Origin of the sequence: Halomicrobium mukohataei DSM 12286, assembly GCF_000023965.1 — an archaeon.
Lineage (GTDB): Archaea > Halobacteriota > Halobacteria > Halobacteriales > Haloarculaceae > Halomicrobium > Halomicrobium mukohataei.
Map to the genome: position 1 here is coordinate 56,623 of NC_013202.1, position 114,217 is coordinate 170,839.

Consider the following 114,217-nt stretch of genomic DNA (forward strand, 5'->3'; position numbering starts at 1 on the left):
CGACGCTGGACGGATTTCTGTACGTCTGGCGTGCCCAAGAGACGATCCAGACCGGGGCGTTCCCGCTCGACCGGTTCCGGGCCGACAGCTTCGTGTTCACGACGCTCGTGACGACGGCCGGACTGATCACCGGGGAGCAGCCCCTTCACGTCATCCAGCCGGTCGTGGCGATCACCGGTGGAGCGTCCTGTCTCACCGCGCTGGCACTGGCCCGTCGTCTGGGCTGGCGCTTGGGCTGGGATCCAGGGCGGACCGCCCTCACCGCCGGAATCGCTGGGTTCGGACTCGCGGTGTCGGGCTTCTACGTTCGCCGCAGCGGGACCGCCGACGAGGAGGCCCTGGCGTTTCTGCTGGTGCCGCTGTTCGCGATCGCCGTGCACCGACTGTTCACGCGAGACCGACGAACCGGCCGCTGGCTCGCCGTGAGCGCCCTCTTTTTCGTCACGTTCCCGCTCCTGCACACGTTCAGTTCGCTCGTGGCGGGACTCGTGGTGACGGGGATCCTCGGCGCGTACCTCGCCAGCGTCCCCTCCCGGCGCGGCGTCGCGGCGGCGGGCCTGCTGATCGCCGGCTTCTGGACCTATCTCTGGGGCTACTACGAGGTCGCCGAACGCCTCGGCCTGTTCGTGCCGTACGTGAACCGAGTGACGGCGTATCCGGGGCTCTTCCTCGCGTGGCTGATCGTCCTCACCGTGGGCGTCGCGTGGCTACAGCGAAGCGGCGCGACCCCGCAACGGGCCGGCATCGGGACGGCGATCGGCCTGTGGTTCGTCGCCCTCGCTGCGAACGTGGGCCAGTCCGTCTTTCCGGGCACGCAGACGACGCCGACGCTCCTGCTCGTTGCGGTCGCCGCCTTCGCCGTCCCGTTCCTGTTCGCGCTCGTCGGACTCCCGGCGGTGAGCTGGGAGCGGGACGAGAGCGGTCCTGTCGTCCTCGGTCTCCTGCTCGGTCCGATCGTGGTCGTGTACTTCTCGCTTACCGCCGCGCTCACGCCCGAGTACTTCGACACCGCTATGCGCGGGCACGTGTTCGTCTACTTCCCGGTGTTCGTCCTCGCCGCGGTCGGCGTCGGCACGCTCGCCGTTCGCGGCCGTCGTCACGGGACAGAGGCGGCGAGCGAAGCGGGCACACCGGTGGCGAGCGATGGGGGCACGGGACGCAGTCGCGGAACGACCGTCGCTCTCGTGGCGATCGTGCTCGTCAGCGCGCTCGTCACGCTCCCGGTCGCGTTCGTCCACCTGGACACGCTCGATGCACCCGCCGTGACCACGGAGTCGGAGTTCGCGGCGGTGACGTTCACCGCCCAGCGCTCGACCGGACCGTGGGCGACGGACCACTCGCTCAGTCGAGTCGCCGTCCACACCTACCCGGACGCGCCCAAGGCGTCCTATCAGCCGGTCGTGGCGTGGTTACAGGGCGGGGAGCAGCCGGAGTGTCCGACGCTGGCACAGGATACGTGGGCGACCTCGGGTGCACACCTCTTCCCAGCTCCGGCGGAACGCACCTCGCCGAGGGCCTACGAGAGCTGGCAGTCTCGCAACGAGGTCGTCTATTCGACTGCGGGGCTCGACGCGACCGTGCTCGTGCGTCCGCGGAGCGTGGGGACGAACGAGAGTGGCTGCTATAGTAACAATTGAAACGATTTACACACCGGTCGCACTGCAGTCGTGCGATCGGGTGTGCATTGATTTTCAATGGCTACTATAGAGGTGACGCGGCGATCGAGAAACGGAGGTCCGAGCGACGGTCGTCGAGTCGTCCGATCGGTAGTGTTCAGAGAAGCTGATTCCACAGGGTGTCAGAAAAGAGTTCGAGAGCCTGTTCCTTTTAGAAGAAACAAGCCAGAATGCTCTGTTCAGTGGATGTGCCGCTCTGACGCGTTCGGCGGCTGCCGTGGTACTGAAAGCTGCGCTCGATTCAGCACGGCGAAAGGCCTTTTTCGACTTGCATACAACCGTATGCACATGTCGAAGAGTATCCGCCTTTCCGAGGAAGCCTACGAACGGCTCAATGCTCACAAACGAGAGGATGAGACGTTCTCTGAGGTCGTTCTCCGGTTGGCCGGTGAGCGCTCGCTCTTGGATCTCGCAGGCATCCTGAGCGATGAGGAAGCTGATGCCCTCCGCGACGCTGTCGACGAACGGCGAGATCGACGTGGCGATGAACTTGAGGAAACCGCTGATCGGATGCGAGGAGCGTAAGCGTGCTCCTGGACACATCGTTTCTTATTGACCTGATGAACGGAGACGAGGGTGCCGTCGAGAAAGCTCGCAAACTGGAGAGCGATCTCGTGCAGCAACGTCTCTCATCGATGACCCTCTTCGAGTTGTGCTACGGGATCGCTCGAACGACAGATTCTGAAGCCGAGCGTGAGAAAGTCGAAGAGATACTCGCCTCAAAACCCATCCATCCCGCCGACACCGCTGTGATGCGAAAGGCTGGCCGGCTCTCTGGCAAACTGCAGAACGATGGCTCGCCAGTTGAAGATGGGGATGTCATCATCGGCGCAACTGCAGACGTTGTTGCGGAGCCCGTACTCACACGGAACGTCGACGATTTCGAACGCCTCGATGTCGAGATCGAGACCTACTGAATGGAGTTTCGACGTGATCTCACGGGTCAGGAACGGGGAGTTAGTGTTTGGGTAGGCTGATTTCATGCGAAGCTGAACGTTCTGAGCCAGTCGTCAGCTGTGTCTGGGTCGACGTGGCTGAAACGGTTTGAGGACGAAGAGGTTCGTCGCTTCACCACCCGAAAGATGCGTTCGACACCGTTCCGAGTTCCATGTTTTTGGTATCTGAAATCGAGACGATAACGTGAACACGCGTCTTCCAACGGAGTCGCACCGTCTACGAGAAACACGGCGTCGTCGACGTGGTGTTTCTCGCGCAGTTCGGCAGAGAATGCGTGAGAAATAGCGGTCGTACGCGTCGTCTCAAGCTGTGTATAGAGCAGTTCGTTTGAATCTGGATCGACGGCGGCGTACAGCCAATACTGCTCGTCATCGATTCGGATCACCGTTTCGTCAACCGCGATTTGATCCGGAGATCGACCAGACTCCGGCTGTAGCTCGGCCTTGTGAACCCAGTTATGAACGGTGGATCGAGCACGTTCGACACCAACTATCTCAAGAGCAGAAACAGTATTCGAAAGCGACAATCCGGCGAGATACAACTGAATACTGAATTTCATCAGAAATCGGGGTGTCGCTTCTCGTTCAACAAGCTCTAAGTTGATTTCGTCTAAATTCCCGATGAGGCGGTCGTTTTCGGGCATAGGTCACTTTGAAAACGAACCGCCTCACTTTTCAGCCATGTCTGAACACCGCCGTCCGATCGACCACTAGTTACATTACGCCGCCGGGAAAAGCGCCACCAGTGACCGAATCCGTCCTCGTCGGATCCGACCTCGTGGTGACGCGGAGCGGGGAGCAGATCCTCGACGGCGTCTCGCTCAGCGTCGCCTCGAACGCGACGGTCCTCGTCCAGGGGCCCAGCGGTGCCGGCAAGACGACGCTGTTCAACGTCCTCGGACTGCTCGAAGCCCCCGAGAGCGGGACCCTCCACGTCGACGGTCGCGACGCGAGTGCCCTCTCGGAACGCGAGCGGGCGGCGCTCCGGCGGTCGACGATCGGCTTCGTCTTCCAGGACTTCCAGCTGATCGGCGACCTCACTGCCCGCGAAAACGCCGCCCTCCCACAGGAACACGCCGGGGAACCCGATCCCGAATGGCTTGACACGCTGTTCGATCGGCTGGGCATCGCCGCTCTGGGGGGACAGTACCCCGCGACCCTCTCGGGCGGCGAAAAGCAGCGCGTCGCGATCGCCCGCGCACTGGCCAACAGGCCGGAGATCGTCCTCGCAGACGAGCCCACCGGCCAGCTGGATCCGGCGACCGCAGACGCCGTCCTGGATCTGCTCTTCGGTATGCAGGCGTCGGCCGAGACTGCACTGATCGTGATCAGTCACGACCCACAGCTCGCGCCACATTTCGACGAGCGGTTGCAACTCGCCGACGGGCGACTTGTCGAACACGAGCACAACGACGAACAGCCACCGCAGACCCCGTCCTCGGAGACCAGCTGAGGGGACAGATGGGCTATCGAAACGCACTGCTGTTCCGGTGGTCACGACGCGACCGACTGACGATCGTCGTCGTCGCGGTGACGGCCGCGTTCCTCGTCGGGACCGCGCTCCTGTTGTTCACGGCGACGACCTACTCGGAGACGTTCGCGGAGCCGCTGTCGAACGCCGGGACGATCAGCTACGAGACCGCGGACGGCGACCGGCCGGCATCGACCGAGCGACGGGTCGTCCTCCCACTGACGACCGCCTCGATCGACGGCAAGTCGGCTCCCGTCGTCGGGATCCCACCGGACGCGCCGCGGGTGATCCAGAACGGCTCGGCGTCGTGGCAACAGGGCCGCTTGCCAGCGATGCCGTCCGACGCCGACGCACGCGGTCCGGTGTCGAGACAGCGGACCCGAACGCTGTCCGGGCCCGACGGGCAGGTGACACTCTCAGTCGTCCCACGAGAGCGGAGCAACAGCTTCCTCCAGCCGACGTGGTACGTCGCCAACGCCTCGGTCGTCGACGCCATCGGGACGACGGGCTATCTCGTGATCGACCGAGACAGCGAAGCCGACAGTGGGAACGCGATCCCCGAGACCGGCGTGCCCCTCGTGAGCGCGCTCCTGTACGTGCTGGGCGGGATCGAACAGGTGCTCTGGGCGCTGAGCATCGCCGTCGCTGCGGGTGGCCTCCTCGTGCTCGTCGTCGTCTACAGCGTGACGCGCATGAGCGTCCGCGACCGGACCGAGGCGATCAGCGTGATCCGCTCGACCGGGGCACCGGGGTGGCACGTCGGCCTCCTGTTTACTGCGCGGGCGGCGTTGCTGGTCGCGGTCGGCGTGGCCATCGGCTATGCGGGCGGGTTGATCGCGATCAAGGCGATCGTCAACGCCGCGGTCTACCTCGGGCTCCCGATCGCGCTCGACGTGACCGTGACCGGAGGGAGCGTCGGCGTCGTGGGCGGCATCGCCGGACTCCTCGTCGGGATGGGTGTCGTCGCCGGTGCGATCGCGGCGTATCCGGCCGCCTCCCGCCCGCCAGCGACGCTCGGACACAGACGCGCCCGCCTGCAGTCGTCGACCGGAGCGTCCGGAGGGCGGCTGGCCCGACTGCGGTCGATCCTGAAGCCGACGCTGCTCTCGTGGCGCTCGCTCGTTCCGACTGCGGCGACGCTTTCCGTGTTCGCGCTGACGGTCCTGCTGGTCGTCGCGATCGCCGGCCTGGCCTCGCCACTCGGCGGTGACGCCGGGGGAACGGGCACGATCACGGAAGCCGACGCCCCGCATCCGCTGAACAGTCGCCTCGACGCCGACTACGCCCGCGCGCTCACGGCGAGTGGCACGCCGGCCAGCCCGGAGATCATCTACGCGCAAGTGCGGGACGGCCAGCCCTACATGGCCCACGGGGCCGACTACGAGATGTTCGCCAACGTCACGAACGCGACGGTCGTCGAGGGGCGTACACCGGCGACCGCCGACGAGGCCGTCGTCGGGACCGACCTGGCACGGACGCTCGACCTCTCGGTCGGCGACACGGTCACGCTCGGTGGCAGCGTCGCTCCCGGCGTCCGCCAGTTCGAGGTCGTCGGCGCGTACGACGCCCACGGAACGCTCGACGACCTCCTCGTCGTCCCCCTGCGTTCCTCGTGGGGACTGGCCACGGCGCGAGGGCAGGTCCACATGATCCGCGTGGCCGGTGACGTGCCATCGGGTGCGGAGTCGGGAACACCCGTCGGCGGGGAGTCCACCGATCAGACGGGCCTCGCGATAACGGAGTTCACGGGTCCAGAGACGGTCACGCAGGGCGAGAACATCACGCTCTCCGTGACGGTTCGGAACTTCGGCGACACGGCGGGCTCGCGGGCGGTGCCCGTCGAGTACGGGAACCAGCGCGCAAACCGGACGGTATCGGTGCCGGCAGGGGGACAGACGACCGTAGAGGTGACTGTCGTCGCCGAGCAGACCGGCGAGGTGCGGGCCCGGACCGGCGAGTACACGCACACCGTGACCGTCGTTTCACCGAACGCGATCCGGATCCCCGCCGAACTACCCGGGACCGCGCCACCGGGGAGCGGCCTGTACGTACCCGTCGTCGACGGTACCGGTGACCCGGTCACTGACGCCGCAGTCACCGTCGACGGCGTGACGGTACAGACCCGCGATGAAGGGGTGGCGGTGGTACCGCTACCGCGGACGGAGGGCAACTACACGATCACCGCACAGCACGAGAACCGGACCGCGACGCACGCCCTCCGGATCGTCGCCGGGAGCGAACGACGGCTCTCCGGGCGGCTCGACGTGTCGCCCCAGTCGGGCAATGCGCTGACGAGCCCGACGGTGACGGTCGAGCTGGGGAATCCGTGGCAACAACAGCTCACGCGGACGATCACCGTCGTCGGACCGACGGGGACTCGCGAGCGCCAGGTCACCCTGTCTCCCGGGAACGGGACCCGGAGCGAGTTCACCGCCGCTGCGGGGGCTCGCACCCAGCCCGGTGAGTACGCGTTCCGGCTGAGCTCGAACGGGACCCAGCTGGCGACGGCCGACTACACCGTGACCGGAGACGAGCGACTGGCAGCAGCGGTCGCGAGCAGCGGCCAGTACGCCTCCGGAACGACGATCGAGCGATCGGTCGAAGGCGTCTTCGGGAACGTCCAGCTCGTCCTCGTCGCACTCGTCGTCCTGGCCGGCCTGAGCACAGTCGGCAGCACGACGGCGACGTTCGCACAGGCCGTCCACGCGCGGCGACAATCGATCGGGATCCATCGATCGGTGGGCGCGACCCACGGACAGATCCTGCGCATCGTCCTCGGAGATGTCGTGCGAATCGCCGTTCCGGCGGCACTGCTCGCAGTCGCCGTTGGCGTCGCCGCGATGCTGGCACTGAACCGGGCCGGCTGGCTCGTCTTCTTCGGGTTCCGGCTGTCGACGCCGACTCCCCCGCTCGTGCTCGTGGGACTGGCGCTCGCGGGCGTCGGACTCGCGGTGCTTGGCGCGCTCGCCGCGACGGTACCGTACCTGACAGCGTCGCCCGTCTCGCTGCTCCCGGCGGGCGACCGGGTGCAGCTGCCGACCGCCGAACGCGGACGGCAGTCGGACGGTCGCGAACAGCGGCCACCGCCCGACGCGTCAGACGACGACTGACAGTGGCACAGTTCGATCGCCGGACGGAATGTCGACCATCTTTTAACCCAGGTGGATAATACACCAGTATCGATGGCTGACGACGTCCAGTGGCGCGCCCTCCTGCCAGAGCCCGTCCGGACGCTGCCCGCCGACCTCGCGGCGGTCGTCGCGTTCACACTGTTCACAGCGGCCGCCGCGACCGTCCCCGGTGTCAGCGAGACGCCCCTGCGCGTGGTGCTGGGGCTGCCCTTCACGCTGTTCGTTCCCGGCTACGCTTTCATCGCCGCGCTCTTTCCGGAAGCCGGAACGGGACCGGCTGAGCACGACGACGCGGACGCCGACCGAACCGAGGAGGGCGGGATCGACGGCATCGAGCGGGTCGCACTCTCGTTTGGCCTCAGTATCGCGCTCGTCCCGCTGATCGGCCTCGTGCTGAACTTCACGCCGTGGGGGATTCGACTCGTGCCGATCCTCGTCGGCGTCGGCGGCTTCACGCTGGCCGCGACTGCCGTTGCAGCGCGCCGCCGACGAGAACTCCCGGCCGAGGACCGGTTCCGAGTGCCCTACCGAACGTGGCTCGCGAGCGCCCGGACGGAGCTGTTCGAACCGGAGACGCGAACTGACGCCGCGCTGAACGTCCTGCTGGCACTGAGCATGATCCTCGCCGTCGGGACCGTCGGCATCGCCGTCACTGTTCCCGGCCAGGGAGAGTCCTTCTCCGAGTTCTACCTCCTGACCGAGGACGACGACGGCGAACTGATCGCCGACAACTACCCCGAGGAGTTCGTCCGAGGCGAGTCGAAGCCGGTCGTCGTCGGGATCGGGAACCAGGAGCACGAGCCGACCGACTATACCGTCGTGATGGAGATACAGAACGTGACCTTTACCGGCCCGAACGGTACACAAAGCGAAGTGCGTGCCGAGGACGAACTCGCACGGTATCGGACGCGGCTGGCGGACAACGAGACCGACCACCGGACGGTCGACGTCGAACCGACCATGACCGGTCGGAACCTGCGCCTGCTGTTCACGCTGTATCGCGGCGACGCCCCCGACGACGCCTCGATCGAGACGGCCTACCGGGAGACTCACCTGTGGGTGAACGTGAGTGCGACGAACGGGTGAACGAACCGTGGACTGCTCGGCGAGCTGCTTTTGACATCCTCCCCGGCCTAACGGGCGAGGATTCCCCGAAAGGGATATTCAGATTGCGCGTTTCCTCGGGGTTCAAGTACGCTTTCGCGTGACCCGTCGAAGGTTGCCGTCCAGTTGTGACCAAGGACGTGCTTTCCAGCGCGTGTAGCCCTGTCAATGAGGCCTTCCTCTCCGCATACAGCGGGCGTCAACGACGGCTGGCTGTTCAACCAGCGAGGTAGCACGGTTCGACTCGCCCGAAGCGTTAGCCCGTGCATGGTTCACCCTCCCGTTGTGCGATGTTCTCCGAAGCGTTCAGGTCGGAATGGCGTCCCCGACCACACTTTGAACACGAAAAGTAGTCGCCATCACGATTGCCCATCGAACCACACGCCGAACACTGCTGACTGGTATGGGACGCATCGACCTTCTCGACCGAATACCAGCTCGTTCGGCTTTGTACGTGATGAACTGTTGGAGTTGGTGGAAGTGCCACGAGTGGACGCCAGACCTCGAACTGTTCTCGCGGATTTCTTCGAGGTCTTCCATCCGAATGACTGTATTCTCGAACTGTTCCGCGAACGTGATGAGACGACGGGAGAGGTTGTGATTCAAGTCTTTGATTCGACGCTGTTCTTTGTCACCCACACGGTTGCGTGCGCGAAGCGCACCCGCTTCAGAGAGCGAAGCGCGTAGGGAACGATATTTGCGCCGAACGAACTTGGCCTCACCACCAGACACCAGCATCGACTCGTCTTCACCGGAGGCTGTCGCCACGAGGATGTGGCGTTCACCAATATCGGCACCGATGGGTGTCCCACCCGACATGTCGGTTTCATATTCGATGTTGAAGGCTCTGTTGAATCACTAGATGGCGTCGGGATGGGTCGCTAAATCAAAGGAGTTGAAGCGAGAGGATGGGGTTGTCTCATCCGCCTTTAGCTAAGAGAAGAACCGCGTGATAGCGACAGCTTATCGAGGCTACTTTTCGAGAGGAACGAGGAGGCGGCAAGTGTGTACCAAGACGCCTCCTCATCGAGAATCATGCGTCGGCTCACTACACTGTTTCCCTCTGAGTTCCTCGAAGAGCACGCCGAGGAACTCGGCGTGGTCGAGCGAGAGGGCAAGCTCCAGATTCCCGTCCTCGTGTGGGCGCTCGTGTTCGGCTTCGCCGCAGGCGAGAGCCGAACACTCGCCGGGTTCCGACGCAGCTACAATTCGACGGCTGATGAGACACTCTCTCCCAGCGGTTTCTATCACCGGTTGACGCCGTCACTCGCAGAGTATCTCCGCGACCTCGTCGAGCACGGCCTCGACGAGGTCGCTGTTCCTAACGCCGTTGATGCTGATATCGACCGATTCAGGGATATGATCGCTGATGGAACGGTGTTTCGGTTGCACGAGTTCCTCTCTGAGGAGTTCCAAGCCCGCCATGAGGAGCAGGCTGGAGCACGGCTCCACCTGCTCCACAACGCCACCGACCAGACGATTGAACGGATCGACGTGACTGACGAGAAAACGCACGACAGCACGCTGTTCAAGACAGGATCTTGGCTGCACGGACGGCTAGTTCTATTCGATCGCACGTACTTCAAGTACCGCCGATTTGCATTGATCGACGAGAACGACGGCTTCTTCGTGAGCCGGCTGAAGAAGAACGCAAATCCGGTGATAACGGCAGAATTACGGGAATAGCGCGGCCGCGCCATTCCTCTGGAAGGTAAGCAGATCCACGATGTTGTTGATGATCTCTCGCGGCAGTACATCGACGTAGAAGTCGAAGCGGAGTTCAAGCGGGGACAGTACGAAGGAACTCGTTCGCTGGACACGAAGCGGTTCCGCGTCGTCGGCGTCCGCAACGAGGACGCCGACGACTACCATCTGTACATAACGAATCTGCCGAGAGAGGAGTTCCTCCCGTCAGATCTAGCGACGCTGTATCGATGTCGATGGGAAGTAGAAACGCTGTTCCGTGAGTTGAAAACGCAGTACGAACTAGATGAATTCGACACGAGCAACCCTGCTGTCGTGGAAATTCTGCTGTATGCGGCGTTGCTGTCGCTGCTAGTGAGCCGTGATCTGTTAGATCTAGTCACCGAGCAGGCCGACGATGAGATCGTGTTTCCGCCGGAACGCTGGGAGGCGACCTTTCGGTTGCACGCCCAACTCATCCTCCACAAACTTGGCGAGTATCTCGGTTACTCACCACCGCCACTACTGGACCGGCTGATCGAAGACGCTCAGAAAATCCACCAACAGCGACCGATCTTACAAGAGACGCTCGCTACCGCTACGCAACCAAGGTGTGAGGCCTAACTAAAGACCAATGAGAATTACTGTTTATATGGTTCCCCGTTCAATAGTCAAGCCGACCGCTCAATTCGTGACGGGCAAAGGCAGTCAGATAGCCGCCAGCATCGACGAGAAAATCTGTCTCGGCGAGAACGTATCTCTCGGAGAGTTGATCAGGAATACCGTCCCGGAATCTGCCCACGGTAGCTGAATACCACGACTTCGATCAATAACTTTGAGTCAGTGTTGATGGCGGTGTAAAGCCATTTTTTCTCACCACCAACCTATATCTGTTCTCGTCGACCGCGACCCGTGACGGTGCTACCGTCGGCGGGTCGCTCTGTGCTTCAGACAGGTATGTAGAGCGTGTCATACAATAGTTCTCAGCTAGATCATTTCCCGAGAAATCATGCGAATATAATATAAAATACAGCGTTCCTCTGTATCAAGCGTGAGGCGAAGTGCTCAAAGTCACTGTGTAGAGGGTGTGAGACGCATTCTATGACACGCTGATGTACCCAATTTCAGACTGCTCCGTGGGATAGATCGACATCCAACGTTCTAAAATCGCCACCATCTCCTGATCGACAGCCACGCCGTGTGTAGATGCACCCAAAACGCCGGACGGGTGTCGGCGTGCGCTCATGGTCGTGTTTAGTTAAGCGTGAAAAGTGAGGCGGGAGAATTTCTTGCTGGTCTATGGCAGAAATCGCCCGCCTCAGTGGGAATAGAGAGTGGATTGATTTGGATTTTGTGGAGCGCGAGCGGACACCCGAGTGGATAATGGCCCGCGGTATTCAATCGCACATTGCGGGCCTCTCGCTGTCGAATACCGTCGAATTACTCGAAGATCTGGGTGTCCAACGTAGTCGGAAAGCGATTCACGATTGGGTACAAAAAGCCGATCTACAGCCGAAATCGGGTCGATCGCCGAATCAGATCGCGCTTGACGAAACGGTGATTCGGATCAACGATCAGCAGTTCTGGCTGTATGCTGCTGCAGATCCCGATACAAACGACCTGCTGCACGTCCGCCTCTTTTCGACAACCACGACCGCTCTCACCGAAATCTTCTTGCGCGAACTTCGGCAGAAACACGATATCGAAACTGCCGAATTTCTCGTCGATGGCGCCCAACACCTCCAAACTGCGCTTCAACGAGCTGGGCTCCGATTTCAGATGTGTCGCGCTGGAAATCGGAATGCCGTCGAACGGATCTTCCGAGAGCTGAAACGTCGAACCTCGTCGTTTTCGAACTGCTTCAGCCACGTCGAACCCGAAACAGCCGAATCATGGCTTCAAGCCTTCGCCTGCTGGCACAATGCTCCAAACTAAACACGATCGCGCTCATTCTCCCAAACGTCTTGGCTGTCCGTTTCCAATGTTCCTCTGAGCAGGTCGGCGGGTGACATAAACACCTCTCGCTACGGCCAGCTCGTTCCTTAACGGATCAACTAGACAGTGTCACTTGACAGATTCCACTTTATTCTTAATATCTATAAGGGTGCCTATCAAAGGCGAACATATAGTTGATTTGAGTTGGCCGCTTCCGGCACACTTAACTTTTACTGACACCCTCTATCCATCAATGAAGGTTGTTCATATCCACGATTACGTGATGCCAAATATGGGCTACCAAGAAAATCTGCTCCCTCCAAAGATATTGGAAGAGGGAATCGATATAGAAGTTATAACAAGTACAGCAGTACCCGAAAAGTTTAAAGAAGAGAGGAATGATTTTAACTCGGGAATATACAACTATAAAGGCGTCAAATACCACAGGCTTAACTATTTATTTAAAATTAATTCTGCAGGGAATATTATAATGAGGGGGCTCCTAAAGAAGTTAAATGAAATTGGTCCAGATATTATACAGTGCAGATCATTAATAAACACACAAGCCATCAAGGCAGCAAGGTATTGTAAGCAGACAGACTGTCAACTATATATTGATGAACATGTTGACAACGGGAATTTTAATCTGGATAGTTTATTTAAATCCTCTTCATTTCACATATTTAAAATTTTATTATTTAAATATATAGATGAAGAAGTTGAGTTATATTTGCCAGTACAACAATATTCCAAGGAATTTTTAGTTGATAGGTTTGGGATAGATGAAGACAGAACCGAATTGTTACCGTTAGGTGTTGACATCCAACTGTTCTGTCCTAATGAAGCAGATCGAGATAAGATTCGGTCTAAATACAGATTCCCTAATGACCATAAGGTTATAATTACTGCTGGGAACATTGATCCACGTAAGGATATTGAGGTACTGCTTGACGCACTGAACGAAATAGAGTCAGAATATAATTGGACGCTATTAATCGTGGGCCGTCCATCGGGCCCGCGTGGTAAAGCATATATGGAGAGAATAAAAGATTTAGTATCGGAATATGGTTTATCCTCCAATGTTATATTTAAGGATTTTGTACCACACGACGAGCTTTCGATGTATTATAATGCTGCAGATATAGGCGTTTGGCCGGGGAAGCTGGGCATAACTACCGTTGAGGCCATAGGAACAGGTCTTCCTGTAATCATTCCCAAAAGTAAAGCAACAAACTACATAGTAAGTAATGATAATGGAAGTCAATTTGTGAGAGGCGATTCTGAATCTCTCAAATTAGAAATGGAAAAATATATAAATAGCCCCAAAAAAATCAAATCACATAGTGAGAAGTCGGTTGAGCACGCGAGGAATGTTCTAAGTTGGGAGGCAATAGCAAATAAAAACATTTCAATATATAATTCAGAGTGATTGGATAAAATGACATGGACATCCTTCGAGAACATATTTATTTTAATGTTTATGGTAGACTGATCTAATAATATCGCGTACAACTACAGCATTAGATTGGGAATACTTTCTATACATGTCCTCATTATAGTTTTTGTAGACCAAATACATACGGTCTTTTATGTGCTCTGAACCATCGAATATCTTAGCTTGTCTTTCACGGAAGCTTTTCACACTATGAACACTACTTAAAGCCTTTTTTCGGGATATGTTTAATCGATCCTCCTCAACTGATTCGATCAATGTAGTAATAGTCTTCATCATATTGGCTTGTCTTCTGTAATCCTCAGGTTCTCCCCGAAGACTATCAAAAAAAGACATGATGGGGATTATACATCGACTCTCTGCGCTAGGCGCCCCTATTTTTTGATTTTCATGCTGTCTGTATATTAATAGCTCTTCATCTATATCGCATATATTTGTGACGAGTGAAGCATATAACGCAATGAAATGGTCGTAGTTCCACTCCTCTGGAATCAATGGTAGATCTTCTATTAGAGTAGAATCGATTAACATCGTGGAACCCTGAACTACATTTTCAATTAATAAGCGCTGGAAAGTAGATCTTGAATCCTTTAACTCGCCATGAGAATATCCAACTGCCTCCCAAAGATTACCCATCGGCTCAAGATTCTCATCAGCTATAGTTGAATTATGAAAAACAACCTGAGTAGAAGAATCTTTTTGCATCATATTTACCTCTCTCTCTATCTTATTTTCATCCCAAATATCGTCTTGGTCACAAATTGCTATGGCATCACCCATACACAAATTCACACATTTAATAAAGTTTTTATTGACTCCAAGCCGATTACTGTTTGATACTAATCTAACATCCAGTTCACATTCAGATTTGAACTCTTTTAGGATTTGGAGCGTTGAGTCAGAAGAACAATCGTCGCAAATCACTATCTCATTTGGAGGTCGACTTTGAGAAACTAAGCTATCTAAAAGTTCAGACAGGTATTTTTCGCCGTTGTACGTACACAGTGCAACAGAGACCTCCATAACTTACGATATTGCTCAGCACTTATTAAATAGGGCGTTGCTCGATCTACTCAGTAGTGTTTAGTTAGCAGCATTTAGCTAGAGAGCGAAGGCTTGAGGCCATGATTCGGCTGTTTCTGGTTCGACGTGGCTGAAGCAGTTCGAAAACGACGAGGTTCGTCGTTTAAGTTCTCGGAAAATCCGTTCGACAGCATTCCAATTTCCGTGGCGACATATCTGAAATCGTAGCCCAGCTCGTTGGAGTGCAGTTTGGAGGTATTGAGCGCCATCAACAAGAGACTCAGCTGTTTCGATATCGTGTTTTTGTCGAAGTTCGCGAAGGAAAATCTCGGTCAGAGCGGTCGTGGTCGTTGCAAAGAGGGGGACGTGAAGCAGATCGTTTGTGGCGGGATCTACGGCGGCGTACAGCCAGAACTGCTGGTCGTTGATTCGAATCACTGTCTCGTCCAGCGCAATCTGATTCGGCGATCGTCCAGACTCTGGCTGTAGATCGGCTTTTTGCACCCAGTCGTGGATTGATTTCCGGCTGCGTTGGACACCCAGATCTTCGAGTAAATTGACGGTATTCGACAGCGAGAGTCCTGCAAGGTGCGATTGAATACCTAGCGCCATCGCTTGCCCGGGTGTCCGCTCGCGCTCCACAAAATCCAAATCAATCCACTCTCAATTCCCACTGAGGCGGCTGATTTCTGGCATGGACACCAAGAAATCTGTCCGCCTCGCTTTTCACGCTTAACTCTTGACTTCGCACGTTAGACGAAGATTCCCTCGATCTCTTGCATTAGCTCGTCGGTGCTTCGGTTCGGACTGTTGAGTGCCCAGGAAAGGAGGTTTTCGACACCTTCGCGGAAGGATCGTTTGATATCGGCACGAAGTGACGCTGCGTGACCGAGAATCGTTCCAAGAGCGCTGTGTGCAGCACCCAGCTTGAGGAGGCTAGGCCAGCATCAGCAGGTGCCAGTGGCGACTGGCACCTGCGGCCTGCCGGAGCCGCAGTCTCCAAGACCGAGGTCCTGCTTGGTGTCTCTGAAGAACGTCTCGATGCGCCATCTCATCGCGTACAGCTCGATGAGATGGCTCGCTGGTGCGTCGATTTTGTTCGACACGATGTACTTCACGCTCGGTTCGTCGTCCTCGTCGTCTTGCTCGGTGGGTTCTTTCTTTGTGATCAGCAGCTTCACTGCACCGAGGCGCCCAACTTCACGCTTCTGCGTCCAGATATGGTAGGTGTCGCCGTCAATCGTCCGGGGAACCGTGTCGACGCGCTGGCCAAGCGCGTCGACACGGATGCGTTCTCCACTGTACGTGACGCGCGCGTCACTCTTGACCGCGGAAACCACTCTTTGCCGTAGCCTTCGAGGTGAGTCACGCACTCCTCGGAACAATAGCTTATGTCGAAGAGATAGGTGTCCGCCGGGACACCTATCTCGATGAGGTCGTTGACAAGCTCGATAGTGAGTTCGACGCGACGTTTCGCGTCCTTCTCGTAGAGGCGGAAGCCTAGTGGATATGTGGTTTTCTCGTCGGCGTAGAGCGCGTAGATGAGGTTCTGTCCCCAGATGTAGCCGGGGACGGTGTGGTCGTAGAATTTCCCCACGTTGGGAATTTTCGTGCCTGTTTTGTGCGTGAAGGTGTCGTCGATATAGTAATTAGGAGAAGAACTGCAAGCGATTACCGAGGAATTCGTCGATCCAAGACCGGGCGAAGCTCAGTCGTGAGGTGAGTTCTTCGAAGAGGTCTTCGACGAGAGCGCGGAATTCGTCCGCGCTCTCGACGATAAGCGGTGAGGCCACCCATTCCAGCTGTTTCCAGACCTGTTCGATTGGGTTGAGGTCGGGCGAGCCAACGGGGAGGAAGATGAGATCGATACCGAGTTGATGGGCGCGTTTGCGCGTGTGTACTCACACGTGTGTGCGAAGTGGTTGTCCAAGACGAGCAGAATCCGCGCAGCGGGATTCTGCTCGCGGATCCTTTCGAGACACTCGCAAATCCGTTCTTTCGTCTGGTCTTCAGGGAAGCTGACCACACTGTTCCCGTCGAGTGCATAGAACCCGACCGCTGGTTCGTGGAGATTCACCAGCGGTCGTTCGATATGCGGGTCATCGACGTACCACAGCCGGTGAGAATTGTCCCACGGCTGCGGGTGTGACGCATCGAAAAACCCCATGACAGTGCCGCCATCTGTACAAATATCGTCGTCAATGACCCAACCTTCCTCCTCGTCACCCTCGCGTTTGTTATGGGGCTCATCGGTGTCATCTTCGTCGAGCGCGTCGGCGACGCGCTCGTCGAGAATCTCTTCGGCATCATCCGGCCGTGATGGCCGTTTAGTCCGGGGAATTGAGAGGACAGTCCGAGGTTGTCGAGAAACTGGCTGAGATAGACTGGATGGTACTCAGCGTCGAACTCTTCGTTGAGAAGGTGCTGGATTTCCTGTGATTTCCAAGGCTGGCCGTCACGAAGCATCTCCAAGAGTTGTTCCTGGTCGTCTTCGCCGAGCTTCGGGGGACGTCCGTCCCCGAAGTTCGGCGTAAGTAGTCCGAGACCGCCTTCGTTCCAGCGCCGGGCCCAGCGACTGCCGGTCGATTCAGACTTGCCGACACGATTAGCCGCTTCTTCGAGGCTGTCTCCTTGGTAGAGATTTTTGACGAAGATGAGTCGCTTACTGATTTTCTCGTCGTCTGTTTCGGCTAACAGCCGGTCGAGATCGTCCTCACTGTGGTGACGGACGATCTCTTTGCGACGCTCTCCACTCATTGGATAGACTTCGCACGCCATCCCCAAAACTTCCCTTACGTACTAAATGACGACACCTTCACTGGACCAGCGGGTGTCGTCGGCTTGCTGGAGTAGCTCCAGCCGTTCTTTGTTCAGTTAATCTTCGTCCCAATCGTACTCGGTGAGGAACTTGTTGAGAGCGCGTTCGCTCTTGGCTGGAAGCATGTGCGTGGAAATACCGTCCACGGTCTTGTTGCTGGCCGCAACAAGACCGGTAACGTAAGTCTTGGCATGGTACTTCTGCCGGGTCGAAAAGCACTCTAACTCGTCAATTGGTGCGGTACAAGACAGAAACGACGTGAGTGGGAGCATCCGATCTTCACGTCTCTCTACGCGCTACACCAGCATAAGGTGCGAAGTCAAGTAACTAAACACGGCCATCTACTCTACCGCTAGTCTAAAGAACCTGAGGATCAACTTGTTGTTATGAAAGTTAGCGTCTTGTGTAGCGACTTGTCAAATAATCAATTAGGTCGGGCATATGTCATCGCAAAAGGACTAGAACGAGGACCGTTTGATGTGGAAGTCATTGGAGGGCTCGCACAAGGAACCGATGTCTACGAGCCCTTTTCTGACGAGTTTGATTATAAGAAGGTTAAAATACCGGCTAACCCGATCTCTATCACATCCATCCCTAAAATATTGGATAAGACGACTGGTGACGTCGTGTATGCTATAAAACCAAGAACATTTAGCTTCGGTGTAGGAATTCTGAACAAGGCAATAAATAATGTACCAATCATACTCGATATCGACGATTGGGAAAGGGGCCTTCATATTGAATCGAAACATAATACCGATCATTATTTAATTAAGTCGATTTTAGATCCTAATGGATACTACTCCACGAAACTTTTGTCGCCATTCATCACAAGAGCTGATAAAATAACCACCGTCTCTCAGTTTCTGCAGCAAAAATATCAAGCAGACTATATTATTCCGCATGCTAGGGATACCTCTTGGCTAAACCCCAAGAATACAGATCAGAAGAAAATGAAAAAGAAATATGGGGTCATAAACCAAAGAGTAGCAATGTTCCTTGGTCAACCGCGTACTCACAAGGGGGTCGAAATCATTTTGCAGTCCGTCCAAAGATCGAAAATACCAAATATCGAAGTCATGATGGTCAATGCAGAAAATAATAAAATAAAAAAACTCAATAGAGAATATGAAAATCTGACTCTTATAGATCCATTTTCGTTTTCTAACCTTCCCCAATTTTTGTCGATGGCTGATGTTGTGATTATACCTCAGGAAGAATCTCCAGCATCTGTAGGACAAGTTCCAGCCAAGTTAATTGACGCTATGGCAATGAAGAAGCCCATTATTTCCACAAATATAGGAGATATTCCAGAGATACTAAATGAGTGTGGAATCGTTGTCGAGCCTGAAAACGTTTCACAGGTGGTTGGCGCTATTGAGACGATACTCGAGGACGATGAATTGCGAAACTCGATGAGGGAGGCAGCGAGAAAGAAATGTGTGAATGAATATTCGATGAAAAATGCCAGTGACAAGCTAACAGAAGTTATTTCAGAAGTAATATGATCCCACGTTCTAAGACCCAGGCTCTACTACTACTATCTTGGGCGCCACTATGGATATACACATTATTTTTCAGGGACAGTTGGCCAATATTCTTAATATCTGTTGCCATTGCCATAATTCCACCACTGTTATACCATATTACAGAAGATACTGTGGCCAAAAAGGTTGCAGTCGCACAAATAGTTTTTATTTCAGTAATCCTTCAGTTTTTGCTCCCGTTAGAATCTGGTCTACGAAGCCTACCAGGACTTGATGCTTATTGGGAATTGTCCGCTTTTATATCAATTTTGGATTCGGGTGTTTGGAACCCGAACCAATTGAATCATTCTACAGTCGGCCCCTATCCTATGATCCATATATTGTCCAGTCAGATACATTATATAACGGATATACCACCAAAGACGATCATTAAGTCCGCTAGCGTCATTATGAGTTTGTTGATATTATTATTCATCTATTTAGTCGCTAGAACTCTAATAAATGGTGATAATCTTATCGTGGTAGTAATGATTCCAATGCCATTTTTATACCAAATAATTGTCCCATCAGGATATGGTAGATTTCCCCTCTCAGTGGCCTACTTCTTCATGTTTATCCTCTTTCTTATTAATATTCACAGGAATTGGGAAAGGAGATATATGTATTTGTCTATGATATTAATATTCCCACTAGTTTTATCACATCCGTTCACAAGAGTTTATAGTGCAATAGCAGCGCTTTCGTTCTCAGCAGGAGTAGTGTTGAGTCTTAAGAGAACAAAAATTGAGACCCGCTCAAAAGCTATTGTTGGTATTATCGACCCATACAGATTGGTATTCCTTACTTTACTTATACTATCTCTTTCCCACATCATATTAGTCTCCTTTAGATCATCAAATGCATTATTTGTTGTTCTACAGTCCTTAACCCAGTTTGGAGAACCTGTCGTAAACGCCCAGGCGAATGCACAAGAATTTCAACACTCAATATTATCGTGGCCATCGGTAAGAGATTACCTGTTTGTATATTTTCAGCTTCTCCTTATCGGGATGGTTTACATTATATGTGTGCTGGGTACTAGAGTATACAATAACACAATGAAAAATTCAGTTGTTATCTTGATAACCTCGATGCTATTATTAAATATACCAATATATATATTTGATGTAGTTAATATATTCAGATTCACTGTGTTCTTTTGGCCAATTGCAATTATAGTGTCGGCACCGATTGTCTCAAAAAATCTTGGAAGAAAGCTATTAGCACTACTCATTGTGGTATTAGTTGTATCAAATATTGCAGGCATCTACCCACATATGTATGATAATAGTCTTCCTTCCCCATCATCAAATGTAGAATCGCCCCCTAATTATGATCGGTTCACTAAAGATCATGAGCGGGCCGTTACTAAGTTCACAGTATTCAAAGGAAAGATATTAGCTAATGACTACTATAAAATGTTACTTCTAACAGGTCCGGGTGAAGTATACTCGCATCCAAAGTCGTATTCAAACCTGAGTTCATTAGATAATTATGACTGGTTTTTAGTTGGTTCAAAAGATTCTGAATACATATATATGAGGTCAGTAGATCAACAGTACAATGTTACTAATCATGATCGCTCAAATTATCAGAGTGCCACACACATGCTTAAGGTGTACGAGAATGGTAATTCCACTGCTTTCAAAATACCATCCTAATGCTATTTCGTATTATTGACCCCACAACGACACATGAATATTAATTTGAGAGTATCTCGGTCAGGTTTTCGAGTTAGCTCCAACGTAATTAAACGCTCTGAGATACTGTGCCAATTTACCTTTAGGGATACCTCGGTGAGGCGGGCGGTTACTGGAGTAGTCGAGGGTGACTCCATGAGAAGCCCGCTGAAAAGCCGAGAGCGTGAAGTTTATCATGGAGTCCCAAAGGTCGATCTATTACATACATCTCCGAGTACAGGAGGGTGACGGACTCCGGATGCGAAGGAACAGAGATCTGGGAGCGCGATCCGACCGACCGAGGTCAGTCGAAGCCGAAAGCCCACAGCGATGTCGTTCCGCTTTACGCATTCAGGACTCCAGAAGATACCATGACCACAACCACGGATCACTACCTTGGTATTGACCTCCATAAAAGGGAAGCTCAGGTCGCTGTACTTGACGATGAAGGCGAAGAGGTCCACGTCGCCAACGTGGACCTCTTTGAGATCTCACAGAAGCATTCGTCTTTAGCTAAGACTCACACCTCAGTTGAGTAACGGTAGAGAGCGTCTCTTGTAAGATCGGTCGTTGCTGGTGGATCTTTTGTGCGTCATCAATCAGCCGTTCCAGCAACGGCGGTGGCGAGTAGCCGAGGTACTCGCCGAATTCGTGGAGGATGAGCTGGGCGTGCAACCGAAAGGTCGCCTCCCAGCGTTCCGGCGAAAATACGATCTCATCGTCGGCCTGCTCGGTGACTAGATCTAACAGATCACGGCTCACTAGCAGCGACAGCAACGCCGCATACAGCAGAATTTCCACGACAGCAGGGTTGCTCGTGTCGAATTCGTCCAGCTCGTACTGTGTCTTCAGCTCACGAAACAACGTTTCTACCTCCCAGCGGCACCGATACAGCGTTGCTAAATCTGCCGGAAGGAACTCCTCTCTCGACAGGTTTGTAATGTATAGATGGTAGTCGTCAGCGTCCTCATCGCGGACGACAACGACGTGGAATCGTTTCGTGTCTAGCGAGCGTGTTCCCTCGTACTGTCCTCGCTTGAACTCCGCCTCCACCTCAACGTCAATGTACTGCCGCGAGAGATCAGTGACCACATCGTGGATCTGCTTGCCCTCTAAGGGAATGGCGCGCCCGCGCCATTCCCGTAATTCCGCCGTTATCACCGGATTTGCGTTCTGCTTCAGCCGACTCACGAAGTAGCCGTCGTTCTCGTCGATCAGCGCAAAACGGCGGTACTTGAAGTACGCGCGATCGAACAGAACCAGCCGTCCTTGCAGCCATGACCCCGTCTTGAACAGCGTACTGTCGTGCGTTTTCTCGTCAGTCACGTCGCTCCGTTCAATTGTCTGGTCGGTGGCGTTGTGGAGCAGGTGGAGCCGTGCTCCAGCCTGCTCCTCGTGGCGGCCTTCGTACGCCTCAGAGAGGAACTCGTGCAACCGCAACACGGTTCCATCAGCAATCATCACATCCCTAAATCGGTCGATATCAGCGTCAACAGCGTTGGGTACAGCGACCTCGTCGAGACCACGCTCGACGAGGTCGCGCAAATATGCTGCGAGTGTCGGCGTTAACCGCTGATAGAAGCCACCAGGGGAGAGTGTCTCGTCACCCGTCGAGTTGTAGCTCCGTCTGAATCCAGCGAGTGTTCGGTTCTCACCTGTGGCGAAGTCGAACACGAGCGCCCAGACGAGGATAAGAATCTGAAGATCACGATCACGTTCGACCACGCCGAGTTCCTCGGCGTGCTCTTCGAGGAACTCGGAGGGAAACAGTGTAGTAAGCCGACGCATGATTCTCGATGAGGAGGCGTCTTGGTACACACTTGCCGCCTCCTCATTCCTTCCAAAAACAATCCTCGATAAGCCGCTGCTGTCACGCGATTCCTCGACTAACTAAAGACGGATAACAGTAATTCTAGACTATCATCATGCGGCTCGGCCGCTTTCACACGTACTGGTGGGCAGTCCATCTATGCGAGACAGTGGTTATGATGATTCAGACACCATTATAACCATCAACGGGGCAATCAAGCATTTGACGGACGAACGCCGCCAAGGTGATTCAAAGTTGGATACCGCCTCACAGATTGGTTGATTAAATCATCATCAAATCCGAGATTCTGAGATTCACTTCACTTCAGAACCTTCATTTTTTGAAATAACATATCCTGCGGGAGTCGATTCGTATCTCAGTTCAAGCACCTTTCTGCTAATCTTGGTCCCAAATTCGGGAAAGTAGGGGCTTGTGTCAAGTACGATACTCTCACAGTGCAATGCTTGGAGATACCCGAGCAGATATTCAGAATCATAAATTATATTGAATTTTGCATCATCTACTTTTTTCAAATCTATTGAGGGATGAAAATGAAGTCGTGAGATAATGGGGCGATCCCCGTGACTGGAGACCTCATCAGTGACCAGCCACCACTTCCCATTTGTCTGAATTCGTCTTTTATGTGTGTATAACGGTTTGAGAAATCCTTCTACCTCATACTTCCCCTCAAATTGCTTAAATGATTCGTTGCGAGACATGGTAGTTTCAGGTGCCGTCCGGCGACCCATAAGATATTGTCCACCGATTTTGATCGGATTGCAATCACCGACTTGAACTGAATTATGTGCTTTAATACTCCTCGCATACTGACGGTGAACATCATCTGCATACTGGTAGACCCCCGTATCGGTGAGTACACGGTTACCATCAAGCCACAGCAGAATGCTGAGGAGATCAATGTGAGAATGGCCAGGCAAATGGGGAGGGCCAACACATCCACCATCAACAAGCATACGATCAGCACCGCTTCCTAGCCAATAGTACCCTGAAGCTCCAAACTGGTCTGGATTGTTGTCCGCCGTAATGTCTATTTTGTCAGCATACAGTAAAATCTCTGAAATCGAAAGTACTTGATAAAACTGAGAATCATTTAATAGGGGAATCTGTCCATCTGGTGGAGTTAGGTATGTTAAAAACTCTGTCGCCTTCTCAGCACTATGTTGAATGGTCTGTGGGATGGAGTAACCATACTTGGATAAAAGTCCAATGGAAGTTAACATCCTCCTAAGAGACATAATATGATACATCGGGCTCTTTTCAAAATGACTGCCATCCCCGAGAAACTGGTTTATAGCCGTTCGCTCAAATAATTCCGTTCCGCTTCGGATCCATTCATCGGCCTGCTGAAAGATCAATCCAGCCATAAGCAAGGCCAGAGCGTTCTCAATTAGATGGTTCCCACCGACATCGGTTTCTATATGATTCTGCAGAAATAGTGCATTCTTGTACAAGTATTCTAATACTAATTGCCTAGAAGCAATCATTCCTTCACTTTCGAGCCAGGCAGAGTACCGAGAAAGAGTCATGACTCGAAGCGAGACTGCATGTGGAATCCAGTCGCGCCGAAGATATTCAGGGGTGCCAATCTGTGCCGTTGACGCCATCGTTCGGACCCATGGGTCAAGAACCTCCCGGACAACTCGTTCCCGGTCTATAGACTCCTCGGGGCTGAAGAGAAACCATTTGAGCGGTTCGAGCGATTGGTATTTGAGCCACCAGAGCAAGGGTATTCCCTCCAGTTGATCATCGTCCCAATCGATCGTCCGGTCAGCGTCAAGGGAAACTTCATGACCAATAAACGAGAGTTGTCCATTTTCAAAATGGTTTAACCGCTCTTGATAACGTTGTTTGGTCTCCGGTTCTAGACTGTCTCTGAGACGTCTTGTGTTCTCATTAATGGGACCAGCCGTCAGTTTGAGTTTATTGGGTACCTGTGCGTCATAGCGTGCGTCAAAGTCAATAGGGAGCCTTGGAAGGAGCGCGTGACGGACTTTTCGCTCAAGAATGCCCAGAACCTGCTCCCGCTGCAGTCGTCCAGCTGTGAATACTCCAAGGGCAAGTCGCTCACCCACGCTTTGAGAACGCTCGGAATAGAAATCGTTCACGGTGCTTCCTCTGTACGTGCTTGCGCCGTGGATATTTCGCCTGAGGGGGAATTTACTCTGTGCGCAAGTTGCACAAATTCATGTGCGAGGGCTTGCCGTTCATAGTTTGCCACAACAAATGTTCGTCCCCGTTCTGCAAGTTGCTTCCGGTGTTCTTTGTTACTGAGAAGTGCGTCAATTTCTCTGGCGACCGTCCGTGGCGATCCGGAGGGAACAACGCCAGCCCCAGATTCTGAAACGATCTCCTCTATTGTCCCCTGTCCGAGAGCCAGCACAGGAAGTTCACAGGCCCAATACTCGTACAGTTTTGTCGGGACTGCATACTCCAGTGAATCTTGTTCTTTGAGGGGAGCAACGCCGATGGCTGCTGTACCGAGTAACTGGGGAATTTGCTCACGCGGGACCAAGCCCATGAAATCAACTTGATCAGAGACACCGATTTTCTCCGCGAGTTCAACTAGTTCTGGTCGAAGATCGCCATCACCGACGATCCGAAACCTTACATCTGATTCCGTGTAATGAAGCGCTCGAATACAAGTTTCGAGATCCTGCCCATAGCCGAGATTCCCAGTGTATATTAGCTCCACCTCATTTGAGGACGGTTCTGGTGTGAAAACAGAGGTGTCAACACCGTTTGGAATAACGCTAATTTCCGTTTCAAAATCATAGCGCTCACGGAGCTGTGTGGTGGTCCCATGGGTTGTCACAGTGATCAAATCCGCCTGGCGAAGTGTTGCTGCTTGGTACCGCCGACTACTCTTCGTAATAATTCCGTCTTCAGAGATGAAGCCCAGATCGGACGAGACATCAATCCAGAGATCGCGGATGTCGAGAATCCAGTTAAGAGATCCCAGCATGCTGAACGGGAGAGCTACCATTCCCGTGAAAATTGGTGGCGACGTTGTAATGATGACATCATATTTTTGTCGGCGTTGAAACAGCCAGAACAGCGCGTGGGCGACGAAGGTAAAATAGTAGAGTAAGCGATCGACAAACGACGGGTCGACAGTACGAAGCTGCCACGCCCACAGACGAACGATCTCACAGCCGTTTCGAACCTCCGTTGTCTCCCAATCCCAGGACCAGTCGAAGTCACTGGCGGGATAACATGAAGGGGGTGCGATCACCGTTACCTCACACTCCTCAGCCATGTGGCTAGTCAGGTCTCCCATTCGAGATGCGTTGCCTCCCTTCTCAGGTGGGAACTTTTGGCTCACAACAAGTACATTTAATGAAGAACTACTCATTGAATTCTAAATACGAATAACGGTGAATCCCGCATCTTCCCATGTCGATTGTTCTAAAATCGCCTTCGTGTCAACGACTAACTTGGAGCCCATTCGAGATTTGAGTTTCGGTGGATCAATCTCTGTATATTCCTCGTGGTCGGTAGCAATGATGACCGCATCTGCATCGTCTGTGGCATCTGCTAGTGAGTCCAGATCCAATGTCTGATCCTGCACATGCGGATCATGAAGTTTGATCTGAATACCCGCTTCCTGCCCGCCGTCCGCGGAGATCGGAGTAGCCGTATCGCTAGGGAGCGACTGAAGTTGTCGCGCGATTTCGAGGCCAGGGCTATTCCGGATATCATCGACATTACCCTTGTATGCGACCCCGAGAATAGCAATCTGTTTGCCGGCCAACGTCCCAAGTGTCGATCCAACAAGGTCAACGATGTAGTCCACCATCCCGTCGTTAATCTCGCGGGCCGTCGAGATCAGATCCAGATTGTCTGAATTTTGTCCAAGGAACCAGGGATCAATCGGCAAACAGTGCCCACCAACTCCCGGGCCAGGCTGGTGAATCTCAACTCTGGGATGTTGGTTCGCCAGATGGATCGCCTCTCGAGAATCAATATCGTAGTCCCGCGCCAACTGGGCCAGTTCATTGGCTAGGGCAATATTGGTATCGCGGTAGGTGTTCTGGATGAGCTTGACAAACTCAGCGGTCGTTGCATTTGCCGTCGTGTGGATGTCCCCCTCGACAAACGACTCATATAGGCGGACTGCAGCCTCAGTCGAGACGCCGTTGACACCACCGATTATGCGATCATTCTCTCGTAATTCCGTGATGATATTACCCGGCAGCACGGTTTCTGGGCAGTGAATTAATGCAAAGTCGTTGCCGGCCGCTAGACCGGATTCCTCAAGTACTGGTTGTAACGTGTTGACAGTTGTTCCCGGAGGCACTGTTGACTCTAGGATTACAGAATCACCTGGGCGAAGATGAGGTGTGATAGCCTCGCCCGCGGCTTCGATATAGCTTATATCAGCGACTTTCGCTTCCTCATCGAATGGAGTGGGCACCGCAATAATGTGATACTTGGCTGGCCCTACTTCATCAGACACCTCCAGATTCCCTGACTCCAAAGCCTCTGTAACAAAGGCCTGCAGGCCTGGCTCGTCAAACGTGATTTGGCCTGCTTGGAGATCATTTACCAGCTCTTCGTCAACATCATACCCAATAACAGTGTGCCCGTAGTTTGCTAACATCGCCGCAGTTGGAAGACCAATATACCCCAACCCATGTACGCATACAGAACTCATGACTGTATCCCTCGTCCCACTGGACTTAAAATTTCAAGAATATGGTCAGCCGCCTGCCCGTCACCAAAGGGATTATCCCAAGTGGACTCCTTCTCTAGCATCTCTCTCGTGGACGTGAGTATCCGTTGTGGATCGACGCCAGCCAGTTGATTGGCCCCAAATTCGACTGTTTCAGGCCGTTCAGTGTTCTCTCGCAGGGTAACACACGGGACCCCGAGGATACAAGTCTCCTCCTGAACACCACCTGAATCAGTGAGTACTATTTTTGCTGATTTTTGTAATCGGATGAAATCGAGGTAATCTTGTGGTTCAACGAGGCGGACAGCACTCGGAGTTTCGAAATCAAATACATCCAAGCGCTCTTTGGCCCGCGGATGGATCGGATAGATCATCTCAAGGTCAAATACCTCGCCTACGCGCTGGACACCCTCTAGCAGCCCGGCAAAGCGGTCTCGTTCGTCCACGTTCTCTGCTCGGTGGGCTGTCACAAGCCCGAAGTTCTTCTCAGCTATATCAAGTTCTTCAAGAATAGTACTCTTCGTGGCGGCCAATTCTTGATTCTGCTGGACCGCATCGACGACCGTGTTGCCTGTGACATGGATCCGGTCGTCAGCGATTCCTTCCTCACGGAGATGGTCGCGGGAGGTCTCCGTGGGAGCAAACAGGTAGTCTGCGGCGTGGTCGGCTAGCACGCGGTTCGTCTCTTCGGGCATTTCCCGGTCGAAACTGCGCAGCCCGGCCTCCACGTGACCGAGTTGCATCTCCAATTTACTCGCGGCCATTGCCCCCGCAAGCACGGAGTTTGTGTCACCTTGGACAAGCACGACTTCAGGCGTTTCCTCGAGCAAAATCTCCTCAAGGCCCGCCAGCATCTCGGCCGTTTGTTGGCCGTGTGTGTTCGACCCCACACCAAGCTGATAATCCGGCGCTGGCAACTCCAGTTGGTCGAAAAACACCGTGTCGAGTGAGTCGGAGTAGTGTTGTCCGGTATGGATGACTGAATAGGATAGTTTCTGGTGCTCACAGGCTCGGATTACCGGTGCGAGCTTAATGATTTCTGGGCGCGTTCCAAGAACGATAACAATATGTGGCTGTTGTTCTGTCATGCTTGGAATCTCTATGATATTGCAAGTGCTTCGATTCGATGCCTATCCATGTTTGTCCGCCACACGTTGTGATGGCGCTGGATTGTCACCTTATGTCTCCTCCAACCGGTGTACCACTTGTGTATTCAGCGCGTGCAGAATAATACCCGTAAAGCAGGCGAACACGCCACCGAGCATGAACACCGACGACACCAGTGCGAGCCCAACCGGGAACGTCCCCGAGTTCAGGAAGTTCGACAACGTCCAGTAGGAAAATCCGATACCCGTCAGCGCACTCGCAAAACCCGGAACCCCAAGCACTGTCATCGGGCGCTTGCGCTCAATTGTAAACAGGATGTTCTTGACGAGCGTCAGCCCGTGATCGAGGGGATTGTGACTGCTGGCATCCTCTACCTCGTAGGTGATGGTCGTCCCCACTTCCTCGATGTCGAAGTCGTTGTGCTGAGCGTGATACAGAATATCCGTGCTTGCACTCATGCGGTCGCCGATCTCGTCACTGACAGCAAGCGATTCAATCGCCGTCCGATCGTACGCCCGGAACCCACTCTGGGTATCTCGGACACGCGAACGAGGTCGAATTACGCCCATGCTCAAGTTCGTCAATGCATTTACCACACCGAGCCCGAGCCGGCGGTATAGCGGTGCGTCGGTATCGCCGTCGCCGGTGAATCGACTACCGATAGCCAGTTCTGCTCCACTCTCCTGCTGGGCTTCGATCAGTTGGGGGATATCAGCTGGATCGTGCTGGCCGTCGGCGTCGATAATCACCAAGTGGTCGGCCTTGCGAACGTCGGCTTCTTCGAATGCAGTCTGAAGCGCCGCCCCGTAGCCCTGATTCTGCGCATGTTCGACGACCGTGGCACCGGCCGACTCCGCCCGAACAGCCGTCTCGTCATCACTACCGTCGTCAATAACGAGCACCTCGTCAGCGACCGCTTGGCAGTCTCCGACGACATCACCGATTGTACCGGCCTCATTGTATGCGGGAATGGCAACGAGGCACTCGGGTGTGGTGGCCTCCCCAGTATCAACATGCCCGTCCTGACGCAGCTCACCGTCCCCGACGTGATTCGAGGACATAATATCGCGATTGACGAACACGTGTTCGTATCCGTCCTCATGAGCAGCAGCTACCAGCTGCTGGCGTAACAGCTCAGGATCGGTCTCGTCGCTTTCCGGGTCAACCACCGTCGCCCCGAGTCCATCAGCGAACTCCAAGACTTCCTCATCACACGCACTCGTGTAGGTAAGGAAGACGGCATGGCCCTGGTTTTGCGCCCACAGCGTTCCCCAGGCGAGCACCTCGGTATTGTCCGGTCGTGCGACCAGCCCGATAGCCGTGTTCGTCGTGTTCTGTTCGACCCGGTCGCGAACAACCGCTGCAGGATCTATCTGTGACACCCCCGTACTGACATCCTGTAACGAGTCGTCGAGCTGTTTCATATCATACACCACCACAGTGCGACAACACGGGCAGTTTCTCCATCGCCGGCCGCAGGGTTGGCCTGTGCAATCCCACACGGACCGCTGGACAGATCAGCCGGTGCCAGCGGCACCGGGCAGTTCCTGCTCCGTTTGTTACCTGCATAGAGGACAGCATGTTGTCGTTGGATATTGGTAAAGTAACTGACTTCGATATTAGTTCTTATGGTCTCACAACATATTGCGTCGGTGAATTCCTTCGCGGTGTAGTACGACACGAGCTGGAGCTGGACGTTCGCGAGCACCGCGGCCGCTTCGGGGCGGCTCTCGGGAAACTCCAGCACCTTGTCGGCGTATCGCTCTACGTCGCTTCGCCCGTCCGTGACGGCGATGACGGGCGCGTCGCGAGCTTCCACTTCTTTGACGTTGCCGACGGTCTTGCGAGCCTGCTCGCCGTCGCCGACGACGGCCGCAAACACGGGCGTGTCCTCGGTGGCCAGCGCCAGCGGGCCGTGTTTCAGTTCGCCGGTGGCGAAGCCCTCGGCGTGTTTGTACGTAATCTCTTTCATCTTCAGTGTACCATCCAGCCCTCCCTGTCGAGGCGGGCAAATTCGCCGTCGGCCAGATAGACCTTCTTGTCCGTGTAATCGCGGAAGGCGGACACGGCGCTGGCGAGATACGTCGCGTCGTCGTCCAGCCCCAGCACGAGCGGCGAGTCGTTTCGTGCAACGAAGACGGCATCTGTGCCGGCGACGGCATAACTCCCTTCGAGTCGGTCGACGGCGGTTCGCAGCGCGGCCTCTGGCTCGGCTCCGTCGGCCGCCTCATGGCCACCGAGAGCGACGCCAGCCGAGTCGTAGCCCGGGTACTGCAGTTTCGAGAGCCCATAGACCAGCACGTCCAGTGTCTCGTCGCCGCGGCCGACACAGCTGATGATGATGATGTCACACATTATCGGACTACCTCCATCTCTCCTCGATCTGTCTGAAGGCGTGGACGCCCGCGTGCAGCGTCGCATCGGCGTCGACACGGGTGTCCACATCGAGTACGGTGTTCTGGACGGTCGCGTTCGCGCCGACGGTGACGAGCACAGAGGATGACACGCTGGAGAACCATCGTTTCGTCCAGCGCTAGCCGTCGTTCCCGCGACCTCGCCCACGCTGAACCTGAGCTTTCGGGAACGAATATGCCTCACCGGCCACCTGGAGATTGCGGTAGTAGGCGTCGAGCACCGAGGGGCCGTCGTAGGGGTCGCCGCGGCCGACGCCGACGGTGAGGACCTCGGCGTCGCCGTAGGCAGAGAGCGGCGTCGTACCGAGATCTTCGAACTGCCGACTCGCGACCGACAGTTCCTGCCAGGCGGGCTCGGCGTCGTCGTCAAGTTCCGCGCCCACGTCGCGGGTGTGCCACTGGTCGGTGGCGCGATCCTGTTCGAACTCCCTGATAATCGCCGTCAGTCGGCCGGCGAGGGCGTCGTCGACGAGGGCGGTCTCGCGATCCGTCGCAGTGGGCTGGCGCAGGATGAGCCAGGCTTCGTCCGGGCCGACGCCAACGGTCTCCTGGTCGGTGCCGACGGCGGAGACGTTCTCCTCGGTGACGAGCCACTCGTAAGAGAAGCCAGCCCCACCGCCATACGTGGCGAGATCACGAACCGTGAGTTCACGATTCGTGAGCCCGAGCATCGAGAACCCGTAGTCGAAGGTCACGTGATCGTCACCGTCGTCGTCCTCGTTCCCGCCGTTACCCTGTCCGCCACTGCCGCGGCCCTGTCCCTCGCCACCGCGGCCCGACTCCGCGGGCAGGGACGTGATGTGCAGGACCTCCCGGTCAGGCGACTGTCCCTGGCCGGGACGAGTCGGATCCGGTGCGCTCTCGACGCTCACCGCGTCACTGAGGCCGAGAATCCGACTGTCTTCGGTAAAGTCGGCCGCCGCGTGGACGCCGTTCGTCTGTGACAACAGTACGTCCATCTCCGATTCACCCTCCGCCGAGGCGGAGGAAAGCGCCGTGCTCCCGAGGAGCGTCGCACCGACTCCTTTGAGGAGCAGCCGTCGATCGATGTTCATGGGGGGATCCAGCGAAGAGAGGAGACGAACGGTGATTGTTAGCCACAGGTAAGTTTGCGATCGGAGCAGTAACGATCGCTTTGTGTGGACGACGCAGAACCCGAAGAGGACGGTCTGCGGACAAAGGCGAGCTTACGGAGAATCGAGGAGAAAGCCCCGCCCTCTAGGGCGGGGAGGATGTCAATCGGTCAGTCGTCGGACTCGATTTCGTCCCGGCCGAGAAGCGAGCGGGCTGCCGTGAGCGTCGCCGTCGCGTCGTCGCGATCCGGGCCGGTCGGCGAGAACGCGGCACGCTCGTAGGCCTCGACGATCCGTTCGAGCGCAGTCCGTTCGGCGTCGCCGAGGGATTCGCTCTGTTCGAGGAGGTCCCAGTGAGTACCCGTCGCGGAGCCGTCCAGGTAGCCGTCTCGCACGCCAGCGTACGCGGCGCGGACGGCCGCACCCGCGGCACCGCCGTCGAGGAACCGTTCCGCCCGGTCGAGTGCCGTCGCGAGCGCGTCGTCGGCAGCGGGCGTGGCCGTCCGTGTGGGCGTCGGGCGATCGACGGCATCCTCCGACTCCTCCTCGCTAGTTCGCCGCCGACGGACGAACAGCCCGCCACCGGCGAGGATCACGACACCCGCGGCGATCGTGAACCAGCGTCCGTCACCGAACAACCAGTTCACGACACCGCTCTCCGACGCGTTCACATCGGTCGAGATCGTCACCGTCGCGCGGCTCGATTCGAGGTTGGTTCCGCTCCCGTCGAAGCGAGCCCCCACGTCGACGGTCGCGTCGGATCCGTCGGTGGGGAGAGACGCGTCGAAGCGACCGTCCTCGTCGGTCCGGACCGTCGTGACGACGCTGTCGCCGCGAGTGACGCTCACCGTCTGTGAACCGACCGGCTCGCCCCCCTCGGTCGTGAGCTGGCCGGTCAGCGAGACGTTTTGCCCGCTCTCCGTGGCGTCGATCGAGAGAGCCGTCGGCGTCGTCGACACGTCGACGGTGGTGTTCGAACCAGCGGTGGTGATCGCTCGGTTCGACAGCGGCATCGACACCAGTAGCGATCGTTCGCCCGGAGACACGCGGGCGGACAGGTTCGATCGGAGCCGGACGCGCCCGCGCTCGTCGGTCGTCGCCCGGCCGAGTGAGAGGCCGTCGAGCGTCGCGGTCAGTGGAACGCCCTCGACGGGCTCGCCCTGAACTTCGAGGAGGGCGGTCCCGCCGGCCGGTCGTCCGTAGCTCGTCTCCTCGGTCGCGTTCCGGACCGTCAGCGTCGCGGCCACCTGCTCGACCTCGACGGGGAGGGTCGCGTTCGAGCCGAGATAGATCGAGGCGTCGTCTGGCACGTACTGGACCGTGACTTCCGACGCGTTGCGGGGGAGCGTGCGCGGGCGATACGAGAGGTCGAAGCGACCGTCGGCGTCGGTGGTGACCGGACGGGGACGGCCCGCGACCGTGAGCAGCAAGCGCTCGTTCGCGACGGCGGTCCCGTTCGCCATCGTGAGCCGCCCGCTCACCCGGAGCGGGTCGTCGTAGGCGATCGTTCGGGTCGCGTCGAGTACCGTCAAGTTCGTCTCGACGAACGTCTGGCGTCGCACCGTCGTCGCGGTCTCGGTGGTGTTGGTGGTGACGTTCCGGACGGCCGTCCGTTCGACAGTCGTGTCGATCCCGGTCTGGTTCCCGAGTCGGGCGTAGCCCTGCGCGACGCTGGTGCCGGTGTCGTTGATCCGGTCGCCCAGCCGTGCCATTTCGCGGGCCGCGGCTCGTGCTTCGGACGTGTTGCCCTCCCGGCGGGCCGACTGGTAGCGTTCCCGGGCTTGCTCGAAGCGCTGGAGTTGCGTCGTGAGATTGCGCTGGTTCTCGGTGACCTCGCGGTAGGTCTCGCCAGCGTCGTCGTCGCCACGGTCGCCGGTGTCACCGGCGACGTCGACGTACTGTTCGAGCCGGCTGTCGTAGTCCTCGCCCAGTGCGTCCCGTGCGCGTTCGTACTCCCCTTCGCTCAGTGCGACGGTGCTCGACGACAGTTGCTCGTCGAGGCGATCGCCGAGCCAGCGGCGGAGTTGTTGCACGTCCCCGGAGTCCGACACCGAGTCGGGGTCCTCGTGCTGGACCGTGTCGTTGGTCGTTCCGTTCGGCGTCGCCGTGGACTGAGCGACGGCAGCGTCGCTGGCGACGCCGGTGAGGCCGACACAGGCGAGACAGAGACACGCGACACAGAGGACGATCCAGCGGTTCGACACTGTCTTGCCGGGAGTATCGACCGGGTGCGTAAAAACCGTGCGCCTTTCGGGGGCGAGCCCGAGAGCGCCGGAGCTGTCGCGCGTTCGTAATGGATATCTAACGAATGAGGCGTTACTTTTCGAACGTTTCCTCGTACTCACAGGAGGGACAGCTCACGACGGTCGGTGCGTCGGCCCCACCGGGCATCGCGGTCATGTGGTCGAGGAGAGCGTCACACTGGGGACATGTGCTGGGGATCGTTTCTGGCATTAGAACGCAATTCTCACCGACTGCAAATATAATTTCTGGATCGAACTGATTATAATCTGTGACTGTTTCCCTGTGTTTGTCCGACACTGTCGAGAAAGGAACGATGGGCGTCGCTCGCCCCGGTTGACGAAACCAGTAGCTTCAATGGGACGCGAGCGAAGCAACGAGCCATGCAGGTGACGCGTCGGTACTGGACGGTCGCCGCCCTCGGGACGGCGCTTGCCGTCTGGGGCGTCGTCGTCGCGGGGCCGCTGCCCGTACTCGGAAGCGGTGCCATCGGAGCCTGGTTGCTCGTCCGACAGTACCGGTTCGTCCGATCGGCGACACGGGTACCCCAGAGAGTCAGCGTCGACCTCTCGACGCGGGACCGAGTCACGGCCGAAGAGACCGCCGAGCTGACCGTCGGTGTGACTCTCGACACCGCGATGCCGGTCCCGCTCACCGTCACCGTCGAGCCACCGGTCGGTGCGACCGGCGACCCGGCGACGGTCGCGCTCGCGCCCGGCGAACGCGAGGCGGTCGCGTCGACGGCCGTGACCTGGCCGGTCGCGGGCTCGTTCACCGTCGACGACGTGTCGCTGTCGATCTCCGACGCGGACGGGCTCTTCGCCCAGGTGGTCGATCTCGACGCCGGCCGCGAAGTCGCGGTCAGCCCGCGGGCACCCGACGATCTCCACGTCGGAGAGGGCGGAAATCCGATCGCGACCGGCTTCGGCGAGCAGGCGTCGAGCCAGATCGGTACCGGCATCGAGCCCGCCGAGATCCGGGAGTACGTGCCCGGCGACGCCGTCCGACAGATCGACTGGAAGGCGACGGCACGGCTCGACCAGCCACACGTCATGGAGTTCGAGGGCGGCGCGGACCGGCAGACTATCCTGGTGTTCGACCACCGCGCGTCGATGGGCGACGGACGAGCCGGGACGACCAAACTCGACTACGCGAGACAGCTCGCGGTCGCGATCGTCGACCGAGCACGCACCGACGACGACGGGCTCGGCTACTACGCCGTCGGCGACGACGGCGTGACGACGGCGATCAGCCCGCTGGTCAGAACCGACGCCTGGGCCACGGTCCGAACGAAGCTGCTCGCGGCCGCGACGACCGACGGTCGGTCCGGCGGCGTCGGACCCGGACGGTCGCCGAACACACGGCTCGCCAGCCGAGTCGCGAGCGACGATTCGGCGTTTGGACGGACGCTCGAACCGTTTCTGTCGGAAGGTGGGGCGTACCAGCAGCGCTTCGACGCACAGCCGCTGGCGGGCGCGATCAGGACGGCCGAGTACCCCAGTGACATCGTCGTCCGGACGGTCATCGTGACCGACGACAGCCGCCCGGACGAACTGCGAGCGGCGGTCCGGCGTGCCAGCCGGAACGGCAGCACCGTCGCGGTCTTCATGACGCCGACGGCGCTGTTCGAGTCGAGCGAACTCACCGATCTCGCTGGGGCCTACAGCGACTACGTCGCCTTCGAGGAGTTCCGGCGCGAACTCGCCGGCATGGAGGGCGTCGACGCCTACGAGATCGGCCCCGGTGACCGACTCTCGGCGGTGCTGTCGGCGGGCCGAACGCGGCGACGGAGGGAGTCGGCGTGAGCGTCGAGGACGGCCCCGAGGGCCTGGGCGGTGCCCTCGCCGCGGATTCGAGAACGGCCCCGGCCGTCGTGGGGGCGGGTGCGTTGCTGAGCGTTCTCACGGGCTGGCTCGTCGCCGGACTCGGCGGCGCACTGGCTGGCGTGGTCGTCGTGGCCGCTTGGCTCGTCGTCTCTCCGATCGTCGTCCTCGCGCTGGGGTACGTGCTGCTGGCTGCGGTCCTGCCGGAGAACGCGCCGCTCGCGACCCTCGGGCTCGCCCAGGCCCCCATGGTCGTCGTGTTCGCCGGCAGCGTCCTCGACGCCGACAGGCCGATTCGAACGCTCTGGCAGGGCGTCGTCGCGCTGACGGCGCTGTCGCTCGTCGTCGCGGGTAGTATCGCAACGTTCGGGACGCGCTGGCAGGTGGCCGCGGTCCTCGTCGCCGTGGTCGCCGTCGCCGGCTACGGACTGCACCGCTACACTGTCGCGACACTGGAGGTCACCGATGAGTACTGATCACGCGACCGAACACCAGCAGACGACGGACGAATCGACACCCGACGACGAGCTGTCGCCGGAGTTAGCGGCACGACTGGAGACGCTGCGAGCCGAGAACGAACGACTCCGGTCGTCGTACGCTCGTGCCCGCCAGAGCCAGTACCGACAGACCGCGATCGGCTTCGCCGCCGTCGGCCTCGTCGCGACGATCGGGGGCGTCGTCTTTCCCTCGACCCGGACGATACTGCTCGCACTGGGCGGGACCGGCGTGTTCGCCGCCGTCCTGACGTGGTTCGTCACGCCCGAGCGGTTCGTCTCGGCCTCGGTCGGCGACGCCGTCTACGAGGCGCTGGCCCGCAATCACGAACGGCTCTGTCGGGAGCTCGGTCTCACCGACAGGCGGATATACGTCCCGACCGCCGATCCGGCGACCGGCGTCCGCCTGTTCGTTCCACAGCAGACGCCGTTCGAGATTCCAGATGCAGACGACCTGTCGGCGCTGTTCGTCGTCACGGACGAGGCGGCGACGCGCGGTGTGGCGCTGCGCCCGACCGGCGAGACGCTGTTCGGGGAGTTCGAGTCGGCGCTGAGCGGATCGTTAGCGGACACGCCCGACGAGATCGCGACGCAGGTTCGCGCGGCGATCGTCGAGCAGTTCGAGATCGCCGACGCCGTCGAGCTGGACCTCGACCGAGCGGACGGCAGACTCACGGTGTCGGTCGACGACAGCGTCTACGGCGACCTCGGTCGATTCGATCACCCGATCGTCTCGATCGCGGCCGTCGCCCTCGCACGCGGACTCGAACGGCCGATTCGAGCCGAACTTGCCGGCGAGGAGAACGTGGCGACACTGCGCTGGGAGCCCGCTCAAGCGGGCGACGACGAGACTGCTGTCGACGAGACGAGTGACAGCGAGACCGACGACGACGGCGAGTAAGCGGACCTATTCCACGCTGCCGCCGTCCGTGGCGCTCTCTTCGACATCTGCCATCTCCGTGGCGGCGGCCAGCTCTGTCTCGGAGTCGCCGCCGGGCGGTGTCACGTCCGCCAGGACATCATCGATCACCGACGCCGGAGACACGTCGCTCAGCTCCGCGTCGGCCGTCAGAACGAGCCGGTGAAGCAAGACCGCGCGGGCGAGCGCCTTCACGTCGTCCGGAATGACGTACTCGCGGCCGTGGATCGCCGCGCGAGCCTTCGCGACGTTGAGCAGTCCGAGCGACGCGCGCATCGATCCCCCGTGTTCGACATCGGGATGGTCTCGGGTCGCCGCGACCAGATCGAGCACGTATTCGCGAACGCTGTCGGCGACGTGAACGTCGCTCACGACCTCGCGTGCGGCGGTCAGAGTCTCGGTGTCGACGACCTGTTCGACGCTCTCGGCGTCCAGCTCTGGAGCGTCGTTGAAGCGGTCGAGGACGCGTCGCTCCTCGTCTCGATCGGGGATGTCGACGGTGAGCTTCAGCAGGAAGCGGTCGCGCTGGGCCTCCGGCAACTCGAAGGTCCCCTCCATCTCGATGGGGTTCTGCGTGGCGATGACCACGAACGGATCGGGGAGCGCGAGCGTCTCGCCCTCGATGGTGACGTGGCCCTCTTCCATGGCCTCCAGGAGCGCCGACTGGGTTTTCGGCGTCGCGCGGTTGATCTCGTCGGCGACGACGAGGTTGGCGAAGATCGGCCCCTTCTGGAGCTGGAACTCGCCGGTCTGGCTGCGGTAGACGCTGGTTCCTGTGATGTCGGCCGGCAGCAGGTCCGGCGTCATCTGGACGCGCGTGTACGCGAGCCCGCTCGCGCGAGCGAACGACTGTGCGAGCGTCGTCTTCGCGACACCGGGGACGCCTTCGAGGAGGACGTGGCCCCGGCTCAGCAAAGCGATCGTGAGGTGTTCGACGAGTTCGTCGTGTCCCACGAGCACCGTCCCGACCTCGTCGCGGACGGTCTCGTACAGGGCGGCTGGCTCAGTCATTGCCATCACCTTCCGCCCGTCGCTCCATAATGGCTTGCGTTACGCGCTCGACGCGCTCGGCGTCCCACTCGGGGTGGCGAGCCGTCACGCCGCGGACGATCGCCGCTCGGTCGCGTGGCGGTCGGGCCGGATCGTCCGAGCCGAAGCGGCGTCTCAGCGCCGACACTGCGTCCAACAGGGCAACGTGACCGGCCAGGACTCCGAGCAGCGCCGTTCCGACGACCGCCTGTAAGAGCGCCGACCCGCGGAGCGAAAGCACCAGCGCCTGAAGCGGGGGGAGGCTGCCCGCGTGGGACACGTCGAGGACGACGGTGTCCGAGCCCGCCAGGAGGGCGTGGCTAAACGCGCGGTTGTCGCCGCGTTCGAGCATCGCGTTGATGAACACGCTCGGGTCACTGACGGCGATCACCCGGCCCTCGCCGACGCGTTCGGCCGTGGCGACCGGGTACCGGGCGACCGTCTCGTCGTCGTCCAGTTCCTCGTTGCCGTTCCGGTCGAGGTAGGCGTAGGGAGAACTCGCCGCGAGGACCGTCGCGTTCGTCGCTCGAACGGCTCGCATCGTCTCGTTTGGAGCGCCGGTGTCGGTGGTGCCGGCCGCGCGGACCGCCGTCCCGTGGTTCAGGACGATCGTCTCGACGCTGTCGTTGTCCAGTCCGACCGCCGTGGCGACCGGCAGCGCCGGCCCGTTCTCGTAGCGGCGTTCGTCCCGCAGCGAAGCGCCGTCGAACCGGGTCTGGGCCCCGACGCTCCGGAGCAACCGGTTCCCGTTTGGCCCCACGTCTTCGGCGACCAGCAGCGTGCCCCCGGCCTCGACGAACCGTCGGATCGATCGGCGCTCCCGCTCGCTGTACTGCTCGGCGGGCGAGAGGATCACGGCCAGCGTCCCCTCGGCGTCGGCGGGGTCGTAGACGCTCGTGTTCTGCCCGATCGACAGCTCCTCGGCGTCGTCTGCGGCCAGCGAGCGGAACTCGCTGGTCCCGTCCCAGGCCGGGTTGTACGAGCCGAAGGCACCGCCCGACGTGCTCCCGGCGACGAGCAGTCCGAGAGTGACGACGACGGCGAAGCCGGCCAGCACGACGCGCGGGTAGTCGACGGCCACGTCAGAGCACCCCCGGTGGTAGGATGGCGAGAATGCGCCTGATGACGACGTAGCCGAACGCGAGCAAACCGAGCAGGACGAGCCACTTGAGGCGGGCCCGCCAGTGTGGCATCACCTCGAAGGGAGCCGTCAGCTCGATCACGACCAGAAAGCCGATCAGCGAGACGACGAAGAACAGTTCCAGAGACAGCGAGCCAAGCAGCGCCAGCGCGACGATCGTCGCGCTCATCCAGGCGACCTGGCCGACGACGAACCGCTGGCGGCGCGGCGTTGTCATTGGCGCAATCGAACGGTCGGCGAGGGTATAAGGTACCGGGATACAGCGCGAAGGAACAGGGTATTGTCGCTGGAACGTCTCCCGTGTCGTATGTGGCCGTGGGGACACCTCGCCGTCGGCTATCTCTGTTACTCGCTGCTGGCCCGGGCGACAGATCGGCGCGTGTCGCTGGTCGCGGTCGTCGCCGTGGCGGCGGGCACGCAGTTCCCGGACCTGATCGACAAGCCACTCGCCTGGACGGTCGCCGTGTTACCCAACGGCCGATCGCTGGCTCACTCGCTGATCACGGCAGCGGTCGTCGGCGTCGCCCTCGTCGCCGTCGCACGCGCCGTCGACGCACGCGACGAGTCCCGACCGCTCGGGGCCGACGGTGGCACTACCGCGATCCGTCCGACTGCGCTCCACCTCGCCGGCGCGTTCGTGCTGGGCTACGGCACACACCTCCTGAGCGACGGACTCCATGCGATCGTCGACGGCGATTTCGCCATGCTGGCCTATCTGGCGTGGCCGCTGGTCCCGGCGATCGAGTACGGCGGTCCGAAGAGCTTCGTCGGACACGTCGCGTCCCTGGAGCTGACGCCGTTTCTCGCACTGGAGTTCCTGCTGGTCGGCGTGTCGCTCCTCGTCTGGAACGCCGACGGCAGACCGGGTCTGGGACGGATTGTACAAGCCATCAGACGGTAGCCGTCGACGGATACACGCATAGATGGGCACGTTAGCTCATGAATGGGGCCGTCAAAGTGTCGACAGGACGCCTATCGAGAGATCTGACAGCTATTGATCCAGTAATGTGAGAGAGGCGTTCCTGTACCTGAGAATATCTGTCCAAACACCCACATCAACAGCCACCTTCGAAAATACAACCCCATAAGTGGTTATCGAGAGACAGAATAGCGGTTCTGGCCACGGTCGTCGACACCGACTATCCGCCCGTGCTCGACGGGAGAGAAACGCCTCCTTCGAGACGTGACCGATGGAAGACCGAAACCGTCACCTATTCAACTTCCCGTGTTGTTACCCGACTACTATGGGTCTGTCACCAGACGGGAGAGTCGAACAGACGGATATCTATCGCGAACTCGGGGTCCGGGAGGTCGTCAACGCCGCCGGGACGAAGACACGGATCGGGGGCAGCCTGATTCGGGAAGAAGCACTCGAAGCGATGAACAGCGCGGCCGAGGGGTTCGTCGAACTCGGTGACCTGCAGGCGCGGGCCAGCGAACTGATCCGCGATGTCACCGGGGCCGAAGCGGGATACGTCACCTCGGGGGCCGACGCCGGTCTCCTGCTGGGCGCGGCCGCCGCCATCGCCGGCTCGGACGTACAGGCGATGGATCGGCTGCCCGACACCGACGGGCTGGCCGACGAGATCGTCATGCCCCGCACCCACCGGACGGGCTACGATCACGCGCTGCGGGCCGCGGGCGCGACGATCGTCGACGTGGGGACCAACGACTTCCACCTCGGGACGGGCGCGACCAACGTCGAGCCCTGGGAGATCGAGCGCGCCATCGGCGAAGAGACCGCCGCCGTCGGCTACGTCCAGAAGAGCTACACCCAGCCGGACCTCGAGACGGTCGTCGAGATCGCTCACGACCACGACGTGCCGGTGATCGTCGACGCCGCCGCGGAGGTGCCCCCGATCGACAACCTCGAACGGTTCGTCGAGACCGGCGCGGACCTCGTCGTGTTCAGCGGCGGGAAAGCCATCCGCGGCCCCCAGACGACCGGGATCGTCGCGGGTCGCAAGGATCTGATCCAGTCGATCGCGCTCCAGCACCTCGATATGCACGTCGCCCGCGAGGCCTGGGACCCGCCGCGTGAACTGATCGACCCGGACAGCGTCGACGGCGTCCCGCGCCAGGGAATCGGCCGACCGATGAAAGTCGGCAAGGAGGAGCTGGCCGGACTGATCCGCGCACTGGAGGTGTTCGTCGATCTCGACTACGACGCGCTCAGTGCCGAGTGGCAGCGCCAGGCCGAGCGCGCGGCCGACGCGCTGAACGCGGAAGACCACCTGACCGCCACCGTCAGCGGCGGCGAGGGCGAGAACGTCTCGCCGGTCACCGAGGTCACCCTCGACGAGACGCTGTCGGCCGTCGAACTGGTCAAAGCCCTCCGCGACGAGGACCCTCGCGTCTACGTCGGCGCGGACGGGATGGGCGACAACGAGATCGCGATCAATCCGATGTGTCTCGACGACGAGGAACTGGACTACGTCGTCGAACGCATCCGCGACAATCTCTAGGCGGCCATTCGTCACGCCTGCGGTCGACCGGGCAATCGATCACCCGCACTTATTGTCGAGCCACACGAGTGGTCCCACATGGAAATCACGGACTACGAGCTGTACGGGGTGCCGCCGCGGTGGCTGTTCCTGCGTCTGGAAACTGACGAGGGGGTCACCGGGTGGGGCGAGCCGGTCGTCGAGGGGCGAGCCGAGACCGTCAGGGCGGCCGTCGAAGAGATCATGGACTCGTACCTGCTGGGGAAAGATCCACGCCGGATCGAGGACCACTGGCAGGCGATGTATCGCGGCAGCTTCTATCGGGGCGGCCCGATCCTGATGAGCGCCATCGCCGGCATCGATCAGGCGCTGTGGGACATCAAGGGCAAGCAGTACGGGCTACCGGTCCACGAACTGCTCGGCGGGCGCAGCCGAGACAAGATCAGAGTGTACCAGTGGGTGGGGGGCAACCGACCGGAGGAGCTGGCCGCCGAGGCCGACCAGCTGGTCGACGCCGGCTACACCGCGCTGAAGATGGACGCGACCCACCAGATGCGCCACATCGAGTCCCGGGAGACGATCGAGGAGATCGTCGATCGCGTCGAGCACGTCCGCGAGGCAGTCGGCGATCACATCGACATCGGCGTCGACTTCCGGGGGCGCGTCTCGAAGTCGATGGCGAAGACGCTGACCCACCGCCTCAGCGATCTCGGCCTGATGTTCATCGAGGAGCCGGTGTTGCCCGAGAACGTCGAGCACCTGCCGGCGATCGCCGCCCAGACCCGCGCCCCGATCGCCGCGGGCGAACGGCTCTACTCCCGGTGGGACTTCAAACGGCTGTTCGACACGGGAGCGATCGACGTGATCCAGCCGGACGTGTCCCACGCAGGAGGGATCTCCGAGATGGTCAAGATCGCAAACACCGCCGAGACTCACGACGTGGCAGTCGCACCCAACTGTCCGCTGGGCCCGATCGCACTGGCGGCCTCGCTGCAGGTCGACACCTACGTCCCGAACTTCTTCGTGCAGGATCACGGCTTCGACATCCATCTCCCCGCGTCCGACCGGACCCACCAGTACGTCACGGACGATCCGTTCGTGTTCGACGACGGCTACGTCGAAGTGTTGGACGATCCTGGACTGGGGGTCAACATCGATCGATCGCTCGTCGAGGAGCGTGCCGAGGCCAACGTCGACTGGCACAATCCGATCTGGCGACACGAGGACGGGAGTATCGCCGACTGGTAACGTGAACACTTATCACGCTTAGGCAGTAATGGGTCCGTATGGCTACGGGGGACACCGGAGGGACACTGACCGCGCTAGGCAAGACGTTCAGGATTGTCGAATACATGACCGAGACGGACGGGAGCGTCCGCATCACCGAACTGGCGACGGAACTGGACATCTCGAAGAGTACGGTCTACAAACACTTGAACACGCTCAGGTCGGAGGGATACGTCGACAAAGACGACGTGGCCTACCGGCTGAGCCCGCGCTTTATCGACGTTGGTGAACACGTCAAAGACTCGTTCGAGCCCTACGCCCAGGCGAAGCCGGCGATCGACAGCCTCGCCGAAACCACCGACGAGACGGCGGGACTCGTCCTCGAACACGATCGGCAGGCCGTCGATATCTACTCGACGGTCGGCTCTCACCCGGAGGCGTGTTCGATGACGACGACGCGCCATCTCCACTGCAGCGCCCCCGGGAAGGCGATCCTCTCGACGCTGTCGGACGAGAGCGTCGACGAGATCCTCGAGGAACCGCTTGCGGCGCTGACGCCCGACACGATCACCGACACCGGTCGCCTCCGGAGCGAACTGCGACGGATCGGCGAACGCGGAATCGCCTTCGCTCGGGGCGAACAGCGCGCCGACGTCAACAGCGTCGCGGTGCCCATCGAGTTCGAGGACTACCAGGGTGCCGTCTACGTCGCCGGCACGGCGAGCCGGCTGTCGAGCAAGCGACTCGAAGAGGACGTACCGGGGATGGTGCTGAGTACGGTGCGAGAGATCGAAGCCAAGATCGCCTGATACTGCCGGCTGTCACTGTTACAAGAGATCCGCGACCCCGTGGTCGCGAAATTCTGTACAGACGGACAGCCGGCAGTATGAGACGAACGTCGTCGCTCACCGACACGTCGCGCGACTGTCGAAGCGAGTCCTCACGCACCGCCGATCCGTCCCGGCGGAGCCCTCCGAGACAGCACGGCAATCTGTCCAGCCGACCGCACAGCCGACGGCGTCGGCGAGGAGAGTCGGTGCCGACGGTGATCTCCGCTCGATACGTTCGTTTCACGATGAGAAATAGGCAGCAATCTGACGTGAGGGCGGTCGATCGACAGCCTGCCCCAGCGAGTGCGAGGGCGACTGTCGGTAGCCGCTCCGGGGAGTACTCGCACGAACGGCACTGGACCGTCCACGTGCGCGCCGTCGGGGTCCGTTCGTCGTCCCCGCCCACGGGGCAACACCCCAGGAGAGGTGTTCCGGCAGTACGATCTACCGGCCTCTTTCGAGTCGTTTCACATTGTAGAACGTCGACGCTCCGCCGTGGACCAGCGGCGTGTGGGAGTCGTCGACCGAAGCCGACACCGAGAGCAGACGCTGCCAGCTCGCTCGGACTGTCCGTCCGTCTGTAGCGTGTCTCATCGCTCTGGCTGGCGAGGCACCGAAACGGCGACAGCCGGCAGTAACGGCCGTCTGGCACCGCGACAGACGACGTGTGACGGTGATCCGAGCCCGCCTCAGTAACGACAGTACTATCGTTACTATCAAAAGCGGCGTCGAGACTGTCATGCACTATGATGAAACACTTGGCGATACATAACCCTTACCGTGGTTACCGTTGACAGTGGCAAGCGACGGCGGCGTCGCGCTACTCGACGACGCCGTTCTCGACGCCAGTGACTCGCTCGCGCCCGCCGTACGTACTCGCCGTGAGCTCGACGGAGACGGTTTCGCCCGGTTCGAGGGTCTTCATGGTCCCGTTCTCGCGCTGTGCCTCCGGATACGAGTGGCCGGGGTAGGCCGTCGTCGGTTCGAGCCCCGCGGTGTAGTTGCGGCCCCAGAACGGGGACTCGTCCATGCCGCCGAAGGCCTGCCAGTACCACAGCGACTCGAAGTGCTCGGCCGGGTACGACAGCGCGAAGCCGACGTCGAGCTCGCTGTTGGTGACGGCGTACCACCCCTCGTCGACGCCCAGCAGGTACGCCTGGTCGTGGATCTCGCTGTCGGTCGGCGGGAACGCGGTGAGATCGACGTCCTCACCGTCGACGGCTTCGGCGGTCGGCCACTCGAAGTGCTGGTCGCCCGCCAGGCGGTTGGTCTCGTGGCCCTCCGGGTAGTCGTCGATGTAGCTCTCACCCGCGGGCACGTCGAGGCGCGCGTCGGGACCGATCAGCGGCCGGCCGAGCGCGACGTGGTGCTGCCAGGCGTATTCGAGTTCGTACTCGCCCTCGTTGGTCACCGACTCGGCCACCAACAGGCTCGACTCGTCGGCCGGCAGCGTCAGCTCTCGGGTCACCGCGAAGGGGTACCGCCGGAGACGCGTCGAGAGTTCGAGAGTGACGGCGTCGTCGTCGTCCCGCGTCACCGTCGCGTCCCACGGAATGAGCGCACTCTCACCGTGGTGGTCGTAGTGGTTGCCCGGAATCGACATCGGGCCGCCAGCGACCGGCAGGTTCAGCTGCCAGCCGCCGGGGTAGTGCTCGTTCCACGTCATCTCCGTCGAGGGGATGACGCGGTCGCCGGGCGGGTCCCACTGGTAGTCGGCGTGGTACAGCACGTCCACGTCGGTGCGCTTGTCGCGGAACTCCAGGATGTCGCCACCCTTGCCGGGGAGCACGAGCACGCGGAGGTGCTCGTTTTCCAGAATCGCGGCGTCCATCCCGCGATACGTGAAGTCCGTCGAGACGGACGGCCGGTCGTCGAAGTATCCCATACCCATCGCTGTCGCTCGGGGGGTATAAAAATATCCCCGCATCGCGGTCGAGTCGACGGAAGTGTTATCAGATAATCTTTTATTTTGGTGTCCTATCGGAATTCTTGTAGTCAGCTATCGATCGATGCGGTCCGGCGACGGCGAACGCTACGCCGTCACTGCCGCCGTGGCGGATACAGTTTCGAGAGGGGTTTTCGGGCCGTATACCTCCGTCCTGTCCCATCAACAGCCGTCGTCGAGCCACGGAGCGTCCGCAGTGACGAGCGCCGTACCATAACGCGCACTGACCCCCGGAGAGACGATCTCATCGCCGATTTCGCGCTGTCCAGTCGCCAGACGGAGGCGGAGTACCACGACGGGGCTCGAATGGCTGGCATCCGTTCTGAGTGTCGTCCTGTCCAGAACAGTTCTTTTTCGGAGTAGTATTTACTTTTGATATATTGGGGCCGTTCGTCACGCCGACAACCGAAACGCGAGGCTGTACATCCGACCGGCCGACTCGGAGCCGATCGCCGTCGCGAGTCGGTCGGCACGCGCTGCCAGCCGGTCGCCGAGATCCCCCGGACAGCCCGCCGCGTGGTCGCGGGCCGCCACAGCGTGGGCCGACAGGTGATCCGCGGTCCAGGGGACCGGGTCGAGCAGCGTCCGCTCGCGGTCGAACGACCAGCCCCCACCGACGAAGCAGCGTCTGAGCGCGTCGGGCGGGTAGAACGTCAGCGCCGGCCCGCCGGTCGCAAGCTCCGCGGCGGCGTTCTCGACGGCGAACAGCTCGCGAACGGCGGCCGTCTCGGGCAACGGAGCGTAGTCGTCGATCACGAGGTGACAGCCCGGCGCTGCGACGCGGCGAAAGGTCGCCGCGACCGCCGACAGTTCGGCGGGATCGAGGACGTTACAGAGCCCGTGGGCCGTGATCAGCTCGATCGAGTCGTCGGCCAGCGCCAGCGTTCGCAGGTCCGATTCGAGGACGGCCAGTCGGTCCGAGCGCGTGTCGCCGTCGGCCACCCGTTCGCGGGTCGTCCGGGCGTGTGCCCGATCGTTCGTGACGGCGTAGACCCGCTCGGCACCGGCATCGAGGAGTCCGGCGGTCGCGTTGCCGACGCCGGCACCGGCCTCCAGACAGCGTCGGCCCTCGACCGGGCGGTCCGCGAGGGCGGTGGTGACCGTGCTGGGGACGGCCATTCAGTGGTGGAGCTGTTCGGGGACCGGGCTGTCGTCGTGGCGCACCCGCTCGATCAGCGACCGCTGGGCGGCCTCGTCCATCTCCTCGTAGTCGGCGGCGGCTTCGAGAATCATCGTCACGAGCTTGGGATCGCCCGCGCTGACGACGCTGGTGAGCCCCTGTGAGGCCGCGAAGTCGAACCGTCGCCGGATCTCGTCGGGAGCCGTGACCGGTCGGTACCAGTTCGCGAACGGGCGATCTGCTTCGGGGAGGTCGTCGGTGTCGGGCCAGGAGCCGGCGGCGAAGGCCTTGATGCCGAGGGTGCCGATGTCGGCCGCGTGGGCCCGATCGAGCACCGCCTCGTAGTCGTGGTCGCCGTCGTCCTTCGCGGCGACGACCGGGTTCAGCGGGAACATCAGCGAGTCCAGATCGTCGATGCGATCGATCGCGTCGAGGACGAGCGCCGGCTCGCTGTGGCTGGTCAGCCCGATGTGATCGATCAGGCCCTCCTCTCGGGCCTCGCGGAAGGCCCGCAGTGCGCCGTCGTCGCCGGTGATCGCGTCGAGTTCGTCGTCGTACTCCAGCCCGTGGACCTGGTAGAGGTCGATCGAGTCGAGGCCGAGGCGGTCCAGCGACCGTTCGAGCATCTCCCAGGCCCCCTCGTAATCGCGTTCCTGGGTCTTGCACCCGAGGAAGATCTCCTCGCGGTGCTGGCGGAGCTTCGGGCCGAGCTTCAGCTCCGCGTCGCCGTAGGTCGGTGCCACGTCGAAGTGATTGACGCCGTAGTCGAGCACGTGTTCGACCAGCTGATCCGCGCCCTCCTGTTCGAGCCAGTTGAGCGCGATCGTCCCGAAGGTCACGACGGTGCTGTCCTGACCGGTGTCGCCGAGCGGGCGTGTCTCCATACCCGAACGTGGGGCTGGGAGATGCATAAGCGTTGCAGCGCTCACCGCCCCGAATCGTCGATCCGGGGGTCGAGCACGCCGTAGGAGAGGTCTTGCACGACGTTGCCGACGACGCCGTGGCCGCGCTCGCGGACGGCGACCTCGATCGGGCGTCCGAGCGACTGGCGGCCGTCCTCCCGAGCGTCTGCGAGCAGCAGGTCCCGGAGACGGTCACCGTCGCCGGGCGGCCGGTTAGGTGTCACCGGCACGATCCGTCGATCGACGCCGAACCGCGGTCTGAGTAGCCCACAGTCACGGCCGCCGTTCGATCGCGTCACGGAGTGTCGACAGGAGTTCGTCGGGGCGAGCCAGTTCGTCGACCGCACAGCGGATCGGGAACGGCCACGGCAACGAGCGCCGAATCGAGATGGCGTCGGGACCGCGCTTGACCGACGACAGCTGCCCGGCCGGGACGAACTGATAGACGACCGTCCCGCTGGCGCGGATCAGCAGACCGTCGTCGAACAGCTGGTAGGTTCGGCTCCGCCGGTAAAAGATGGACTGAGCGATCAGCACGCCCCCGATGCCGGGCAGGAGCCTCACGCCTGGCAGATGAACGAGCAACGGCAGAGCGAGGGCGGCGATCCCGCCGACGAAACTCGCGACTCTGACGCGCCGGCTGTACCGGGCGTCCGGCCGTGCGCGCCACTCGGCGATCGGTGAGTGGGCCGCGTTCAGCAGGACGGCGTACCGGTTGGTCGTCGCCACGTAGAGGGCTCCACTCGCCACGAACACGGCCAGTAGACCCAGCAAGAGTCCGTCGTCGGGCGACCCACTGAGATCGAGAGCCGGAAACAGGAACGGAGCCACCACGACGACTCCCAGCGGCACGGCGAGCACGCCGAGGTGGACGCGAGCCCGGACGAGCGAGATCGGGAGCGAGGGCACACGCAGCGCAAGCACCGTGGCCGCGATCCCACAGAGCAGTGCGAGCGAGATCGGGACTGGAGCGACGAACGCGGTCCCCGGCACCACCGCAGCGGCGGGCACACCGACGAGCACCGCCGTCGCAGTGCCGACGGCGACCGCGAACGACCGCTTGGAGGGCTGGCGGAACGACATAGTTTCACGCACTCCGGGCGGGCCTAAACCGCTTGTGAAGCGGAGCCACTCACCTGCCCCGCGCCGCCAGCGCACCGGCCAGACACAGCGCCGCGACGAGCAAGAAGACGGGGACCGTCAGGGACTGGCTTCCGAGACCGAGCTGGTAGGTCGACCAGCCGATGGCCGCGGCGAGGCCGCCGACCAGCGCCGTCCCACCGGCGTGGACGAGTTCGATCCGGACAGTCGTGGCCGACCGACCGAGCTGTGCCCCCAGGTCGATCGCCGTCCCGGCGCTGTCCCAGGCCAGGACCGTCGCGACGGCACCGACGAGCAGCGCCGTCACCGGTGCGCCCTGGACGCCGGCCGCGAGGACGCCGACGAACAGCGCCGCGGCCCCGGTCGAGACGGCGTCGTGTCGTGCGAGGGCGACGCCCGCGAGGACCAGTCCGACGCCGACGCCACCCACGGCGAGTGCGATCCACGAGAAGGCCCCGACGGCCGCGAGCGCGACGAGGGCGGCAAGCACCGCGAGCGCGCTGCCGGTCCGGGTCGGCGATCGGTCGATCCCGGTCATTTCGACCACCTCGTCCGGGCCAGGGCCACCGGCAGCGACTGCGCCCACGGCCAGTCGACGACGGGGATCCCGGCGGCCCGGAGGTCGGCGATCCGGAAGCGCCGCGCCACCGTCGCGAGCTGGCCGGCCCCGGAGGCCGTCGTCGTCGGGTTCGGGCTGACGACGGTCACGAGGTGACCCCCGGCGTCGAGCTGGCGGGCGACGGTGGCGACGGCGGGCGAGCACAGCGGCGAGAACAGGACGACCTGCGCGTCGCCGGGCAGTTGACTCCGCAGGGAGGCGAGCCAGCCGAACGGCAAGACGCTCTCGGGCGTCTCGCCGGGAGCGAGCGCGGGATGGGTCGCGAGCAGCTCCCGGCCCCGAACGCGGTGGGCGTCGCCCGCACCCGGCGCGAGCCAGCAGTCGCGAGCCCCGAGCGCGGCGATGCCGACGCGGTTGCCGTCGTCGAGCAGCGTCGCGAACAGTCGGCTCGCGGCGTCGACGGAGCGCTGGACGGCGGTCTGGCCCCGCTGTGAGGGACCGACCGCGGCCGCCTCGTCGCGGTCGATCACCAGCACTACCGTCGCGGATCGCTCCTCGCGAAACTCCAGGGTCGCCAGCTCACCGGTTCTGGCGTGACGGTTCCAGTCGATCCGCGACAGCGGGTCCCCCGAGCGGTACGCGCGCGTCGCGAAGAACTCGACGCCCTCGCCGCCGGTGGCGGTCTCGACGCGCCCGGTGTGGCGAGTGGGCTGGCGGCGCAGCGGGACCGGTTCGTCGATCGGCCGGAGCGGCGGGACGCAGGTGATTTCCGTCGTCGTCGCGGGCTCGACGGTCTGTTCGCGTTCGACGCTGCCCGACAGCGTTCGGACGAGGACCTGCGCGGGACCGAACTCGTGGCGACCGCGCTCGGCCGCCACCTCGTAGGTGACCGTCGCACTGGCCCCCGGCCACAGCGCCGTCCCGAGCCGCGGGGACCCCTCGACCACGGAGAGGGCGGGCGGAACGCCGTCGACGAGGCGCAGATCCCACACCGCCTCCTCGCCCTCGTTGGTGACGGTCAGCGTCACCGTGACGGGCTCGTCGGGCTCCGGATCCGCCGGCTCGACGGTGCGCTCGACCGAGAGCGTCGGCGCGGAGAGCGTCCGCTGGCGGGCGGCAGCCGCGTAGGCGATCCCGACGACGGCGACGAGGACGACGCCCGCCCGTTCGGCGAGCACGCCGACGCCGAGCGCCGCCAGCGCGGCCGCGCTGATCCCTCGCCAGTGTCCCGTCGAGCGCGTCGTCGGTGTCGGATCCGCGACGGCGCTGGCCCGGTCGAGCCCCGCGTCCCGGCCGTCGATCGATCCGACGACCCCGTCCAGTCCCGGGAGGGGGGAGCCGTCGCGGTCGTCGGTGTCGACGCCGGCCGTCTCGGCGATCGCGCGAGCGGTGTGCTCGATGCCCTGCCAGTAGGCCGACTGCCCGCCCAGGCGCGTGCGGAGTCGATCGGTGAGCGGGAGCCGCGAGCGCTCGTCTGCGAGGAACTCGGCGGCGACTGGATCGTCGGTCCAGGTGCCCCGCTCGATCGCCTCGCTGGCCGTCGCTTCGCTGTCGCCCCGGTAGCGCGTCAGCACTTCGGTGGCCACGCGCCGGAGTTGCTTCCGGCGGCGGTCGGCCGTCCCGTAGCGCGTGGGGTCGAACGCCGCCAGCACGGCGTCCAGCTCCTCGCCCGGCGAGGCGACCGCGGGCAGCTCCTCCGGCGTCGCCGTCTCGCCGCGCCGTCTGGGGCTGTGGCGTCGTCCCTGCACGACGCGAATCGCCGCGGCGACCGCCAGCAGACCGATCACGACGACGGCGTAGCGCTGGACGCCGAGCCCGAACACCCCCGGCGCGGCGAGCGCTCCGACGCCGACCGCGAAGGCCACGAGCCCGACGGCCGCGAGGAGACGCCCGCGGCTCACGGCTCGCCCTCCGCGTACCGGGACTCGATCCGGCGCAGCAGTTCGACCGCCCGCCGTTCGTCGTCCCCGTCGATCTCGTAGTCGTCGTACCGGGCCCGCTCGAAGAGGTCGGTCAGAGCCGCCACGTCGTCGGCGCTCAGCCCCGACTCGACGGCGACGCGCTCGAACTCGCGGGCCGTCGTCGTCTCCGGGTCGGCCACGTCGAGCCGGGCCGTCATCTCGCGGAAGGCGCGGTAGACCTCGTTGTCCACCGCGGCCGTCTCCTCGATGCGGTCCGCCGCTCGACCGGCGGCCCGCCCGACCGCGACGGCCGCCCTCGTCCCGTCGTCGTCCGGGTCGGTCCGGTCGTCGCGGTCGTCGCGGTCGGCCGGTCGTCGGTTCGCGGCGACGGCGACCCCGACCACCGCGACGGCGATCACCACCACGAGTGCGATCGACAGCACCGACGGCTCCGTCGCCGTGGAGCCGCCGCCGCCCGCACCCACGCTGACGTTGTCGGTGGCGGGGACGCCGCCGCTGGACGGCTTCGGGAGGGGATCGAAGGGGACGCCCTGTAGCAGGACAGCCAGTACCAGCGAGAGAACGAGGACCGGGACGGCGACCCGGAAGAGCGCGCGCCAGTGCCGATACAGCCCCCAGAGAGCGACCAGTGCGAACAGGACGGCGAGGAGCGCGATCAGCTCCGCGAGCAGGGGCACGTCGAGCAACTGGGGAAGCGGCTCGGTCGAGCGTGCGGGAATGCCGCCGCCCTCGCCGATCCCCGCTCCGCCCGCCCCGTCACCGCCGGGCTCTCGCTGGCGGGCCGTGGGGAGGGTCCGAGCGGTCAGTGCGACTGCGACGACCGCGAGCAGTCCCAGGGCGGCGTCTCGGAGTCGGTCGCGTGACACAGTGGGTGAAAGTACGCAGAGTGGTATAAAACATCACGGCGACCGCTCCACGGCGTCGCCGCCGAGGACGTCAGATCGAGCATCTGTTCGCTCGTTCCGGATATCACGGGTACGTCACCTGGCGACAGTCTCTCGGCCGGACACGTGCCGAACCAACACCGCTTTACTTCCCCGATAGACAGATCTGTACACGAATGGCTACACGTGACTCGTGGGTATCGAACGTCGGATTCGTGCTCGCCTCCGTCGGCAGTGCGGCCGGGCTTGGGAACCTCTGGCGGTTCCCGTGGCTGACGGCCGGCAACGGCGGGAGCGCGTTCCTCCTCGTCTACCTGCTCATCGTCGTCGGCGTCGGCGTGCCGGGACTGCTCGCGGAGTTCGTCCTCGGCCGACTGGGTCGACAGACCCCCGTCGGCGCGCTCCGGTCGCTGACCGGCTCGCGCTGGGGGTCCGTACTCGGTGGGTTCAACGTCCTCACGACGCTCGTGATCCTCTCTTTCTACTCGGTCGTCGGCGGGTGGATCCTCCGCTATCTCCTGGTGTCGCCGGTGGGCGCGTACTTCGACCAGCCCCAGCAGTACTTCGGGGCGGTCAACTACGGCCTCGAAGCCGTCGGGTTCCACCTGCTCTTTCTGGGGATCGTCGCCGGAATCGTCTTCTTCGGCGTGAGCGGCGGCATCGAGCGCGTCTCGAAGGTGATGCTCCCCGGCGTCGTCCTGTTGCTCGTCGGCCTCGCGGCGTGGACGGCGACACAGCCCGGCACCGCCGACGGCTACGCCTTCTACCTCGGGTTCGACGCCGACTACCTCGCGGCCAACTTCCTGGGCGTGCTCGGACCGGCCGCGGGACAGGCGCTGTTTACCCTCTCGCTCGGTGCCGGGGTGATGCTGACCTACGCCTCGTATCTGGACGAGGACGCGTCGCTCCCGCGTGACACGCTCGTCATCGCGATCTCGAACACGGTCATCGGCGTCCTCGCGGGACTGGTCGTCATCCCGCTGCTGTTCTCGCAGGGGATCGACCCCGGACAGGGCGGCCCAGGGGCGCTGTTCGTCGCGCTCGCACGGGCGTTCGCGTCGCTGCCGGGCGGGACCGTCGTCGCGACGGTCTTCTTCGCGGCCGTGCTGATGGCCGCCGTGACCAGCGCCATCAGCCTGCTGGAGACGCCGGTCGCGACCCTCGTCGACACCGTCGGCGTCCCGCGACGCCGGGCGACGGCCCTGATCACGGCACTGCTGGCGGCCACCGGCAGCGGGCTGGCGCTGGCCAGTTCCGTCTTCGAGTTCGTCTCGGGGACGCTCGCGGATCTGCTGTTGACGGTGGGCCTGTTCGCCTTTCTCGCGATCGTCGCCTGGCTCCTGCGTGGCGAGGCGCTGGCGGAGTTTCGCGCCGGAGCCGGTCGGTTCGACGCGCTCGCGGTGCCGTGGCTGCTGACGGTCAGCTGGGTGTTGCCCGTCGTCGTCCTCTTCTCGCTGACGAACACGCTCGCGACGCTGGCGGGCGTGTCGCTGGGGCTGGGCGGGCGAGCGGGCGTCGCCGTCCTCGGCACCGTCGGCTGTCGGCTGGCCGTCGGCACGCGAAGCGGCGACGAAACGAGCGTCGTGGACGGGTAGACGCGGCCCGACGGGGCGTTAGGCTCCGTCGATCGCCCGTGCGGCGTCGAGCACCGCGTCGTGGAGCGGGCCGTTCGACGCGACCAGTCCGCGCGCGTCGTGGGTCCAGCGGTCGCCGTCGAGATCTGTGACGCGCCCGCCGGCCTCGCGGACGAGGTGGACCCCGGCGATCGTGTCCCAGGGATTCGTCTCGACGTTCGTGATCACGCCGTCGAGCTCGCCGGCCGCGACCCGCCCGAGCGCGGCCTGTGCCGAGCCCGGACGCTTCAGGTCGCCGAACCGCTCGACGATGGCCCGCGTCGCGCGGGCGTACTCCTCGCGGCGGTCCATCGGCCACCAGATCGTCGGGCAGACGATCGCTCGCTCGGGGTCGGTCCGGTCGCTCGTCGTGACCGGTGTCCCGTTCAGTGCGACGCCGCCGTCGACAGTCCGGTAAGTGTCGTCCATCGCCGGGAGGACGTTGGCCGCGGCGACTGGTTCGCCGTCCGCGACGAGAGAGACGCTCGTCGTGAAACAGCGCCCGCCGCGGACGTAGTTGTGGGTCCCGTCGATCGGATCGACGACCCACGCGCGACCGGTCTCGGGGACGGACTTCGCCGCCGCCGCCTCTTCGCCGACGAGCGTCGCGTCGGCGTCCGCGTCGTCGACGACCGCCGCGACGGCCGCCTGTGCCTCGCGGTCGGCGCGAGTCACCACGTCGGTCTTGCCCGACTTCGTCTCGACGGCGAGGTCGCGGCGAAAGAGGTCGTGTGCGCGCTCGGCACCCGCCCGTGCGGCCCGGAGCGCGAGGGCGTCCGGATCGCTCACGGCTCGTCCTCCTGGCGGGCCCGGATCGTCTCGGCGACGCCGTCGTACTCCGCCTCCTGGCGGAGACACTGGCTCGTTCGATCCTCGCCGCCGTCGTAGGGCTCGGGGTGTTCGCGGTCACACCGCGACCCGAAGGCTTCTCGGAGCTGTTCGGCCGCCGCGTCGTCGTCGCCGCCGGCAGCCAGCTCCACCGCCGCGTCGACGGTCGACTGGGCCGCCGGTGGGAGGTCGTGGTCCGCCAGCAGATCGGAGACGGTCTCCCGGAGGTCCTGACCGGCCACGTCGAGCCCGATCAGTCGTTTGATCGTCTCGGCCGCGGACGCCTCGGCGCGGGCTCGCGTCCTGAAGACGACGCGGAGTTCGTCCAGGGCGCGCCAGGTCCGCTCGGGCAGGTCGTAGTCGTCGGGCCGGATCTTCGCCGGACACCGCGTCGCGAACGGACAGCCGGCGGGCGGATCTCGGGGGTTCGGCGGCGAGCCGCGCAGCGTGATTCGCTCGCCGGTCCACGGGGAACCACTCCCCGGAATAGCAGACAGCAAGGAGACGGTGTAGGGGTGGTGGGGGTCGGCGTAGACCGACTCCGTGGGCCCCAGTTCGACGACGTTGCCGAGGTACATCACCGCGACGCGATCGGCGATGTGGCGCACGACCGAGAGGTCGTGGGCGATAAAGAGGTAGGTCAGCCCCATCTCGTCTTGCAGGTCTTCGAGGAGGTTGATGATCCGGGCCTGGACTGACACGTCCAGTGCCGACACCGGTTCGTCGAGGACGACGAACTCCGGTTCGAGCGCGAGCGCGCGGGCGATGCCGATACGCTGGCGCTGCCCCCCGGAGAACTGGTGGGGGTACCGGTAGAAGTGCTCCTCGGAGAGCCCGACCCGGTCGAGGAGGTCGAAGGCCCGGTCGCGCCGGATCTCCGCACGAGACTTCTCGACGGTGACGTCGACCGTCGGCGCGTCGCCGCTCCGGTCGACGGCGGCGGTGACCGCATCGGCCGACAGCGGCAGTTCGTCCCGAACCGTCACGTCGCCGTCGAGGCCGACCGTGAGATCGACCGTCTCGTCCGGCTCGGCCGGTCTGACACCACTGCCCCGGACCGTCGCATCGCCCTCGACGGCGACAGTCAGGACCGGCCAGTCGTGTGCCTTCAGGGGTTCCTGGACGATCTCGCCGATCGTCATTCGGTCGTTGAGACTCTCCTCGGGGTCCTGAAACACCATGCCCACGCGGCGCTGCCAGTCGCGGGCCTGTTCGGCGTCGAACTCGGTCACGTCCTGTCCGTCGGCCTCGACGACGCCGTCGGTCGCGTCCGCGAGCCCGATGATCGTCCGCCCGAGCGTCGTCTTCCCGCTACCTGACTCGCCGACGAGCCCGACCGTCTCGCCTTCGCGGATGTCGAGGTCGATACCGTCGACGGCTCTCACCGGCGGTTTCGCGCCGACGATGCTGTCGTCGTGGTAGTAGGTCTTCAGCGACTGGACCGAGACGACGGGGTCTTCGCGGGCCGTCACTGTCGCTCACCCCCGTCGCTGCGGGCCGGATCGTGGAGGAGACACGCTGCCGACCGATCCCCGTCGAGCGAGACGTGCTCGGGGGCCACGGAGCGACAGTCCTCGAAGGCCTCGGGACACCGGGGCGCGAACCGGCAGTCGGTCGCCGGTCCCGTCGGCGTCGGTACCTCTCCCTCGATGGTGGGGAGGCGCTCGTCCGGGTCCGTCCGCCCCGGAATGCTCTCCAGGAGCGCCCGCGTGTAGGGGTGGGCCGGGTGGTCGAACAGCGCCTCGGTGGGCGCACGCTCGACGACCTCGCCCGCGTAGATGACGTTGACCCAGTCGGTCGCGTCCTCGATGACGCCCATGTCGTGGGTGATAAAGAGGATCGCGAGGTCCTGCTCTGCCTGTAGCTCCGCGAGCAGGTCGAGGATCTGGGCCTGGATCGTCACGTCCAGTGCCGTCGTCGGCTCGTCGCAGACGAGCAGGTCCGGGTCACAGGCCAGCGCCATCGCGATGACGGCCCGCTGGGCCATCCCGCCCGAGAGCTGGTGGGGGTACTCGTCGACGCGTCGCGGTGCGTCAGGAATCCCCACGTCCTCCAGCAACTCGATGGCGCGGTCGGTCGCTGCCCGGCCGCGCAGGTCCTGGTGGATGCGCAGGGCCTCCTCGATCTGGTTGCCGATCGTGTAGACGGGGTTCAGCGAGTTTGTCGGGTCCTGGAAGACGATCGCGATGTCGCCGCGGTGGTCCGCCCAGTTGTCCTCGGTGAGGTCCTCGCCGCGGTACAGGATCTCGCCGCCCTCGATCCGGCCGGGTTCGTCGACGAGTCCGAGGATCGACCGGGCGGTGACGGACTTGCCCGACCCCGACTCGCCGACGAGGCCGACCGTCTGGCCCTCGCGGATCTCGAAGTTCACGCCGTCGACGGCGTGGATCTGCTCGCGCTCGGTGTGGAACACGACTTCGAGGTCCCGCACCGACAGCAGTGGCTCGTCGCTCACGCGCCACCACCTCGACCGGCGGCGGCCCCGTCGTCGGCGTCCGATCCGGCGGCGTCCGAACGGGGGTCGATGGCGTCACGGATCCCGTCGCCCAGCGCGTTGAAGCCCGTGACCACCAGCGTGATGAGCAGGCCCGGAATCAGCGAGATGTGCCACGAGCCGGTGTCGACGTACTCCTGGCCGAGGTTGACCGCGCGACCCCACTCCGGGGTCGGCGGGGAGACGCCGAGTCCCAGGAAGGAGAGCCCGGCGATGGCGATGATCGCCCCGCCCAGCGTCATCGACCCGTAGATCAGCAGGTAGCCCGTGATGTAGGGCAACATGTGCTGGCGCATGATCGTGCGGGGGCGCTGCCCGAAGCTCTTTGCCGCGTCGATCCACTGTCGTTCCGAGACCTGTAGTGCGGGTCCGCGCAGCGAGCGCCACATGTACGTCCAGCCCGTGAACGCGAAGATCAGCGCCAGTAAGAAGGCACCGCTGTACAGCCCCGCCACCCAGGTGTCTTTGAGCACCGTCGTGAGCATGATCAACAACAGCAACTGCGGCATCGCCATCACCCCGTCGGAGACGAGCACCATCCCGAGGTCGACACGGCCCTTGTAGTACGCGCCGATCAGCGCCAGCGACGTGGCGACGCCGACGCTGAGCCCGACCGACAGCAGGCCGATCACCAGCGAGATGCGCGACCCGACGGCGATAAACGTAAAGAGGTCTCGCCCGGTCGGGAGCGTCCCGAACGGGTGGAAGCGCCCGAAGTCGTCGTACTCCATCGGTCCGACGCGTTCCTCGCCGTCGCCCCGGGACTGGGACGCGAGGTTGGCCTCGCCGACGAGGATCGTCTCGACGGAGTCGGTCTCGGCGTCCCAGTAGGTGAGTTCGTTGTCGTAGGAGTTGCGCATGTTCTTGTCGACGGTCGTCGGTCCGAGCGCGGGGGCGAACACCGCCATGACGACGAACATGAACACGACCGCCAGTCCGAACAGTCCCCAGCCGTGGTTGCGGAACCGATCGATCACGTCGTCTCGGGGCGTCCAGTCGGCGGCCCGGTACTCGCGGCGGTAGAGCCGGTAGCCGAGCACCGCCCAGCCCGCGACCGCGAGCGCGTAGAGGTAGATCAGGGCGACGCGAATCCCCCAGGCGACCTCGGGCCGGAGTCCGAGGAACGTCCCGACCCACCGCTGGCCGTTCCAGTACCCCTCGTTGGGGACGGTTTCGCGGGACAGCAGCGTCGGGAGCTGGCGGGCCGCGGCCTCGATCCCCTCGACGAAGCCGACGCCGGGGAGGGACGCGGCCGCCAGTGTGTCACTCAGAATTGCCACGAGGAACGTCGCGAGCGCACCGACTTCGAGCGCGAGCAGTCCAGCGCCCAGACCGACCCAGACGAGCGTCGGCGACTCGGTCGGCAGGATCGTCGACGCCGTCTCCGGCGTGACCTCGTCGTCGGCGGCGTCCGAAGACGGCCCGTGTGCGCCGGCCATCTCAGGCCCCCTCCAGTCCGACCCGCGGATCGATCACCGTGTACAGCACGTCCTGCAGGAGGTTGACGCCGACGATCAACAGGATGAACACGTACATCAGCGTCCCGACCAGCGGGAGGTCTCCCTGTGTCGCAGCGTTGAAAAAGAGGAGCCCGATCCCGTTGATGCTGAAGACGGTCTCGACGAGGACGCTGCCGCCGATCAACAGGAACGCCTCGCTGGTGATGATCGGGACCAGCGGAATCAGGGCGTTCCGGAAGATGTGCTTCCAGACCAGCGCCCGTTCGGAGACGCCCTTGGCCCTCGCGAGATCGACGTAGTCCTCGTTGCGAACCTCGAGGACGGCCGTGCGGCCGATCCGCATCTCGTTGCCCATCGAGGCCGAACCGAGGACGATCGCCGCCGGGAGCACCTTCTTCGTCGCCGCGAGGAAGCCCTCGACGGTGTGGAGCCGCGAGAGGTCGGGACTGCCGGTCAGAGCGTCGAGTTCGATCCACAGCGACTGCCAGTCGAAGCCGAAGATCGCCTGTGAACTGCCGAGCACGGCCAGCAGCATGATCCCGAGCCAGAAGTTCGGCATGGCCCGCCAGACGATCCCGCCCATCGAGGCGACGTAGTCAGACGCGGTGTTCGAGCGCATCCCCGCGTAGAAGCCGAGCGGAACGCCGATACACACCGCGATCAGGACCGACCAGAACCCGAGCCACAGCGTCCGAGGCAGGAAATCGAGAATCAGGGCGTTCACGTCCGAGCCCTGGTACAACAGCCACGTCTGCCCCAGATCGAACGTCAGCAGACTCCCCATCCAGTCGAAGTAGTGCTGGAGCGGGGGCTGATCGAGCCCGAGCTGGGTCCGTGCGGCCTCGTAGGCCGCCGGGTTCTGTGTCTGGCCCTCACTGAGCAGTCGGGTCGCCGGATCGATCGGCCCCAGGTAGATGATCGCCCACGTCATCGTCGTCCCGAGCCAGACGACCGGGACGGACAGCGCCACCCGTTTGGCGATGTATCGGAGTCGGCTCACGGTCGTTCACCCCGGCCGCGGTACCCCATCGCCCGAACGAAACCATATCCTCGAAGATACATGTATGAGAGCAGTCGGTTACTCGCCTTTCGTGACCTGATCGAACGTCTGGTTGCCCATGACGCCGTGCATCTCGACGTCAACGTACTCCTGCCAGAACCGCTGTGCGACGGGGTTGACCGTCGGGAGTTCCTGGACGGAGGCCCAGTTCATCTCCTCGACGGTCTGGAAGGCCTCGTTGCGAGACTGCTGGGTCGAGTCGTCGGGCTGGTACTTGTTCTCCCAGGCGTCCATCGCGGTCTGGCGGTACTCCTCGGTGTAGAAGCTGCCCTCGGCTCCCCAGCGGGTGAACTGCGAGCCGGGGTTGTTCCCCCAGAGGAATCGCAGGAAGTTCTGTGGGCCGGGGTACTCCATCCCGTCGCCGAGGCCGAACACTTCCATGTCGCCGTTGATCGCGCGGCTGATGATCGTCCCGAACTGGGACTCCTCGATGCTCATGTCGATGTAGGCCGACCGGAGCTTCGACTGGAGGCGGGTGAACACGGAGCCGTAGGCGCTGTCGCCCGCGATCGTCGTCGCGGTGATCTCGTAGCGGTCGTTCTCGCCGTAGCCCGCCTGCTCCATCACCGACCGGGCCTCGTCCAGTAGCGTCTCGCCGTAGCCGTACGGGTAGCCGTCGGCCCCGAACTCGGTGACCGACTGATAGCCGTTCTCGGCGTGACGGTCGTACGTCTCGGCGCTGCTGACGCCGTCCTCGAAGGTCGGGTACGCCGCCGGTGGCGTCATGTGGTAGGCCGGCTGTCCGGTGCCCTTGTAGACGTTCTTCGCGATCTCGTCCTGGTTCATCGCGTAGGCGAACGCGCGCCGGACCGGGAGCGGGACCTCCAGACAGTTGAACACGATGTACTCGGTTCGGAGCGCCGGGATCTCGCCGTAGTTGACCGTCGTGCCGTCGTCGAAGGTGTAGGTCCCGACCGAGCGGCTCCCGCTGGTCTCCTCGATGGAGACGCTCTCGGGGTTGAACGCGGCGGTCGAGATGTCCTCTTGCATGAGGTCGGCGTTACCGTTCTGGAAGCGGCTAAAGCGCGTGTTAGCGCTCTCGACGACGGTGATCGTGACGCCGTCGAGTTCCGGACCCTCGCCGTAGTAGTCGTCGAAGGCCGTCAGGCGGAGCGCGTCGCCCTTGTTCCACTCGTCGACTTCGAACGGACCGAGGCCGGCGTAGGCGGGGCCATCGCCCGCCGTACTGAAGAACTCGTTGTACTCGTACTCGCCGTCGTACCCGTCGACGTCGCCGACCGAGCCGGCGGGGAGGATCGCGAACGTGCCCCCGGCGATCTGTGAGAGGGTGTACTGGAACGGCGAGGCGAGCGTGAACTCGAAGGTGTAGTCGTCGACGGCGTCGACCGCGAGCGAGCCGGGGACGTAGTCGGCCAGGCTCTCCTCGTCTGCGGGCTCGGTCCGGGACGCGTCCTTCTCGTGGTCGATCGTCATCGTCTCGCCGATGATGTCGTCGCGGTTCCGAGAGTTCTCGGAGCCGGCGAGACGACGGAACGAGTAGACCACGTCGTCGGCGGTGAGCTCGGTCCCGTCGTGGAAGGAGACGCCCTGTTTGAGCTGGAAGGTGTATGTCAGCCCGTCGTCGGACATCGAGTAGTCCTCGATGACCGCACCTTCCGGCGGGTACTCCCCGTTCGGGAAGTCGAGCAGAGAGCTGCCGTACTGGTTGAATCCGACGCCCGATCCCTTGGCGTTGATCGGGTCGAGCGTCTGAACTGGCCCCGGAGACATCATCTGGAGCGTGTTGCTCACCGACGACGTGCTGTCGTCGGAAGCGTCGGAGGGCTCGGCGGACTCGTCGCCGCCGTCGTCCGTGCTGTCGGTCGGTTCGTCCGTCGCGGTGGACTCTTCGGACGGGCCACTGGAACAACCTGCGAGCGCTGTGGCTGCACCGGCACCAGCAACCGTCAGAAAGCCTCGCCGCGTCGTATCCTCAGGCATCACGTCCATCTGTCTAACCCGTAGGTAACTGTGTTGCTATTATCAACCTATATTTCCTTATAGATTTCCATTGATAGCCAGATTCTATATAGAGTTACCAAAGTAGTCGATAGTGGAAACGTACTTGTACAGCCACGGGAAACGAGAACCGATGTCGGAGAACGCCAACGAGTGGGGTCGAACCCTGGAGACCGCCACGGAGATGGCCGACGAGCTCCGGTCCGAGGGGTGGTCCGTCGAGACCGTCCGCGCGGCCCACGTCGCACCGGAGCCGCCGTCACACGGCGAGACCGATCGGTTTGGGTTCGTCTACCTGGCGCAGGGCGAGGTCGCCGACGACGTTCGATCGGCCGTCGCCGAGGGCGAGTTCGACGGCTACGAACTGTTCACACACCGGGACGGCTCGGACCTGTACGCGGTGACGCGACTGACCGATCGGGACCGAGACCTGGCAGTGTTGCTGGTCGGCGCGATCGACCTCACGACGGCCGGTGAGCTGGCCGCCGTGGCGCGGGACCGCGGCGAGATGTACTCTCACGTCAAGCTGGTCGACGGTACCCACCTGGCGACGTTCCGCCACGACGACGCCGACCCCTTCTTCCCGGAGGACGTATGACCGAGTTCGACGACGCCGGGCCGGTCGTGGCCCGACTGGACGAGCCACGCGGGGACCACACGCGCTTTGCGGTACTGGCCGACCCACACGTCTCGACGCGCGAATCGGGCACGTCGAAGCTGTTCGAACACACGCTCGACCACCTGGAAGCGGCCGTCGCGGACATCGGCCGCCGCGACGTCGACGCCGTCCTCTCGCCGGGCGACCTGACGAAAGACGGCGAGCCCTGGAACTACGACGCCGTCGACGAGGCGCTGTCGGAGCTCGATGTCCCGTTCTATGCCGTCCCCGGCAACCACGACGTACCGAAGGTCAGAGACGAACACGACCCCCTCTCCGTCGAGGCGTTCGCCGACCGCTACGGCCCCGGCGAACTCCCGTACCACGCCGAGGTCGGCGGTCTGGACGTGATCGGCCTCAACACTGCCGGCACGGCAGACCGGCTGTACGAGAGCCACGAGGGACGGGTCACCGAGGCGACGCTGGACTGGCTCGACGAGACCCTGGCCGAGGCGGAGACGCCCGTGGTCCTCCTCCACCACAACCTCCCGTCGGTGAGCGATCAGATCGACGCCCACCGGGAGATCGAGCCCGAGATGGTCGAGATCCCGGCGATGGCCGACGCGGACCCGCTGGCCGAGACACTCGCCGACGGCGGGGCACAGCTCCTCCTCAGCGGCCACTATCACCTGCCCGCGACCGGCGAGTACCACGGGCTCCGAGAGATCGCCGCGCCGACGACCTGCTCGTTCCCGCAGTCGTATCTCCTCTGTGAGACGACGCCGGAAGGGACGACGGTCCGGCTCGTCCCGATCGCCGACGAGGTCGGACTGGAGACCGCACACGCCCGCCGGAGCGGCGACTCCGCGACCGCGAAGGGTCTGACCGCGATCGCCGCCGCTCGGCTGGCCTCGTTCCCGCTGGTCAGCGAGTGACTGGCGGCACATACTGCCGGCTGTAAATCTGTCACGGATTTCGCCATCCCGGGGTGGCGAATATCTGAACGAAGTTACAGCCGGCAGTATCAGGTCTCGGGCTCGTCCTGGCAGTCACAGCCGCCGTTCGTGAGCAGTTCGTCGGCGCTGTACTGGGTCCCACAGTCCTGGCAGAACACCTGTACGTCGACGAAGACGCTGAAGTTCCCGATCGTGATGCGGTCGGTGTTGTGGAGGCTTTCGAGGTTGTTGCGGACGACGGCCTGGGTCCGACTGACCAGTCGCCTGATCGACTCCGCGGTCTTCTCGATCTGTGAGCTGTCGGACCGCTCCTCGCTGGGCTTGGAGACGCCCCGCTCGTCGGTGAGGTAGGTGTAGATGCTCTGGTGGGAGACGAACGACGCGCGGAGCGATTCGAGGTCGATACCGCGCTGTTCGAGGCGCGTCTCGACCTCCGCTCGCGTCCCGGTCCCCACGTCGTCGTCGGTGAGGAGTTCGTAGGTGTTCTCGATCTCGCCGTCGACGTATGCTTCGTCGGCCCGGTCGTGGGCGGCCGCCAGCAGCCGCTGGTTGAACCAGTCCGCCAGCTCCCGGAGGCTGTACTGTTCGTCACCGGTCCCCAGCCAGTACTCTTCGAGTTGCTGGCCGACGCCGTCGAGTTCCCACTCGTCGATCAGCCTGGCGACTTTGCTCACCGCGTCTCCCTCCGAACTGTGACAGCGTTCATACGCGCATCTACCGAGAGAGTGCCACATGAACGTTCGCTTCCGCGGAGTCGACGCGTCCCGTCCGTCGACAACCCTTAACACCGCCGGCCGTCGATGAGGGACATGACCCGGATCGTCGACTACGAACTGTTCGAGGTGCCGCCGCGCTGGCTGTTCCTGAAGCTCGAAACGGCCGACGGAACCACGGGCTGGGGCGAACCCATCCTCGAAGGGCGTGCCGCGACCGTCCGCACCGCCGTCGAGGAGCTACTGGAGGGGTACCTGCTGGGCGAGGCGGCGGGCCGGATCGAGGATCACTGGCAGACGATGTATCGCGGCGGCTTCTACCGCGGTGGCCCCGTGCTCATGTCGGCGATCGCCGGGATCGACCAGGCGCTGTGGGACATCGAGGGCAAGCGGACGGATCGGTCGGTCGCCGACCTGCTGGGCGGTTCCACGCGCGAGCACGTCCCGGTCTACAAGAAGCTCGTCCCGGAGCGCGTCGACAGGATCCCCGAACTGGCGACCGACGCCGTCGAGGCGGGCTACGAGACGCTCAAGCTACTGACGACCTACCAGACCGCCCCGCTGGAGTCGGGGGCCGACGTCGACGCGATCTGTGAGCACCTGTCGCTCGCTCGCGACGCGGTCGGTCGGGCGGTCGACATCGGGGTCGACCTCCACGGTCACGTCTCGGCGAGCATGGCCCCGCGGGTGTGCGCCCGGCTCGCGGCGGACGACCCCGCGTTCGTCGAGGAGCCCGTCCGGCCCGAGCACCTGCGGACGCTGGATCGGTCGGCCACCCACGACGTTCCGGTGGCGTTCGGCGAACGGCTCTACTCGCGCTGGGAGTTCCGTCCGCACCTCGAAGCGGGGCGGGTCGACATCGTCCAGCCCGACGTCAGTCACGCGGGCGGGATCACCGAGATCGCGAAGATCGCGTCGATGGCCGAGACCTACGGGGCGCGGGTGATGCCGAGTTGCTCGGTCGGGCCGATCGCCCACGCGGCCAGCACGCAGCTCAGCCACCACCTCCCGAACGCCGTCACGCAGCCCGACCTGGGCGAGCACTACGTCGACGCCTACGTCGACAACGCCGACGAACTGCGCAGCGAGAACGGGCGGGTAACCCTTCCTGATCGGCCCGGCCTCGGCGTCGACGTGAACGAGGCGGGCGTCCGGGACCACGCCGGCACGGGAAGCGACTGGCGACCGCCGGTCCGACGGTACGACGACGGGAGTTTCGTCGAGTGGTGAGTGCTCGCTCGCGGCAGACACTGACAGTGGACTTATCCTCGCGCCAGCCCAGCGAGACCGTATGGCAGATGGCGACCGCATCGCGGCGACGAAGACGGCCTTCGAACTGCTGGACGTGGTCTACCGGTCCGGCGGCGCTTCGGCCGCGGAGTTGATGGACGCGACCGGGCTCTCTCGGGGGGGCGTCTACAAACACCTGCGCACGCTCGTCGAGGTCGGCGCGCTGGCGAATCGCGACGGCGTCTACGAGCTGGGGCCGACGGTCGCCGAGTACGGAGTGGCGGCGAGCGCTTCCCACGCGGTCCTCGACCAGACCGACGCGGTCGATCGGCTGGCCCGCAGGATCGACGCCCCGGCGAACCTCTGGGTGAGCGACGGCGAAGAGTGTCACTGTCGATACACGACGGGCACGGACCGCGCTGCGTATCCCAGGGCCGTGGGCGACAGCGAGCGACTCGTCGAGAGCCCGCCCGGGAAAGTGGTCCTCGCTCGACTCCCGACGCGACAGCGGACGGAGCTGGTCGGCACCCACAACGAGACGCTACTCTCACAGCTGGAGACGGCCAGAGAGCGTCAGTTCCTGGAGGAACGACTCCTCTCGGCACCCGACTGGGTCTCGATCGCGGCCCCGGTGCTCGCGCCGGGCGGGGACGCCGCGGCGGCGATCGAGGCCGTCGTCCCGTCCGACCGGGCAGACCAGCTGGACGCGACGACGGTCGGTGAGCGGCTCGTGGAGACGGCAGCGGAGATGCAGTAGCAGCCCCGACGGAGCCGCTCGATGTCCTCGCTATTCTGTCAGTACCGTCGAACACAACTATATCTGTAACGTTTCGGGTCACGGCGAGGCAGTGGCACGGAGAACGTCGACAACTGTCGTCGACCCGACCGGCGGTGAGGTACCGCTTCGACCGATCTGGCACCAGTTTACTGCTCTCGTTTTCGTGTATCGATCGAGCCGGAGGACGACGAGCGACAGCGGCGCGCCGTCGGCCGGACGAGGATCTGATCCCCAGTGAAGGAGCGTCAGATGGTGTTTCGCGGACGGTAGTACACTTCCACGTGGCAGACCTCGACGGGGACCAGACGCGGCGTCGAGCGCCGGCGACACTCCCGATATCGACTGAACTACCTCGATTCGAGTATAGAACGGTCACTGATCTGTCTTTCTTCATAGTTTTTCGTCTTCGAATATCACTTCCAGAAGAGTTCGACGTTCAGGCCGAGCAGCGACGAACGCAGCGACGGCCGCCGATCGGACGGTCGAGAACGAGGGTCAGGGTGGACAGCGTTGTACACATTTAGTGTACTACGGTCGCCGCCTATTACAGAACTATGCCTGTAAAGCGACGCGGAGAGTCCACAGTGAGTGTATCGGATGGCGACGCCGGTCCGAGAGTCGCCCCCGGGAACACGCGTCTCCCGGATCGGCCAGTCCCCGAAACGACTAAACGAGCCGAAACCACACGTCAGAGCGAACACGATGAGCGAAATTACCGACTACGAGCTGTTCGAAGTCCCGCCGCGGTGGCTGTTCCTCCGGATCGAGACCAGCGACGGCCTCGTCGGCTGGGGCGAACCCGTCGTCGAAGGCCGGGCGAGGACCGTCCGCACCGCCGTCGAGGAACTGATGGACAACTACCTGCTGGGCGAGGACCCGAGTCGGATCGAAGACCACTGGCAGACGATGTACCGCGGCGGCTTCTACCGCGGCGGGCCCGTGCTCATGTCGGCGATCGCCGGGATCGACCAGGCGCTGTGGGACATCAAGGGCAAGCACTTCGACGCCCCGGTCCACGAGCTGCTGGGCGGCAAGGCCCGCGACCGCATTCGCGTCTACCAGTGGATCGGCGGGGACCGTCCCTCCGACGTGGCCGAGCAGGCCCGCGAGCAGGTCGAAGCGGGCTTCACGGCGCTGAAGATGAACGCCACCGAGGAGATCGAGCGCGTCGACGACCCCGCCACCATCCAGGCCGCCGTCGACCGGCTCCGGCAGGTCAGAGAAGCGGTCGGCGACGAGGTCGACATCGGCGTCGACTTCCACGGCCGCGTCACGAAACCGATGGCCAAGCGCCTGGTCGAGGAGCTGGCTCCCTACGAACCGATGTTCGTCGAGGAGCCCGTGTTGCCCGAACACAACGACGCCCTCCCCGAGATCGCCCAGCACACGACGACGCCCATCGCCACGGGCGAGCGAATGTTCTCCCGGTGGGACTACAAGTCGCTGTTCGAGAACGGCACCGTCGACGTGATCCAGCCGGACCTCTCTCACGCGGGCGGTATCACCGAGGTCAAGAAGATCGCGGCGATGGCCGAGGCCTACGACGTGGCGATGGCCCCCCACTGCCCGCTGGGACCGATCGCGCTGGCGTCGTGTCTCCAGGTCGACGCCACCGCCGCCAACGCCTTCATCCAGGAGCAGAGCCTCGACATCCACTACAACGAGACCAGCGACGTGCTCGACTACCTCGCCGATCCCGCGGTCTTCGACTACGACGACGGCTACGTCGAGATCCCCGACGACCCCGGTCTGGGCGTCGAGATCGACGAGGAGTACGTCCGCGAGCAGGCCGAGCTCGACCACGACTGGCACAACCCCGTCTGGCGACACGACGACGGCAGCGTCGCCGAGTGGTAGCCACGAGACCCCGACTGTGCGGAGGGGTCTCGTCCAGCGCGAGCGGGAGTGAACACGGCGAACGACACGTGAGCAGCGAGGGGCGCGACCGAAGGGAGCGGCCCTCGTCCAGCGCGAGCGGGAGTGAACACGGCGAACGACACGTGAGCAGCGAGGGGCGCGACCCTCGTCCAGCGCGAGCGGAACGGAGAATACTTACCGAGCGGGCCGACACGTCCACTCGATGCCAGCAGACCCGACAGCCAACGCCGTCCCGAACAGACACGCAGACAGCGTCGCCGTCGTCACCGGTTCGACCCGCGGCATCGGCGCTGGCGTCGCCCGCCGCTTCGCCGCCGAAGGGGCGTCCGTCGTCGTCACTGGCCGCTCCGTCGAGCCCGGCGAGCGCGTCGTCGCCGAGATCGAGGACGCGGGCGGCGAGGCGACCTTCCTGCAGGCGGACATGCGCGATCCCGCCGAGATCCAGGCGCTGATCGAACACACCGTCGAGGAGTACGGCCGCGTCGACACGCTGGTCAACAACGCGGGCGTCCAGACCGAGACCACCGCCAGCGAGGCGACGCTGGACGACTGGGCGTTCGTCGTCGAGACCGATTTCCGGTCGTTCTGGCTCTGTGCCAAACACGCGGTCGAGCACATGCCCGAGGGCGGCACCGTCCTCAACATGTCCTCGAACCACGCCCGCCTGACGATGCCCGGCCTCTTCCCGTACAACGCCGTCAAGGCCGGCATCGACGGGATGACCCGCGCGATGGCGCTGGAGCTCGGCCCCGAAGGGATCACGGTCAACACGATCAACCCCGGCTGGATCGAGATCGAGCGGACCAGCGAGGAACTGGGTGAGGACTACGAGTACACCGAGGAGATCCATCCCGTCGGTCGACTCGGGACGCCGGCCGACGTGGCCGGTCTCGCCACCTTCCTCGCCAGCGACGACGCGACGTTCGTCACCGGCGAGAGCATCCTCGTCGACGGGGGGCGCTCACAGGTGATGCAAGACGACGTGTACCTCGACTACCGTCGAGAGTGATCGGTCGGCCACGACCGCCGACAGGAGCGATTGTCTGCCGGCGTAGTATAACTATTTAATTACATACCGAGCTAAGTATTCTGAATTGGACCATCTTTGAGCCCATAATGCCCATAGATGTACCCATACAGACTATTATATACTGATAGAATCTATTAGTGACCCAGGCCCCCCATGCGAGTCGCCGAAAACCACAATCTATTGTGGAAAGCGCTATTCTGGTCGAAAGCTCCAGCGGACGGGGGCGCGTGTGGTCGATCGACACACCGCCCAAGCGCATTTGTGTCGCGATCGAGACAGCGACGGTATGGCAGATCACACAGCCGTCGCCGCCACACTCGAAGGGCACGATTCGTGTCTGCTGGTGGTCCACGCCCACGCGGACCTCGACGCGGTCGGTGCCGCCGTCGGACTCGCCCGCACGCTCGACAGCGACGCACGGATCGTCGCGCCGGACGGCCTCAAGCGACGAGCGCGACAGCTGGTCGAGGGGCTCGACGAGACCGTTCACACTCCCGACGGGGTGGCGGTCGGCGACGCCGACTGTCTGGTCGTCCTCGACGCACCGTCGAGCGACCGCATCGAGCCGGTGTGGGGAGCGATGACGCCGGAATCCCTCGTCGTGATCGACCACCACGAGCCCGACGACCTCGTCGAGGCGTCAACGGTCGCTGCCGTCGACACGACCGCCGGTGCGACGGCCGCGCTGGTCGCCGACGTGATCGACGCGCTGGATGGGACAGCGGGCTCGAAGGCACGGATCGCGCTGGCGGCGGGGCTGTTCGACGACACGAGCGGGCTCGCCGGTGCCTCGCCCGAGGAGATCAGTCGCTTCGGCGACCTCCTGGCCGACAACGACCACGTCGACGTGCTCTCGGCGCTGCTCGAACACGAGCGGTCGTTCGGCCAGCGAGTCGCAGCGAGCAAGGCGGTCGTTCGGGCGACGGGCTACCGCGCCGACCGAACGCTGGTCCTGACGACGACGATCAGCAGCCAGCAGAGTGTCGCTGCACAGGCACTCCGGGCGACGGGCGCGGAGATCGCGCTCGTGTTCTCCGAGCGCGACGACCAGTGCTGGATCGTCGGCCGCGCCGAGTCCGGGAGCATCAACCTTCCCGAGGACCTGTTCGAGCCACTGGCCGAGACCTTCGGCGGCGACGGCGGCGGCCACGCGGGTGCCGGCGTGGCGAAGCTCGAAACGACGGCGCTGGAGACCATCCGAGAGGAGACGCTCGCTCAGCTGGAAGCGACGCTCGGGACGGCGCTCTCGGCACTGTCGTAGGCTGGCGAAGGCGTGACCGTCGATTTGGAGAAGACCGTTGACAGCCCTCCGCCGCCCCTGACCGAGACGGACGCGACGACCGTGCCTCGAACGACACCAGTAGTGGTGCGAACGGGCACACATTTATCATTATTTACCACCACGGTAGTCGTATGCCAGGCGGCAGCGATATGACCCTGCATCAGTTCCTGTGGCGCGCGGAAAACGTCTTCGGCGACCAGGAGATCGTCTCTCGGACCCACGAAGGAATCCACCGCTACACGTTCGCGGACTATGGGGACCGCGTGCGAAAGCTCGCGAGCGTCCTCGACCGGCGTGGCTACGGCGAGGGCGACCGGATCGCCACCTTCGCGTGGAACAACCACTGGCACCACGAGCTGTACTTCGGCGTGCCCTGTCAGGGCGCACAGCTACACATGATCAACATCCTCCTGCCGGACTCACACGTCCAGCACCTCGTCGACGACGCCGAGGACGCGGTGCTGGTCGTCGACCCGACGATGCTCGACGCCCTCGAAGCGGCCTACGACGAGGCGGCCTTCGACAGCGTCGAGCTGTTCGTCGTCATGGGCGACACCGTCCCCGAGACCGACCTGGAGCCGGTCACCGACTACGAGTCGTTCATCGCCGACGGCGACCCCGACTACGAGTTCCCCGACGTGAGCGAGGACCAGCCGGCCGGGATGTGCTACACCTCCGGGACGACGGGGATGCCCAAGGGCGTCGAGTACACCCACAAGATGTACTGGGGGCACACGATGGGGCTGCTCACCGGCGAGCTGGGCCTCACCGCTCGCGATACCGCGATGACCGTGGTGCCGATGTTCCACGTCTCGGGGTGGGGTCGCCCGTTCGCGACGCTGGCCTCCGGTGCCAAGCAGGTCCTCCCGGGACCGAACCCCGAGCCCGAAGACCTCGCCCGGCTCGTCGAATCCGAGGGCGTGACCCAGAGCGCGGCGGTCCCGACCGTGTGGCGCGGGCTGCTCCAGTACGCTTCCGAGGCCGATCCGGACCTCGATTCCCTGGAGTACGTCCTCTCGGGTGGGTCGGCGACGCCCAAGGGCCTCATCGAACGCTACCGCGAGGATCTGGGCATCGAGCTGGTCTCGGGCTACGGGATGACCGAGACGACGCCGATCACGCACCTCGCCGAGACGATTCCAAGCAACGTCGACGCGGACGGCGACGAGCGGACGGCGACGCGTGCCCACGCGGGGCTACCGCTGCCCGGCGTCCAGCTGAAAGTCGTCGACGAGGACGGCGCGGAGGTCCCGTGGGACGGCGAGTCGCTGGGCGAACTCCTGATGAAGGGGCCGTGGGTCACCACCGAGTACTTCAACGCCCCCGACAAGACCGAGCGGTCGATCACCGAGGACGGGTGGCTCAAGACCGGCGACATCGCACGGGTCACCGAGAACGGGTACACCGACGTGGTCGACCGCCTCGACGACCTCGTCAAGAGCGGCGGGGAGTGGATCTCCAGCGTCGAGCTGGAGAACCGTCTGATGGGTCACGAAGCGGTCGCGGAGGCGGCAGTGATCCCCGTCGAGCATCCCACCTGGGACGAGCGCCCCGCCGCGTTCGTCGTCGTCGAGGACGACGCCACGGCCGACGACGACCTGCGCGAGACGCTTCGCTCGTTCGTCGCCGAGGAGTATCCCTCGTGGTGGGTACCGGACACCATCGAGTTCATTCCGGCGGTCCCGAAAGGCGCGACGGGGAAGTTCTCGAAGATCGACCTGGAGGACCAGTACGTCGACGACGAACTCAGAGCACGGGTCCGCGAGCAAGCCCCCGGACAGCGGTAGCTGCATCGCCGCCACGACTGGCCAGCGGTATAATTCCGTTCCGTATCTACAAATTTAAGTACCATCTCGTCCCGAGCAACGCCCATGCTCACAGAGGGGGAGGGAGAGACGAGCGCCCCGACGGTCCCGGCACCCGTCACGCCGGACGACCCGAACGCGTGGTACGCACCCGACGTTCGCGATCAGGACGAGATCCACCCCGGCGTCGTCGTCACCGTCACCGAGACGGCGGCCGGATTCGAGTACGACCTTCGGGACCCGCTGCTGTCGGTCGACGACGCCGACGCGCTCGCGACCGTCGAGGAGTACTTCGCCGACGCGCACGTAGATCGGCCGCGCACGCGCGAGGGAGCGATCGAACGCGTCGAGTCGGGGCTCGACGAGAAACACCAGCGGGTGATCGACCGTCTCGTCGACTGCTCGCCCGCGTCCAGACGACGACTCGACTACCACGCGCTGTGCTCGCTGGCCTGCCTGGGTGAGTTGACGCCCTACGCGCTGGACGACCGCATCGACGTGGCCGATCTGGGTTCGGGGTCCGTGCGCGTCCACACCGACGATTTCGCCCCCGCAGAGACCGATCTCGATCCGGACACGGAGTTTCTGGACCGCTTTGCCAGCGAGCGGCTCGAACAACACACTGTCACCTTCCACGAGTTCGAGATCCCCGTGATCGTCTACCGGGAGAACGTCCTGGGCGACGATCCGTTCACCACGAAGTACGCGGTCCGCGAACCTGACCAGCTGCCGGGCGACGAAGAGCTCATCGAGGCCTGCAAGACGCGCGTCTGGGAGGCCAGCATCGACGGGGTGCTCGAAGACGAGGTCGCGTTCGTCCGCGACCGGGCTCGGACGCTCCTCTCGCGACAGCTGACCATCCGCAACACGCGGGCCTGGTTCGACGCGGCGCGGTACCGGCTCCGGACGGCGCTGGCGGAGTACGACCTGACGGTGCCGCCGGTCGACCGTCGCTTTGCCGACGACCGGCTGGAGGACCTGCTGTACTACGTGCTGCGTGACCTCGTGGGGTACGGGAAGCTGACGGTCCCGGTCCGGGACCCGACGCTGGAGGACATCGAGGCCAACAGGGTCGACGAGCGGATCAAGGTCGTCCCGCGGCTGGACGTGGGCCACAACGAACGCGTCCCGACGAACCTCTGCTTCGAGAGCGAACGGGCGTTCGTCAACGTCGTGACCAAGCTCGCGGCCGACGACGGCACCGAACTCAACGCCTCGACGCCGAGCGCGAAGGTGAACCTCAGCCCCGAGGGCGTCGAGGAGACGATCCGGTGTGCCGTTGCACTCCCGACGATCAGCGAGGACGGCCCACACATCTCCATCCGGAAGCAGTCGCCCGATCCGATGACCCCCGTCGACCTGATCGAACGGGACGCCCTCCCGACGGAACTGGTCGCACTGCTGTGGCTGTTGTACGAGCACCACGGCGTCGTGCTGTTCTGTGGGCCGACCGGCGTCGGCAAGACGACGCTGATGAACGCCCACATGCCGTTCATCCCCTATCGTGATCGCCCGATCTCGATCGACGAGGGGTCCCGAGAGGTGTTCATCCCACACGAGACCGGCGTCTCGCTGACGACCAGAGACCACGAGCGGGACCACCGCCGCGTGACGATGGCCGACCTGATGACCGAGTGCAACTACCTGAACCCGGACGTGGAGGTCATCGCCGAGGTCAACACGGCAGCGAGCTTCGAGACGTTCGCCGAGACGCTGAACACGGGCCACGGGCTGCTCGGGACGACTCACGCCGAGGACGTGGAGACGCTGGTCAACCGCGTCGTCGAACAGGGCCTGCCCCCCTACCTCCTCCAGGAGATCGATCTCCTCGTGTTCCCGAAGCGAGTGGGCGAGGACCGCTTCGTGGGAGAGGTCGTCGAGATCGTCGACGAGACCACCTACCGAGCGCTCGATCGGGACGCCGACCGCTGTGGCGTCGTCCGGAAGGCCGACGCCACGGTGTACTGGAACACCGTCTGCACACGCGATCGAAACGGCGAGTTCGAACTCGCGGGGCTGGTCGGCGAAGGGAGCGATCCGATCCACGCCTTCGAGCGGCTGGCCGACCAGACCGACCAGACGGTCGACGGCGTCGAAGCCATGTTCGAACGCCGACACCGCTACGTCCAGTATCTCGTACAGGAGGGGATCACCGACGCCGACGAGCTGTTCGCGCTGCTTGCGGACCTCAAGACCGACGAGGCGGCGACGGTCGAGCGGCTACACCGCCAACGGGCCGACGAACCGACGGTCCGCGGGGAGGAGATCGATGGCGACTGAGACGCCACGGCAGTTGAACCCGCTCGATCGGGGACTGTACGCTCTGTTCGCACAGCACGCCGACAGCGGCCGCCACGACGGTGACAGAGTCCGGTACCGGGCCGCAGATCTGGACGCGAGCTTCGAGCTGTATCTGGCCCGAACGTACGGACTGGCCTGGGTGGCCGGACTCGCCGGGTGTCTCTTCGTGCTGGTCGTCACCGCGGCCGTCCCGCCGGCCGTCCTGGCCGAGGTCGTCGCGTTCTTCCAGAACGGCGTGCCCATCGTCAATCAGGTCCACTGGCCGGTCGTCCCGCGACCCGTCGTCGCCGTCGGGGCCGGGCTGGTCGGCGGTGGAACGGTGCGATTGCTCGTCCTGCGGGCCGGCAGTACGTATCTACGGTGGGTCGGCAAAGCACGGCGCAGCGACATCGAAGCGACCCTCCCCGGTGCCGTTCGCTACCTCCGCGTGCTCGCGTCGGGCGAACACGATCAGCGGGCCATGCTCGGCCGCGTCGCCGACCAGGACGCCTACGGAGAGACAGCCGTCGCCTTCCAGCGGATCCTCAACCGGGCTGCGCTGACCGGCAGTCTCGACGAGGGGCTGGAACACGTCGCCAGCGAGACGCCCTCTCGGGATCTGCTGGCACCGTTCCTGCTGAAGTTCCGCGAGCACGCCAACCAGAGCGCCGACGCGCTGGAGGGGTATCTCCAGATGGAGGGGCGGCTCCTCTCACACGAACAGTCGCGTCGTCACGAGCGCGCGACCGGGTTTCTCGAACTCCTGGCCGAGCTGTTCGTCGTGTTGCTCGTCTTGCCGGCGCTGCTGGTGTTGATCGTGACGATCATGGGCGTGCTCTCGCCGGGACTGTCAGAGCAGGTCGCCACGCCCGCGGGACCGATGACCGTTCGGAGCGTGCTCGTCTACGGCAGTGCCGGCTTCGTCCTGGCGGCGGGCGCATCGGCGTCGCTGCTGGTCGCTGCGATTCGGCCACACAGCGCCAGCGCACCGTCCTACACCGCTCCGGCGTCGCTCCGCTCGATCGTCGAGACGGCGAGTCGGAACCCCGCGAGCGCTGCGCGCGTGCTGGCCCCGACGGTACCCGTCGTCGTCGCCGTCCTCGCGGGACTCGGGTATCGGCCGGTCAACGTCGCCCTGCTCGCCTACGTCGCGTACGGACTCCCGGTCGGGGCCGTCGCAGTTCGACGCGCCAAAGTCGACGACGCGAAAGACCGCGAGATTCAGGACTTCGTCCACGCCGTGTCGGGCCACGTCAGTCTGGGTCGGCCGTTCAGCGAGGCCGTCGAGCGGGTGGCCGAGGAGGTCGATCTGGGCGCGCTCCAGTCGGACGTGGACCAGCTCGCGTTCACGCTCGGCCTGACCGCCAGTCCGGACGACGACGCCACCGACGGCCGGGCCGCGGCACTCGATCGGTTCGTCGAGCGGGTCGGGACGCCGATGGCAGAGCAGACGATCGGGCTCGTCGTCGGCGCTCTCGACGCCGGCAGCGACGCCGAAGACGTGTTCGAGACCCTCCAGACGGAGATCGGGAAGCTCTACCACGAGCGCAAAGCGCTCCGCTCGTCGCTGCTCGTCTACGTCGCCGTCGGCTGGACGACGGCGCTGCTCGTGGTCGGGATCGTCGTCGCGGTCAACGCCTACGTGCTGGACGGGTTCGCACAGCTCTCGACGGTGTCCAGTGGCCCCGGCATCACGATCGATCCGACCGCCGTCGATCCGCCCCGCGATCGCTATCGGTTCTACGTCGTCACGCAGGCGACGATGCTTGGCTGTGGGTGGTTCGCCGGTACCGCGAGCCGCGGGCGCTACGAGGCGCTGTTACACTCGGGCGCGCTCGTCGCCGTAGCCTACGTCGTCTTCACCGGGGCTGGGATGGTATGACCGAGCGCGCACAGTCTCACGTCGTCGGCGTGGTCCTGTTGCTCGGACTGACGGCCATCGCGATGGGCGGGCTGACCGCGACGATCGGAACGATCGTCGACGACCAGACCGCGAGCGCGGACGCGACCCGCGTCGCAGACGACCTCGACGCCGCGTTGCGGCCGGTCGAGACGACGGGGCATCGCTCGGCGACGGTCAGCTTCGCCGACGGGACCCTCGGCGTCGAAGACCGGGAGCTCCGCGTCCTCGACAGCAGTGGCGTCGTGGCGACTGTCGAGACGGACGCCGTGGTCTTCGAGAGCGAGCAGCGCCGCGTCGGGGCCGTCGCCGGTGCGATCACCCGCGGTCGGGGAGACAACACGTGGCTCAGAGCGACGCCACCGATCACGAGCGGGCCTGACGTGCTCGTCGTCGGCGCACAGCGGCTCAACGGCTCCGGCAGCGTCGGCGGCACGGGCGGCGTGACGACGACACTCCGGACCAACGTCACACACGACCGGCAGGCACTCGGGAGCGGCGAGTACCGGGTCGCGATCGAGACGGCGACCCCCGGCGCGTTCGAGCGATTCGCACGGGAGCGCGGTCTGGACGCGACGGTCCGGGACCTCGACGGCGACGGTGTCCCCAGCGCCGTGATCGAGTTCGAGGGGACGCGGACGGCGTATCTGGTCGTCCACGACATGCGACTGGAGGTGGGGACGTGAACGACCGCGCGGTCACGCCGGTCGTCGAGAAGACGATCACGATCGGACTGGTCGCGCTCTTTCTGGCCGGCGTGACCACTTCGCTGTTCGGCGGAGCGGTCCCGGCAGCCCGCGACGCCGCCGGTGGGTCGATCGGCGATCGGACGCTGGCGACGGCGACCGAGCGCGTCGAGCAAGCGATCCCGCCAAACGTCGCGAACGTGACCGTCCGTGAGCGCGTCAGGTTGCCGGCGACGATCCGGGGCAGCGGCTACGCGATCGAAGCTGACGGTCGATCGCTCGTCCTCGATCATCCCGAACCGGCAGTCGGTGGTCGCAGTCGGCTGGTGGTGCCACCGAGCGTACAGCGAGTGAGCGGCTCGTGGGAGAGCGGGAGTGAACTGGTCGTCGTCGTCCGGACGGCCAACGGCGGCCTGTCGGTCGCGCTTCAGGAGGGACGCCCGTGAGTCGGCAGTCGCGGGCATCGTGCGGGCGCGCCCAGACCGGACTACCGGCACTCGCGATCGCGCTACTCGTCCTGACGATGGTGACCGGCATCAGTCTCGCACTGGCCGACGGGGCGATCGGAGCGGCCGACCGCGAGCCCGGTGAACGACGCGTCGCCGTCTCGCTGGCGGCCGGCCTCGTCGCGCCCGAGTCCCCGCTGACGGAACGCGCGAACGTGCTCGGCGAGGAACGGCTGTCGAACGTCGACCAGCGCCAGTTGCGAACGGCGTTCCCGGTCACCGACGAGACGGCAGTCAGGGTCGAACTTGACGGTGACCCGCTCGTGACGACCGGTACGCCGCGAACGGGGACGACGATCCGCCGCCTCGTGGTCGTCGAGGAGCGAACGACGGAACGGGTCGAGCCGTCGCTGGGCTGGCAGCGGCGCGTGACGCTGCCACAGCGGGGCGCTGGCGCACGCCTCACGCTCGTCCCGCCGGCCGGCACGAACGTGACCACGGTCCGAGCGAACGATCGCGTCGTCCTCCACGACGAGGACGGCCTCGCCGGCACCTACGAGATCGACCTCTCCAGGTTCGAGACCACGACGTTACAGTTCTCGGCGAGCGGACCGCTACCCGACGGCAGCGTCGAAGTGGAGTACGACGCGATTCGGACGCACAAGGCGACGCTGGCGGTGACTGCCGATGGATAGGGCCCAGCTACCGGTCTCGCTGCTGGAAGCCGCTCTCGGCGTCGTCGTGATCCTCGCGGTCGCGCTGGGATTCGTCGTCGGCGTGCCCACGCCCGACACCCGAGAGCCACAGTTGACGGCCTACGCGAACGACGCGGCGACGATCCTGGTGAACGAACCGCCGGAACACCGCGATGCGACCCGGCTGGCCGAGATCCTCGCCGACGAGCAGTCCTTCCAGCGCGAACGGGACAAACTACGGGACCGGACCGGTGCGATCCTGCCCGACAACCTCATGTTCCGGGTCGAGACACCACACGGAGCCGTCGGGTTTCCCGTCCCCGGGGGCGTCACCACCGGCGAGGCCACCGTGACGACCGTCGAGGGAGCGCTGACGATCCGGGTGTGGTACGCATAGCCGGCGACACGGCGAGTCGGCCGGAGCGACGCGCGGGCGAGAGTGGTGGATGGTCACCCGTGGTCGGCGTCACCGCCAGATCGAAGCGCGGAGGCGGCACCGACGAGCGCGGTCACGCCACCGACGACGACGAACTTCGCGGGTCCGTCGGAGGGCTCGTTTTCGAGGAACGCCTGCCCCGGCGAAGCGGGGTTGACGTACGCCGTCACCGTCTCGCCGACCTCGTACTCCGAGAGAGCGTCCTCGGCCGCCGAGCGGGTGTCGTAGTCCGTCGCGATGCTCGACGGGCGAATGTCGTTGCCGGTGTAGGTCGTGCCGTCGAACTGGTACTCGAAGGTGGCCGTCGGCTCGTAGTCCGTGCGGCCACGCCGCTGAGGTATCGTCTCGACGCCGGTGTCGGTGATCGTCGCCTCGACCGTCGTCGTGTCCGACAGCGTTTGGGCCTGTTGCTGGTATTCGTACGCACCGTAGCCGGCGATGGCGACACCGACCACGAGGACGAAGACGCTGCCCTGGAGGAGGTCGAGTTGTTTGCCTGCGAGTGAGAGTTTCGGGGACACGCCGACAGGTGAGATCCCGAAACGACTTAAAACCCGGACGCTCGCGACGGGACCGACGACGGCCTCGTACTGTCCAGAGGGCTTCGCGTAGAGTTCCGGCAGGTCGGCCACTCCGAGAGGCGACACTTTATATTCTATCGAGCAAGAGCGAATCATACTGTGCTTTCGAGACGCCCGGATGCCCGGCGTGGGCAACTCGTCCTCGTCGCGGCAGTCGTCGTCGCCGTCGCGCTGATCCCGATCGTGGTGGCGTATCTCCAGCTGGGCTATCACGCCGACGTGCGCGCGAGCGGGGACTACGACGATCCGACGGCCGACGCGACTCGAACGCTGACGCGGGCGCTGGCGACGGCAAGCGCAGACGTACCCGCAGAGCACGGGTGGACCGACCGCGACGACGCGGCGACGACCGTCCGTGATCGGCTCGAACCCCGCATCGAGCACGTCGAGCGAGCACGCCTCGACGCCGGCACGGCGCGGTCGCTGAGCTACAACGCGACGGACGCCCAGCGGTGGGCGGCGTCGTCGTGTCCGAGTGGCGACGGACGGTCGTTTGGTCGCTGTGTCGCGATCGACGGCGTCGTCGTACAGGAGCGGGCCGATCGGACACACGTCCTGGGCGTCGCCGTCGACCTCACCGTGACGAGCGAGCGCGGACGGACGGTCGCGACGGTACGGGTGCCGACGGTGGCGGGCCGTGAGAGCTGACGAAGACGAACCGCTGCGAGCGTCAGGTATTTGTTTTCGAGAGGACAACTCCGGGAGAGTACCGATGACAGACCGAGAGGTGATGAGCGATCTCCAGTTCCTGACTGGATCGCGTCACCGGGCGACGATGCTCGCCGCACTCAGCGAGGAGCCGCTGCGCCCGACGGAGCTCTGTGACCGCGTCGAGGCGACGAGGACCACGGTCCAGCGTATCCTCGCCGGTTTTCGAGAGCGGACCTGGGCCGAGAAGATCGACGGACGGTATCGAGCGACGCTGACGGGGCAACGAGTACACGAGCGATATCGCACCCTCTGGGAGACCGTCGAGCGAGCCGACAGACTCGCACCACTGGCGACGCATCTGGACCGGTTCGACGAGCCACTCCCGGTCGAAGCGTTCGATCGTGGATCGATCACGGAGGCGACCGAGCAAGAGCCCCTGGCAGCCGTCGACCGCATCGTCGAGTGGCTGAGAGACAGCCAGGGCGACCACATCGAGACGACGACACCCATCGTCGCAAACACGTTCAACGAGACCGTCTCGGGACTGCTGGAGACGGATCTCAGCGTCGAGATGGTGATCGACGAGAACGTGTTGGAACGATCGATGACCGACTTCGAGACCGCACTCGAACGCGGGCAGACACACGAGTGTGTCGACGTATGGGTCGCGCCGGAACCGTTGACCGACGGACTGATGGTCCGCTCGGACCGTGCCGCCGTCGTCGCCTACGACGAGACGAACAACGTCCGTGCGGTGCTCGAATCGGACGACGAGACCGTCGTCGGGTGGGGACGCCGGCAGTTCGAGACGACGAAGGACCGGGCACGACCACTGGCAGACGTACTCTCCGAGAGTAGCGTCGAGGAGTAGCGCGAATCGTCAGCGGGGTGGTGCTCGACGCCGCCGGACGGCGGGTCGAACCACGGGCTCGGCTACGGGGCGGTCCGAGGTGGCGACGCCACCACGTATCGATAGCAGTTCTTACGGCACCTATAGTTACCTGCCGGAAGGTGTTACAGGGCCTGTAACAGTACCGTCGGGGGCCCCTGCACATCGTATATATAGTCGCCGACCGAACTGTGAGACATGTCACCGCCCGGACGTGAAGTCGAGTACACGGAATCCGACGTGATCGAGGTGTTCAAAGACCGCGACGACTACGCCGAGCCGTTGACGGCCTCCGAAGTCGCGGAGTTGCTTGGCTGTTCCCGACGGACCGCCCTGAACAAACTGCACGACCTCCAGGAGAGTACGGACCTCACGAGCAAGAAGGTCGGCGGCCGAAGTCGTGTCTGGTGGATCCCGGTCCGGATGGACTAGTCGAAGCCCCACTCTTCGGCCCGTCGCTTGGCCTCCGCTCTGGCCTGTTGTTTGATCGCGTCGATCTTCGCTTCGTCGTCGAGAAACGCCTCGACTGCACCGGCGTCAGAGCGGTCGGGACCGTCGTCGTCGGCCGGCGTTTCCGTCTCCCGGTCGGCCGGAGCAGCGCGCCTGGTGCTGGCTGCGAGGGCGGGATCGCCAGCGAGACGCTCGGCTGGCATCCCGGGTGGCACTGCGAGTTCGGCGTGATCGCCGATCTGGTCCAGTGCCGTGTCGTCGAGCGCGACGAGTTCGACGTGGTAAGGTCCCGGCATCCCCAGGTCGGCCAGCGCACTGGGGCCGCCGCGATCCGTCCCGGTGTAGTAGGCCTGTTCTGGCACGCCGTCGCGAAACGTAACGATTCCGTGGCCGCCAGCGTCCAGCAACAGCGTCTCCTGGGGCTCGAAGACGGCGTAGCCGGTCAGGGACCGGTCGAGCGCGGCCGCCAGCGGATCGCGCGGATCGGCGACGACCCGAGAGTGGACCAGCCTGCCTTCGGGAACGTTCATGGCGAGTCGGGGATCACAGCACTCCGGAACCGATCTGCGACCGCCTCGGAGCCGCGATCGCGAACGTCGATCCGCGTCGCCGCCCGCCTGAACGACGTTGCCGGCGGCGAGGACGGCGCGTGCGCCAGCAGTGGCCGGCCGGCCCGCCGAGCCTCACGAGCCGCCTCGCTGGCCGGCACCGTCGCCAGCGTCGGCCCGTCGAAGTACTGCTCGGTCTTGGCTGCGATCTCGTCGATCGCGTCGTCGTCGTGGACCTTGTTGAAGAGGAGTCCGGCCACGTCGGTGCCGTAGGAGGTCGCGTACTCCTGTACTTTGAGCGCGTCAGACAGCGCCGGAATCGTCGGCTGCAAGACGACGATGACGCGGTCGGCCAGTACGATCGGCAACACGGCCGAGCGACTGTCGAGGGCCGCGGCCGAGTCCAACAGCAGGATATCGGTCTCCGCGGCGAGATCGGCCACGACGGCACGCAGACGGGTCGGGTCGGCGTCGCGAAAGTCGTCCAGGCTCGTTCCACAGGGGACGACCGTCATCCCGAACCGCTCGTAGGTCGCCGCTTCGACCGGTGCGTCGGCCGCGAGCACGTCGTGAAGCGTCGTCTCCACGTCTGCAAGTCCCGCGTGAAACAGCATGTTCGCCATCCCCGTATCGGCGTCGACGACCGTCACGTCGTACTCCTCGGCCAGAGCCATCCCCAGCGCAAGCGTGCTGGTCGTCTTGCCGGTCCCACCTTTGCCGCTCGCCACCGCGAAGGCCTCGACCATCGTACGATCGGCTGTTTCGCCTTGTTTTAAACAGTTGTGGATGTGGATCGAATACGGCAGGTCAGTCGCGCCGCCCGACAGCCACCAGCGAAGTCGCTGCCAGTCCGGCGAGGAAGATCGGCGGCAGTGGCCCCGAGCCACCGCCACCGGGTTCCGACTGGGAACTCTGGCCCGACGGCGGTCCGCAGGATTCTGCGGTGCCCGAACTCCCACCGGGGTAGTTACACTCGTCAGTCGAGGACTTGACGACGACCGTCGAGATCGACTGTCCGGAGGTCCACTGGACGGCGACGACTTCCGACGGATCGTTGTCCTTGAACTCGGATGGGGTCACAGTCACGCCCATCGCGTCACCGCCCTCTGGCGCGAAGGACCCGTCGCCCTGGTCCTCGAATTTGACCAGGAGCCGCTCGCCTTCGGGACACGGATCGTTGCCCGATCCCTGTTCGCCCGGGACACAGAACGCGACGAAGCTGATCGCCGCGAGATTCTGTGGCGTGTCGGTTGGCGTGTCAGTCGGCGTGTCAGTCGGAGTGTCGGTCGGAGTGTCAGTCGGAGTGTCGGTCGGCGTATCCGTGGGGGTATCCGTCGGGGTGTCAGTCGGAGTGTCGGTCGGCGTGTCGGTAGGGGTGTCCGTCGGCGTATCGGTTGGCGTGTCGGTCGGCGTGTCAGTTGGCGTGTCAGTCGGCGTGTCGGTCGGAGTGTCAGTCGGGGTGTCGGTTGGCGTGTCAGTTGGCGTATCGGTCGGCGTATCGGTCGGGGTATCGGTCGGCGTGTCAGTCGGAGTGTCAGTCGGCGTGTCGGTTGGCGTGTCAGTCGGAGTGTCGGTCGGCGTGTCAGTCGGAGTGTCGGTCGGCGTGTCGGTGGGGGTGTCCGTCGGCGTATCGGTTGGCGTGTCCGTCGGCGTGTCAGTGGGGGTGTCGGTTGGCGTATCCGTGGGGGTATCCGTCGGGGTGTCCGTCGGAGTGTCGGTCGGCGTGTCAGTTGGCGTATCGGTCGGAGTGTCGGTCGGCGTGTCAGTTGGCGTATCGGTCGGAGTGTCGGTCGGCGTGTCAGTCGGGGTGTCGGTTGGCGTGTCGGTCGGAGTGTCAGTCGGGGTGTCGGTTGGCGTGTCGGTCGGAGTGTCAGTCGGGGTGTCGGTTGGCGTGTCAGTCGGGGTGTCGGTCGGCGTGTCAGTTGGCGTATCGGTCGGAGTGTCGGTTGGCGTATCCGTGGGGGTATCCGTCGGCGTGTCAGTCGGGGTGTCAGTCGGAGTGTCAGTCGGGGTGTCAGTCGGCGTATCGGTCGGAGTTTCGGTCGGCGTCGCAGTCGGCGTTTCGAGCACTGCGCAGTCGCTGTTCAGCACGTAGGCCGCTCCGGCGTCAGTTGCGCTACTGTCGTTCCGTGGCGCACCAACCGCGATGTCGTCGAAGCTGTCGTCGTCGAGATCACCAACGTCGTCGACCGCACGGCCCGCTCGATCGCCGGCCGCTTCGCCGCGGAAGATCGCGTCGGCGTCACTCAGCGAGATGTTACCCGAGAACGATTCGCTGCCGGCGACGACGTAGGCCGCTCCGGAGGCGTTCCCGTTCGAGTCGTTCTGCGGCGCGCCGACGAGCACGTCGTCGACACCGTCACAGGTCACGTCACCGGAGCCAGCCGACGAGACCGCAACGCCCGCCCGGTCGCGGTCACCTTCGCCGGTCAGACGCACGTCGGCGTCGGCCAGCGACACGTCGCCAGACCTGTCTGGCTCGCCGTAGACGACGTACGCCGATCCCGCCGCGACCGTTCCGTTGGGATCGGTAAACGGTGCGCCGACGATCACGTCGGCAGTGCTGTCGTTGTTCACGTCACCCGCGTACGAGACCGACCAGCCCGCGCGGTCCGCACCGTCGACGCCACGGAGTCGCAGGTCGGCGTCGCCGAGATCCCGCTCGCCGCCGACCGCGCCGTAGACGACGTATGCAGCCCCGCTCCCGGCCGGTCCGTCGGCGGCCGTGTAGTTGTTCGCACCGACGATCACGTCGGCCGTACCGTCGGCGTTCACGTCTCCAGCGTGCGAGATCGACCAGCCGGCCTGGTCGCCCGGCGACTCGCCGGTCAGCGTAGCGGTCGACTCCGCCCCGAGGTCGACGGTGCCAAACAGCTGCTCGCCGGAGACGAGGTAGGCCCCACCGGCGCTGTCGTTGGCGAAGGGTGCGCCGACGGCGACCCCGTCGGGACCGTCGAGTCCGCTGGCGTTCGAGACCGACCACCCGGCACGGTCGCCCGGCGAGTCGCCGATCAGCGTCACGTCCGCGTCGGCGAGACTTATCCGGTCGGCCATCGTGTCGCCGCCGTAGACGACGTAGGCCGCGCCAGCGTTGCTGGCCGTGCTGTCGTTGCCCGGTGCGCCCACGATCACGTCTGCGTAGCCGTCGTCGTTCACGTCACCCGCGTACGACACGTCGTAGCCAGCGCGGTCGGAGGCCGCCGCGCCGACGAGGGTCACGTCGGCGTCGGCCAGCGAGACCGTGCCAGGATCGGCCGGGCCGAAGAAGACGTAGGCCGCCCCCGCGTTGGTCCCGCCGGTGTCGTTCTCCGGTGCGCCGACGACGAGATCGTCGATTCCGTCACCGTTCACGTCGCCCGCGTTCGCGACCGACCAGCCCGCGGTATCGTTTTCGGCAGTGCCGACGTACTTCGTTTCCGCCTCCGAGAGGTTCGTCTCGCCGGAGAACCCACTGGGCGCTGACTGCTGGGCGACGATATCGTCCGTTCGCTGTGAGATGCTCGCGTCGTCACCGAGTGCTGTCACGCTCGCGACGATGGGACTCGCCGCGACGACCGCGGCGATCAAGACGACGACCGTCGCCCGTCCGATCCGCAGTCGGATCTGGGAAGTGTTACTCATTACAGTAGACCAGCGCTGTGACGCACTTCGTTATGTAGACGGAACTAGCGGAAATCCGAGCCAACTGCGTCGAAATCAGCGGCTATCGTGGCAACTGATACGGACGGTTGTAGCGATGTCCCGGTGAGTGTCTCTCCGTCCGAGCGCTCACCGCTACGCAGCGACGACGTTCCGTATGAAACGGTACACACAGCGATAGTCGACCACGATACCGGAGAACGGTGATAGGTCCAGATTACCGGAGTCGGCCGGCGACACTCGATCCCGAACTCAGAACTCCGTGCCCTTGCGCGCACCCTGGCCGTCGTCCAGCGGGTGGCGTTCCTTCGCGACGTTCGTGACGAGGTCGGCGTACTCGGTCAGGAACGCCGGGCGCTCGTGGCCGCCGGTCAACACCAGTTCGAGATCCTCGGGTGCCGACTCGATCAATTCGATCACGTCCGCGGGCGCGAGCAGGTCGCGGTTGGCGGCGTAGAGGATCTCGTCGAGGACGAGCATGTGGAGGCCGTCTTCGGGCGGGCCGTCGAGGGCCAGCGGTGCCGAGAGGTCGGCGACGATGGCGGCCTCGATCAGTTCCTCCGCGCGAGCCAGCGCGCCCCGCGCACGAGCGGCGTGTTCGTCGTCGTCGCTGCCGTCGAGGAAGCCGTGCCATCCGTAGTGGCCGGCGTTCTCGTATGAAAAGCCCGGCAGTGCCGCGATCGCGTTGTACTCGCCCCGGACGTCTTCGACGCTGCTGGTCCCCCCTTTCATGAACTGTAACAGGTGGACCCGATAGCCGTGGCCGGCCGCCCGCATCGCCATCCCGAGCGCGGCGGTCGTCTTCCCCTTGCCGTCGCCCCACCAGGCCTGTACGAGACCGAAGTCGTCGGGTGCGCTGGCTGTGATCGGTTCGGCCCGCGGACCGCCGTCCGTGTCCTCACTCATACTCGTAGTTCCGGGGGGCGAACACATCGGCCTGACGATCGGTCGTGACACCGTAGCGTGCGTCCGCGACCGAGGCCGGCGGATCGTCGTCGGCGTACCGCGCCCGGAAACTGGCCCGGACCGCGTCGCGGACGCAGGCCCGCCCGGCGGACCCGACCGTCGTCGCACTGCCGGCGAAGTCGGCCGGATCGCCGTCGGTGGCGGCTCCGACGAGGACGGCGTCGCTCGTCGTCCCCGGAACGCCGACCAGCCGTGACAGCGTCGCGGCCTTGGCTTCGACGCAGGTCGCCAGCAGCTCCGCCAGCGTGCCGTCGTCGAGGGCCCGGTCGGTGCCGACGACGAGGTTGACCGTGCCGGGACGCCACGCGTCGTCGGCGTCGGCCGATCCGCGTCCCTCGCGGGAAGTCGAGTCGAGGGGCAGCGCAGCCGGATTCGAGAGCCCGACCGTCGCCAGGACCGTGACCGGTCCCACAGTGGCACAGCGGGCGTGAGTCACGTCGACGCCCGTGAGCAGACCGGGGCCGTCGATCTCGAATCCCGCGCGTCGGCGGCGTTCGGTGACGTAGCTCGACAGGTCCGTGCGGTCGAACCCCTCCGGAACGGTGACGTTGTAGACGGCGTCGGCGCGTCGATACCCCCCTGCCGGACCGGTCCCCAGCCAGCGGCTGCCGTCGCTGCGACACTGACAGACGCCGTCCCGAATCCGGGCCTCAAGCATCGAGGACGCCCAGCAGCTGCTGGTTCTCGTCGGGCATCCGCACGGCGATCCGGACGTGTGCGTCCAGCCCGCGGAACGTGCGGGCGTCCCTGATCGCCATGTCGTGTTCCCGGACCGTCGCGAGCAGCTCCTCGACCGTATCGCGCCCGTCGAGTTCCAGCAAGAGGAAGGGCGCGTCGGAGGGAGACACCCGGAAGCGACCGGCGAGCTGTGTCCGCATTCGCTCGCGCTCGGCGCTGACTCGCTCTCGGGTCGCCGCGACGAACTCCGTGTCACGCAGGCAGTGGGTCCCGACGGCGGCCGCCGGCCCGCTCAGCGACCACGCGATCCGGGCGGTGTCCAGTCGTTCACGGTGTCTCCCGGTGGCGACGGCGTAGCCGGCCCGCAGCCCCGGCAGCCCGTAGAGCTTCGTCAGCGCGCGGGCGACGACGACCCCCGGCGTGCCGGCCAGCGAAGGCTCGTCAGTGAACCCCAGGAACGCCTCGTCGACCAGCAGGGTCGTGTCCGCGTCGCGACAGCGCTCGGCGAAGGCCCGCAGTCGCTCGGCGTCGTAGCACTCGCCGGTCGGATTGTTCGGGTTGCAGACGATAGCGAGGTCGTGGCCGGCCGGGTCGGCGTCGAGGATCGCGTCGTGATCGACGAAGGCGGGGGTAGCCCCCTGCAGGCGGACCTCGCGGGCGTACTCGCCGAAGCTCGGTGCCGGGACGAGGACGGAGCCGCCCGGTTCGACGCTCGTCTGGAGCGTGAGCCGGATCGCCGCCAGCCCGCCCGCGGTCGGAATGACTTCGCGGGCCTCGCAGTCGACGACCGTCGAGGCGGCGGCACGGAAGGCACAGTAGTCGTCGGGCGGATACCGGCGGGCCGACGCGAGCGACGACTCGTACACTCGGGCGGCCCCGTCGGGCGAGCACGGATTGGTGTTCGCGCTGAAATCGAGCACCCAGGGGTCGTCGGCGCTCCCGTGTGGTACTCGCCCCTGCTCGTCGACGGCCTCGTTCTGGCCACCGGACTCTCGTAGCTCGTCGACGGCGTCGGGAAGCATACACATCATACCGGCCGTAACGCGGATAATTCTTTCGCGCGTGCCGATCAGGAACGGAGCCACTCGCGGGCGACGGCCGCGTCGCCCGGACGGTTGACGTTGACAGCCAGCCGGGGCTCGTCGACCACGAGCGTGCGGGACGGCTCGCCGCCGACGACGTTGACGCCGGTCGGTGCCACGGTCCGACCGTCGTGGTCGAACGTCGTGTCGACGCTGACCCCCAGCTCGTGTTTGCGGGCGGCCGGAACGGCGACGGTGAGCGATCCCGACTCGTGGGCGCGACGGAGCCGGTCCAGAACAGCGCCGGTCAACAGGGGGAGATCGGCCGCCACGGTGAGCGTCGGTCGGGCCAGTCTGTCGTCGGCCAGCGCCGCGTCGAGATCGGCGACGTATCCCTCGCCCGGCGTCTGGACGATCGGGGCGGAGACGTGGGCCGCCGTCTCGGGCGTCGACGGCGAGGTCGCGACGACGACCGACGCGACGCCGCTCGCGTCGAGCGCGTCGAGCACGTAGTCGATCAGCGGACGGCCGGCGACCGGGGACAGCGGTTTCTCGCCGTCGGTGTCGAGGCGGGTGCCTCGGCCGCCGGCCATCACCAGAGCGTCCACGCGATCACCCCCAGGTGGAGCGCGGCCAGTCGCGCCAGGTCGTTGGCCGCTCCGAGTACGTCACCGCCGACGCCGCCCAGCGTGACGGCGGCCCACCGCTCGACGGCGAGTGCGACGGCGACGGCTCCGATGAGTGCCGATCCGGTCGCGAGCAGTCCGCTGCCGCCAGCGAGCCAGCCGAGCGCCACCGCGGGGAGCGCGACGACGACGGGGAGCCACAGGTCCCGTCCGTCGGCCTCGTTCAGAAACGAGGAGCCAAAGCCCTCGTGGCTCGGCGTCCCCCGACAGATCAGCGTCGCCATCGCGAGCTTCGCGCCGACCTCGCTCGCGAGGACCACGACGACGGCCCCGGCGACCGGCAGCGCGGCGAGGGCCAGACCGGCGAGTGCGATCCCCACGAGGTCGACGCCGAGGGCCAACAGCGCCCCGACCCCGACGGTCGTGTCGGCCATCACCTCCCGCCGTCGCTCGGCGTCGCCGTGGACGACCGCGGCGTCGCCCAGATCTGCCAGCCCGTCGGCGTGGTTGACGCCGGTGACCAGCACGACGCCGACGACCAGCGAGAAGGCGACCGTCGGCGCGGGCACGGGGAGCGCGACGGCCGGTGCGAGCAAGAGGCCGACGACGTAGCCGGCGAGCGGGAAGGCCGCTGGCGTCGTCCGAAACGCGTCGAACGCCCTCTCACCGTGGCCGACCGGGAGCCGAGTGAGAAAGCCGAGCGCGCCGCGGAACGCGGCACCGATCACGGTAGTCCCCCCACCGCGGCCGTCGTGACGACCGCGAGTGCGTACGCGAGTCCGCCCGCAACGGCGACGGTTCGGACCGATCGCAGTGAAATTTCCGTCGAGGGTAGCTGCTCGCCGCCGTCGAGTGCGTACACGCCGGGCTTTTCGAGACGAACGCCGTGGGCGGCCGCGAGTACCCCCATCGGCCAGCCGGAGTTGGGCGAGGGTACTCCATCCAGCCACGGTCGTGCGCGCCGGAGCGCCGCCGGGTCGCGTGCCGCCGCGGCGATCAGGAGCGCGCCGATCCGGGCCGGGAGCCACATCACCGCGTCGTCGAGGCGCGCGGGAGCCCACCCGACCGGTTTCGAACGATAGCCGAGCATCGAATCCAGCGTGTTGACGGCCTTGACCCACGCCGCCCCGCCAGCGCCGAGCGCGAGCGCCGGGACCGGCGAGAGCGCCGCCGCCTGACCCACGACGACGCCCGCGACGAACGCGGCGAGTGGCGCGACCAGCCCGTCCGCGAGGTTCTCGGCCGCGCTCTCGACGGCCGCGCTCCGGACCTGACCGGCCGAGAGCGGTCCCGCATCACGGCCCGCGAGCGCCCGCAGTGACCCGCGAGCGGCGTCGAGATCCGTCGACGTGGCCCCGATCGTCGAGCGTGCTTCCGACAGGAGCATCCGGAGACTCGTCGCGACGAACAGGGCACCACCGGCGGCAGCGGCCGCGAGCCACGTCGACGCGCGCCCGGCCGCGACGACGAGGACGGCGACGGCGACCGCGGCGGTGAGCGGCACCGCCAGCGCCCCGACGGCACCGACGAGACGGGGGCGTCGCCACGCCCGATCCAGCGGTGCGACGGCACGGCCCAGCCAGGCGACCGGGTGAGCACGGGCCGGGGGCTCGGCCGCGAGCAGTTCGAGCGCCGCCGCGGTCAGGACTGTGAAGGGCGCGATCACGGTGGCTCCTCCCCGGACGCTGCGTCGGCCACGGCGGCCGCGAGCCACTCGGGCACCGCCGAGAGCGCCACGTCGTCGAGTACGAGCGCAGTCGCGCCGACGCGGTCCGCACCGCCGTCGGTACGGGCGTCGTCGCCGACGTGGACGAGTTCGTCGAGCGGGACCGCGAGCGCCGCCGCCGTCCGCTCGAAGATCGTCGGGTGGGGCTTGCGCCAGCCACAGCCGACGCTGGTCACGACGGAATCGACGGCGAGGTCGGCGCGGTCGAGCGTCCGTTCGACGAGGCCGGGGACGCTGCAGTTCGAGCAGACCGCCACTGGACCGTACTCGCGCGCGCTCGCGAGCGCGATCCGAGCGCCGTCCCGAACGGTCACTGGCGAGTCGAACGCCGCCAGCGTCGCGTCGTGTGCGGCCTCGCCCTCGATATCGACGCCACGACTGGCGAGCGCGAGTCGGACGTGCTCGTCCAGCGGTGCCTCCGCGCCCCGTTCGTACTCCCGGTGTGAGCTGCGGTAGGCCGCCTCCCAGTCGGACGGGACCGTCACGTCGCGGGCGGCCAGCGCGTCGGCCACGGCCGCCCACGGCTCCTCGGGTCGGTCGGCGTCTACGAGCGTGCCGAAACAGTCGAACGAGACGACCACGAGCGTGTAGTTACCGCAAGCACACTTGAACTGTGCGGTGGCGGAGCCGGCCGCTCTGACGACGGGCGTGCGCGTGGCAGACGACCGTCAGACAACGGTCAAGACCTTGTCACACACTCGGCCGATACCTACCATATAGCGTATACATCGAGACGCGTTTACAGTCAGATTCGATAAATGAACCGCCAGACTCCAACGCTACGGTTCGGTTTCGGAGAGGCGACGTTCGACTGCCAGATAGTCGCGTCGTTTCCCGTAAACACGGTCAGTAAACCTACACGAGAGGGCAGGACTACCAGCGGTGGTGAACGTCGTCGAAGACGTACTTCTCGTAGATATCGCGGATCGCGCCGTGGGTCTGATGAGAGAGCGGCGCGGCCTGACTGGCGGCGGCGTTCTGGCGGATGTGCTCGGGCGAGGTCGAGCCGGGGATCACCGTCGACACCGCTTCGAAGTCGAGGATCCAGCGCAGCGCGGTCTGGGCCATGGTGAGGTCCTCCGGGACGTGCTCGCGGAGCGCCTCGACGGCGTCGAGCCCACGCTCGAACGAGAGTCCGGCGAAGGTCTCGCCGCGGTCGAAGGCCTCGCCCTCGCGGTTGTAGTTGCGGTGGTCGTTCTCCGGGAACGTGTCGTCGCGGGAGAGTGCACCGGTCAGCAGGCCCGACGCCAGCGGCACGCGGACGATGACGCCCACGTCGCGGCGCTTGGCCTCCTCGAAGAACAGGTCGGCCGGACGCTGGCGGAAGGGATTGAAGATGATCTGGACCGTCTCGACGCCGGGGAACTGGATGGCCTTCAGGCCCTCCTCGACCGTCTCGACGCTGACGCCGTAGTGATCGAGCGCGCCCTCGTCTTTGAGTCTGGCCAGCGCGGCGAACGTCTCGGGCTGGTAGAAGGCGTCGGTCGGCGGACAGTGGAGCTGGAGGAGGTCCAGCGTGTCCTGATCGAGGTACTCCCGAGAGCGGTCGACGAACGTCGAGAGGTGCTCGTAGTCGTAGTCTTCGGCCACGTGGGGGTCGAGCCGGCGGCCGGCCTTCGTCGCGACCGTCACGTCCTCGTCGCGCTCGTCCAGGACGTGTGCGATGTGGCGCTCGCTGCGGCCGTCGCCGTACACGTCGGCCGTGTCCACGAAGTCGATCCCCGCGTCGAGTGCGGCACGGATCGCCTCCCGGCCCTCCTCGTCGGAAACGTCGCCCCAGTCGCCGCCAACGTTCCACGTCCCCAGTCCGACTTCTGTCACGTCGATACCTGTCGTGCCGAGTGGTCGATGACGCATACCCGACCCGACGGGCCTTGGCTACTTGTGCCTGTCACCTCCGAGGGCCCGGAAAGCCAGATGCGCTGTCGAGGCCTGCGGTCTTCCGGCACCGCGGCTGAGAGGCGTATCGAAAAATGTGGGACGGGGGCCGGACCGTGACAGGGCGAGCCGTGCGACCGTCCCACGGCGACGAGCGATCACACGACAGTCGTGTGGACGCCGGAAGCTGCACTCGTACGGACTTCCGTCGACCGCTCCGGGATCGACCGGGCGGCGACGTGTGGTCGACCGGTAAATCGCTACAATAATCCGTATCAGACCCACTCGGCGCGGCGGACGTCGTACCCACCGCAGGCCGGGCAGGAGTGGTACTGGACCTGGAACGTCGCCTCGCATCGCATACACAGATACGGGCGATCTCCGTCAGCGTCCCCGAGGTGGGAAACGTTTCGTGCCTTATCGAACACTCCCATTGACGACCACACCCCAGGGTTGATGCCACGTCGCTAAAAAGAGAGATGATCGTTCACGTCATTTTATCCGCCTCTCGTCCCCGGGTTGTTTCGATTCGTCGCCAGACGGTACGCGATGGCGACGCGGTCGGCGACCGACTGTCTCCGCGTTGCTCGTGGGTCCGTCGGCAGAAGCGATCACGGCCCGTTCGCAACTGCAACGCCCACTCGCGACGGCCGGCGCTCGAACGACTCGTGCCAGCGGCGAACGCCACGCCGTCGACACGACGACGGGGCCCAGTAAGGCGCGTCTACGGACCCCGCGATGTGGGCCGTAGAGAGCGCCTACTACCGCCGGCTGTAGGTCTGTGAAGCGTTTCGCGACCCCGTATCGCGAACATCTCGAAACAGTTACAGCCGGCAGTATAACGCCACGCCGACGATCCCGCACCTCACGGCCACGACCGCGGAGATGCGTGCCACAGTCCACAGATTCATTGTTCGTCCGGCAACACGAGAGCCCATGGACGAGGACCTCCTCGAAGCGCTGGCGAGCCTGCCGACCTTCCACCACGCGACCGTCTCCCCCGACGGGAACGAAGTCGCCGTCTACTACGACGAGACGGGCCGCAACGAGTTGCACGTCGTCGACGTAGCGACCGGCGAGCGAACGCGGTGGAGCGACGGCGAAGTGCCCCGGAACGCCCGCTGGCACGTCGAGTGGGGAGCCGACGGCGACCGCGTCTTCTTCCACCTCGACGACGACGGCAACGAACAAAACGACGTGTACGCGATCGCTCGCGACGGCTCGGTCGAGCCAGTTGTCCAGTTGGACGGGCAGACGGTCCTGCAAGACGTGGGCGAAGACGGCGAAACCCTGCTGGTCGGATCGACGGCGAGCGGTCAGATGCAGCTGTACCGCCACGACTGCGCGACGGGCGAGACGACCCAGCTGACCGAGTACGATCGGGCCGTCGGCGCGGGCGTGCTGTCGCCCGATTGCGAGCGCATCGCCTACGCGACCAACGAGACGGACACCTTCGAGAACACGGACACCTACGTGGCCGACGCCGACGGATCGAACCAGCGGAACCTGGAGATCGGCGAGACGGGCGCTGAAGTCGGGCCGGTCGACTGGGGTCCAGACGGCGACCGGCTGCTGGTGACGGACAACACGGCGGATCTGGGCCGGTGTGGCGTCTACGATCTGTCGACCGACGAGGTGACCTGGTACGGGGGCGAGTTCGACGAGGACGCCGAGTCCTTCCTGCCCGGTGGCGACCGGTTCCTCGCGGTTCGGACACGAGAGTGTGCGAAAGAAGTCGTCGTCTACGACGCCCGGACCGGCGCGGCGACGACGCTCGATCTACCATCGGGCGTCGCGTCACTCGGGCGTGCGGGCAGCGCCGTCGTCGACGAGGAACGCATCGTCTGCTCGCACACGACGCCGGATCGGCGACCCGAACTGCTGTGTTACGACCTCGCGACCGACGAGACCGAGCAGCTGATCGCGGCCGACTACGGCGACCTCGATCCCGATCGGTTCGTGGACGCCGAGTACTTCACCTTCGACTCCGCGGGCGTCGCCGAGTTCGACGACCGCGCCGGCCAGGGAGTCGAGAGCGACCCAGCGTCCCGCGAGATCGAGGCGCTGCTGTACGACAGCGGCGAGCGTCCGTCGCCAGCGATCGTGAACCCCCACGGCGGTCCGCGGGGACAGGACACTCGCGGGTTCGACCTCTACACGCAGTTCCTCTGTTCGCAGGGGTACAGCGTCCTGAAGGTGAACTACCGGGGCTCGACCGGCCGCGGCCGCGAGTTCGCACAGGCGATCTACGACGACTGGGGCGGCAACGAGCAGGCCGACATCGCGACGGGGACGACGATCCTCGCCGAGAAGGAGTGGGTCGACGACGACCGTATCGCCGTCTTCGGTGGCTCTTACGGCGGCTACTCGGCGTACTGTCAGATGACGATGTACCCCGAGCTGTACGACGCGGGGGTCGCCTGGATCGGCGTCACCGACCTGCGGGACCTCTACGAGAACACGATGCCCCACTACCGGACCGAACTGCTGGAGAAGAACGTGGGCTCGCCCGAGGAGAATCCGGCGCTGTACGACGAACGCAGCCCCATCACTCACGCCGAGAACCTCGCCGCTCCGCTGTTGGTGCTCCACGGCGTCAACGACCGGCGCGTCCCGGTCTCGCAGGCCCGACTGTTCCGTGATCGCCTCGACGAACTCGGCTACGAGGCGGGCGAAGACGGCGACTACGAGTACGTCGAACTCGGCGAGGAGGGCCACGCATCGACCGACGTGGACCAGAAGATCCGCACGTTCCGCACGCTCGCGGACTTCCTCGAACGCCGGCTCTGAGCGAACGAGGTCGTTTCTCGCCGCCGACGTAGGAGTCACATAACGAAGGTGCGATCGGTCGTCGTCGCTCTCGTGTACGAGACACGAGCGACGGCCGACGGGGCCAGCCCAGAGACAGCCACTGTCGAGAGAGACGAGCCGGGGCCGGAGCTGTCGGTCGTCGTCGTCACCTACAACGAGGCAGCGCGCATCGCCGACTGTCTCGACGCCGTGTTCGAGGCGTGTCGCGGCGTCGCCAGCTTCGAGGTGCTGGTCGTCGACTCGAACTCGACGGACGGGACGGTCGCAATCGCAGACGACTACGACGCGACTGTCCTCCGGATCCCCGACGACGCGCTGACGACCCCCGGTGCGGGCCGCTACGTCGGCACGCAGCGGGCCCGCGGTGACGCCGTGCTGTTCGTCGACGGCGACGTGGTCCTGACCCAGGGCGACTGGCTCGTCGAGGCCCGAGAGACACTCGCGAGCGACTCCTCGATCGCGGGCGTCGACGGACACCTGAACGAACGCCAGACGGAGGCACCGACCAGCGTCGACTATCTGCACGGCGTCGCGCTGTACGACCGCGAGTCGCTTGCCGAAGTCGGCGGCTTCCACCCGTTTCTGACCGCTTGGGAGGACGTGGATCTGGGGTTCCAGCTGACGCTCGCGGGGTACGAGCTGTGCCGGCTGCCGACGGTCGTGGGCACTCATCCCGTCCCGGAGTCGTCGCTCGATCAGTTCCGTCGCTGGCGACGGGGGTACTACCGGGCCGGCGGCCAGGTCTGTCGCAAAGCCCTGCGCCGACCGGCGCTGTGCTGGCGGTGGCTGTGGTACTTCCGAGACAAGATCGCCACCACGGCCTGGCTCGGCCTGGGGGCGCTGCTCGCGGTCGTGCAGCCGCTGCTCGCTGCCGGGTGGCTGCTCGCGACGATCGCGGCCGCCGGACTGGTCTGTCAGCGGCTCGGCGTCGACGGCGGCCTCCGACGAGCGATCTCGGCGATACTGTTCCCGCTTGGCTTTGCCCTCGGGTTCGAGGCGGTCCCCGATCGGGACGCGTTCCCGCTCGACGCCGTCGAGACGGTCCGGCGCGGGTCGGTGTGTGACGCCGAGGCCTCGCCCCGTCCCTCGCCGACAGACTAATACTGCCGGCTGTAAGTCTGTACAGAATTTCGCGACCCCGTTGTCGCGAATATCTTGAAACAGTTACAGCCGGCAGTATGAGACCGTTCGCGTCTCGAAGCGCGTCAGTTGTACGGTTTCGGCCGCAGTCGGTCGTAGACCGGATAGAGGTACTCGTAGAACTCGTAGGGCGCGTTTCGCGCGCCCACGCGAAGCAGCTTCACCCAAGCGGGCTGGGTCGACCGCTCGACGTTGTCCGCGAAGTCGTTGTCCGCGAGCCACGCGAGGAACTCTTCGGTACCGTCGTAGTCGGGCGGTTCTTCGACTGGGAGGTGGGCCTGGATGTCCTCCCAGTAGTACCGGACGTGCTCGTCCAGCGCCCAGTCGTTCGTCTCGAAGCGCTCGATGGCGTAGTCGTACCACTCCTCGTCGACCCGGTAGCCGAAGTCGTTGGGATCGACGCCGGCCACCAAGAGTCCGGTCGCCGTCCGGACGCACTTCTCACAGCGGTTGCAGTTCCCGCCCGCGTCGTCGTACGTACAGGTCCGGATCACGAACGGGGACCCGGTTTCGCGGGCGTAGTCGGCCAGCAGTTCCAGCTTGTCCTGGCGCGTGATATCGAAGGCATCGTGGTGGCCCCGCGTGCCAGCCCACCGGACGTTGTCGTCGATGTCCGGATGCGATCCCCACGGCGATCCCCGACCCGGCCAGGTGATCGACTCCAGCTCGAACCCGTCCCAGTGCGTCGAGCCCATGTGGACGACGCCGTAGCCCTGACTGTAGGCCAGCGGCGCACAGACTCCGAGCAGCCCGATGCCGTGGCCGACGCCGCTGTACCACCCGCCGTCCGTGTGGTGCTTGTAGTGGACGTTCAGCATCGTGTGATCGAGGAAATCAGAGATGTCCGCCGTGACGCCGTGGGTCGGACAGTCCTCCCGCTTCGCGAATCGGTCCACGTGACCCATGGCCCGCTCCCAGCGATCGTCCTCGTCGACGCCGATCACCCAGCCCTGGATCGCGATCAGCGCCGGGTCCGCCTCGCGATGTCGGACGTACGTCGCGAGCGAGTCGACACCGCCGCTGAACAGCTGTGCCGTCCCCTCGAACGAACCCGGTTCGTGACGGTGCTCCGTGATCCGCTCGGCCCGGATCGCCCCGCCGTCGATGAACGCGGGGTACATCCGCGACAGCGTGTCTCGGACCGCATCGAGGCTGTCGAGGAACTGCCGGTCGACGGCCTCGACGACGACCGTGCTGTCGGTCGCCCACGCGACCGGACAGACCTGTGCCAGCACCGGAATCGTCGCCACTCCGAGGGGCACCTCGCTTACGTCCACATCGTACGACACAGAAAACGTCGACCTGTCGAAGAAACGCCGCAGATCCCGCGAGTACTCGACGGTGTACTCGATCGAGCGCTCCCCGATCGACACGTCCGCGACGACGATCTCAGACATCCGTTACCTCCCGCCCCGGTCGGCGTCTGTCAGTTCCCTGCGTGCTCCGTTGATCGGTCATCCACTGCCAGCCAGGGACGGTCGTGGCTTAGTTACGAGACGCCTGCCGGCCGCTCGATCCCTGGGTAGGAACAGGCTGACGGGCAGTGAGAAGGGTCACTGGAAGAACGAACGTCGGCCGTCGAGGGCAGCTACCCCTCGGTGTGGTTGTCGTAGAACGAGACCGAGAACGCCGACCGGAACGGTGTCAGGACCAGCTGCGAGAGAAGCGAGTAGACGACGATCCCGCCCTGGGCGAGGAGCGTCGCGCCCAGTCCACCGGTCTGCGTTGCATCCATCGCCGACGCCGAACCCATGCCACCGGAACCCATGCCGCCCGTGAGGATCGGGACCAGGAAGAGACCAAACACCGGTGCCGCGACCAGCAGACCGATCACGAGGTTGATGACCCCGAACCCGAGCGCCTCGAGGATGTTGTTCAGGACGACGCTGACGCTGTTGCGGAAGCCGTCGACGACGCCCACGTCGTCGACGACGATCGCAGTCGCGTAGAACTGGATGAAAAACATCACCAGCAGGAAGAAGAGTACGAGCCCGGCGATCAGGACGATCGAAACGATACCGAGACCGCCCAGCATCGCGTCACTCGTCCCGCCAGTTCCGCCGTCCGCCATGGCCATCGCGCCGAAGCCGACGACGAAGATCGCGACGATGAAGGCGATGATTCCGTAGACGAACGAGAAGACAGCCTGAATCAGGTTCCCGATTAACACGGGGGCGTACCGATCCTTGCCGACCTTCTTGAACGTCTCGAAGGAGGTATCTCTGACCCGTCCCTCGTAGGCCATCGCCAGCAGGCCAGCGATGACGAAGGGCGTAATGAAGAACGTCACTATCTGAAAGAGCCACGGAACGATCGGGATTCCGAACGTCGAGAGGGCAGTCTGGGGGAGTACGATCACCGCGTACAACGCCCCGATCGCGAACAGGATCGGGTTCCGGCGCAGTACGCCGAACGATTCGACGAATGATTTGATCGTCGCCATATCAACCAAGCCGCAAGACACCTACAAATAAATTGATATCGGAGATGCACGCCGGCGAGCGCGGAGCCGTCGAGGGGAGGACGGACGCGTCGTCGGCAACGAGATGGTCAGCGCCGGTCGGACCTGTGGACAACGATGAATTCGGGCAGATACCCGATCGTATCAGCAGTCATCGCTGTTGCCATAGACGTGGAAACGCTGCGGATCGACAGTAGTCGTCGTCTCGATGTCGATCTCGTAGTACCGGGCACCCTCAGTGTCTCGGCGGCCTCCCGCCTCTGCCGAACCGTCAGATCGTCGCGGGCCAACACCTCGCGGATTCGCTCGTCGATCCGCCGGGAGAACCCGGCGGACTGCACGAGCGCCGTCGTCTTGTTGCAGTGCCAGCGCTCGGCGGCCTGCTCGATCGTCTCTGTTCGGTGCGCGTGCGTGCCGTCGCCGGGGATTCGCATACCCGCCGCCCGTGAATATGCCGGTAAATAGTGGTCTGCTCGGGTAACTCGAAGCCCGATTACGGATAAAGATCGCTACGGCCCATACCCATCACGGCTCGATCACGCCGACGGCCCAACCCGATCGATCGTGAGTATGCACACACCCAGTTCGCGCTCGTGTGCATATGAGGATGAACGGATTTCTCGACGTGCGAGCCCTTGGGGTTAACAATTCAGACCCAAGCTTTGTTCTATTTCCACTATCATCAGATATGCTTCCACTTTTACCCCGGTTTGCGAACCTTCTTCAGCCTCCCACACGAACCGATTGTTAATCTAAAATGCCATATTACGGAGACATATCCGGTGATTTCCGGAACCTTCTCAACGAAGATTGTGAGGTGGTGGTTGTGGCTGTCGTTGGCGGTACTCATCATGATTGTTACCGATGTCCGAAGAGAGCGGTTCGTAATGCACCGCAGATGGATGAGGCAAAATGGTATGATATGAAGACAGTTGAAAAGAGACGGTTCATGGAATGTTTAGGCGAAAATTCGCCACCACTAGAATTCGGATATGCAGTCTTTGAGTTAGACGACTTCACCAATCTGAGATCTCATTATAAGCTATTCCAAGATGTTTCATTCCCTCCCATTTGGGATATCGCCATTCGAGGCATTGCTTATACTGAGATCCTATACGAGCTATCCGGAGACACCAATATCGAGTTCTATCCCGACCAGTTTAGATCGGGTGTACAGACAGACAAGCTTTGTGAAGTGATCGAAAACCGTCTAAAAAAGGCAGAGATCGAATGTGTATCGTCTGAACAAGTAGATGGTGTACAAGCGGCAGATTGCTTGGCCGGTGCTGTTGCAGAAGAACAGAAGGGCGGAACTCCCTGGCTAGAACACACTAATGCTGAGTCTCAAATAGCGGAATGTTCAAGTTGGACACTGATAGAACTGGAACGTCTTCTCGTCTCTTGAGAACCGGCCCGTGATTGGCCTCCCACCCACTCGCGTGCGATAGACAGAAACCAAGCGAATTTCTGCCACGACGCACGCTGAGGTGCTGTTCGCACCCCTGCAGGGTCATCGACCTTTCACGGCGTTATCGGTGATTGAACGTAGTGTCCTCACAGTGCTAAATCTTGTGGCTCGTCGATCGGTCAGTGAAATTAGAACAAAACTCCAGATATGCTATGCAGCAGGTATCGTAAAGGCACTTTGTATCCGAATGGAATTCTGAATAACGACCTGTCTTTTACTGAACCCCACCAGCCAATTGCTCGTTCGCTGTCAGAGCGAACGAGCAACCATGTACGGAAAGATCGACATCGAAGACGCGCTGTTCGGCACGATTTTCGCCGCGAGCGCGTTCGTGACGAATGGAATCGCGACGATCAACATCCTTGGCAACGACCTGGGCGCGGCGGTGTGGACCGTCCAGGGAACGGACATCACGTTCGCGTTCCTGCTGACCCTGGTCGCGCTGTTCGGTGCCTACGCGACGAACCGCGTCAACCGGAGCAACGGGAAGTCCTACGAGATCGACACCGACCTGGCGAACATCGCCCGCAGAGAGGGTCGCCGTCGAGACGTACCCCGCGCTCGGGACGGCGTCGCTGGTCCTCGTGACTGGACTGAACGTCCTCGGCTCACACGAAGAGTGGGTGCGACAGGACGGCGACCCGCTACTTGTCCCGCGTGCGACTCGGGATTTCGGGGGACTTCACCGGAAAGCGGTTCTGCCGATAGAATGGCCGAAGCGCGTGCAAACACAGCTTTGGCTGTCTGCCATAGTTCGGCTGAAAACGGGATCCGTCCTCCCCAATTTGAACAGATGCCAGACGTTCCTGCTCGGTCGCTTCGCTCCCTGCGCGGGTCTGCGACTGGCGTGTTCGAATCGTGTCGGGAGATGGTTCACTGCTCACTGTCGTTCGCAGGAAAAATCCGCCCTCCCCGCCCATAGTGATCTTCTCATCTTTGTCGATATTGCTTAAACTTGTTCATAGTTATAGCTCAAAGAAATTGCGTCGCTGCTCTGCTTTCTGGCGATCGTTGCGCCGGTCGTAATGCTTGTCGAGAATCTCCTCGCTCGCGTTCATCCGATCGGAGACAAGCGACCGATCTTCGTCGGCCAGCCGGTGCGCAGTCACCCGTCCACTCCGAACGTCGTGGGGCGAGCGCGACGACGGGCACTTGCTCATCTCAGAGTAGTGGGTCCACTCACAAGTGTCCGGATCTTTGTCGTGGGGACACTCCTCTCCGCGCCAACATGGGGGCGAGACTCGGTAAAGCGTATCCCGGCAGCACGACCGCGACACCCGGCCGCTCTTCGTCGTCACCAGCGGCGCACGGCCCTGATCGTCGGTCTCCTTCTCACGTGGACCGTCGATGTAGTCCTTCAGAATCTGGGCGACGTGGGGGCTGATCGCGTTCCATCGCTCGCCCTTCTCCTTGTTCTTGAGCGGGGTTCCCTTGTTCGGACGATGGACGAAGTGAACCGCCGGCCCATCGGCACCGGGACGGTCGCCGTCGAGATCGCAGTCGCCCACGTCAAGCGCGCGAAGGCCACCGGTCCGGCACCCGGTGTGCCAGAACAGCAGGACGATCACGTGTCGGCGGCTGGCGTACTCGTACCGTTCGAGCCAGTCCAGTATTTCGAGCGCGCGGTCCGGGTCGGGCGTAGATTCACTCACGTCCTGTCCCGGATTGATCTTCGGCAGCGGGACCTGCTCGTACAGCGCTTCCGGCACGGCTTCGATGTCGCCACAGAACCGGAGGAACGCCCGAAGCGTCCCCATATCGCCGCGAAGGGTGACGGTCTTCAGTTCTTTGCCTTCGTCGGAATAACCACCCTCACGACGCCAGACGCGATAGGCGTACAGGTCGCGCCCAGACAGTTCGTTGAGGTTCGCGATACCTTCCTCGTCGCACCACTGGATGAAGGCCTGTAGTCGGTAGTACTGGCCTTGGAGGGTCTGTTCGGTCGCATCGTCTCTGGCCTCGATATACAGATCTACAGCCTCGGAGGGCGACAACGGTTCGAGATCGTCGCTCACTCGTCGTCACCCCCGTCGAGATCGCGGTCGTACGGACCGACCGGCGTTACCAGCCGGACCTGTTCACGTTCGCGAAGGTTACCGGTCTTCCGGTCGTGCAGCTCGTGAAACTCGCCATCGACGCCCTCAGTGCGGGCGCAAGAGGCACACCAGAAGTGGTGGTTGGTGGGCTCCCAGGAGCGGTGGCCGCGGGGACACACGAATCGCCAGCGATCGCTACGACTCTCAATTCGGACGGTCTTCTTCTTCTCCAACATACCCAGTCGAAACCGACAGAGGGCATGGTAAAAGGAGCGAGTCTTATCCGTGTGGTGAAAGTGAAAGTGATCGATTCGTCGCCCCGTCCCGCCGAAATAGCGATTTCGGCCGGTGAAAGTAAAACGAGGGCGCGGGCGGTCGGTCGTGCCACCTGTGTTAAGGCGGGAGGCTCGTCTCGTAGTCATGTGTTCGCTCGCAAGAGCGGCACCCCGGCCGACGGACATGGGCGTCGGCCACCGACTCTTTCTCTCGGACCTGCTCGCCGAGGGCCGGGTCTGTCGCTCTTGGCTCGCCAATTGTGACGACCTGACTTAAGTTTTGATGCACGTATCGTAGTTATAGAATGCACAAAACGTGTTCTAAAAATCGTCACCGGATCAACTATGAGTGATTCATCAGACAGTCAAAACGAAATGCACCGTCGGGTTGAATGGCTGAAACCCTCTGACCGGGTGATTGTGGCTGAGTTAGCAGAGTATGGCGGTTGGATGAAGCCCTCGTCACTCGCCCTCAATATTTCGTATACACGTCGCCATATCGCTCGACGGTGTCAGGTGCTGGCTAAACACGGGTTATTGGAGCGGCATGACGAAACGGCAGGTTATCGAGTGACAGAACACGGTCACCAGTTCCTACAAGATAAACTAAATGAAGACGATCTCTAATGTGGGGTGCAGTTCCACCATCAGATCCTTTCGAAGTGCGGGACAACACATAGATTGAAGATGTCTGAGTGATTGCCACAAGTCGTGAAGCGACGAACATTTTTCATACTCAGCATCGAGATAACTATCGCTCTCACCGGGATCGCAACATTGGGCGCTGTCGTTGTCTTCAGCGATATCACTGAGCCATCGGAGACCAGCCCACAACAAGACACACAAACATCTCAGGGGACTCCAACACCAGAGTCAAACTCTGAAAATGAGATCACAGTGCGGTCCCCAGAACCCGTTTCTACACCAGCCCCAGAGATTGCAATAAATGCCATGCAGGCCGAGGGTGGAGAGGGGTACCAGCTCGAAGCAGGGGCAAATACTTGGGGCGCAGCGGATTCTATTGCAATCGCATATAATGGTGAAGAAATTGAACGTTTAGCGAGTGGGGAAACGGAGATCATTGCGTCTTCAGAGTCAGGTACACATGATCCACTTCCGAAAGGGGCAGTGGTTGTCGCTTACGCAATTCACGGAGACGACAGAACAGAACTACTTCGTTGGGAAGTCAAATCTGGTGGAACATCTAACACGAGATAGACGACGGGCCTTGGTTTGTAGACGGTCAGGATTGAATCAGCCTTTCAGCATTAGATCTGACAGCTAAATATAAACCAATAGCAATTCTGGAACTGCACAATGGCAGCAGTCTCGAAATCGGAAACTAAAGTCCTTGATCCGCACATCCCAAAGGGAGAACAGTTAATCGAAGCCTACAGTGGGAACGAGAAAACCGTCGCCGTGACGGACCGCCGAATTATCGATCTCTGGCATCACGAAGACGACCGGAGCCAGGAGACAGAACTTCGGAGTACCCTGCTCACCAACGATTACATCGTCGGGACCGAGTACGAGCGCGAACAGGAATCGAACACTCCCGATCTGGAACGTCTCATCGGATTTCTGCTCGGGGTGTGTGGCGTCGGTGGAATCCTGTACGGGCTCGACGGCACGGGAGGGGCCATCTTCGGCGGCTTTGTCCTGCTGGCCCTCAGCGCGCTCATCATCTACCTCACCGACACCACGGAGAGCGGGGAAGTGGAGATCACTCTCTACCGAGCTGGAGAAGTCCCGAATCGGACGTGGACGTTCCCGAAAGGCGAGACGGGTGTTCCGCGGGCGATCTCCGAGCAAGTCGCTACGTTGCACCGGCCCTGAATCGACGACCGAACGCTTATGCCGCCGTTTCACGTATCACCTCCCATGGCAAGTGCAACGCGAGACGACCGTACCGACGGCGTGGTGTTCGAGCAGGAAGCGGACGGGAGCATCACCGCCAAGGACCTCGAAACGGGACTGGCCCGCGGCGGTGACACTCGCGCGGAAGCGCTCGCCCAGCTCGCGGAAGTTCTCGAACTCGAAGCCGGTGGTGGGGAACCGGTGACCGACGACGATCTCGAAGCGATGGGCCTCGATCCCGACGACGAGGGTGACGAAGAACTGCCGGACTTCATGCAATAACTTCGGATGGTGAGGACGACGTTCTCTGGCCGCGAGGTAGTGAAAGTGCTGCGTAACCACGGCTTCTCTCCGAAATCACGAACCGGGAGTCACGTCCGGCTCAGGTACGAACATCCTGAGACTGGGGAAGTCCGTAACGTGGACGTGCCACAGCACGACGAAATTCACATCGGAACGATACGCTCTATCGCTGACCAGTGTGGAGCCAACGACTTCGAAGCGTGGTGCGAGTGGATCGACGAGAACAGTTGAGCGTCACTTCTCGACAGCCAGACGTTGAGCGATCTCGATCTCATAGGTACCGGGCACCGTCAGCGTCTCGGCGATCTCCCGCTTCTGCCGAACCGTCAGATCCTCTCGATTCAGTACCTCCCGAATTCGATCGTCGATCCGCCGAGAAAATTCAGCAGACTGCACGAGTGTCGTCGTCTTGTTGCAGTCCCAGAATCTCTTCATCGGCGACGAGTTCAGTAGCAAGGCCGGCGGGAGCGGCAAAGATGGCTATCTTACTCGCCAGAAGATAGGGCCGCTGGTGTACAAGATCCGGAAGTACAACGGGCTCCTGATCTACATCGCCCACGACGAGAGTTCGATCCACCCGCTACTCTGGCGGCTGGGTGTCATCACCAAGAAGGTGAGCAAGAAGAAGGCCGTCGTCGCCGACCACGTGAGCAACGGCCAGCTCCGGGACAAGCGCTTCGAAGTCGAGGGCGTTCCGCCGACAGACTGGCGGTACAACGACAAAGAAGCCTCTTCGTGGTCGTGGACAGACGAGGAAGATGGGGAAGAGCCCGACCCCGACGAAGTGGCCTACGACGTGGCACTCTGGACGGTTCGGGAGTGCAAGCAGGACGGACTGACACACCGAGAGACGGCCCAGTACGTCCCATTCGGAAAGTCGTGGGTCGGTGATCGGTGGTCCGAGATTCAGGACGGGAAGCACAGCGGAGCCATGGACAGGGTTCGGGCGATAACCGCATGACGACGCGCGTATGTCCGCGTGTCCGCGTCCATCGTCGACCCTTCACTGGCCCATACCGCTGGGCCCGACCCTCCAGGTTCGGGCGTGGGCGCATGGGCGCGGTGTTCTCGTCGGCAGAGGAGTGTACATATACAATCGCGCGACGAGCGCGTGATGCGCGATGAGTCGCTCGCACAAGGCCAACCACTACGGGACGCTCGTGGAGCGCCAGGCCGCGGAGCGGTACAACCTCGAACTCGACCGGTGTAGCTGGCACGACGCAAAGCGATCGGACGGCACCCCAGTCGAGATCAAGGCTGCGATGCACCGGCACAGCGATGGGCAGCCTGGTACGTTCAAGCTCTACGATCAGTACCACGAGCAACTACGGGAAGCGAACGGGTGGTACGTCTTTTTTGTATACCGGGTTCGTGGACTGGGTGTGGAAGTTCTACGGTGGGAGATGGGTCACTCGTCACGACTGCCGAAATTGGTCTGGCATGGAGGTGGAGATCATCGGGAAGCCAAACAGGCGAAGATCGCGATCAGTCTTCTCACGCAAAACCAGAAGTAGAAGGCTACGTGCACGTAGGTCGGTTACGCACGGGGAGCTGGTTATGACACCAATCCCGGATCGTCACCCCAGAAGGGAATCCCAATGTGATCTGCGACATCCTCGATCGCGTCGTCGGAAAACGGATGCTTCGAGACGATCAAGATACTGCCGTCGTCGAGTTCCTCGACTCGTGGGGCAGGCGCTGACAGGAGTGTATCGCGTCCGATCTGCTCGACTTCTGTAGGTGGGTAGAGATCCAACCAGCTGATGAACCGTCGAGGTGACGATGGGTATCTACTGTCCGGCGTCGGCGCGGCCAGCGGTTGGTTCGGTGCGACCCCATAACACATGACTGGTGGACTCTCAATTGCTGAGTAAATATCTTTGACAGCCCCAATCAAAGATGCGAGATTGTCTGCTTCAGCTAGTTTGGTAGCATCGTCGAGTCGTCCTCCCTCTACGTAGAATGTAGCCACTGTTCCGTTCTGATGACGGCCTGGTGATGCAGTCGCTCGCAATTCGATATCGAAGTCATTTCGAGCAAAGATGATACGGAGTGTACCGGTGAGGTCTACACCTTTTTCGAACAGTTCGTACTCGTTCTTCGACTCTGCGATCTCGGCAGCAGTATCAATTATTTCATCCTCGTGGTCAGCCGGATACAGTAGATCAATGTGAATCGAGTCGGCCATCGTTATTCTCCCCCAGTGATGACGCTGACTGGGCTTCCAATCCTAAACCCTTCTACGTTATTAGCGAAGTGATAAACTTCATCGTCGATGGCAGCGTTGTCTGCAGTCCTTTCGCTCACGCGGAGGATGATAGTCGGCCTTACACTGGCCCATACCGCCGCGCCCGACCCCTCGGGTTCGGGCGTGGGCGCATGGGCGCGGTGTCGAAGTGCTACGGTGGGAGATGCGTCACTCGTCGCGACTCCCGAAGTTGGACTGGCATGGTGGCGGTGAGCATCGGGATGCGAAACAGACGAAAATACCGGTTACAGAGCTTCGATAGCCCACTGTTTTGAGATTCGGTTATCAGGACCTTAACTTAGTCAGAGTCGATCATGTCCGCACTTTTCGGAACGACAGCCACTGGGCGATTGAGATTTTCATGTGGCGGATAGTCGTGATCGCCGAAATGGATTTCATCTGCTCCGTTGAATCCGGTGACTGCGGCCGAGTCGACGAGCTAGCGTCCAGTGTGTCAGATGGAGTCGGCAACAGATAGCGAGTCAGAATCTGCTTTCGCCCTCCAAAGCCGACCCATCAATCGAAGGTCGGTTGTAAGAATTCGTCACCACTGGAGTCTGATAACTGTGTCTTCAGCCTCAATCCCAGTGCCGTCTGCGGATTCAACAGAGCAGTCTGCGGTGTATTTTGGACAGGTGGCCTTAGCCACACGACGCGCCGGGGTGGGGTGAAAGGGTACGATATTGCCGCAAAAATGGTGTGTTGAACAGTGATGCCTCTATCCAGGGGGCGCGCTACCCCTTGGACCAGTCAGGCGGACAGCCCGCTTCCATCCAGGCTTCGAAGTCGAAGCCGTCGCGAGCTTGCTCCCAGCGGCGTCGTTCGTCGATCTTGTCGGCGGTACGGCGGCCGTTCGCGAACACGTTTCGCAGATCGCGGAACCGATCGCGGCCACCGTCGGCGTACTCGATGGCGTCGTACACTCCCGCTGGGCGTCGGACAGTGGCGTCAGATCCTCTTTGTACTCGAAGAGAGACGACTGGTACCTCACCGCCAATCCCTCCCGAAGCACTCCGGATTCCCACAGAGCTGGTAGTGTGGGCGGTACGCGGCGATTGGAACGTCCGTGAAGTCCGCCTCGTCGCGAGTATCCGCTTCGGGACAGGCCGGGCGTGGCTCGTCGCTGTCGGGGTCCTGACGGTGCAGGGTGTCCGCGTACTGGGAGCGATTGCGGACGCCCTGGTCGGTGTCGAGCTGAGCGTCGGCGGTCGCGCGCTGGCTCACGCCGACCACCCCGTTTCTGCTCCTAGTTTCGCAGGACGGCGGCGACCCGGCACTTGTCCCACGTTCAACTCAGGATTTCGGGGGTGTTCGTGCGAAAGCAGATCGCCCAGTAGCGGGCTCGAAATGCACGTAAACACAGCTTTCGCTGTGTGCCATAGTTCGGTTGAAAATGGGATCCGCCCTCCCCGATTTGAACGGGGGGCAAGTCGATCTACAGTCGACTGCTCTACCAGTCTGAGCTAAGGGCGGTTGCACTCGAACGTAGCGCCGGTCCCAGACTTAACGGTTATCATTCTGTACGAGGGCGGGAGGGTCTCACAGCCACACCAGTCCGTCAGACAGCGACGGCGACGCCCGCGTAGTTGGACGGACAGAGACGAGACGCAAAACGGTGGCAGACGGGCGTCAGACGCCGCGGGAAGATTAAAATACCCCGGCGATAATGTGTATGACGAGTCGAATGAGTAAGATCACGTTTCGCGCCGACGACGACCTCATCGATCAGCTCGAGGAGTTCGACGCTTCCAAGAGCGAGGTCATGCGCGAAGCGCTCCGGGAGTATCTGGAAGCGCCAGACGAATCGCCGGGGGCCGTCGACGCGTCCAGCGGCGACGGCGGCGACGACAGCATCGACGATCTGATCGTCGACCGCGTGGACGCGATCATCGAGGAGCGCCTGAACGGCCGGCTCCAACCGCGGTCTCCCCAGGACGTGAACGTAAACATCACGCTAGAGGGTGAAAACGCCAGCCGAGAGGCGGTGTCGGACGATCAGTCGGCGGTGTCACACGACCGTCGGCGCGAGTCGTCACACGCCAGCACCGATCGTAAGACAGCCGGTCGTGAGGACGACGGCGCACCCACAGCCGGACGTAAGACGTGTGGCCAATGTGGCGAAAACGTCACGGGCGACCACGTTTACTGCCCGAACTGCGGTGAGAAGGCAGCCCACCGCGTGTTCTGTGACTGCGGCGACGAGCTCCGGTCGGACTGGGGTTTCTGCCCGAGTTGCGGGCGTCGAACCCCGGCAGCGGACGTGCTCGAAAACAGCTAAAGTTGCGAAAACAGGCAGTAGAATTACCTTACCGTCGTAAACACCAGTTTGTCATACACCCGCCACAACCTTTATTATACTACACTCTGTGGTATGTTCTGCGTAAGACGGTCGTCTTACACGGCGCGCCACGCGGTGGATGTCCCGCCGTCGTCCGGCGATTACGCGGTGTAAAACGTGCGGTCGGCGTGTAAACGCCCGCCGTCTTACCGGGGAACGAGATAACTATGGAGCGTGTGACACTACGGATTCCGAAGCAGCAGATCGAAGAGGTCGAACGAATGGTCGAAACCGGGGAGTACCCCAACCGCAGCGAGGCTATCAGGTCCGCTGTGCGCGAGATGCTCGCCGAGCAGGAGGGCGGGAAGGAACGACCATCCGAGAAACGCGAGCGTCGCACCTACGTGAGGGCCTAACGATGCAGGACATCGTCAAGGAAGCCCTCGAGCGCGACGAAGCGGAACAACAGCAACTGTCCGACGCAGACGTGGACGGCTTCGGTGACCCTCGGATCGTCATCGTCGGCTGTGGCGGAGCCGGTAACAACACGGTCAACCGTCTGTACAACATCGGCGTCGACGGTGCCGACACGGTGGCGATCAACACCGACAAGCAGCACCTCAAGATGATCGAAGCCGACACGAAGATCCTCGTCGGCAAGTCCCTGACCAACGGGCTCGGTGCCGGTGGCGACCCCTCGATGGGCGAGCGCGCTACCGAGATGGCACAGGGCACGATCAAGGAAGTACTGGGCGACGCCGACCTCGTGTTCGTGACCGCCGGCATGGGTGGCGGGACGGGGACCGGTGCGGCACCGGTCGTCTCGAAGATCGCCAAAGAACAGGGCGCGATCGTCGTCGGCATGGTGTCGACGCCGTTCAACGTCGAACGCGCCCGCACGGTCAAGGCCGAGGAGGGCCTCGAACGGCTTCGCAACGAGGCCGACTCGATCATCGTGCTGGACAACAACCGCCTGCTCGATTACGTCCCGAACCTCCCGATCGGCAAGGCGTTCTCGGTGATGGACCAGATCATCGCCGAGACGGTCAAGGGAATCAGCGAGACCATCACGCAGCCGTCGCTGATCAACCTCGACTACGCCGACATGACCTCGATCATGAACCAGGGCGGCGTCGCGGTCATGCTGGTCGGCGAGACCCAGGACAAGAACAAGACCGAAGAGGTCGTCAAAGACGCGATGAACCACCCGCTGCTGGACGTCGACTACCGCGGCGCGAGCGGCGGACTGGTTCACATCACTGGCGGCCCCGACCTCACGCTGAAGGAGGCCGAGGGGATCGCACAGAACATCACCGAACGGCTCGAAGCCAGCGCCAACGTCATCTGGGGCGCGCGTATCCAGGAGGAGTACAAGGGCAAGGTCCGCGTGATGGCGATCATGACCGGCGTCCAGTCGGCGCAGGTGCTCGGCCCGTCCACCCAGAAGCAGGCCGACAAGTCCCGCGAAGCGATCCAGGAAGTCGGTGACGACACCAGCTTCGACGCCAGCCAGAACGTCGAGGAGTTCGACGATCAGGGCGGCCAGAGCTACGGACACACCGACGGCGGCCGGGACACCAAAGAGAAGAACAACGGAATCGACGTCATCTGACCCGGCGACGCGGCACCCGGTTCGGACTGTCGACTCACTTTTTGGCCGCGATGACTCCCAGACACGGACGATCAAGCAGATGCCAGCGACGGCGACAGTCGAGCAACAGATATCAGTGAGTAGTAAATAGTACTTTTGTCCTGCAGGCCGTTCGTGACGTGTAGAACACCGGTCGTCCGCCGACCGCCGTCCCGAATCCTATGGTTACCGATACGACGCCGTCGATGACAGCGGTCGAAGCACCCTACGGGTTGCGACTCGCCGATCCGATCGAGGGGGCACAGTTTACGCTGCTTACCCAACGCCCAGTGACGCCGGCCTCGATCGACCCGTCGACGTTCGCGCCGCCCGTCGATACGGCCGCCGTGATTACGGCCACGACGCTAGAGACCCCCTATCAGGTCGACGCGCTCGTTCGTGACGACGAGCTCTCGATCGTCGCCGAATGTACCAGCAGCGAGCGGACCGCTGTCGGACCCGGCGAGTACTACGTCGAACTCTCCTCGGCCAAGATGAAGCTGTACCTCTACGTCGAGGGCGAGGTCGTGTTCGAGCCCGGGACCGATCAGGTGCGGCTCTCGTTTCCGGGTGCCAGCGAGCTCCGGGTCGGCGTTCGGTCGCTCCACGAGCAGCCGGCGGCGACGATCACGACGACCGACGACCTCGAAGCACTGGCGACCGCGCTGTCACAGCTGGGCTCGGCGCTGAAAACGACGAGCTGTGAGCGGTCGTTCCCGACACTCCGCGGACACCCGCCGCTAATCGAACGCGGCCCGGAGCTTTCGGTCCCGGCGGCGCTGTCCGCGCCGGAGACGGGCGTGACCATCGAAGTGCCGCCGCGACTGGACGCGCTCTTGCCGATCACGTCGCTGGCGTACTACCTCGGTGCGACCGTGGAAATCGGATCGCGTCCGATGCTCCACGCCGACGGCTGGTCGCACTCGCTCGACGGCGACGACGGCTTCGAGACGACCGTCGCGCGCGTGCTCAAGCAGGTGTTCCTGCTGGACTGCGTCACCCGGACAGAGGGGATGTACGACGTGCCGCTGTACGAACGGGACCGCGTCGAAGCGGCCGTCGATCTGGACTTCCCGGCGCTGTACGACCAGCCACTCGCAGAACAGGTCCGCCAGTACCTACAGGTTCCCTACGAGGCGGTCGCAGAGGCGGTCCCGACGTGGAAGCTGACCGCCGACGTCGTTCCGGAGTCCTCGGCACTCCCGGTGTTGCCCTTCCTCGCCGACGAGCTCGCGGTCGTTCGCTGTCCCGACGATCCCACGGCTACAGACGGCGCGAAGGCGGACCTCTCGCCGAAAGTAACCTCCTTCTTCGATACGTCGGACCGCGGCGGCGAAGCGTTCGTCAGATCGACGGCGACCCGAAGCGAGACCGCGACTCGGGGACTCGACCAGACGGTGTTCACGCCCGAACCAGCAGACAGCATCGAACAGACCTACGTCGGCGAGGGGATCCCGCTGGGCGCGAGCAAGATGAGCGTCGAGGAGTACGACCGCCGGCTGGAGTTCGACGCCAGTTCCCGCGAACGGACCCGCATTCTCGTCGTCTGCAACGACCCCCAGATGAGCGACGAAAACGTCGTCGGGGACATCTACGGCACGCGCGAGTGGATCGAGTTCGACATCACCACGCGCGAGCAGGTCACGACCGACGAACTCGCCGACCTCCTCGCCGCTGACGCCGACTTCTTCCACTACATCGGTCACGTCGATCCCGACGGCATCCGCTGTACCGACGGCCACCTCGACGCCGAAACGCTGACGGAAGTCGGCGTCAACGCGTTCCTGCTCAACGCCTGCCAGTCCTACAGCCAGGGCCGCGCGCTCATCGACGCCGGTGCGATCGGCGGCATCGTCACCCTGACCGACGTGCTGAACAAGACCGCGACGGAGATCGGCCGGACGGTCGCCCGGTTGCTCAATCAAGGGTTCTCGCTGCTGTCGATGCTCGGCCTGCTGAAAAAGCGAAACCGGCTGGCCCAGCGCTACATGGTCGTCGGCGACGGCAACGAGACGCTGGTCGAGAGCGAGTCAGGGACACCTATTTCTGCTAATATTACACAGGACACATCTGATGGTTGTAGAGTGAGTGTCAACGCGTATCCAACCAAATCTTACCCGATGGGTTCGCTAGTACGACCATATATAACTGGTGAACAGAAGTGCTATCTGAATTCAGGTGAACTAAACACGTTCAACGTCTCTGTAGAACGGCTCAACGACTTCCTCGAAATGCAGTTATTCCCAGTTATTTCAAACGACAATCTCTACTGGAGTGACGAATACTCCGTCTGAGAATCACGGGCCAGCGAATGTAGCGGCAGCTGCACCAGCAGCAGCGCCGGCCTGCGTCAGCAGTAGCAGCACGGCAAAGATCATGCCGATGAGTTTCGGGTGCGATGCGAGCGTGTCTTTGACAGATTGTGTCTGGCTCATAGCCACTTGTGTACAGGGGCCATGGTGAAATATATTTATCTAAAGAATAATAATAAATTATTAGTTCAATTATCTCCATCAAACTCAGGAACCGGTGCGGTCCGGCGAATTTGAGCGCCACCGGGACGTGTTGTATTGGAGATCTAAGACGAGTGAAGATATTTGTCGGTGTAGAGCCATCAGTACGGTAGTGAACGACAGAACCCACACCGTGATCGTAGTGAGGAGGGCGGTGCTGTGACCGAGAACTTCGATCTCGGACCGGCCGTCGCGGACGCGACGAACGTGTTGCTGGTCGCGCCGGGCGTCGGGGACACTGCAGACCGGCTGTGCTGTGATGTCCTGACGGCCGACGGGCTGCCGGAGCACGTCGTCGGGGTGACGATCAGTGACGGGCCAGAGGAGAAGGCCACGCGGTGGCGAGAGCTGCTCGGCCCGGCACCGTCGCTGTCGATGCTGGGGATCGACGGCGTGACCCGCTCGGCCGCGGTCCAGCAGGCACCGACGGCCGACGACACGACCATCGAGTATCTCGACAGCTCCGAGCCCATCCGGGAGCTCGGCGAGCGGATCGCGACGAAGATCCACCGCGAAACCGACACCGCGGTCTGTTTCGACTCGATCACCGACCTCCAGGAGTGTATGGGACGTGAAACCGCCTTCGAGTTCCTGCACGTGCTCGGCTCGCGCGTCAGAGCCGGCGGTGCGACCGGCTACTACTACATCGATCGGACGGTCCACGACGAAGAGACGATGACGCTGTACTCGACGCTGTTCGACGCCGCGATCGAGGTCGGCTCGGACACCGACGGAGGCAACTGATCGTGCAGCGCGTACGCGTGGCGTCTCCCGGTCCGGCGATGCGAGGGAGACGATGAGCAACGCGGCGTTCGATATCTCCGTGACCGACAACGTAGTCCTGGTCTGTATCGACGACGACGGCTGTCGCCAGCGGGTGACGGCGGTGCTGCGCGAGGAGTGGCCCGTCAGGACGGCGATCGACGCGGAGGCGGCCCTCGACAGCCTCGACGAGGCGGTGTCGGTCGTCGTCGTCGACGCCAGAGACGGTATCGAGCAGTCGATTCCACGCCCCCAGCGCGACGAGCGCCCGTTCGAGCTGGCGGCGCTGGTCGACGAGTCGGTCGACGGCACCGACAGAGCCGTCGAGTGTGTCACCAAACCGATCTCGCCGGAGACGCTTCGCGCGACGGTCGAGCGCCTCCAGCGCCGCGTCGAGTACGATCAGCTACTCGGGCGCTACTACGCGGTCGCCAGCGAGTACGCCGCCGCGGCCAGCGGTCACCAGCGAGAGCCAGAGGCGGTGTCGGAGCTGAAAGGGCGACTGTCGGCGATGCGGACGC

107 protein-coding genes, 1 tRNA gene and 9 pseudogenes (2 of these 117 running past the window's edge) are annotated in these 114,217 nt (G+C 63.3%); 54 read left to right on the plus strand and 63 right to left on the minus strand.

Features of this window, described 5'->3' with window-relative positions; translation table 11 throughout:
* The 3 genes from HMUK_RS00275 to HMUK_RS00285 form a co-directional block, all read left to right on the plus strand.
* A protein-coding gene (locus HMUK_RS00275) for a sodium:phosphate symporter (protein WP_012807600.1) crosses the window boundary here: on the plus strand, positions 1-1,637 show its 3' portion. The gene continues 106 nt to the left of window position 1, outside the view; the window shows 1,637 of its 1,743 coding nt (coding positions 107-1,743); its start codon lies beyond the left edge, outside the window; its stop codon occupies positions 1,635-1,637.
* A gap of 327 nt (positions 1,638-1,964) precedes the next feature.
* A complete protein-coding gene (locus HMUK_RS00280; RefSeq protein ID WP_012807601.1) occupies positions 1,965-2,201 on the plus strand; it encodes an antitoxin VapB family protein in 237 nt (78 codons plus the stop codon).
* A 2-nt stretch (positions 2,202-2,203) separates the two neighbouring features.
* Entirely contained in the window at positions 2,204-2,593 is a 390-nt protein-coding gene (locus HMUK_RS00285) for a type II toxin-antitoxin system VapC family toxin (RefSeq protein ID WP_049940684.1), read from the plus strand.
* Between the two features lie 62 nt (positions 2,594-2,655).
* Here the strand turns inward: HMUK_RS00285 and HMUK_RS16470 are convergent, their stop codons facing one another.
* Positions 2,656-3,276: an IS6-like element ISHmu9 family transposase gene (locus tag HMUK_RS16470; RefSeq protein ID WP_012807603.1), complete on the minus strand. Its 621-nt coding sequence runs from the start codon at positions 3,274-3,276 to the stop codon at positions 2,656-2,658.
* Between the two features lie 101 nt (positions 3,277-3,377).
* Here HMUK_RS16470 and HMUK_RS00290 point away from each other — a divergent pair, with 101 nt between their 5' ends.
* From HMUK_RS00290 to HMUK_RS00300, 3 genes are all read left to right on the plus strand, one after another.
* Positions 3,378-4,085, plus strand: coding sequence for an ABC transporter ATP-binding protein (locus tag HMUK_RS00290; RefSeq protein ID WP_012807604.1), 708 nt, complete (start codon positions 3,378-3,380; stop codon positions 4,083-4,085).
* An 8-nt stretch (positions 4,086-4,093) separates the two neighbouring features.
* Positions 4,094-7,213 (plus strand): FtsX-like permease family protein, encoded by a 3,120-nt coding sequence (locus tag HMUK_RS00295; protein ID WP_012807605.1) that lies wholly within the window; start codon positions 4,094-4,096, stop codon positions 7,211-7,213.
* A 72-nt stretch (positions 7,214-7,285) separates the two neighbouring features.
* Entirely contained in the window at positions 7,286-8,320 is a 1,035-nt protein-coding gene (locus HMUK_RS00300; RefSeq protein ID WP_012807606.1) for a DUF1616 domain-containing protein, read from the plus strand.
* Positions 8,321-8,594: 274 nt separating this feature from the next.
* Here the strand turns inward: HMUK_RS00300 and HMUK_RS16475 are convergent.
* Positions 8,595-9,181 (minus strand): annotated as a pseudogene (locus HMUK_RS16475) (RNA-guided endonuclease TnpB family protein); the annotation flags it as partial.
* A gap of 192 nt (positions 9,182-9,373) precedes the next feature.
* Here HMUK_RS16475 and HMUK_RS16480 point away from each other — a divergent pair.
* Positions 9,374-10,645: pseudogene (locus HMUK_RS16480) on the plus strand (IS4 family transposase).
* 43 nt (positions 10,646-10,688) lie between these two features.
* Here the strand turns inward: HMUK_RS16480 and HMUK_RS17820 are convergent.
* A pseudogene (locus tag HMUK_RS17820) lies at positions 10,689-10,976 on the minus strand (IS6 family transposase); the annotation flags it as partial.
* 344 nt (positions 10,977-11,320) lie between these two features.
* Between HMUK_RS17820 and HMUK_RS16485 the strand changes: the two are divergent.
* Positions 11,321-11,956, plus strand: coding sequence for an IS6-like element ISHmu2 family transposase (locus HMUK_RS16485; RefSeq protein WP_012807608.1), 636 nt, complete (start codon positions 11,321-11,323; stop codon positions 11,954-11,956).
* A gap of 8 nt (positions 11,957-11,964) precedes the next feature.
* On the opposite strand, the pseudogene HMUK_RS18180 reads toward HMUK_RS16485, so the two are convergent.
* Positions 11,965-12,033, minus strand: a pseudogene (locus HMUK_RS18180) (IS6 family transposase); the annotation flags it as partial.
* 176 nt (positions 12,034-12,209) lie between these two features.
* On the opposite strand from HMUK_RS18180, the gene HMUK_RS16490 reads away from it, so the two are divergent.
* On the plus strand, positions 12,210-13,385 hold the full coding sequence (locus HMUK_RS16490; RefSeq protein WP_012807609.1) for a glycosyltransferase family 4 protein: 1,176 nt from the start codon (positions 12,210-12,212) through the stop codon (positions 13,383-13,385).
* A 42-nt stretch (positions 13,386-13,427) separates the two neighbouring features.
* Here HMUK_RS16490 and HMUK_RS16495 read toward each other — a convergent pair whose 3' ends face one another.
* The 6 genes and pseudogenes from HMUK_RS16495 to HMUK_RS17825 all read right to left on the minus strand — a co-directional run.
* Positions 13,428-14,432, minus strand: coding sequence for a glycosyltransferase family 2 protein (locus HMUK_RS16495; protein ID WP_012807610.1), 1,005 nt, complete (start codon positions 14,430-14,432; stop codon positions 13,428-13,430).
* 78 nt (positions 14,433-14,510) lie between these two features.
* Entirely contained in the window at positions 14,511-15,089 is a 579-nt protein-coding gene (locus HMUK_RS16500; RefSeq protein WP_223270975.1) for an IS6 family transposase, read from the minus strand.
* A gap of 290 nt (positions 15,090-15,379) precedes the next feature.
* Complete coding sequence (locus tag HMUK_RS17385; protein ID WP_223270976.1) at positions 15,380-15,721, minus strand: transposase; 342 nt, start codon at positions 15,719-15,721, stop codon at positions 15,380-15,382.
* Positions 15,610-16,029, minus strand: coding sequence for a hypothetical protein (locus HMUK_RS16905; protein ID WP_049940689.1), 420 nt, complete (start codon positions 16,027-16,029; stop codon positions 15,610-15,612). The genes HMUK_RS17385 and HMUK_RS16905 overlap by 112 nt, the downstream gene beginning before the upstream one ends.
* A gap of 52 nt (positions 16,030-16,081) precedes the next feature.
* Positions 16,082-17,189, minus strand: a pseudogene (locus HMUK_RS16510) (IS630 family transposase).
* 45 nt (positions 17,190-17,234) lie between these two features.
* Positions 17,235-17,522: pseudogene (locus HMUK_RS17825) on the minus strand (IS701 family transposase); the annotation flags it as partial.
* Positions 17,523-17,729: 207 nt separating this feature from the next.
* Here HMUK_RS17825 and HMUK_RS16515 point away from each other — a divergent pair.
* The 3 genes and pseudogenes from HMUK_RS16515 to HMUK_RS17390 all read left to right on the plus strand — a co-directional run.
* Positions 17,730-18,758: a glycosyltransferase gene (locus HMUK_RS16515; protein ID WP_164731966.1), complete on the plus strand. Its 1,029-nt coding sequence runs from the start codon at positions 17,730-17,732 to the stop codon at positions 18,756-18,758.
* Positions 18,759-19,264: 506 nt separating this feature from the next.
* Positions 19,265-20,437, plus strand: coding sequence for a hypothetical protein (locus HMUK_RS16910; protein WP_126967055.1), 1,173 nt, complete (start codon positions 19,265-19,267; stop codon positions 20,435-20,437).
* Positions 20,438-20,826: 389 nt separating this feature from the next.
* Positions 20,827-20,961, plus strand: a pseudogene (locus HMUK_RS17390) (IS110 family transposase); the annotation flags it as partial.
* Between the two features lie 7 nt (positions 20,962-20,968).
* On the opposite strand, the gene HMUK_RS00345 reads toward HMUK_RS17390, so the two are convergent.
* A complete protein-coding gene (locus tag HMUK_RS00345) occupies positions 20,969-22,243 on the minus strand; it encodes an IS4 family transposase (protein WP_012807615.1) in 1,275 nt (424 codons plus the stop codon).
* Between the two features lie 128 nt (positions 22,244-22,371).
* On the opposite strand from HMUK_RS00345, the pseudogene HMUK_RS18100 reads away from it, so the two are divergent.
* Positions 22,372-22,444 (plus strand): annotated as a pseudogene (locus tag HMUK_RS18100) (IS6 family transposase); the annotation flags it as partial.
* A 135-nt stretch (positions 22,445-22,579) separates the two neighbouring features.
* Here the strand turns inward: HMUK_RS18100 and HMUK_RS16520 are convergent.
* From HMUK_RS16520 to HMUK_RS17395, 11 genes and pseudogenes are all read right to left on the minus strand, one after another.
* Positions 22,580-24,391 carry a heparinase II/III family protein gene (locus HMUK_RS16520; RefSeq protein WP_012807616.1) on the minus strand — a complete coding sequence of 604 codons (1,812 nt, stop codon included), beginning with the start codon at positions 24,389-24,391 and terminating at the stop codon, positions 22,580-22,582.
* Positions 24,388-25,638, minus strand: a complete 1,251-nt coding sequence (locus HMUK_RS16525) for a glycosyltransferase family 4 protein (RefSeq protein ID WP_012807617.1) — start codon at positions 25,636-25,638, stop codon at positions 24,388-24,390. The genes HMUK_RS16520 and HMUK_RS16525 overlap by 4 nt, the downstream gene beginning before the upstream one ends.
* A gap of 6 nt (positions 25,639-25,644) precedes the next feature.
* The gene (locus HMUK_RS00355) at positions 25,645-26,940 is read right to left on the minus strand and encodes a nucleotide sugar dehydrogenase (RefSeq protein WP_012807618.1); all 1,296 of its coding nucleotides are present in this window, start codon (positions 26,938-26,940) and stop codon (positions 25,645-25,647) included.
* Positions 26,937-28,046: a non-hydrolyzing UDP-N-acetylglucosamine 2-epimerase gene (wecB, locus tag HMUK_RS00360; RefSeq protein ID WP_012807619.1), complete on the minus strand. Its 1,110-nt coding sequence runs from the start codon at positions 28,044-28,046 to the stop codon at positions 26,937-26,939. The genes HMUK_RS00355 and wecB overlap by 4 nt, the downstream gene beginning before the upstream one ends.
* A gap of 90 nt (positions 28,047-28,136) precedes the next feature.
* Positions 28,137-29,489 carry a glycosyltransferase family 2 protein gene (locus HMUK_RS00365; RefSeq protein ID WP_012807620.1) on the minus strand — a complete coding sequence of 451 codons (1,353 nt, stop codon included), beginning with the start codon at positions 29,487-29,489 and terminating at the stop codon, positions 28,137-28,139.
* A 239-nt stretch (positions 29,490-29,728) separates the two neighbouring features.
* Positions 29,729-30,055, minus strand: a pseudogene (locus tag HMUK_RS18185) (SIS domain-containing protein); the annotation flags it as partial.
* Positions 30,040-30,420: a hypothetical protein gene (locus tag HMUK_RS18190; protein WP_049940693.1), complete on the minus strand. Its 381-nt coding sequence runs from the start codon at positions 30,418-30,420 to the stop codon at positions 30,040-30,042. The gene HMUK_RS18190 and the pseudogene HMUK_RS18185, both read right to left, overlap by 16 nt.
* Before the next feature lie 7 nt (positions 30,421-30,427).
* Complete coding sequence (locus HMUK_RS17985) at positions 30,428-30,559, minus strand: hypothetical protein (RefSeq protein WP_262983434.1); 132 nt, start codon at positions 30,557-30,559, stop codon at positions 30,428-30,430.
* A gap of 39 nt (positions 30,560-30,598) precedes the next feature.
* A complete protein-coding gene (locus HMUK_RS00380) occupies positions 30,599-31,534 on the minus strand; it encodes a hypothetical protein (protein ID WP_012807621.1) in 936 nt (311 codons plus the stop codon).
* A 188-nt stretch (positions 31,535-31,722) separates the two neighbouring features.
* Positions 31,723-33,756, minus strand: a complete 2,034-nt coding sequence (locus HMUK_RS00385) for a COG1361 family protein (RefSeq protein WP_012807622.1) — start codon at positions 33,754-33,756, stop codon at positions 31,723-31,725.
* Positions 33,757-33,868: 112 nt separating this feature from the next.
* Positions 33,869-34,006, minus strand: a complete 138-nt coding sequence (locus HMUK_RS17395) for a hypothetical protein (RefSeq protein WP_012807623.1) — start codon at positions 34,004-34,006, stop codon at positions 33,869-33,871.
* A 170-nt stretch (positions 34,007-34,176) separates the two neighbouring features.
* Between HMUK_RS17395 and HMUK_RS00390 the strand changes: the two genes are divergently transcribed.
* Genes HMUK_RS00390 through HMUK_RS00400 form a run of 3 tightly spaced genes read left to right on the plus strand, consistent with a single transcriptional unit; the run spans position 34,177 to position 37,011 of the window.
* Positions 34,177-35,598 (plus strand): DUF58 domain-containing protein, encoded by a 1,422-nt coding sequence (locus tag HMUK_RS00390; protein WP_012807624.1) that lies wholly within the window; start codon positions 34,177-34,179, stop codon positions 35,596-35,598.
* Positions 35,595-36,092 carry a hypothetical protein gene (locus HMUK_RS00395; protein ID WP_012807625.1) on the plus strand — a complete coding sequence of 166 codons (498 nt, stop codon included), beginning with the start codon at positions 35,595-35,597 and terminating at the stop codon, positions 36,090-36,092. The genes HMUK_RS00390 and HMUK_RS00395 overlap by 4 nt, the downstream gene beginning before the upstream one ends.
* Entirely contained in the window at positions 36,082-37,011 is a 930-nt protein-coding gene (locus HMUK_RS00400) for a hypothetical protein (RefSeq protein ID WP_012807626.1), read from the plus strand. Before HMUK_RS00395 ends, HMUK_RS00400 begins: the two co-directional genes overlap by 11 nt.
* Positions 37,012-37,017: 6 nt before the next feature.
* Here the strand turns inward: HMUK_RS00400 and HMUK_RS00405 are convergent, their stop codons facing one another.
* The 3 genes from HMUK_RS00405 to HMUK_RS00415 are packed head-to-tail and all read right to left on the minus strand — an operon-like array spanning position 37,018 to position 39,416.
* Positions 37,018-38,040 carry an AAA family ATPase gene (locus HMUK_RS00405; RefSeq protein ID WP_049940694.1) on the minus strand — a complete coding sequence of 341 codons (1,023 nt, stop codon included), beginning with the start codon at positions 38,038-38,040 and terminating at the stop codon, positions 37,018-37,020.
* The gene (locus tag HMUK_RS00410) at positions 38,033-39,139 is read right to left on the minus strand and encodes a DUF4350 domain-containing protein (protein WP_012807628.1); all 1,107 of its coding nucleotides are present in this window, start codon (positions 39,137-39,139) and stop codon (positions 38,033-38,035) included. Before HMUK_RS00410 ends, HMUK_RS00405 begins: the two co-directional genes overlap by 8 nt.
* 1 nt (position 39,140) lies before the next feature.
* A complete protein-coding gene (locus tag HMUK_RS00415; protein WP_012807629.1) occupies positions 39,141-39,416 on the minus strand; it encodes a hypothetical protein in 276 nt (91 codons plus the stop codon).
* Positions 39,417-39,506: 90 nt separating this feature from the next.
* Between HMUK_RS00415 and HMUK_RS00420 the strand changes: the two genes are divergently transcribed.
* From HMUK_RS00420 to HMUK_RS00435, 4 genes are all read left to right on the plus strand, one after another.
* On the plus strand, positions 39,507-40,100 hold the full coding sequence (locus tag HMUK_RS00420; RefSeq protein ID WP_012807630.1) for a metal-dependent hydrolase: 594 nt from the start codon (positions 39,507-39,509) through the stop codon (positions 40,098-40,100).
* Positions 40,101-40,443: 343 nt separating this feature from the next.
* Positions 40,444-41,664, plus strand: coding sequence for an aminotransferase class V-fold PLP-dependent enzyme (locus HMUK_RS00425; protein WP_012807631.1), 1,221 nt, complete (start codon positions 40,444-40,446; stop codon positions 41,662-41,664).
* Between the two features lie 78 nt (positions 41,665-41,742).
* Complete coding sequence (dgoD, locus tag HMUK_RS00430) at positions 41,743-42,891, plus strand: galactonate dehydratase (protein WP_012807632.1); 1,149 nt, start codon at positions 41,743-41,745, stop codon at positions 42,889-42,891.
* A gap of 38 nt (positions 42,892-42,929) precedes the next feature.
* Entirely contained in the window at positions 42,930-43,679 is a 750-nt protein-coding gene (locus HMUK_RS00435) for an IclR family transcriptional regulator (protein WP_012807633.1), read from the plus strand.
* 841 nt (positions 43,680-44,520) lie between these two features.
* On the opposite strand, the gene HMUK_RS00440 is transcribed toward HMUK_RS00435, so the two are convergent.
* The 8 genes from HMUK_RS00440 to HMUK_RS00475 form a co-directional block, all read right to left on the minus strand.
* Positions 44,521-45,585, minus strand: coding sequence for an aldose 1-epimerase (locus tag HMUK_RS00440; protein WP_049940695.1), 1,065 nt, complete (start codon positions 45,583-45,585; stop codon positions 44,521-44,523).
* Positions 45,586-46,038: 453 nt separating this feature from the next.
* Entirely contained in the window at positions 46,039-46,764 is a 726-nt protein-coding gene (locus HMUK_RS00445; protein ID WP_012807635.1) for a class I SAM-dependent methyltransferase, read from the minus strand.
* Positions 46,765-47,649 (minus strand): aldo/keto reductase, encoded by an 885-nt coding sequence (locus HMUK_RS00450; RefSeq protein WP_012807636.1) that lies wholly within the window; start codon positions 47,647-47,649, stop codon positions 46,765-46,767.
* Positions 47,650-47,690: 41 nt separating this feature from the next.
* Positions 47,691-47,966: a hypothetical protein gene (locus HMUK_RS17400; RefSeq protein ID WP_049940696.1), complete on the minus strand. Its 276-nt coding sequence runs from the start codon at positions 47,964-47,966 to the stop codon at positions 47,691-47,693.
* The gene (locus HMUK_RS00460; RefSeq protein ID WP_012807637.1) at positions 47,941-48,750 is read right to left on the minus strand and encodes a hypothetical protein; all 810 of its coding nucleotides are present in this window, start codon (positions 48,748-48,750) and stop codon (positions 47,941-47,943) included. Before HMUK_RS00460 ends, HMUK_RS17400 begins: the two co-directional genes overlap by 26 nt.
* A 49-nt stretch (positions 48,751-48,799) precedes the next feature.
* Positions 48,800-49,306 (minus strand): DUF7519 family protein, encoded by a 507-nt coding sequence (locus HMUK_RS00465; RefSeq protein ID WP_012807638.1) that lies wholly within the window; start codon positions 49,304-49,306, stop codon positions 48,800-48,802.
* Positions 49,303-51,228, minus strand: coding sequence for a DUF58 domain-containing protein (locus tag HMUK_RS00470; protein WP_012807639.1), 1,926 nt, complete (start codon positions 51,226-51,228; stop codon positions 49,303-49,305). The genes HMUK_RS00465 and HMUK_RS00470 overlap by 4 nt, the downstream gene beginning before the upstream one ends.
* Entirely contained in the window at positions 51,225-52,115 is an 891-nt protein-coding gene (locus HMUK_RS00475; RefSeq protein WP_012807640.1) for a DUF4129 domain-containing protein, read from the minus strand. The genes HMUK_RS00470 and HMUK_RS00475 overlap by 4 nt, the downstream gene beginning before the upstream one ends.
* A gap of 194 nt (positions 52,116-52,309) precedes the next feature.
* Between HMUK_RS00475 and HMUK_RS00480 the strand changes: the two genes are divergently transcribed.
* Entirely contained in the window at positions 52,310-53,728 is a 1,419-nt protein-coding gene (locus tag HMUK_RS00480) for a sodium-dependent transporter (protein WP_012807641.1), read from the plus strand.
* A gap of 18 nt (positions 53,729-53,746) precedes the next feature.
* On the opposite strand, the gene HMUK_RS00485 is transcribed toward HMUK_RS00480, so the two are convergent.
* From HMUK_RS00485 to HMUK_RS00510, 6 genes are all read right to left on the minus strand, one after another.
* A complete protein-coding gene (locus HMUK_RS00485) occupies positions 53,747-54,535 on the minus strand; it encodes an inositol monophosphatase family protein (RefSeq protein WP_012807642.1) in 789 nt (262 codons plus the stop codon).
* Positions 54,532-56,046, minus strand: a complete 1,515-nt coding sequence (locus HMUK_RS00490; protein ID WP_012807643.1) for an ABC transporter ATP-binding protein — start codon at positions 56,044-56,046, stop codon at positions 54,532-54,534. Before HMUK_RS00490 ends, HMUK_RS00485 begins: the two co-directional genes overlap by 4 nt.
* Positions 56,043-57,029 (minus strand): ABC transporter ATP-binding protein, encoded by a 987-nt coding sequence (locus tag HMUK_RS00495; protein ID WP_012807644.1) that lies wholly within the window; start codon positions 57,027-57,029, stop codon positions 56,043-56,045. Before HMUK_RS00495 ends, HMUK_RS00490 begins: the two co-directional genes overlap by 4 nt.
* Positions 57,026-58,507: an ABC transporter permease gene (locus HMUK_RS00500; RefSeq protein ID WP_012807645.1), complete on the minus strand. Its 1,482-nt coding sequence runs from the start codon at positions 58,505-58,507 to the stop codon at positions 57,026-57,028. The genes HMUK_RS00495 and HMUK_RS00500 overlap by 4 nt, the downstream gene beginning before the upstream one ends.
* Before the next feature lies 1 nt (position 58,508).
* On the minus strand, positions 58,509-59,528 hold the full coding sequence (locus tag HMUK_RS00505; protein ID WP_012807646.1) for an ABC transporter permease: 1,020 nt from the start codon (positions 59,526-59,528) through the stop codon (positions 58,509-58,511).
* Between the two features lie 78 nt (positions 59,529-59,606).
* Positions 59,607-61,529: an ABC transporter substrate-binding protein gene (locus HMUK_RS00510; RefSeq protein ID WP_012807647.1), complete on the minus strand. Its 1,923-nt coding sequence runs from the start codon at positions 61,527-61,529 to the stop codon at positions 59,607-59,609.
* A gap of 151 nt (positions 61,530-61,680) precedes the next feature.
* Between HMUK_RS00510 and HMUK_RS00515 the strand changes: the two genes are divergently transcribed.
* Both HMUK_RS00515 and HMUK_RS00520 read left to right on the plus strand, forming a co-directional pair.
* Complete coding sequence (locus tag HMUK_RS00515) at positions 61,681-62,145, plus strand: DUF7529 family protein (protein ID WP_012807648.1); 465 nt, start codon at positions 61,681-61,683, stop codon at positions 62,143-62,145.
* Positions 62,142-63,080 (plus strand): metallophosphoesterase family protein, encoded by a 939-nt coding sequence (locus HMUK_RS00520; RefSeq protein WP_012807649.1) that lies wholly within the window; start codon positions 62,142-62,144, stop codon positions 63,078-63,080. Before HMUK_RS00515 ends, HMUK_RS00520 begins: the two co-directional genes overlap by 4 nt.
* Before the next feature lie 89 nt (positions 63,081-63,169).
* On the opposite strand, the gene rdfA is transcribed toward HMUK_RS00520, so the two are convergent.
* Entirely contained in the window at positions 63,170-63,775 is a 606-nt protein-coding gene (gene rdfA / locus HMUK_RS00525) for a rod-determining factor RdfA (RefSeq protein WP_012807650.1), read from the minus strand.
* Between the two features lie 135 nt (positions 63,776-63,910).
* Here rdfA and dgoD (HMUK_RS00530) point away from each other — a divergent pair, with 135 nt between their 5' ends.
* The 12 genes from dgoD (HMUK_RS00530) (at position 63,911) to HMUK_RS00585 (ending at position 78,221) form a co-directional block, all read left to right on the plus strand.
* The gene (gene dgoD / locus HMUK_RS00530; protein ID WP_012807651.1) at positions 63,911-65,044 is read left to right on the plus strand and encodes a galactonate dehydratase; all 1,134 of its coding nucleotides are present in this window, start codon (positions 63,911-63,913) and stop codon (positions 65,042-65,044) included.
* A gap of 61 nt (positions 65,045-65,105) precedes the next feature.
* Entirely contained in the window at positions 65,106-65,801 is a 696-nt protein-coding gene (locus HMUK_RS00535) for an IclR family transcriptional regulator (RefSeq protein WP_012807652.1), read from the plus strand.
* Between the two features lie 723 nt (positions 65,802-66,524).
* On the plus strand, positions 66,525-67,679 hold the full coding sequence (dgoD, locus tag HMUK_RS00540) for a galactonate dehydratase (protein WP_012807653.1): 1,155 nt from the start codon (positions 66,525-66,527) through the stop codon (positions 67,677-67,679).
* 223 nt (positions 67,680-67,902) lie between these two features.
* The gene (locus HMUK_RS00545) at positions 67,903-68,709 is read left to right on the plus strand and encodes an SDR family NAD(P)-dependent oxidoreductase (protein ID WP_012807654.1); all 807 of its coding nucleotides are present in this window, start codon (positions 67,903-67,905) and stop codon (positions 68,707-68,709) included.
* Between the two features lie 307 nt (positions 68,710-69,016).
* Positions 69,017-69,991 (plus strand): DHH family phosphoesterase, encoded by a 975-nt coding sequence (locus HMUK_RS00550; protein ID WP_012807655.1) that lies wholly within the window; start codon positions 69,017-69,019, stop codon positions 69,989-69,991.
* A gap of 152 nt (positions 69,992-70,143) precedes the next feature.
* A complete protein-coding gene (locus HMUK_RS00555) occupies positions 70,144-71,799 on the plus strand; it encodes a long-chain fatty acid--CoA ligase (RefSeq protein ID WP_049940697.1) in 1,656 nt (551 codons plus the stop codon).
* Between the two features lie 84 nt (positions 71,800-71,883).
* The gene (locus HMUK_RS00560; RefSeq protein ID WP_012807657.1) at positions 71,884-74,097 is read left to right on the plus strand and encodes a type II/IV secretion system ATPase subunit; all 2,214 of its coding nucleotides are present in this window, start codon (positions 71,884-71,886) and stop codon (positions 74,095-74,097) included.
* A complete protein-coding gene (locus tag HMUK_RS00565; RefSeq protein WP_012807658.1) occupies positions 74,087-75,979 on the plus strand; it encodes a type II secretion system F family protein in 1,893 nt (630 codons plus the stop codon). The genes HMUK_RS00560 and HMUK_RS00565 overlap by 11 nt, the downstream gene beginning before the upstream one ends.
* Positions 75,976-76,683, plus strand: coding sequence for a DUF7289 family protein (locus HMUK_RS00570; RefSeq protein ID WP_012807659.1), 708 nt, complete (start codon positions 75,976-75,978; stop codon positions 76,681-76,683). The genes HMUK_RS00565 and HMUK_RS00570 overlap by 4 nt, the downstream gene beginning before the upstream one ends.
* Complete coding sequence (locus HMUK_RS00575) at positions 76,680-77,129, plus strand: DUF7266 family protein (protein ID WP_012807660.1); 450 nt, start codon at positions 76,680-76,682, stop codon at positions 77,127-77,129. The genes HMUK_RS00570 and HMUK_RS00575 overlap by 4 nt, the downstream gene beginning before the upstream one ends.
* Positions 77,126-77,824: a DUF7263 family protein gene (locus HMUK_RS00580; protein ID WP_012807661.1), complete on the plus strand. Its 699-nt coding sequence runs from the start codon at positions 77,126-77,128 to the stop codon at positions 77,822-77,824. The genes HMUK_RS00575 and HMUK_RS00580 overlap by 4 nt, the downstream gene beginning before the upstream one ends.
* Positions 77,817-78,221: a DUF7262 family protein gene (locus HMUK_RS00585; RefSeq protein ID WP_012807662.1), complete on the plus strand. Its 405-nt coding sequence runs from the start codon at positions 77,817-77,819 to the stop codon at positions 78,219-78,221. Before HMUK_RS00580 ends, HMUK_RS00585 begins: the two co-directional genes overlap by 8 nt.
* Before the next feature lie 53 nt (positions 78,222-78,274).
* Here the strand turns inward: HMUK_RS00585 and HMUK_RS00590 are convergent, their stop codons facing one another.
* The gene (locus HMUK_RS00590) at positions 78,275-78,907 is read right to left on the minus strand and encodes a DUF3592 domain-containing protein (protein WP_223270962.1); all 633 of its coding nucleotides are present in this window, start codon (positions 78,905-78,907) and stop codon (positions 78,275-78,277) included.
* 33 nt (positions 78,908-78,940) lie between these two features.
* Here HMUK_RS00590 and HMUK_RS00595 point away from each other — a divergent pair, with 33 nt between their 5' ends.
* From HMUK_RS00595 to HMUK_RS00605, 3 genes are all read left to right on the plus strand, one after another.
* Positions 78,941-79,489 (plus strand): DUF7261 family protein, encoded by a 549-nt coding sequence (locus tag HMUK_RS00595; protein WP_012807664.1) that lies wholly within the window; start codon positions 78,941-78,943, stop codon positions 79,487-79,489.
* Between the two features lie 64 nt (positions 79,490-79,553).
* The gene (locus tag HMUK_RS00600) at positions 79,554-80,363 is read left to right on the plus strand and encodes a helix-turn-helix transcriptional regulator (protein WP_012807665.1); all 810 of its coding nucleotides are present in this window, start codon (positions 79,554-79,556) and stop codon (positions 80,361-80,363) included.
* Between the two features lie 216 nt (positions 80,364-80,579).
* Entirely contained in the window at positions 80,580-80,813 is a 234-nt protein-coding gene (locus tag HMUK_RS00605) for an HTH domain-containing protein (protein WP_012807666.1), read from the plus strand.
* Here HMUK_RS00605 and HMUK_RS00610 read toward each other — a convergent pair.
* From HMUK_RS00610 to HMUK_RS00660, 11 genes are all read right to left on the minus strand, one after another.
* On the minus strand, positions 80,810-81,361 hold the full coding sequence (locus HMUK_RS00610; protein WP_012807667.1) for a hypothetical protein: 552 nt from the start codon (positions 81,359-81,361) through the stop codon (positions 80,810-80,812). The genes HMUK_RS00605 and HMUK_RS00610 overlap by 4 nt on opposite strands.
* The gene (locus HMUK_RS00615) at positions 81,358-82,125 is read right to left on the minus strand and encodes a nucleotide-binding protein (RefSeq protein ID WP_012807668.1); all 768 of its coding nucleotides are present in this window, start codon (positions 82,123-82,125) and stop codon (positions 81,358-81,360) included. The genes HMUK_RS00610 and HMUK_RS00615 overlap by 4 nt, the downstream gene beginning before the upstream one ends.
* 61 nt (positions 82,126-82,186) lie before the next feature.
* Positions 82,187-85,000, minus strand: coding sequence for an integrin alpha (locus HMUK_RS16535; RefSeq protein WP_012807669.1), 2,814 nt, complete (start codon positions 84,998-85,000; stop codon positions 82,187-82,189).
* Positions 85,001-85,270: 270 nt separating this feature from the next.
* A complete protein-coding gene (locus HMUK_RS00625; RefSeq protein WP_012807670.1) occupies positions 85,271-85,924 on the minus strand; it encodes a cob(I)yrinic acid a,c-diamide adenosyltransferase in 654 nt (217 codons plus the stop codon).
* Positions 85,917-86,642, minus strand: a complete 726-nt coding sequence (locus HMUK_RS00630; protein ID WP_012807671.1) for an adenosylcobinamide amidohydrolase — start codon at positions 86,640-86,642, stop codon at positions 85,917-85,919. Before HMUK_RS00630 ends, HMUK_RS00625 begins: the two co-directional genes overlap by 8 nt.
* Positions 86,635-87,684 carry a threonine-phosphate decarboxylase gene (locus HMUK_RS00635; RefSeq protein WP_049940698.1) on the minus strand — a complete coding sequence of 350 codons (1,050 nt, stop codon included), beginning with the start codon at positions 87,682-87,684 and terminating at the stop codon, positions 86,635-86,637. The genes HMUK_RS00630 and HMUK_RS00635 overlap by 8 nt, the downstream gene beginning before the upstream one ends.
* Positions 87,685-87,731: 47 nt before the next feature.
* Positions 87,732-88,277: an NTP transferase domain-containing protein gene (locus HMUK_RS00640; RefSeq protein ID WP_012807673.1), complete on the minus strand. Its 546-nt coding sequence runs from the start codon at positions 88,275-88,277 to the stop codon at positions 87,732-87,734.
* A complete protein-coding gene (gene cobS / locus HMUK_RS00645; RefSeq protein ID WP_012807674.1) occupies positions 88,277-89,038 on the minus strand; it encodes an adenosylcobinamide-GDP ribazoletransferase in 762 nt (253 codons plus the stop codon). Before cobS ends, HMUK_RS00640 begins: the two co-directional genes overlap by 1 nt.
* Positions 89,035-89,976 (minus strand): adenosylcobinamide-phosphate synthase CbiB, encoded by a 942-nt coding sequence (cbiB, locus tag HMUK_RS00650; protein WP_012807675.1) that lies wholly within the window; start codon positions 89,974-89,976, stop codon positions 89,035-89,037. Before cbiB ends, cobS begins: the two co-directional genes overlap by 4 nt.
* Positions 89,973-90,617, minus strand: a complete 645-nt coding sequence (locus HMUK_RS00655) for an HAD family hydrolase (RefSeq protein WP_012807676.1) — start codon at positions 90,615-90,617, stop codon at positions 89,973-89,975. Before HMUK_RS00655 ends, cbiB begins: the two co-directional genes overlap by 4 nt.
* A 292-nt stretch (positions 90,618-90,909) precedes the next feature.
* Positions 90,910-91,893: an aldo/keto reductase gene (locus tag HMUK_RS00660; protein ID WP_012807677.1), complete on the minus strand. Its 984-nt coding sequence runs from the start codon at positions 91,891-91,893 to the stop codon at positions 90,910-90,912.
* Between the two features lie 957 nt (positions 91,894-92,850).
* Here HMUK_RS00660 and HMUK_RS00665 point away from each other — a divergent pair.
* Both HMUK_RS00665 and HMUK_RS00670 read left to right on the plus strand, forming a co-directional pair.
* Complete coding sequence (locus tag HMUK_RS00665) at positions 92,851-94,704, plus strand: S9 family peptidase (RefSeq protein ID WP_012807679.1); 1,854 nt, start codon at positions 92,851-92,853, stop codon at positions 94,702-94,704.
* 72 nt (positions 94,705-94,776) lie between these two features.
* Positions 94,777-95,826 (plus strand): glycosyltransferase, encoded by a 1,050-nt coding sequence (locus HMUK_RS00670; RefSeq protein WP_223270963.1) that lies wholly within the window; start codon positions 94,777-94,779, stop codon positions 95,824-95,826.
* Positions 95,827-95,930: 104 nt separating this feature from the next.
* On the opposite strand, the gene HMUK_RS00675 is transcribed toward HMUK_RS00670, so the two are convergent.
* From HMUK_RS00675 to HMUK_RS00685, 3 genes are all read right to left on the minus strand, one after another.
* Positions 95,931-97,262 (minus strand): hypothetical protein, encoded by a 1,332-nt coding sequence (locus HMUK_RS00675; protein ID WP_012807681.1) that lies wholly within the window; start codon positions 97,260-97,262, stop codon positions 95,931-95,933.
* Between the two features lie 191 nt (positions 97,263-97,453).
* Entirely contained in the window at positions 97,454-98,308 is an 855-nt protein-coding gene (locus HMUK_RS00680; RefSeq protein WP_012807682.1) for a DUF7847 domain-containing protein, read from the minus strand.
* A gap of 107 nt (positions 98,309-98,415) precedes the next feature.
* Entirely contained in the window at positions 98,416-98,760 is a 345-nt protein-coding gene (locus HMUK_RS00685; protein ID WP_012807683.1) for a DUF7692 domain-containing protein, read from the minus strand.
* Positions 98,761-99,224: 464 nt separating this feature from the next.
* Between HMUK_RS00685 and HMUK_RS16925 the strand changes: the two genes are divergently transcribed.
* Positions 99,225-99,731 (plus strand): DUF3800 domain-containing protein, encoded by a 507-nt coding sequence (locus tag HMUK_RS16925; RefSeq protein WP_126967051.1) that lies wholly within the window; start codon positions 99,225-99,227, stop codon positions 99,729-99,731.
* A 331-nt stretch (positions 99,732-100,062) separates the two neighbouring features.
* Positions 100,063-100,716: a hypothetical protein gene (locus tag HMUK_RS17830; RefSeq protein ID WP_012807685.1), complete on the plus strand. Its 654-nt coding sequence runs from the start codon at positions 100,063-100,065 to the stop codon at positions 100,714-100,716.
* 43 nt (positions 100,717-100,759) lie between these two features.
* Here the strand turns inward: HMUK_RS17830 and HMUK_RS00690 are convergent, their stop codons facing one another.
* Together HMUK_RS00690 and HMUK_RS00695 are read right to left on the minus strand one after the other, a co-directional pair.
* Entirely contained in the window at positions 100,760-101,809 is a 1,050-nt protein-coding gene (locus HMUK_RS00690) for a tyrosine-type recombinase/integrase (RefSeq protein WP_012807686.1), read from the minus strand.
* Positions 101,806-102,066, minus strand: a complete 261-nt coding sequence (locus HMUK_RS00695) for a hypothetical protein (protein WP_012807687.1) — start codon at positions 102,064-102,066, stop codon at positions 101,806-101,808. The genes HMUK_RS00690 and HMUK_RS00695 overlap by 4 nt, the downstream gene beginning before the upstream one ends.
* A gap of 750 nt (positions 102,067-102,816) precedes the next feature.
* Here HMUK_RS00695 and HMUK_RS16930 point away from each other — a divergent pair.
* The 4 genes from HMUK_RS16930 to HMUK_RS00710 all read left to right on the plus strand — a co-directional run bounded on the left by HMUK_RS16930 (position 102,817) and on the right by HMUK_RS00710 (position 104,496).
* Positions 102,817-103,323: a hypothetical protein gene (locus HMUK_RS16930; protein ID WP_126967049.1), complete on the plus strand. Its 507-nt coding sequence runs from the start codon at positions 102,817-102,819 to the stop codon at positions 103,321-103,323.
* A 99-nt stretch (positions 103,324-103,422) separates the two neighbouring features.
* Positions 103,423-103,941, plus strand: coding sequence for a hypothetical protein (locus tag HMUK_RS00700; protein WP_012807689.1), 519 nt, complete (start codon positions 103,423-103,425; stop codon positions 103,939-103,941).
* A 45-nt stretch (positions 103,942-103,986) separates the two neighbouring features.
* The gene (locus HMUK_RS00705; protein ID WP_012807690.1) at positions 103,987-104,244 is read left to right on the plus strand and encodes a type II toxin-antitoxin system HicB family antitoxin; all 258 of its coding nucleotides are present in this window, start codon (positions 103,987-103,989) and stop codon (positions 104,242-104,244) included.
* Positions 104,245-104,250: 6 nt separating this feature from the next.
* Positions 104,251-104,496 carry a type II toxin-antitoxin system HicA family toxin gene (locus HMUK_RS00710; RefSeq protein ID WP_012807691.1) on the plus strand — a complete coding sequence of 82 codons (246 nt, stop codon included), beginning with the start codon at positions 104,251-104,253 and terminating at the stop codon, positions 104,494-104,496.
* A gap of 3 nt (positions 104,497-104,499) precedes the next feature.
* Here HMUK_RS00710 and HMUK_RS18195 read toward each other — a convergent pair whose 3' ends face one another.
* Positions 104,500-104,700, minus strand: coding sequence for a DUF7692 domain-containing protein (locus HMUK_RS18195; RefSeq protein WP_049940699.1), 201 nt, complete (start codon positions 104,698-104,700; stop codon positions 104,500-104,502).
* Here HMUK_RS18195 and HMUK_RS00720 point away from each other — a divergent pair.
* Together HMUK_RS00720 and HMUK_RS00725 are read left to right on the plus strand one after the other, a co-directional pair.
* Complete coding sequence (locus tag HMUK_RS00720) at positions 104,678-105,226, plus strand: hypothetical protein (protein ID WP_164731964.1); 549 nt, start codon at positions 104,678-104,680, stop codon at positions 105,224-105,226. The two genes, HMUK_RS18195 and HMUK_RS00720, sit on opposite strands and share 23 nt — an antisense overlap.
* Before the next feature lie 160 nt (positions 105,227-105,386).
* Positions 105,387-105,779: a hypothetical protein gene (locus tag HMUK_RS00725; protein WP_012807693.1), complete on the plus strand. Its 393-nt coding sequence runs from the start codon at positions 105,387-105,389 to the stop codon at positions 105,777-105,779.
* Positions 105,780-105,820: 41 nt separating this feature from the next.
* Here HMUK_RS00725 and HMUK_RS16935 read toward each other — a convergent pair whose 3' ends face one another.
* From HMUK_RS16935 to HMUK_RS00740, 4 genes are all read right to left on the minus strand, one after another.
* A complete protein-coding gene (locus HMUK_RS16935) occupies positions 105,821-106,453 on the minus strand; it encodes a hypothetical protein (protein ID WP_012807694.1) in 633 nt (210 codons plus the stop codon).
* Between the two features lie 794 nt (positions 106,454-107,247).
* Positions 107,248-107,436: a hypothetical protein gene (locus HMUK_RS00730; protein WP_012807695.1), complete on the minus strand. Its 189-nt coding sequence runs from the start codon at positions 107,434-107,436 to the stop codon at positions 107,248-107,250.
* Positions 107,437-107,500: 64 nt separating this feature from the next.
* On the minus strand, positions 107,501-107,737 hold the full coding sequence (locus HMUK_RS00735) for a hypothetical protein (RefSeq protein ID WP_126967048.1): 237 nt from the start codon (positions 107,735-107,737) through the stop codon (positions 107,501-107,503).
* A gap of 175 nt (positions 107,738-107,912) precedes the next feature.
* Positions 107,913-107,986, minus strand: a tRNA-Tyr gene (locus HMUK_RS00740).
* Positions 107,987-108,197: 211 nt separating this feature from the next.
* Between HMUK_RS00740 and HMUK_RS00745 the strand changes: the two genes are divergently transcribed.
* From HMUK_RS00745 to HMUK_RS00760, 4 genes are all read left to right on the plus strand, one after another.
* Entirely contained in the window at positions 108,198-108,791 is a 594-nt protein-coding gene (locus HMUK_RS00745; protein WP_012807697.1) for a double zinc ribbon domain-containing protein, read from the plus strand.
* A gap of 227 nt (positions 108,792-109,018) precedes the next feature.
* A complete protein-coding gene (locus tag HMUK_RS00750; protein ID WP_012807698.1) occupies positions 109,019-109,207 on the plus strand; it encodes a ribbon-helix-helix domain-containing protein in 189 nt (62 codons plus the stop codon).
* A 2-nt stretch (positions 109,208-109,209) separates the two neighbouring features.
* Positions 109,210-110,403, plus strand: a complete 1,194-nt coding sequence (ftsZ, locus tag HMUK_RS00755) for a cell division protein FtsZ (protein ID WP_012807699.1) — start codon at positions 109,210-109,212, stop codon at positions 110,401-110,403.
* A 224-nt stretch (positions 110,404-110,627) separates the two neighbouring features.
* Entirely contained in the window at positions 110,628-112,715 is a 2,088-nt protein-coding gene (locus tag HMUK_RS00760) for a hypothetical protein (protein WP_049940860.1), read from the plus strand.
* 3 nt (positions 112,716-112,718) lie between these two features.
* On the opposite strand, the gene HMUK_RS17405 is transcribed toward HMUK_RS00760, so the two are convergent.
* Positions 112,719-112,856 carry a DUF7503 family protein gene (locus tag HMUK_RS17405; protein WP_012807701.1) on the minus strand — a complete coding sequence of 46 codons (138 nt, stop codon included), beginning with the start codon at positions 112,854-112,856 and terminating at the stop codon, positions 112,719-112,721.
* Between the two features lie 237 nt (positions 112,857-113,093).
* Between HMUK_RS17405 and HMUK_RS00765 the strand changes: the two genes are divergently transcribed.
* Entirely contained in the window at positions 113,094-113,678 is a 585-nt protein-coding gene (locus HMUK_RS00765) for a DUF7504 family protein (RefSeq protein ID WP_012807702.1), read from the plus strand.
* Between the two features lie 52 nt (positions 113,679-113,730).
* Positions 113,731-114,217, plus strand: partial view of a HalX domain-containing protein gene (locus tag HMUK_RS00770; protein WP_012807703.1) — the 5' portion only. It continues 92 nt past the right edge of the window; the window shows 487 of its 579 coding nt (coding positions 1-487); it begins with the start codon at positions 113,731-113,733; its stop codon lies off the right edge, out of view.

Bases quoted from the DNA above. Each gene is read 5' to 3' on its own strand.
- HMUK_RS00280 (WP_012807601.1), top strand. From the start codon at position 1,965: ATGTCGAAGAGTATCCGCCTTTCCGAGGAAGCCTACGAACGGCTCAAT.
- HMUK_RS16470 (WP_012807603.1), bottom strand. From the start codon at position 3,276: ATGCCCGAAAACGACCGCCTCATCGGGAATTTAGACGAAATCAACTTA.
- HMUK_RS00295 (WP_012807605.1), top strand. From the start codon at position 4,094: ATGGGCTATCGAAACGCACTGCTGTTCCGGTGGTCACGACGCGACCGA.
- HMUK_RS00300 (WP_012807606.1), top strand. From the start codon at position 7,286: ATGGCTGACGACGTCCAGTGGCGCGCCCTCCTGCCAGAGCCCGTCCGG.
- HMUK_RS16485 (WP_012807608.1), top strand. From the start codon at position 11,321: ATGGCAGAAATCGCCCGCCTCAGTGGGAATAGAGAGTGGATTGATTTG.
- HMUK_RS16490 (WP_012807609.1), top strand. From the start codon at position 12,210: ATGAAGGTTGTTCATATCCACGATTACGTGATGCCAAATATGGGCTAC.
- HMUK_RS16495 (WP_012807610.1), bottom strand. From the start codon at position 14,432: ATGGAGGTCTCTGTTGCACTGTGTACGTACAACGGCGAAAAATACCTG.
- HMUK_RS16910 (WP_126967055.1), top strand. From the start codon at position 19,265: ATGATTCCAATGCCATTTTTATACCAAATAATTGTCCCATCAGGATAT.
- HMUK_RS00345 (WP_012807615.1), bottom strand. From the start codon at position 22,243: ATGCGTCGGCTTACTACACTGTTTCCCTCCGAGTTCCTCGAAGAGCAC.
- HMUK_RS16525 (WP_012807617.1), bottom strand. From the start codon at position 25,638: ATGAGTAGTTCTTCATTAAATGTACTTGTTGTGAGCCAAAAGTTCCCA.
- HMUK_RS00355 (WP_012807618.1), bottom strand. From the start codon at position 26,940: ATGAGTTCTGTATGCGTACATGGGTTGGGGTATATTGGTCTTCCAACT.
- wecB (WP_012807619.1), bottom strand. From the start codon at position 28,046: ATGACAGAACAACAGCCACATATTGTTATCGTTCTTGGAACGCGCCCA.
- HMUK_RS00365 (WP_012807620.1), bottom strand. From the start codon at position 29,489: ATGAAACAGCTCGACGACTCGTTACAGGATGTCAGTACGGGGGTGTCA.
- HMUK_RS18190 (WP_049940693.1), bottom strand. From the start codon at position 30,420: ATGTGTGACATCATCATCATCAGCTGTGTCGGCCGCGGCGACGAGACA.
- HMUK_RS00380 (WP_012807621.1), bottom strand. From the start codon at position 31,534: ATGAACATCGATCGACGGCTGCTCCTCAAAGGAGTCGGTGCGACGCTC.
- HMUK_RS17395 (WP_012807623.1), bottom strand. From the start codon at position 34,006: ATGCCAGAAACGATCCCCAGCACATGTCCCCAGTGTGACGCTCTCCTC.
- HMUK_RS00390 (WP_012807624.1), top strand. From the start codon at position 34,177: ATGCAGGTGACGCGTCGGTACTGGACGGTCGCCGCCCTCGGGACGGCG.
- HMUK_RS00400 (WP_012807626.1), top strand. From the start codon at position 36,082: ATGAGTACTGATCACGCGACCGAACACCAGCAGACGACGGACGAATCG.
- HMUK_RS00405 (WP_049940694.1), bottom strand. From the start codon at position 38,040: ATGACTGAGCCAGCCGCCCTGTACGAGACCGTCCGCGACGAGGTCGGG.
- HMUK_RS00415 (WP_012807629.1), bottom strand. From the start codon at position 39,416: ATGACAACGCCGCGCCGCCAGCGGTTCGTCGTCGGCCAGGTCGCCTGG.
- HMUK_RS00420 (WP_012807630.1), top strand. From the start codon at position 39,507: ATGTGGCCGTGGGGACACCTCGCCGTCGGCTATCTCTGTTACTCGCTG.
- HMUK_RS00425 (WP_012807631.1), top strand. From the start codon at position 40,444: ATGGGTCTGTCACCAGACGGGAGAGTCGAACAGACGGATATCTATCGC.
- dgoD (WP_012807632.1), top strand. From the start codon at position 41,743: ATGGAAATCACGGACTACGAGCTGTACGGGGTGCCGCCGCGGTGGCTG.
- HMUK_RS00435 (WP_012807633.1), top strand. From the start codon at position 42,930: ATGGCTACGGGGGACACCGGAGGGACACTGACCGCGCTAGGCAAGACG.
- HMUK_RS00440 (WP_049940695.1), bottom strand. From the start codon at position 45,585: ATGGGATACTTCGACGACCGGCCGTCCGTCTCGACGGACTTCACGTAT.
- HMUK_RS00445 (WP_012807635.1), bottom strand. From the start codon at position 46,764: ATGGCCGTCCCCAGCACGGTCACCACCGCCCTCGCGGACCGCCCGGTC.
- HMUK_RS00450 (WP_012807636.1), bottom strand. From the start codon at position 47,649: ATGGAGACACGCCCGCTCGGCGACACCGGTCAGGACAGCACCGTCGTG.
- HMUK_RS00460 (WP_012807637.1), bottom strand. From the start codon at position 48,750: ATGTCGTTCCGCCAGCCCTCCAAGCGGTCGTTCGCGGTCGCCGTCGGC.
- HMUK_RS00465 (WP_012807638.1), bottom strand. From the start codon at position 49,306: ATGACCGGGATCGACCGATCGCCGACCCGGACCGGCAGCGCGCTCGCG.
- HMUK_RS00480 (WP_012807641.1), top strand. From the start codon at position 52,310: ATGGCTACACGTGACTCGTGGGTATCGAACGTCGGATTCGTGCTCGCC.
- HMUK_RS00500 (WP_012807645.1), bottom strand. From the start codon at position 58,507: ATGGCCGGCGCACACGGGCCGTCTTCGGACGCCGCCGACGACGAGGTC.
- HMUK_RS00510 (WP_012807647.1), bottom strand. From the start codon at position 61,529: ATGCCTGAGGATACGACGCGGCGAGGCTTTCTGACGGTTGCTGGTGCC.
- HMUK_RS00515 (WP_012807648.1), top strand. From the start codon at position 61,681: ATGTCGGAGAACGCCAACGAGTGGGGTCGAACCCTGGAGACCGCCACG.
- HMUK_RS00520 (WP_012807649.1), top strand. From the start codon at position 62,142: ATGACCGAGTTCGACGACGCCGGGCCGGTCGTGGCCCGACTGGACGAG.
- dgoD (WP_012807651.1), top strand. From the start codon at position 63,911: ATGACCCGGATCGTCGACTACGAACTGTTCGAGGTGCCGCCGCGCTGG.
- HMUK_RS00535 (WP_012807652.1), top strand. From the start codon at position 65,106: ATGGCAGATGGCGACCGCATCGCGGCGACGAAGACGGCCTTCGAACTG.
- dgoD (WP_012807653.1), top strand. From the start codon at position 66,525: ATGAGCGAAATTACCGACTACGAGCTGTTCGAAGTCCCGCCGCGGTGG.
- HMUK_RS00545 (WP_012807654.1), top strand. From the start codon at position 67,903: ATGCCAGCAGACCCGACAGCCAACGCCGTCCCGAACAGACACGCAGAC.
- HMUK_RS00550 (WP_012807655.1), top strand. From the start codon at position 69,017: ATGGCAGATCACACAGCCGTCGCCGCCACACTCGAAGGGCACGATTCG.
- HMUK_RS00555 (WP_049940697.1), top strand. From the start codon at position 70,144: ATGCCAGGCGGCAGCGATATGACCCTGCATCAGTTCCTGTGGCGCGCG.
- HMUK_RS00560 (WP_012807657.1), top strand. From the start codon at position 71,884: ATGCTCACAGAGGGGGAGGGAGAGACGAGCGCCCCGACGGTCCCGGCA.
- HMUK_RS00565 (WP_012807658.1), top strand. From the start codon at position 74,087: ATGGCGACTGAGACGCCACGGCAGTTGAACCCGCTCGATCGGGGACTG.
- HMUK_RS00570 (WP_012807659.1), top strand. From the start codon at position 75,976: ATGACCGAGCGCGCACAGTCTCACGTCGTCGGCGTGGTCCTGTTGCTC.
- HMUK_RS00585 (WP_012807662.1), top strand. From the start codon at position 77,817: ATGGATAGGGCCCAGCTACCGGTCTCGCTGCTGGAAGCCGCTCTCGGC.
- HMUK_RS00600 (WP_012807665.1), top strand. From the start codon at position 79,554: ATGACAGACCGAGAGGTGATGAGCGATCTCCAGTTCCTGACTGGATCG.
- HMUK_RS00605 (WP_012807666.1), top strand. From the start codon at position 80,580: ATGTCACCGCCCGGACGTGAAGTCGAGTACACGGAATCCGACGTGATC.
- HMUK_RS00610 (WP_012807667.1), bottom strand. From the start codon at position 81,361: ATGAACGTTCCCGAAGGCAGGCTGGTCCACTCTCGGGTCGTCGCCGAT.
- HMUK_RS00615 (WP_012807668.1), bottom strand. From the start codon at position 82,125: ATGGTCGAGGCCTTCGCGGTGGCGAGCGGCAAAGGTGGGACCGGCAAG.
- HMUK_RS16535 (WP_012807669.1), bottom strand. From the start codon at position 85,000: ATGAGTAACACTTCCCAGATCCGACTGCGGATCGGACGGGCGACGGTC.
- HMUK_RS00625 (WP_012807670.1), bottom strand. From the start codon at position 85,924: ATGAGTGAGGACACGGACGGCGGTCCGCGGGCCGAACCGATCACAGCC.
- HMUK_RS00630 (WP_012807671.1), bottom strand. From the start codon at position 86,642: ATGCTTGAGGCCCGGATTCGGGACGGCGTCTGTCAGTGTCGCAGCGAC.
- HMUK_RS00635 (WP_049940698.1), bottom strand. From the start codon at position 87,684: ATGCTTCCCGACGCCGTCGACGAGCTACGAGAGTCCGGTGGCCAGAAC.
- HMUK_RS00640 (WP_012807673.1), bottom strand. From the start codon at position 88,277: ATGGCCGGCGGCCGAGGCACCCGCCTCGACACCGACGGCGAGAAACCG.
- HMUK_RS00660 (WP_012807677.1), bottom strand. From the start codon at position 91,893: ATGCGTCATCGACCACTCGGCACGACAGGTATCGACGTGACAGAAGTC.
- HMUK_RS00665 (WP_012807679.1), top strand. From the start codon at position 92,851: ATGGACGAGGACCTCCTCGAAGCGCTGGCGAGCCTGCCGACCTTCCAC.
- HMUK_RS00675 (WP_012807681.1), bottom strand. From the start codon at position 97,262: ATGTCTGAGATCGTCGTCGCGGACGTGTCGATCGGGGAGCGCTCGATC.
- HMUK_RS00680 (WP_012807682.1), bottom strand. From the start codon at position 98,308: ATGGCGACGATCAAATCATTCGTCGAATCGTTCGGCGTACTGCGCCGG.
- HMUK_RS00685 (WP_012807683.1), bottom strand. From the start codon at position 98,760: ATGCGAATCCCCGGCGACGGCACGCACGCGCACCGAACAGAGACGATC.
- HMUK_RS16925 (WP_126967051.1), top strand. From the start codon at position 99,225: ATGGATGAGGCAAAATGGTATGATATGAAGACAGTTGAAAAGAGACGG.
- HMUK_RS17830 (WP_012807685.1), top strand. From the start codon at position 100,063: ATGTACGGAAAGATCGACATCGAAGACGCGCTGTTCGGCACGATTTTC.
- HMUK_RS00695 (WP_012807687.1), bottom strand. From the start codon at position 102,066: ATGTTGGAGAAGAAGAAGACCGTCCGAATTGAGAGTCGTAGCGATCGC.
- HMUK_RS00700 (WP_012807689.1), top strand. From the start codon at position 103,423: ATGGCAGCAGTCTCGAAATCGGAAACTAAAGTCCTTGATCCGCACATC.
- HMUK_RS00705 (WP_012807690.1), top strand. From the start codon at position 103,987: ATGGCAAGTGCAACGCGAGACGACCGTACCGACGGCGTGGTGTTCGAG.
- HMUK_RS00710 (WP_012807691.1), top strand. From the start codon at position 104,251: ATGGTGAGGACGACGTTCTCTGGCCGCGAGGTAGTGAAAGTGCTGCGT.
- HMUK_RS18195 (WP_049940699.1), bottom strand. From the start codon at position 104,700: ATGAAGAGATTCTGGGACTGCAACAAGACGACGACACTCGTGCAGTCT.
- HMUK_RS00725 (WP_012807693.1), top strand. From the start codon at position 105,387: ATGAGTCGCTCGCACAAGGCCAACCACTACGGGACGCTCGTGGAGCGC.
- HMUK_RS16935 (WP_012807694.1), bottom strand. From the start codon at position 106,453: ATGGCCGACTCGATTCACATTGATCTACTGTATCCGGCTGACCACGAG.
- HMUK_RS00745 (WP_012807697.1), top strand. From the start codon at position 108,198: ATGAGTAAGATCACGTTTCGCGCCGACGACGACCTCATCGATCAGCTC.
- HMUK_RS00750 (WP_012807698.1), top strand. From the start codon at position 109,019: ATGGAGCGTGTGACACTACGGATTCCGAAGCAGCAGATCGAAGAGGTC.
- ftsZ (WP_012807699.1), top strand. From the start codon at position 109,210: ATGCAGGACATCGTCAAGGAAGCCCTCGAGCGCGACGAAGCGGAACAA.
- HMUK_RS00760 (WP_049940860.1), top strand. From the start codon at position 110,628: ATGACAGCGGTCGAAGCACCCTACGGGTTGCGACTCGCCGATCCGATC.
- HMUK_RS17405 (WP_012807701.1), bottom strand. From the start codon at position 112,856: ATGAGCCAGACACAATCTGTCAAAGACACGCTCGCATCGCACCCGAAA.